Raw genomic sequence first — 115,343 nt, 5'->3', positions numbered from 1 at the left:
ACTGGCAGCAAAACCACGGACAACACTTCGGAATTCACGTTATCGAACGGCCTGCGGCTGATCGTGCGCGAAGACCATCGGGCGCCGACGGTCGCCCATGTGGTCTGGTACCGCGCCGGCTCGCTCGACGAGTTCAATGGCACCACGGGCGTGGCCCATGCGCTGGAACACATGATGTTCAAGGGCACCAAGACCGTCGGGCCGGGCCAGTTCTCGCGTCAGGTTGCCGCGCTTGGCGGCCGCGAGAATGCATTCACCAGCAAGGACTACACGGGCTACTTCGAGCAGACCGAGAAGTCGCGCCTGCCGGAGATGATGCGTCTCGAGGCCGATCGCATGGCCAACCTCACGCTCACGGCCGACGAGTTCGCCAAAGAGATCCAGGTGGTCATGGAGGAGCGCCGTCTTCGCACGGACGATCAACCACGCGCACTGCTCTATGAGCAACTGATGGCCTCGGCGCTCATCGCCAATCCCTATCGCCGCCCGATCGTCGGCTGGATGAACGACCTGCAGCACATGACGGTTCAGGACACGCGCGACTGGTACGAGCGTTGGTACGCACCGAACAACGCCGTGGTGGTCGTGAGCGGCGATGTGGACCCGGCACAGGTCAAGCAACTCGCCGAGACGTATTACGGTCCGATCAAGCAACGCGCGTTGCCGGAGCGTCGTCCGCAGGACGAGCCCGCGCAACTTGGCGTGCGCCGGATTTTCGTGAAGGCCCCGGCCGAGAATCCGCATGTGATGCTCGCGTGGCGTGCGCCGCGTCTGACCGACGTCGAGAAGGATGACGACGTCTATGCGCTGCAAGTGCTCGCCGCCGTGCTCGACGGCTATGGCAACGCGCGTCTGACGAGCCGTCTCGTGCGTGAGCAACGCGTCGCCAACGACGTCGGCGCCGGTTATGACGGTGTGGGCCGCGGTCCGCAGTTCTTCATCCTGGATGGCACGCCCGCACAGGGCAAGACACCCGAGCAGATCGAAAAGGCGCTGCGCGCGCAGGTGGCCGACATCGCAGCGCATGGTGTGACGCAGGCAGAGCTGGGCCGCGTGAAGGCGCAGGTGGTCGCGTCGCAGATCTACAAGCGTGACTCCGTGTTCGGTCAGGCGATGGAAATCGGTCTGAACGAAATGTCGGGAATTTCGTGGCGGCAGATCGACCGCATGCTCGAGAAGGTGAAGGCGGTGACGCCGGCGCAGGTGCAGGCGGTGGCTGGCAAGTACTTCGGCGACGAGTCCTTGAGCGTCGCGACGCTGGTGCCGCAGCCGATCGACGAAGCGACACGCAAGCGCCGCGCCCAAGGGGCGCAAGACCTGAAGAACATGCGCTGAGAGAGGCCACAAGATGATGAATATTTCCGCACTGTTGCGTGCGTGCTTCGTGCCTGCGCGTACGGGCCTTCTGGCTTGCGTCGCTGCAGGTGCCGTGGTGGCGGTCATGCCCCTCACCGCGCAGGCGGCGCTGCCGATTCAAAGCTGGGTCTCGCCCTCAGGCGCCAAGGTCCTGCTCGTGGAGAGCCGTTCGATTCCGATGATCGATCTGAACATCGATTTCGACGCGGGCAGCCGTTACGATCCGCCGGGCAAGTCCGGACTGGCGTTGTTCACGGCGGGTCTGCTTGACTCCGGGGCGTTAGCTGCGGGTGGGCGTCCGGCGTTGACCGAAGCGCAGATCGCGGACCGCTTCGCCGATGTGGGCGCGATGGCGTCGACGAGCGCCGGGCGCGACGCGGCGACCGTCACGATGCGCACGCTGTCCTCGCCGGCCGAACGCGACGCCGCGGTGAGTACGATGGCGCAGTTTCTGCAACATCCGACGTTCCCCGACGCGGTGCTCAAGCGCGAGGCGGCGCGTCTGGCGTCGGCGATTGCCGAAGCCGATACGAAGCCCGAAGCGATTGCCGACAAGGCATTTCGCAGCGCCATCTACGGTAGTCATCCTTATGGCGTGAGTCCGACGGTGGCCAGCGTCAAGGCCGTGAAGCGCGACGATCTGGTGCGCTTCTACCGTGACATGTACAGCCCGAAGCGAGCGGTCGTCACGATCGTCGGCGACATCGATCGTCCGCAGGCAGAAAAGCTCGTCGCCACGCTGATCGATGCCATGCCCGCAGGCGTGACGCCACCCGCAATGCCTCCCGTGGCGGCACTGCGCAGCGCGGTGCAGATCGATCTTCCGCATCCGGCCGAGCAGGCGCATATCGTGACGGGGCAGGCGTCGGTGGCCCGTAGCGATCCCGACTACTTCCCATTGCTGGTGGGGAACTACGTGCTGGGCGGCGGCGGTTTCGTGTCGCGCCTGACGGCGGAAGTGCGTGAGAAGCGCGGTCTGACGTACGGCGTGTCGAGCAGCTTCATGCCGCAGTTGCAGGAAGGCCCGTTCGAGATCGGTTTGCAGACGCGCCGTGAGCAGGCGCCCGAAGCGCTCAAGGTCGTGCGGGAAACGCTCGCGAAGTTCGTGCAGGAAGGGCCGACCGATGCGGAGATTCAGGCCGCGAAGGACAACCTGACCAATGGTTTCCCGCTGCGCCTCGACAGCAACCGCAAGCTGCTGGCGAACGTTGCGGCCATCGGCTTCTACAACCTGCCGCTGGACTACCTCGACACGTGGACCCGCAAGGTGGAAGCCGTTACCGCGGCGCAGGTGCGAGATGCCTTCGTGCGTCACGTTCAGCCCGAGCGGCTCGTCACGGTCGTTGTCGGCCCGAGCAACGTCTTCGGTGCGGCCAGCGCTGGTGCTGCTGCGCAGGGCAGCAAGCCTGCCGGGGCCATGCAGGCCAAGTAATCGTCATCGCGCGGCAGACGTCGCGTGGCAGGCACGCCGAACGAAAAACGGCACCGGAGATTCCCGGTGCCGTTTTTCTTTGATGACGGCGATCTGCCAGAGAGCGTTGCACCTGTTACCGGAGAATTCGCCGGCGTAACAGCACCAGTGCGACAGCGAACCCGACGACGGCGTAGGCCGCAAGCGCACCGGCGTGCAGCCACGGCAAGTCGATGGCGCGCCCGAGCATGGCAGGACGGATCAGGGCCACCGCGTGAGCGAGCGGCAGCCACTCCGTCACATGACGTGCCGCTGCCGGGAGTTGCGATAACGGGAAGAACACGCCCGAGAGCAGCAGCATCGGCGTCATCACAAGGGTTTGGTAGAACATGAAGAAGTCGTAGCTCGGTGCGAGCGCCGTCATCACCATGGCCAGACTCGCGAACGCCAGTCCCGCGAGCAGGACCACAGGCAGCACCACAGGCAGGCTTTCGATGCGAGCATAGCCGAGCGCACTGGCCACCACCAGGATGGCGAGACCCGAGAGCACCGCCTTGCTGGCGGCCCACACGACTTCGCCAAGCACGACGTCACCCAACGTGAGCGGCGTGTGCATCAGCGCTTCCCACGTGCGTTGCACGTGCATGCGAGAGAAGCCCGAGTACATCGACTCGAAGCTCGCGGAGAACATCACACTGGAGCCCACGGTGCCCGCCGCGAGAAATGCGATGTACGAGGTGCCGTCGACTTCGCCGACCATCATGCCGAGGCCGAATCCCAGCCCGAAGAGGTAAATCATGGGGTCGGCCAGATTGCCGAACATCGACGCAATGGCGAGCTTGCGCCACACGAGGAAGTTGCGCCGCCAGACCCCCATCCACGGCGTGAATCCCGGGAGATAGCGGGGCGCATCGGGAGGATGCCCCTGTGGCGCAGCGGCACGAGGCGTGCTCGCCGTTGCGGCAGCGGCGCCATCCGCATGGGTTGAACCGCCGGGATCGTGTCGATCGTGCTCAGTCATCGCGCATCTCCCGCCCCGTGAGTTTGAGGAAGACGTCCTCCAGATTGGCGCGCCGATGCAGATAGCGCACGCCGGGCTGATCTTGCAGCGCGCTCACGAGCGGGGCGGCGTCGCGCACGTAGCAGAAGTGCGTCTCACCGCTCGTCTCGAGACGCTCGGCGAGCGGGGCCAGTCGCGCGAGCAACGCCGGCGGCACGTCGCCGAACACCTCCACAACGTCGCACCCGATCTCCCGTGCGACGAGTTTGGGCGGGGTGCCCTCGGCAATCTTGCGGCCGTTGTCGATCACGCACAGGCGGTGGCACAAGCGCTCGGCTTCTTCCATGAAGTGTGTCGTGAGCAGAATCGTCTTGCCCTCGTTCATCAGCGATTTGAGCCGTTCCCAGATCAAGTGCCGGGCTTGCGGGTCGAGGCCAGTGGTCGGCTCGTCGAGTACCAGCAGATCGGGATTGTTGATGAGGGCGCGGGCAAGGGTGAGGCGTCGTTTCATCCCGCCCGAAAGCTGACTGACCCGGGCGTCTGCCTTCGATTCGAGACGCGCGAATGCGAGCAGGGCGGGCACTCGCTCGCGGAGGACAGCAGAGGAGAGTCCGAAATATCGGCCGAAGACGGCCAGGTTCTCGCGGACAGTGAAGTCGGGGTCCAGATTGTCGAATTGAGGCACAACGCCGACACGGCGCCGGGCCTCCGGGGCCATTTGCGGAACGGGCAGGCCACCGAGACGGATTTCTCCGGCGTCGGGGGTGACCAAACCCAGCAACATACGCAGGGTGGTGGTCTTGCCTGCCCCGTTCGGACCCAGCAGGCCGAAGCACTCGCCCGGGGCCACGCGCAGTGACAGATGATCGACCACAGGGCGGCCGTCATAGGCCTTGCATAGCTCAGTTACCTCGATGGCAGCTTCGATCATGGCGAGTCGGGGGGTCTCCTGTTGAGCGGCTGGGCGCGTCCTCAGTGTGGCGTCTGCGCATTGCCCGACACCGGCCGGCCGGTGTTGGCGCGTTGTCTTACCGATTGCGCGCCCTTATGCGGCGGGTATGGCGGGCGATGTGGTATGTTTCGCCTCAACAATGTAGCGTGAATTGTCATGATTTTGGATTCCTGGCGTGCGCAGCCGCGTGCGCGAACTCATTTTTGCCCCGGTGACGGCGCATTCGGCATGGTTGTGTCGCGGAGGACGGTATGAAGTCCGGCGCAGGTAACGTGGCACGCGGCGCGCCGCAGCAGGTCCGCATCATCGGCGGTCAGTGGAAACGTACGCCGCTGCCGGTGCCGTCGGGCGACGGTCTGCGGCCCACGCCCGACCGTGTGCGCGAAACGCTGTTCAACTGGCTCGGCCAGGATCTGAGCGGCATGCAGTGTCTCGACGCGTTCGCGGGCAGTGGGGCGCTGGGGTTCGAGGCGGCTTCGCGCGGCGCCGCACGGGTGCTCATGATCGAGCAGGCCGCGCCCGCCGTCCGGCAGCTTCGCGCCAATCAGGCGAAGCTCGATGCCCGCCAGATCGAGATCGTGCAGGCCGATGCGAGACGCCTGATAACCACACTCGCGCCCGGGGCTTTCGACGTGGTGTTTCTCGATCCTCCGTTTGCGAGCGGCTGGCTGAGTGATCTGCTGGCGCCTGCGGCCCGTCTGCTGGCCCCGAACGGTGTGATCTACGCCGAATCCGACACCCCGCTGGCGGACGACGCGCTCGCTGCGTTCGGTCTCGCATGCCTGCGCCGGGCGAAAGCCGGAGCGGTGCATTATCATCTGCTTGAATCGATTCCGAAAACCTAGAGACCACAATGAATAAGTTCGTAGCACAGGTCCCCAGCCGCGAGGAGACGTTGGCATGGTAGTGGCGATCTATCCGGGGACGTTCGACCCGCTGACCCGAGGGCATGAAGATCTGGTTCGCCGTGCGGCGGGCATCTTCGACAAGCTTGTCGTTGGCGTGGCGGATAGCCGAAACAAGAAGCCGTTCTTTGCACTCGACGAACGCATCGACATTGCGCGAGAAGTCCTCGGTCACTATCCGAATGTCAGCGTGGAAGGGTTTTCCGGGCTGCTCAAGGACTTCGTGCGCAAGCATCAGGCCCGCGTCATCGTGCGCGGTCTGCGTGCCGTGTCCGATTTCGAGTACGAGTTCCAGATGGCAGGGATGAACCGCTATCTGCTGCCCGATGTGGAAACGATGTTCATGACGCCGTCCGACCAATATCAGTTCATCTCGGGCACGATCGTGCGCGAGATTGCGCAATTGGGCGGCGACGTCAGCAAGTTCGTGTTTCCTTCCGTCGAAAAATGGCTGGTGACGAAAGTCGGCGATCTGTCGGCGAAGGAATGAGTATCGTGCGCGCCGGTCGTGGCCTGATGGCTGATCGGCGTCGCGATACGGCTGGAGGTGCCGTATGGCCTTGATGATTACCGATGAATGCATCAATTGCGACGTGTGTGAGCCAGAGTGCCCGAACGACGCAATTTCGATGGGGGTCGAGATCTACGAGATCGATCCGAACAAGTGCACCGAGTGCGTCGGTCACTTCGATGAACCGCAGTGTGTGCAGGTGTGTCCGGTGGAGTGCATTCCCATCAACCCCGAACACATCGAGACCCCCGAGCAACTGCTCGAGAAGTACACCCACCTGCAAGCAGGCAAGACTGCCTGAGCGGCGCGCCGCCGCTCGTTCGTCTGCCGCTTCGCTTACTTCCCTGGCGTAGCGTGCAGACGCATCATTGCCTTTTCCATGTCGCCTTTGACGACCAGGTCGACGATGTCGAGTGAGCGCGACATTGCGTCGTCGATCTGCGCCTGTTCTTCCTTGCGCGGCGGTTTGAGCACGAAGTCCACCACCTGCTGCTGGCTGCCCGCCGGTTGCAGCGTGCGTGGATGTCCAATGCCCAGGCGCAGGCGCCAGAACTCGGGGGTCGTCAGGTGTGCGGCAATGTCTTTCAAGCCGTTGTGACCGCCGCTGCCGCCGCCTCGCTTGAGCTTCACGGTGCCGGGCAGCAGATCGAGTTCGTCGTGAACGACGAGAATTTCATCCGGCAGGATCTTGTAGAAGCGCGCGAGCGCCACGACTGACTGTCCCGAGCGGTTCATGAAGGTCTGCGGCTCGAGCAGCCACACTTCCTGACCGGCGATGCGCGCACGCGCAGCGAAGCCGTGGAAGTTCTTCTGGTTCGTGAGCGATGCACCGCATTGCTGCGCCAGCGCGTCAACGAACCAGAAGCCGGCATTGTGACGCGTCGCTGTATATTCGGCGCCCGGATTGCCGAGCCCTACGATCAGCTTGATCATTTCGGTATCAGGATCTTGGCGCGGGCCTGTCAGGCATACGCGCCGCCATAAAAAAACCCGCCGGACATGATGTCGCGGCGGGTCTTGCGTCCAGCGTCGCCGCTGAAAGCTAACGCACGAGGCTTAGGCCGCCGGCGTTTCGCCTTCGGCAGCCGGGGCAGCCGCTTCGTCAGCAGCAGCACCCGCCGGTTGGACGGCTTGTGCCACCACCGGGTTTTCTTGCTCGACGTGCAGCGTGAGCGTCACGCCGGCGGGCAGCTTGACGTCCTTGGCGTGCACCGATTGACCGGCTTCCAGCTTCGACAGGTCAACTTCCAGGAATTCCGGCAGCTTGCCCGGCAGGCAGTTGATGTCCAGGTCGTTCACGGTGTGGCTGATCACGTTCGAAGCCAGCTTCACGGCCGGGGCGTTCTCAGCACCCAGGAAGTGCAGGGGCACCTTCACGTGGATCGACTTGTTCGGGTCGACACGTTGGAAATCCACGTGCAGAACCAGTTGCTTGAACGGGTGGTACTGCACATCGCGCAGCAGCACTTGTTCGGTCTTGCCAGCGACTTCCAGCTCGAGAATCGACGAGTGGAAGGCTTCCTTGCGGAGGGCGTGCCACAGGGCGTTGTGATCGAGTTCGATCAACTTCGGATCGACGTTACCACCGTACACGATGCCCGCGGTCTTACCGGCATTGCGCAGGCGGCGGCTCGCACCCGTACCTTGCAGATTACGCTCAAAAGCGACGACTTTCATAACAACTCCTTGTACTGCCCGCGACCAGGCAGCGATTTCTTCCCGAATACCGTGCCAAAAAATGCAGGCTTCAGGAACGACAAAGGCGGGGAGATGCTCCCCGCCGACATAACAACGGCGCCAAACAGGCGCCGCCGCAAAATGCTATGAACGCGCTTATTCCGCGAACAGCGACATCACCGAGTCGCCGCGACGAATACGCGAGAACGTCTCGGCGAGCAGATTGGCGCAGCTCAACTGGCGAATCTTGCCGCCCTTCGAGTCGTCGCGCAGCGGAATCGTATCCGTCACGACAACTTCGTCCAGCTCCGAGGCGTTGATACGCGCTGCGGCACCGCCGGAAAGCACCGGGTGCGTGCAGTACGCATAAACCTTCTGCGCGCCACGCGCCTTGAGCACTTGCGCGGCCTTGCACAGCGTGCCGGCGGTGTCGACCATGTCATCCATGATGACGCAGGTGCGGCCTTCGACTTCACCGATGATGTTCATCACTTCGGCGACGTTGGCCTTCGGACGACGCTTGTCGATGATGGCCAGATAGCAGTGCAGTTGCTTTGCGAGTGCGCGGGCACGCACCACACCGCCGACGTCCGGCGAAACCACCAGCAGGTTTTCGTGGTTCTGTTCGCGCACATCTGCCAGCAGCAGCGGCGAAGCGTAAATATTGTCGACCGGGATATCGAAGAAACCTTGAATCTGGTCGGCGTGCAGGTCCATCGTGATGATGCGCTCGACGCCCGCAATTTGCAGCATGTTGGCTACGACCTTCGCCGAGATCGCCACACGCGCCGAACGGGGGCGGCGATCTTGACGGGCATAGCCGAAATACGGAATGGCAGCAGTGATCCGGCCGGCAGAAGCGCGCTTGAGCGCGTCGACCATGATCATCAGTTCCATCAGATTGTCGTTGGTCGGAGCGCACGTCGACTGGAGGACGAAGACGTCCTTGCCGCGCACGTTTTCCTGAATTTCGACCTGGATTTCGCCGTCGGAGAACCGGCTCGCCATTGCCTTGCCGAGCGGGATACCGAGAGTGTCGACGACCGCTTGGGCCAGGGCGGGATTGGCGTTCCCGGTGAATACCATTAGGTTATCACTACTCATCTGGCTACCTGCGGAACGTTTGGATGCTGACACTGCACGACAGAGAAATTGGCAGGGGAGGAAGGACTCGAACCCTCGTATGCCGGAATCAAAATCCGGTGCCTTAACCAACTTGGCGACTCCCCTACACTAACCGATGCCCTTGCTGCGTCGTAGGAAACGCAACAAAGTAAAACTTTTTCACGCGAATCCGAACATTGGGTGTTCGGCCAGACTGGAGGTCACTTGACCGAGCCAGCGCTCTGGCAATCGCTTACATGCAGCTTCTGCGTCAGCCTTCGTGTCGAATACCGCAAACACGCTAGCGCCGGATCCTGTCATGCGGGCCGTGGTGAAGGTTCTGAACCAGTCAATCACGGCAGCGACTTCCGCGTATTCTCGAGTGACTGCCGCCTGCATGTCGTTACGGAAGATTTCATCCGTTGCGAGCATGTTTTTGCTGGCGTGCTCAAGAAAGAACGCCATTGTGACGATCTTCGTATCCCTTGTCAACAGGGGATCGCGAAATATTTTGTCTGTCGCGACGTGTACGCGCGGGTTCACGACGAGGAAGTGCCGCTGCGGCAAATCGACTGCATGCAACTCTTCGCCCAGGCCCTCGGCAAAGGCATTGCGGCCGAAGACAAAAAACGGCACGTCAGCGCCGAGCTTCAAGGCGAGCGTCTGGAGTTCAGCGCGCGGCAGATCGAGCTGCCACATGCGGTTGAGCGCGAGCAGCGTCGTCGCGGCATCGGAGCTGCCGCCGCCGATGCCGCCGCCTGCCGGCAGCCGCTTCTCAATGGCGATGTCCACACCGAACCGCACACCGCAATGCTCCTGCAGGAGACGGGCGGCCCGCACGGTGAGATCGGTCTGAGGCGGCACGCCCGGCAGCGGGTTCGTGTGCACGATCTGCGCGTCGTCGCGGCGCTCGAAGTGCAGCGTGTCGGCCCAGTCGATCAGTTGGAAGACGGTTTGCAACTCGTGATAGCCGTTCGGCCGGCGCCCCACGATATGCAGGAACAGGTTCAGCTTGGCCGGAGCCGGACAGTCACGCAGGATTTCGTACATGGCGATGCGAAACGATGGCTATCGGACACGGTCGTGGCGACCTCGCGATGACAGTGTCCGGAAATGGGGAAGGTGTCCCGATACAGCCCCATCGACAGGGGGCCGCACTCGCACGGTGCGCTCACGATGTCGATACACACCTGATCGGGCGGCGCCAAGCATAGCACCGTCGCGGCGGCGACGCCTGTGGGCATCGACGTGACTGTCTCGAAAGCGGAGCAAAGGGCAAGACGAGACGCGCGAGGCTTACTCGTCGATCACCAGCCGAACGGCGAGCGGCGAGCCGTCGAGGTCGCGCGAGAGGTCGATACGCTTGACCCGCAGCGGTGCGCTGTCGAAATACGCCTGATAGTCGATCGTCCAGCCGTCCTGCTTCAAATGGGTCGGTCGTTGGGTCTGCGGATCGCGCTCGATGCTGGCCTGCGAACCCGGCGCGCTCTGCATGCGCAGCCAATAGCGCAGGCCGCCTACCGGCAGCGCAAAGCCCAGTGCGTTGTGCATGACATCTTCGAGACGCGGGCCGGTCAGCGGCGCTTTGCCGGGCAATTCAAGCGACGCGCTGCGCGGATTCTCGCGCACGATCGCCTGCGTCTGCCCAAGCGGGTCGAGCAGTTGGACGGTCGCGTTCTCGCCGTTCTGCTGCCAATCGAAATTGCCGTAAGTATTGCGTGCTTCGCCGTTCTGCTCGTAGCGCACGGCGAAGCGCCCGCGATAGTGTTCGACGCTGGTGCCGTCCGAAGGCGTGACCGGCACGGACGGCGCAAGACTCGCGCAACCCGCCGTCAACAGGGTGCTCGCGCAGACCAGCGCCAAGGTCATGGCACGGACCGAACGAGAGGCAATAAGTGAGAACGACACGGCACCCAACGAAAGCGTCGACAACTTTGGCATTACGGTGTCACGTTGTAGCGCTTCATGGTGGAGCGCAGGGTGTCGTCATCGCCGTCGAGCTTGGCCGCTTCGCGCCAGGTCTTGCGCGCTTCGTCCTGCTGGCCCAGCTCCCACAGCACCTCACCCAGATGCGCGCCGATTTCCGCCTGAGCCTGAATGCCATAGGCGCGACGCAGCAGATCAAGCGCCTGTTGCTTGTCGCCGAGGCGGTACTTCACCCAACCCAGACTGTCCATGATGTAGGGGTCTTCCGGCGCAAGCGACGAGGCCTTCTGCAGCAGCTTGAGCGCCTCGGGCAGGCGCGTGTTGCGCTCCGTCAGCGAATAGCCCAGCGCGTTGTAAGCCTGCGCGTTATCGGGTTGCGACGTCATCACACGACGCATCGCTTTTTCCATCACGTCGTAGTGCTTGTTCAGCTCGGCCACCATGCCGTACTGATAAAGCAGATCCGGATCGTCGGGATTGCTCTTGACCTCGGCGGCGAGCAGCTTCTCCGCGTCGTCGTAGCGCTTTGCCTTGACGAGCAGATCCGATTCGGCACGCTTGAGCGCGAGTTGCTCGCGCGGGTCGCTCGACTTGATGCCGTGCAACAGCGCACGGCCTTCCTCGACCTTGCCCTGATCGGCGAGCAATTGCGCGCGCCCGATCTGTGCCGGCAGATAGGCGTTGCTGTCCTCGCGAATCTTCGAGAGCCACTTGTCGGCGGCCGGATAATCCTTGCGATCCTGCGCGATCTGCGCGAGATAGACGTAGGCCTGCGCCCCGTCGGTGTTCTGTTGCTCCGCCTCCGCCGCGTACTTTTGCAGATATTGTTCGGCCTGCTCGGGATGCTTGGCGTGCAGGTTGAGCAACGCGAGCGCCATCAGGGTCGAGAGTTCGTGCGGATAGCGCTTCTCCAGCGTTTCAAACTGCTTTTGCGCGGCATCGAGCTGGTTGTCCGCGAGCAGCAACTTGGCGTAGGCGAAGCGGGCTTCCTTGGCGTTCGGATTACGATCGAGGAACGACTTCAACCCGGCGATCGCGCTAGTGCGCTCTTCCGGGCCCATTTGACCGTAAAGCAGTGCCGCAGCCTCGTAGTCAGGTTTGAGCTTGAGCGCCGTTTCGAGCGACGTGCGTGCACCGGCGGTGTCGCCTGCATCGAGTTGCGAGCGGGCAATGGCCAGTTGCGCCTCGGGGCGCTGCATATCGTTGGCCAGCATGCGTTTGAGCGAATCGATGCCGGTGGCGCGTTCCGGACTGCGCGCAATCATCTGCTGCAGCTCGAGAATGGCCTGTCCGCGACGCGCTTCCGGCACTTTGTTCAGTTCTTCGACGAGCAGCGGCTCGGCTTCGGCCAGATGACCGGTGCCGACTTCGAGACTCGCCAGCAACTGCGAGGCCGGACGCCAGCTCGGATCGAGCTCATGCCACAGGCGCGCGGCGACGAGCGCATCGCCGAGCTGACGCGCACCCAGCGCAATCTCCACGGCGCGGCGTGCCATGCGCGGGTCCTTCGTCCGATTCGCCAGTGCGATGTAAGTGTTGAACGCCGGCGCGAGATTGCCTTGTTGCAGGCTCAACTCGGCGGCCATCACTTCGAAAACGATCTCGCTGGAGAGCGCGACGTTCGGCAGCTTTTCGCGGGGGACGTTCGCGTTGGACTTGGTGCCCTCGCCCTCGCCGTCGGTGTCCGCGTCGGCAGCACCGGGCGCGCTCGCCTTGGACGGTGCCGCCGCCGGGGCGCTGGCCGGGGCTGCTGGCGATTTCGGTGCCGTTTGCGCGGCGGGTCCGGTCTGCGCGAACGCGCTCGAAGATGGCAGAAATGCCATGATGGCGCTGGCGCAGGTGACGCCGAGCGCCGTTGCGCCGGCCCACGCCCCGCGTGCCAGGGCGCCGCGCAGGCGCAAAACCACGGGTGCCACAGTGACCGCAAGGTTGTCAGCGGCGGGGATGGACTGGAATCGGGTGTTCGGCATAGGGATCCACGGCAGGTTTCGAGCGATTGTAGCGCGCCCGATACAATAGAGTCTAAATCCTCAGCAAACGTTCGCAGGCATGCCTGAACTCCCAGAAGTCGAAGTCACCCGCCGCGGTATTGCGCCGCACGTGGCGGGCACGCGTATCGCGCGTATCGACGTGCGCAACGCCTCGTTGCGTTGGCCGGTGCCCGACGGGCTCGACACGCTCCTGCGCGGCGAGACGCTCGTCGGTGTGACCCGCCGCGGCAAGTACCTGCTGCTCGAGTACGCACCCGGCTGGCTGCTTGTACATCTGGGCATGACCGGTACGTTGCGCGTCATGCCCGAACCGCACGCGCTGCCCGCTGCTGGCGTTCACGACCACATTGATCTGGTGTTCGAACGCTGCGCGCTGCGCTATCGCGATCCTCGCCGCTTCGGTGCGGTTCTGTTCCATCCGCGCTCGGCTGGCGACGTGCTCATGCATCCGCTGCTCGCCGGCCTCGGTGTGGAACCGCTGACGGACGACTTCGATGGCCAATGGCTGTATGCCGGCACGCGAGGCCGGACGGTCGCCATCAAGCAGGCCCTGCTCGCGGGCAGCATCGTCGTGGGTGTGGGCAATATCTACGCGTCGGAGAGTCTTTTCCGTGCCGGCATCCACCCGCGCATGCCGGCCGGCAAACTCTCGCGGCCTCGCGCTGAAAAGCTCGCAAAAGCGGTCAAGGACGTGCTCGCCGCGGCAATCGAGAAGGGCGGCAGCACGTTGCGCGACTTTGTCGGCAGCGATGGCAAGAGCGGCTATTTCCAGCAGGAGTATTTCGTCTACGATCGTGCCGGACAGCCGTGTCGCGTGTGTGGCACGCCGATCCGGCAGATCGTGCAGGGCCAGCGCTCCACATTCTTCTGCCCGCATTGTCAGAAATAACGCCGCGGCGACGGCAGATCCGGCGGCCGGGAAGTCGGGTCCCCTCTGCCACCGCCTGCGGCAAACGACACCCCCCGAAACCGATATGAACGATTCGTCCAACGATTCCCCCGCCGGCTCGCTCGCGGGCACCTTTGCCGAGCGTCTGATCGCCTGGCAGGCCGAGCACGGCCGCCACGATTTGCCGTGGCAGAACACGCGCGACGCCTACCGCATCTGGCTGTCCGAGATCATGTTGCAGCAGACGCAGGTCGCCACGGTGATCCCGTATTACACGCGATTTCTCGAGCGCTTCCCCGATGTCGCCGCGCTGGCCAGTGCACCGCAGGATGATGTGATGGCGCTCTGGAGCGGTCTGGGCTACTACTCGCGGGCGCGCAACCTGCATCGCTGCGCGCAGGTCGTGGTCGCCGAGCATGGAGGACGTTTCCCGTCAGACCCCGAGACACTCGCTACGCTGCCCGGCATTGGCCGCTCGACGGCCGCTGCGATTGCCGCGTTTGCCTATGATGCGCACGCCGCCATTCTCGACGGCAACGTCAAGCGGGTGCTCGCGCGCGTGTTCGGCATCGAGGGCTTTCCGGGCACGCCGAAGATCGAACGGGAAATGTGGGCGCTGGCCGAGTCGTTGTTACCCCGAAGCGATTTGCCTGCCTACACACAGGGGATGATGGATCTCGGCGCCACCTTATGCGGGCGCGGCAAGCCGCGTTGTGGCGAGTGCCCGTTCGACAGCGATTGCGTTGCGCATGCGACGGGGCGTGAACGGGTATTGCCGACGTCCAAGCCCAGGAAGGCGCAGCCCGAGCGCTATGTCGATGTGCTGGTGATTCGCTCGGGGGGGCGCGTGTTGTTTGAGCGCCGTCCGGACAGTGGCATCTGGGGCGGGCTGTGGAGCCTGCCGGAACTGACCCCGCCGACCGGTGAGCGGGAGGCGGACGATGCGTCGCTGCGTGAGCGTCTGACGGCGCATGCCGCTGCGCTCGGTGCGACACAGGGCGCGGTGCAATCGCTCGTGCCGCTGCATGGTCTCACGCACGTCTTTACGCATTTCCGTCTGCACTTGCGGCCTTGGCTGGTGACGCTGTCCGGGCCTTCGACCACAACTCAGTCGACCGGCTCACAGCGTGCATGGCTCGACGCCGCCGGCGTTGCCGCCGCAGGTTTGCCGTCGCCGATCCGCAAGATTGCCGACGCCCTGTCCATCGTTTCGCCGGGCGACGGGCAACTGTGCTTGCCGGCGTGAATCAGGTGGCCGGGTCGAGCGGGGCGAGTTCGCGATGCCGCACAAGCACGCTCGCTTCCGCGCGGAAGCGCTCGCCCAGCGTCTCGGCGATGAACACGGAGCGGTGTTGGCCGCCCGTGCAGCCGATTGCCACCGTCAGGTAGCTGCGGTTGTCGCGCATGAAGCTCGGCAGCCATTTCTGCAGATAAGCACCGATATCGTTGATCATCTCGTCGACTTCGGGAATGGCCGACAGAAAGTCGATGACCGGTTGATCGCGGCCGGTTAGCGGACGAAGCTGCGTGTCGTAATACGGATTGGGCAGAGAGCGGACGTCGAACACGAGGTCGGCGTCGAGTGGCACACCGTGCTTGAATCCGAAAGACTCGAACATGAGCGTGAGCCCGGTGTGATCGTGCTGCACAAATTCCCGGATCCAGCGGCGCAATGCACTCGCGCGCAGATTGCTGGTGTCGATCTGGTGACCGAGTTCAGTCACGCTGTTAAGCATTTCACGCTCTTTCTCGATCGCCTCGACGAGAGAGCCGGTGGCCGAGACGGTATCGTCGCTCGCGACAGAGAGCGGGTGACGGCGGCGCGTTTCGGAGAAGCGCTGAACAAGCGTTTGCGTCGTGGCGTTGAGGAACAGCACCCGCACGTCGTGGCCGAAACGGCGCAGCCCGCCGATGATCGGTGGCAGATCGGCGAGCGAGCCACCGCTGCGCGCGTCGATGGCGACCGCGAGGCGTGTGTAGTTCTGCGTTTCGAGATATTCGGCGAGTTCAGGCAGAAAGCGCGACGGCAGATTGTCGACGCAGTAGTAACCCGCATCCTCGAGGACGTTCAGGGCGAGCGATTTGCCGGAACCCGAAACGCCGGTAATCAGTACGATCTTCATCACATTTTCCGGATACGAACATCATGGTAAGCGATTGTGTCTTACGGGTGTCGAGCCGACAAAAACAAGAACGTTCCCCAAGTTTCCTCTCATTTCGCGAGAGATTGCGGCGCCCATACGACAGCGGCGCCCCTAGGGGCGCCGCTGGGTAAGCGTTGGCGGGGGAAAAGCTTCAGGCCGCCGGCTTGTTCGAGAGACACGACTTCATGAAGGCTTTGCGCTCATCGCCCTTCTTGTCGCCAGCCTGAGCGTTACACGTCTTCATTTTTTCCTGCTGGGTCGGCTTGGCGGCGGCGGCAGGTTTGCTCGACAGGCAATCTTTCATGAACGCCTTGCGATCGTCACCCTTCTTGTCGCCGGCTTGCGTGTTGCAGGTGCTCATCTTGTTCTGTTGGGCGTTGGCAGCCTTGGGAGCAGGCGCCGGGGCGGCCGACTGGGCAAACACGGGCGATGCGAGCAGCGGGGATACCAGAAGCAATGCGACGAGTGCTTTTTTCATGATTGTCTCTCCATAAGGTCGACACGCACGGGAAGGGACCGCGTGGCGATTACAACATGAAAGAAAACGCGCCGCAATCGCGCGGCGTTGACAGGAAAAAGCAGAAATTGCGGTAAACCCCGGCGATTGAGGCGACGGCTGGCGCCGCCCGTGGAGGACTCAGAGCAATTTGTTCTGCATGCCGTCCGGGTCTTGCATGGCTTGCCGCTGGCGTTCCATGAAGTCCTTGAGGGTATCGATGCCGCGTAGTTGCAGGATCGTGTTGCGCACGGCCGCTTCGACCAGCACGGCGAGGTTTCGCCCGGCGGCCACTTGCAGGATCACCTTGTTGATGGGCAGGCCCAGCACATCCACGGTCTGCGCTTCGAGCGGCAGGCGTTGGAATTCGCCATCGGGGCGGCGAACCAACTGGACAATCAGCTTGAGCTTCATCTTCCGGCGCACAGCCGTCTCACCGAAGATCGTCTTGATGTCGAGCAGGCCCAGGCCGCGCACTTCCAACAGGTTTTGCAGCAGCGGCGGGCAACGGCCTTCGACGAAATCCGGCCCGAGACGCACGAAATCGACGGCATCGTCCGCGACCAGACCGTGACCCCGGCTGATCAGTTCCAGGCCGAGTTCACTCTTGCCGAGGCCCGAGTCGCCGGTGAGCAGCACGCCCATGCCCAAAATGTCGAGAAACACGCCGTGCATCGTGCATCGCGGGGCGAACACACGCGAAATGTACAGTCGCAGGCTGTCGATGACCGCCGCCGTCGACATCGGCGTAGTAAACAGCGGCGTGGAGGAGCGGGTGCAGCGCAGCACCAGATCGGGCGGCGCTTCCAGACCGTCGGCCACGACAAGGAACGGTGGCTCGAGCGCGATCACCTCGCCCATATGGCGCTTGCGGTTTTCGTCCGTCAAACGCTGGTAATAGCGCAGTTCAGCCTCACCAAGCACCTGAATCCGGTTCGGGTGGATGAGGTTCAAGTGACCCACGAGGTCGGCGCTGGAGGTGGCGGTGGCTACGCTCTCGGGCGTAAAGCCGCGTTCCCACCCCTCATGGCCGGTCAGCCACGACAAACGCAGCGTGGCGGCGTTGTCGTCGAAAATGCTCTGCGCGTTGATGCCGGTCAGTTCCACCGCGTCGCCTCGTTCGGTTGGGTGTGGGAGCTACGAATTCTCTAATTTTCGCGGCGGATACCGGCGCAACGCCGGTTCACGGCTGCCAGTTAGCGAGTGCGGCGTGGATTTCGTCGGCGCTCGGTGCGTTGGTCAATGTCTCGCGCATTGCGCGATCAGAGAGCAACTGGGCAATTTCGGAAAGAATCTCGAGATGCTGCTGGGTTGCCTGCTCCGGTACCAGCAGGAAAAAGAGCAGGGAAACGGGCTGACTGTCGGGGGCTTCGAAGGGAATCGGGTCGTCGAGGCGTACAAACGCCGCCATCGGATGCTTGAGCCCCTTGATGCGGCCATGCGGAATGGCCACGCCTTCGCCCAGTCCGGTCGAGCCCAGACGCTCGCGTGCGAACAGGTTGTCGGTCACAAGCGCGCGCGACAGGCCGGCATTGTTCTCGAAAAGAAGCCCGGCTTGCTCGAAGACGCGCTTCTTGCTGGTGACGGACAGTCCAAGCAGGATGTTGGACGCAGGTAAGAGTTTGACTAGACGGTTCATCTTGTAATGCGGGCGAACGCTTAGTCGCCCTCCAACCCCCGATTGACCTCGCATTATAGACCACCCGCCGCCGCGCTCGGCGCGATGCGCGCAGCCATACAAAAGGGGCCGTTCAACGGCCCCGCGGTGGGTGATGCCAGACTTATGACAGACGTATGTGCGCTCGGGTGGTTCCGTGCGAATTCACATGGCTGTCAGTCAATGCGACTACCACGCCCGGACAGACTCATTGCAGCGGTTCCGCCTCGGGAGGTTGCTGGTGCTTGAGGGCCTCGCGACCGTGATCCTGAACCTTGTCCTTGTATTGCATTACCTTGCGGTCGAGCATGTCGATCAGCTTGTCGATGGCGGCATACATATTCTCGTCACACTTCTCGACGAAAATTTCCTTGCCCTTGAGATACACGGTGACGCTAGCGATCTGGCGTCCGGCCTTCTCCTTGGTCTTGTCGACAGATAGGATCACCTCGGCACCAATGAGCTGGTCGAAATGCCTCAACACGCGTTCGAGCTTGTTGACGACAAATTCGCGCAGTGACGGCGTGAGTTCGAGGTGATGTCCACTGATCTTCAGATTCATAGCTGCTCTCCTTGCTGAAATGCCGAAGTGCACGCCGCGTCTGAACGACGCTGGCAAGCGGGAGTGCGAGCCATTGACGTGACGCAATGTCGCACTGCGGCGTTATGCCCCAGCGAGCCAACATGGCGCACCAGGACCGTCCTACAAAGATTTGCGCAAGTTCACTGCGGGGATTCGCAAGGCCTCGCGGTATTTCGCGACGGTGCGCCGCGCTACCACGAACCCTTGCTCTGCCAGCAGTTCCGCGATACGGCTGTCGGAAAGGGGGCTCTGCGGGTCTTCTGCTCCTATGAGTTGCTTGATGAGTGCGCGGATGGCGGTCGATGACGCAGCGCCTCCGGCTTCCGTTGCCACGTGCGAACCAAAAAAGTACTTCAGCTCAAAGGTTCCAAATGGAGTGAGCATGTACTTACTGGTAGTCACCCGTGAAATCGTGGATTCGTGTAAACCCAGCGTATCAGCAATCTCGCGTAAAACCAAGGGCCGCATGCCGATTTCGCCATGCGTGAAGAAGTTCTTTTGGCGCTCGACGATTGCCTGCGCCACGCGCAATATCGTATCGAAACGCTGCTGGATGTTCTTGATCAGCCAACGGGCTTCCTGAAGCTGTTGCTGCAAGTTGCCTGTGCCCGGGTCGTTGCGGTTATTCCTCAGAATACGCGCATACATCTCGTTGATCCGCAGGCGCGGCATGACGTCGGGGTTCAGTTCTGCGGTCCAGCCGCTGCCTTGCCTGCGCACGAGCACATCGGGCACGACGTAATCGGCCTGCGGCGAGCCGTAGGCGGCGCCGGGGAACGGGTCGAGCGAACGAATCAATTGATGAGCGGCGCGCAAGCTGTCTTCGCTCACGCCCAGCAGGCGGCGCAGACGGGTGTAATCGCGTGCGGCGAGCAGTTCCAGGTGATCGGAGACGATACGCAGCGAGAGCGTGCGAACGCTGCTCGCGGGCAGACGTTGCAGTTGCAGGCGCAGGCATTCGGCCGGACTACGGGCACCCACACCCGCCGGGTCGAAGCTCTGCAGCAGCGCAAGCGCGGCATTGATCTCTTCGGTCTCGAGCGCCAGCTCTTCAGGCATGTCCGCTTGAATTTCGTCAAGCATGGTGCCGAGATAGCCGTCTTCGTCGAGCGATTCGATCAGGAACTCCACCAGCGCACGGTCGCGCGGGCTGGCTTTGGTCAGGCGCAACTGGGCCAGCAGGTGTTCGCGAAGATTGGGGTGGTCGACGTGCAACTGCGGTCGGGCGTTGTCGTCGTCGTCCGACGCGCTGCCTGAGCGTGCGAAGTCGTTCAGACTCCAGTCGCTGCCGCTGTCCTGGGCGTTGTCGTCGAAGCGGGTCTCGCCGTCGAGTTCGCGCGCTTCGTCGCGGCCATTGGCGGGTTCGGAGTTGTCGTTCGTGCTGCTGGCCGACGTGCTCCGTTCGTTGCGCAGCGACCCGTCCGTGCCCACGCGCACCGAGCCAGCGAGCCAATCGTCCTCGCGTTCGAGCATCGGGTTCTGGGTGAGGGCGTGCTCGACTTCTTGCTGAAGTTCGAGCGTCGACAGTTGCAACAACCGGATCGATTGCTGCAACTGCGGCGTGAGGGTCAGGTGCTGCGAGGTGCGGAGTTGAAGAGTCGGTTTCATAGCGTGTCTCGCCTTCATTGTAGAGGCTTTGTTACGCCAGCGGAACCGGCCCTGTCCCCTATCGGAGGCAGGGTTTACATGCGAAAAATTTGCTTTACATCCGGAAATTTTCGCCCAGATAAACGCGGCGCACACTTTCGTCGGCCACGATCTGGTCAGGCGTACCGGCGGCGAGTACCGAGCCTTCGCTGATGATGTAAGCGTGATCGCAGATACCGAGCGTCTCGCGCACGTTGTGGTCGGTAATCAGGACACCGATGCCACGGTCTTTCAGGAAGCGCACGATGCGCTGGATTTCCAGCACGGCGATCGGATCGACGCCCGCAAACGGTTCGTCGAGCAGAATAAAGCGCGGTTGCGTGGCCAGCGCACGGGCGATTTCCACGCGGCGGCGCTCACCGCCCGAGAGCGACATCGCGGGGTTCTCGCGCAGATGGCTCACCTGCAACTCGTCGAGCAGCGCTTCAATGCGGCGCTCGATTTCGTCGCGCTTGAGTGGCTTTCCCTGCGCATCGAGCTGCAATTCGAGCACGGCGCGGATGTTGTCCTCGACCGTGAGCTTGCGGAAAACCGACGCTTCCTGCGGCAAATACGAGACCCCCATGCGGGCGCGCTCGTGAATCGGCAGTTCGCTGATCAGATTGCCGTCGAGCTGAATCTCGCCGTCGTCGGCAGGCACAAGACCCACGATCATGTAGAACGACGTTGTCTTGCCCGCGCCGTTCGGACCCAGCAGACCCACCACTTCGCCGCTCTTCACGTCCAGCGAGACATCTTTGACGACGGTACGCGCACCGTACTGCTTCTTGAGTGAGCGCACGACGAGCGCGCTCGGCTTGCCCGCCGGGCCGGCGCCGGGATTGATGGTCGAAGCGTTGCTGTTGGCAGAATTACTCACGCGGATTCCCAATGCTTTTGGAGGGAGACAGCGGCGGCAGATCGCCCTTGGCGGCGGCTGCGGCCGGCTTGCTCGCGCCGCCGGGCTGCGCCTGGTTCGCGCCCGTCGCATTGCGCGGGGCGAGCGTGGCGCGCACGCGGCCGTTCGGATTGTTGGCGTTGACCTGATCCGCACCGCTGTTCGCGGTATAGACCTCGTTATACGTGTCGTACGTAATCACGCTGCCGTGGATCTCGTCGAGCACCTTCGTGCCGCCTGCCAGACGCTTGAGCGTGGCTTGCGTGGTGAGGGTGGCGACTTCGGTCTTGCCGTTGTAGTAAATCGTCTGGCCCCAACCGTCGATGTACTCGTCGATGCCGTCACGCTTCTGGCGCATATAGGCGAGCGGGCCGCCCGGCTTGTAGTACGCCGTAGCGTACTGATAGCCCTCCGGATCCTGAGTCACTTCGACGCGATCGGCCTTGAGGAGAATCGTCCCCTTGGTCATCGTCACGTTGCCGGTGAAGATGTTGACCTGCTTGAGGTCGTCATAGCTCATGTGATCCGACTCGATATTGAGCGGCTTGTCGCGGTCGGCGCGTTCGGCGTGGGCGAGCGGCGACACGAGTGCACCGAGCACGGCGAAGGCGGCGGCCAGCGCGCGCAGGGCGCGCAGCGATAGGAAAACGGGTCGCGGGTTGCGGCGATCGGTCATGGGGTCTTGGAGCCCTGTTTGGTCTGGGTTGGCGCGCTCGGTGTGGCGGGCGGTGCCGGACGTTTGCTGCCCAGTTCCGCCGGCTGGATCGTGCCGTGAACATTGCCGAGCAATTGTACGGCGCGCGAGATGTTATTGAAAATCATGCCGTCGCCGTACATCACGGACGACCCTCGGAAGAGCTGGACAGGCAGTTCCGTGCGCACGATGTCTTCGTTCACGAGTACCTGGAAGTGTTCGGATAGTGCGCGCATTTCCGGATCGCGCGGCCCGGCCTGACGGACCACCACGGCATCGTCGTACATGTCGACGATGGACATGTCCGCGTTGAGCGTGCCGCGCTTGCTCGTGGCCGTCACTTCCGGCTGATCCGGCGTGAACGCGCGCACGGCGGGCATCTTCAGCGCCGTCGTCTGGTCGTCTTCGTAATGCGTCATGTGGACCGCATTGATGCGGTACTGCGTGAGTCCGCTCGCCGACAGCGTGGAGATGGCCATGTCGTCGGCGTAGTAATCGGGAATGTGCTGCTTCACGTACGGCGTGCGATCGGTGTCGGACGGCAGCGTGCGTTGCACGAGCCAGTAGGTGCCGGCAGCCAGGCTGGCCAGCACGACGACGGCGATCAGGGAGGCAGGCGAGACACGTTGATTGGCCATGAGTGATCGGCTTCCTCGACGCGTCAGGCCAGCGCTTCGGCGAGCAGGGCGTCGTAACGTCCCTGCGCGCGCAGAATGAAGTCGCACAGCTCGCGCACGGCGCCTTCGCCGCCCCGCGAGTTGGCAATCCAGTGGCAGCGCGTCTTCACTTCGGCATGGGCGTTGGCCGGACAGGCGGCGAAGCCGACGCGCGTGAGCACGGGCAGATCGGGCCAGTCGTCGCCGATGTGTCCGCACACGTCGGCTGTCGCGCACGCCTGGGCGCACAGATCCGCGAATGCGGCACGCTTGTCGTGTACGCCCTGATAGACATGGGCGATGCCAAGATCCGCCGCACGCCTGGCGACGATATCTGATTTGCGGCCAGAGATGATGGCGGTGACGATGCCCGCCTCGGCGAGCAGCTTCACGCCGTGACCATCGAGCGAATCGAACGTTTTGATGACCTCGCCGGCCGGACCGTAGCGCAGGCCGCCGTCGGTAAACACCCCGTCGACGTCGAACACCATGACACGCAGGCGAGCGGCGCGCGCGTTCGCGTCGGCCGCGTCGAACCGGGGGGATTGGGCGATGCTGGGTTGACTCATGGGCAAGAGACTCACACGACCTTGGCGGCGAACAGGTCGTGGACGTTGAGCGCGCCGACGAGGCGGCCGTTCTCGGTCACGAGCAGTTGCGTGATGCCGAAGCGCTCCATCAGCTCGGCGGCTTCGGCGGCAAGTTGATCGGGGCCGATGGTGCGCGGGCCCGCTTTCATGACGTCGGCCAGCGTAAGCGTGGTGAAATCCAGCGTACGTTTGAACAATCTGCGCAGATCGCCGTCGGTAAAGATACCCACGACGCGATCGTCGGCATCGACGATGGCGGTCATGCCGAGACCCTTGGCCGTCATTTCGAGCAGGGCATCGGACAGGCTGGCATCGGTGCGCACGCGCGGAATGCGCTCACCTGTACGCATGACATCGCGCACGAAGGTCAGCAGACGCCGGCCGAGTGCGCCGCCCGGATGCGAGCGGGCGAAGTCTTCTGCACCGAACCCGCGGGCGTCGAGCAGTGTGACGGCGAGCGCATCGCCCAGGGCGAGGGCGGCCGTGGTGCTGGCCGTGGGGGCGAGCCCCAGCGGACAGGCTTCCCGGTCGACGTGCGCGTCGAGGTGCACATTGGACAGGCGGCCGAGGCTGGAGCTGGCGTTGCCGGTCATGGCGATGAGCTTCGCGCCGATGCGCTTTATCATCGGCAGAATGCTGACGAGTTCGCCCGTCTCGCCTGAGTTGGACAGGGCGACGACGACGTCGTCGGCCGTGATCATGCCCAGGTCGCCGTGACTCGCTTCGGCGGGGTGAACGAAGAATGCGGGGGTGCCGGTGCTGGCAAAGGTGGCGGCCAGTTTGCGGCCGATGTGACCGGATTTCCCCATCCCGGTGACGACCACGCGACCGCGGCAGTCGAGCAGCAGCGAGACGGCTTCGGCGAAGCTGTCGTCGAGGTGCGCGGAGACGCGTTCGATGGCGTCCGCTTCCGTGCGCAACACCTCCCGGGCGACCTCGAGTGCCCGGCCTGGATTGATTTTCGCTATCATGCGCGGAGTATATCAAAACGGACGCGGCGCCGAGGACAGCCGCGCCAGGCTTGGCCCCGCAGCGTTCGGATCGTCGTCCGGCGCGGCCCGGGCCCCCTCGGATGCCGCCGCACGGACGCAATCTGGCACGGCACTTGCATCATGCGTGCCGCGCTCATTCAGATTCACTCAGGAAACCCACCTTAGCTGATGGCATCACCGCTCGAACTCACTCTCGTCCTGCTGTTTGCCGCCTGCGTCGGGGTGGTGCTGTTCCGCATGCTCCATCTGCCGCCGATGCTTGGCTATCTGAGCGTGGGCATCGTGATCGGGCAGCATGCGCTGGGGCTGGCCGCCGACTCGCAGCGCGTGCAATACCTCGCGGAGTTCGGCGTCGTCTTTTTGATGTTCTCTATCGGCATCGAGTTTTCGCTACCCAAGCTCAAGAGCATGCGTCGCGTGGTGCTGGGGCTCGGTGTCTCTCAGGTATTGGGGACATTGCTGGTCGCGGTCGGGCTGGGGGCGGCCGTCAACCTGTTCTGGTCGTTTTCGTGGCAGGCGTCGGTCGCGCTGGGCGGCGCGCTTGCCATGTCTTCCACGGCCATCGTCACCAAGATGCTGGCAGAGCGACTGGAACTCGAGACGGAGCACGGCCGCAACATCATGGGCGTGCTGCTGTTCCAGGATCTGGCGGTCGTGCCGCTGCTGATCGTCATTTCCGCCCTGGGCGGCAATTCGAAGGCGCTAGTGCTGGCGCTGTCGCTGGCCGCGCTCAAGATCACCGGTGCGCTGGCGCTGTTGCTGTGGATCGGCCAGAAGCTGGTCGGCCGCTGGTTCCACATCGTGGCGGCGCGGCGCTCGCAAGAGCTGTTCATGCTCAACCTGCTGCTGCTCACGCTGGGCCTTGCGTACATCACCGAACACCTTGGGTTGTCGATGGCGCTGGGTGCGTTCATCGCGGGCATGCTGATCGCGGAAACGCCGTTCCGTCATCAGGTGGAAGACGACATCAAGCCGTTCCGCGACGTGCTGCTCGGTCTCTTTTTCATCACGACCGGCATGATGCTCGACCCGGCCATCGTGATGAAGCAGCCGCTGCTCGTGCTGCTGTTCTTCGTTGGCCCGCTGGTCGTCAAATTCACGCTGATCGCCGGTCTCGCGCGTGTGTTTGGGAGTCCGCCCGGCACCGCCATCCGCACCGGTCTGGGTCTGGCGCAAGCTGGCGAATTCGGCTTCGTCTTGCTCAATCTGGTGATCGATCGGCAACTGCTCGACCCATCGCTGTCGCAAGCCGTGCTGGCGGGCATGTTGCTCTCGATGCTGTGTGCGCCGTTCCTCATCATCAACGCCGACCGCATCGCGCTGCGTTTCGTTGCCAACGAATGGATGATGCAGTCGTTGCAGATGACCAAGATCGCCACGCAGAGCATCAAGACCTCGGGGCACGTCATCATCTGCGGGTACGGCCGATGCGGCCAGAACCTTGCGCGCATGCTGGAGCAGGAAGGTATCGGGTACGTAGCGCTCGACCTCGATCCGGACCGCGTGATGGAAGCGGCCAGCTCCGGCGAGACGGTCGTCTTCGGCGACGCAGCCCGGCGCGAGGCGCTCGTCGCCGCGGGGATTCACCGCGCCGCCGGTATCGTGGTGACATACGACAGCACGCCGGCCGCGCTGAAGGTGCTGGCGCAGGTGCAGGCGCTGGAGCCGACCTTGCCGGTGGTCGTGCGCACGGTCGACGATACCCACATCGATGACCTGATCGCCGCAGGCGCGACCGAAGTGGTGCCCGAGATCGTGGAGGGCAGTCTGATGCTGGCGTCGCATGCGCTGGTGCTCATGGGCGTGCCGATGCGCCGCGTGCTGCGCCGGGTGGCACAGGCGCGTAACGAGCGCTACAGCCTGTTGAGGGGGTACTTCCACGGCCTTGACGATGAGGACGAAGGCGGCGAGCGTGAGCAGGTCCGTCTGCAATCGGTGCCGCTTCCCCTAGATGCCGATGCGGTCGGGCGCACGCTCGGCGAACTCCGGCTCGACAGACTCGGCGTGACGGTCACGGCCATCCGCCGGCATGGCATTCGCGGCGTTGAACCGGTATCGGAGACGCGTCTGATGGCTGAAGATATCGTGGTGCTGCGCGGCTTGCCCGAGAAGCTGGCGGCGGCAGAGGCACGACTGTTGGGGCGCACATAGGCGACGGCCGAACACGCAGACGGGGCGCGGGGCGTCTGCGCGAGGGTGTCATTCCCCGAATGGCGACGGGGCGCCGGGCCTTTTTGGCATAATGTGGCGTGTTACCTATCAGTACCCAAAGAAGGAACCCCGTGCAGATCGATGAGTCTCCTGCCGCCTATATCAAAAGCCAGATCCGCACCGTGCCGGATTGGCCATCGCCCGGCGTGCAGTTCCGCGATATCACCCCGTTGCTCAAGAACCCGCGCACGTTGCGGGTGTTGATCGATGTGTTCGTGCATCGCTACATGGAGCACCGGCCCGATTACATCGCCGGACTCGATGCGCGCGGTTTCATCCTCGGTTCGATTCTGGCGTATGAGCTGAACCTCGGCTTCATTCCCATTCGCAAGAAGGGCAAGCTGCCTTATCAGACGGTCGCAGAAGAGTACGAACTGGAATACGGCAGTGCGACGGTCGAGATTCACGCCGACGCCTGCGGTCCGGGTGATCGCGTGCTGCTCATCGACGATCTGGTGGCCACCGGCGGCACCATGCTCGCGGGCAAGAAGCTGCTGGAGCGTCTGGGCGCCACCGTCATCGAAGGCGCGGCCATCGTCGATCTGCCGGAATTGGGCGGCTCGCGTCTGATTCGCGATGCCGGGTTGCCGCTCTTCCTGCTCTGTTCGTTCGAAGGTCACTGACCCTAAGCCTGATTTGCCTCGATCCTGCCGCCATCCTCATCACCTGACCCGGACGCCCCGATGCCCAACCTCTGGCTGTTCCTGCTGACCTCGGTGGCGATTACGCTCGCGCCGGGCCCGGACAACATGCAGGTCATCGCGCGAGGCATTGCGCAAGGGCGGCGTGCCGGGCTGGCGGCGGCGGCCGGCTTCACCTTCGGTTGCCTTTTTCACACGACCATCGCGGCCGTCGGCCTGGCCGCCGTGCTGCGTTCGTCGCCGTGGGCATTCGAGGCGATCAAGCTGGCGGGGGCTGCCTATCTCATCTGGATCGGCATCAAAGCGCTGCGTGCGCGCGGTGCCATGGCGCTGGCCAACGACACCTCACCGCAACCGCTCTCAGCGGTCTTTCGCCAGAGCGTGTTCGCGAACATGCTCAATCCGAAAGTCACGCTCTTCTTCCTTGTGTTCCTGCCGCAGTTCGTGAGCGCTGATGCTGTCCATCCTGGCTGGCAGATGCTGTTGCTCGGTCTGGTGTTCATGGGCCAGACCATCGTCGTGTTCAGCGCGTACGGCTGGTTCGCAGGGGTGTTGGGCACGTGGCTCAAGCGCCGTCCCGGCGCCGGACGCTGGCTCGATCGCGTGGCCGGGGCGATTTTCATCGGCCTGGGGTTGCGCGTCGCGTTGCAGGGGTAGGCAGGGAGTAACGACACAAGCGAGCGGCACACGCGCTTGCGTATGACCGGCATCGGCCCAGTCGATGCCGCCGAAGATTTCGTAGTCCAACCGATATTGTCCGATCATGCTTGCCGAACAACGCCAACAATACGTGCTCGAACAACTTGCCAAGACCGGGGCACTCGCGATCAGCGATCTGGTGCGTGAGTTGGGTGTCTCGCGAGAGACGGTGCGTCGCGACCTGAATACGCTTGCCGCCCGGGGCCTGCTGCTCATGACGCACGGCGGCGCGCTGGCCGCCGACCGCAGCGAGCCCGACTGGACACTGCGCGAGAACGTCAACGCCGTGGGCAAGCGCGCCATCGGCGTGCGTGCGGCGGAGCTCGTGCCCGACGGTGCGTCGGTCATCATCGATTACGGCACGACCACGCGCGCGGTGGCGCAGGCGCTGCTCTCCAAGCATCGTCTTCGCATCTACACGAATGACTGGCAGATCGCGCGTCTGTTGGGCCGTCACCACGACAATCGGGTGACGCTGCTCGGCGGTGAGTTGCAGGACAACGAAGACGCTGTGCAGGGCTGGGACGCCATCAATCAGATCTCGCAATACCACGCCGACTTCGCGTTCATCGGCGTGGGCGGCGTGACGGAGGACGGGGGCATTACCGACTTCAACCGTGCGGCAGCCGAATTGCGTGCTCGCATGTTGCTGTGTGCAAACGTCTCTGCCGTGGTGGCAGACCACACCAAGTTCGGTCGTGTGACGCCCGTGCGCATCCGCCATTTCGAAGCCGCCCGTTATCTCATCAGCGACGCGGCACCGCACAAGAGCATGCTGGCGCAACTGCGCGCCCGTGGCCCGGAACTCCTTATTGCGTGATGGCACGACCGGGCTTGATCTGGCCTGATCGGGCCTGACCGGGCTTGACCGGTCAGCCTGATCGCCTGTCTCCCGGATACCGGGCGGCATCTCCGCCCGGCGGCGCCGTCATCGCCTCCCTTCCGATTTGCACAAACGCGCACAAACGCGCACAAACGCGACTATCGTGCGCCATAGGTCGCCACAGCACGCCACACGTCGCCACGACGCAAAGGTGTGCTGAACGACATCTCGTCGCCAATCCCTTTGCGGTTCAGCTTGTGGCGCGGCCCTGCGCCGCGTATCGCCTCGATGGCGCCGCTCGCCAACGTCCCGAAAATATGTAGACAAAATCGTTGCCTGAATCGGAGGCGACGTCATCCCAACTCGCCGGACGTGACTGTGACGTCCGTACGGCAGCGCTCGCCACGGCCCCGGAAACGTTGCCAAATCATTGACCGGATAAGGGTTTCCGCCGGCCGCCAAAAAGCTGATCGATTGTCACCGTGTTGTCATCGAGGCTTTCTAGACTGCGATCACTTTTGGCACAAATTGCCACAAAACAGCTAGTCGAGCGATGCAGGCGATGCGATCCCCAGCCGGGTCGCCGCTGACAGGATGGCATCGGGTCCGACCGGCGATTCGACTGACAGGTGAACCGTGGACGAAGCGATTCGAATCGAGCGACTGACCAAGACTTTCGGGAGCGGCCGCCGCGCCCTCGACGAAGTGGGGCTCAAAGTCATGCCGGGCGAAATGGTCGCCCTCATCGGGGCGTCGGGCTCGGGCAAATCGACGCTGATGCGTCACATTGCGGGCTTCGTGGCTGCCGATCAGCAACCCGGCAGCATCGAGATTCTGGGCCGCCCGATCCAGCGCGACGGGCGCATTGTGCGCGAAGTGCGCCAGATTCGCCGCGACATCGGGTTCGTCTTCCAGCAGTTCAATCTGGTGGGCCGCCTGCCGGTCATCACCAATGTGCTGACGGGCCTGCTGGCTCGTGTGCCGCTGTGGCGCAGCCTGATGTTCCGCTTCACTTCCGAAGAGCGTCAGGCGGCGCTGGCGGCGCTTGCCGAAGTGGGCATTGCCGATCTGGCATTCCAGCGTGCCAGCACGCTCTCGGGCGGCCAGCAGCAGCGTGCGGCACTGGCGCGCACGCTGGTGCAGGGCGCCAGGATCATTCTCGCGGACGAACCGATTGCGTCGCTCGACCCCGAGTCGGCGCGCAAGGTGATGGACATGCTCGCCCGCATGAACCGTGATCACAAGTTGACGGTGGTCGTCTCGCTGCACCAGGTGGATGTAGCGATGCGTTACTGCGTGCGCACCGTCGCGCTGCATCAGGGCCGCGTGGTGTACGACGGCCCGTCTGCGGCACTCACGCCTGACTTGCTGCGCCGCCTTTATGGCGTGCAGGCGAGCGAGTTGCTCGACGAAGCGTCCGATGCCTCGGAAAGCGTGGCCGGTGAGAAGCCTGCCGACGCTGAAGCACCCTTCCTTACCTCGATGTCCCTAAGCCTGACCTGACCAGGAGCTTGCTCTCATGAAACTTTGGAAAACCCTGCTGGCCGGCGCGGCCATGATCGCCTCGGTGGCGGCAGCGCACGCGCAGGAAATCAACTTCGGCATTATCTCGACCGACTCGAGCGCTGCGCTGCGCCAACGTTGGCAGCCGCTGATCGACGACATGGAGAAGCAAACGGGCCTGAAGGTGACCCCGTTCTTCGCGACCGACTACGCTGGCGTGATCGAAGGCATGCGCTTCAACAAAGTGCAGCTCGCGTGGATGGGTAACAAGGGCGCGATGGAAGCCGTGGATCGCTCGCAAGGCGAAGTCTTTGCGAAGATCATGTATGCCGACGGCACGGAAGGTTATTACTCGCTGCTGATCTCGAACAAGTCGAGCCCGTACAAGACGCTTGACGACGTGATCAAGAATGGCAAGAAGATCAACTTCGGCCTGGGCGATCCGACCTCGACGTCGGGCACGCTGGTGCCGGGTTACTACGTGTTCGCGAAGAACAACATCGATCCGCGCACGTACTTCAAGACTGCGCGCAGCTCGAACCACGGTGCCAACCTGATGGCCGTGCTCAACAACCAGATCGACGTGGCCACCAACAACACCGAGGAGTTGAACAAGCTTGAGGCGACGCAGCCGGAGAAGGCCAAGCAGGTTCAGGTGATCTGGAAGTCGCCGCTGATTCCGTCGGACCCGCTGCTGTGGCGCAAGGACTTGCCGGACGCCACGAAGAAGAAGATTCGCGACTTCTTCCTGGCCTACGGCAAGGATGCGCATGAGAAGGAAGTGCTGAAGAACATCTACAACTACGGTGGTTTCCGCGCATCGACCGATGCCCAGCTGCTGCCGATCCGTCAGCTAGAGCTGTTCAAGCAGAAGGTGCAGCTCGAGTCGGATACGAACATCGACGCTGCCAAGAAGAAGTCGCAACTGGCCGACCTCGATAACAAGCTCGCCGCGCTCGATCAGGAAATGAGCAAGACGAAGTAAGTGTTTCACCGCTTGGAAGGCAGAAGTTGATTCAAGCGACGTCACAGGGCGGCACAACCGTGCTGTGCTGAGACGAATACCGGCGAGCTGGAAGGTTTGGCTCGCCGGGTCCTTTGCGGTCCGATTTTTCACCGGCCGAAGCTGTGCCGGTATGACTTGTGGTACTCGACATGAACACCAGCGTATCCCTCAATGCCAATGGTCGCCTGCCGGGCGAGCCGCCCAAGCGTTCGTGGCTGTCCCTGATCGGCTGGGGGGCATTCGTTCTGATTCTGGTGTGGTCGTGGGGCGGTGCTGACATGCGGCCGCTCGATCTGATTCGCGATTCTGGCAACATGAGCCAGTTCGCGCACGATTTCTTCCCGCCGGACTTTCATGACTGGCGCGTGTATGTTCACGAGATGCTCGTGACCATTCACATTGCGGTCTGGGGCACGGTACTCGCGGTTGTCTGTTCGATCCCGATGGGGTTGCTATCGGCGTCGAACATGGTGCCGGCGTGGGTATACCAGCCGGTGCGTCGCGTGATGGACGCATGCCGCGCGATCAACGAAATGGTCTTCGCGATGCTTTTCATCGTTGCGGTGGGTCTGGGTCCGTTCGCTGGTGTGCTTGCGTTGTGGGTGCATACGACGGGCACGCTCTCGAAGTTGTTCGCTGAGGCGGTTGAAGCGATCGATCCGCGTCCGGTGGAGGGCGTACGTGCCACGGGCGCACGCGCCATCGACGAAATTCTGTATGGGGTGCTACCGCAGGTCATGCCGCTGTGGATCTCGTACACGCTGTACCGATTCGAGTCGAACGTACGTTCGGCGTCGGTGGTTGGCATGGTGGGTGCGGGTGGAATTGGCGTGGTGCTTTACGAAGTGATTCGCAGCTTCCAGTACGCGCAGACGTGTGCGGTGATGTTGATCATGATCGTGGTGGTGACGTGCATTGACGTCTTCTCGGCGCGAGTGCGCAAGTTGGTGATCTGACGCCGACCAAAAGCCAGTTGCGACGAAAAGCGAAAACGCCGGCCCTAAAAGAGGCCGGCGTTTCGCATTAACCCGGGAAAAAAGAGAAAAGAGAAGCAGGAAAGGTGTCCGAAGAGGCACAGAAGAGGTAGAGGGGGACGGACCGGGGCCCCTTTCTGCAGCGAGTTGGGTTTATGTCTGAGAGGCGGAAAGGGGCCCCGGTCCGTCGGGAGGGAGGTGTTGGGGGGGGGGAGTCAGGCGACGCGCTGCCCTTCCAGATAAGTTGCGCGAGGCACCGGCGGCATGTCGGGGCGTACGGTCACACGGATCATATCTGCCCGCAGGCCAGGCACGATACCGCCACGGTCGGTGAGTCCGACGGACTGTGCTGGCGTCCACGATACGGTGCGCATTGCCTTCGAGAGTGGCCAGCCGATGTCGCTATGCAGTTGGAAGGCGGCTTGCAGCAGGCTTGACGGCACGTAGTCCGACGACAGGATATCGAGCATATCGTCGCGTGCGAGATCGGCGGCGGCGACGTTGCCCGAATGCGATCCGCCGCGCACGATGTTCGGTGCGCCCATGATTACGCCAATCGACCTCTCGCGTGCTGCGCGTGCGGCGGTGAGCGTCGTCGGGAATTCCGAGAGTGCCACGCCGTCGCGCGCCGCTTCGTCTACGTGTTCGATCGACGTGTCGTCGTGGCTTGCGAGCGGCAGGCCGCGCTCGCGGCTCATTGCCACGATGGAGCGGCGGTGTGCGAAGGCAAACGTCTCTTGCTGCGCCTTAAGATCGGTCAGCATTGCTTGCCAGGTCTCGTCCGACACCTTGCCGTTGCGCTCGTGATACTGGCGGTACTGCACTGGGTCGTGCCATTGGCGTTGACCGGGCGTGTGGTCCATGACCGAGACGAGTCGCAGCAGCGGATGGTCGCTCATTTGCGCGAACGCGTCGGCGGCGTCGTGCGTGGCGACTTCGCAGCGCAGATGGAGGAAGTGGTCTGCGCGAAACAGACCGGCGGCGACAGAGTCGAGCATGGCCTGTCCGCATTCGTTTTGCACTTTGCGGCTGCGCAGGCCGAACGCGTCGCGCTCGCCGATGACCAGTGAGTCGAAGACCGTGGTGATGCCTGCGGCTGCGACTTGTGCATCGTGAATCGCGAACGCGGCGTGCGTATTCCAGAGCACACCGGGACGTGGCGCGAGGTGCTTTTCCAGATTGTCGGTATGCAGTTCGACGAGACCTGGCAGCAGATGATCACCTTGCCAGTCGACAGCCTCCGGCACCTGCGTCGTGCCTTCCTCCACGGAATGAATACGGCCCTCGCGCACTTCGACGACCCCGGTAAAGGTGGTCTCGGGTGTGACGATGCGGGCGTTCTTGATGAGCATGGACAAACTCCGGTGGATCAGTGGGCGGGACGAAGCACGGGGCGCATGGCGAGCGTGCGTGAGGCGACCTCGTCGCGGGTCGCCTCGTCGTGAAAGATGCCGACGATTGCGCTGCCGGCGGCGCGTGCCTCGGCAATCAGTTGCGCGACCACGGTGCGGTTCTGGGCATCGAGCGAGGCGGTCGGTTCGTCGAGCAGCAGCACTGGCGCGGCGGCAATCAGTCCGCGCGCGATATTGATGCGTTGCTGTTCGCCGCCCGAGAACGTCGCCGGAGCGAGCGACCACAGCCGTTCGGGAATATTCAGACGGGCGAGCAGATCGCGCGCGCGCCCTGCGGCGTCGCCGTCGCTGTGGCCAAGGCGACGTAACGGCTCCGCCACGATGTCGAGCGTGCTCACGCGCGGAATCACGCGCAGAAACTGGCTGACGTAGCCGAGCGTGGTGCGGCGTACCGAGAGCACTTCGCGCTCGCTGGCGGTCGTCAGGTCGACCCAGCGCTGCGCTTGTCCGTCGTCATGACGGATCTCGATGCGGCCTTCGCCCACGAGATAGTTGCCGTAGAGGCAGCGCAGCAACGTGCTCTTGCCTGACCCGGACGGGCCGACGAGCGCCACGCATTCGCCGCGCCGCACCGTCAGGTCCACGCCGTCGAGTGCCGGAATGGCCGCGCCGCCCTGAGCGTGCAGCCGGAAGGTCTTGTGCAGGCCCTGCGCGCGCAGCATGACGTCGTGCTCGCGCGTGGCGAGGGTGACGGATTCCTGATGGAGTGCGGCGGCGTTGGGCGACGCGGCGCAGGCCGCAGACATGGAAAGCGTCGTACCGGAGTTCATACGGGCAGCACCGAGGAAACCAGCAATTGCGTATAGGGATGTTGGGGATCGTCGAGCACCTGATCGGTCAGCCCGGCCTCGACCACGCGGCCGGCCTGCATCACGATCAGGCGATGCGCGATGAGTCGCGCCACCCCGATATCGTGCGTGACGATGATGGCGGCGAGATGAAGGCGCTCGACAAGCGATCGCAACAGGTCAAGCAGACGCGCCTGCACCGACACATCGAGACCGGCGGTCGGCTCATCCATGAACACGAGGCGCGGTTCGGTCACCAGATTCCTGGCAATTTGCAGACGTTGCTGCATGCCGCCGGAAAACGCGCCGGGCATCTCGTCGACGCGCGCCGGATCGAGTTCGACCTGTGCCATCCAGTGACGGGCCTTGGTACGGATGTCGCCGAAGTGGCGCGCACCGACAGCCATCAGGCGATCGCCGATGTTGCCGCCGGCGGAGACGTTCATGCGTAACCCGTCGCGCGGATTCTGTTCCACGAAACCCCATTCGGTACGCAGCAGACGACGTTTGTGCGCCTCGTCCAGCGTGTTCAGATCGTGCAACGTGCCGTCCGTGCCGCGATAGTGCAGCGTGCCGGCGTCGATCTCATGGCGCAGCGCCAGAGCATTGAGCAGCGTCGACTTGCCCGATCCCGATTCACCGACAATGCAAACCACTTCGCCGGGCCAGAGATCGAATGTCACGTCGGCGCAGCCGATGCGATCGCCGTAACGCTTGCCGAGACCGGCCACCCGCAGCAACGGCGCGTCCAACGGCTGGGCCGCACGCGGTGCTGCGTTAGCGCGCGCGTTCATGCCACCTCCTTCGCCGCCGTGCGGCTGGCGCAGTAGTCGCTGTCCGAGCACACATGCATGCGGGTGCCCGCATCGTCCGTGATGACTTCATCGAGAAAGCTGTCGGTTGCGCCGCACAGCGCGCAATGCGCGTCCCACTTCTGGATCTCGAACGGGTGGTCGTCGAAGTCGAGACTCTCGACCGGCGTGTACGGCGGAATCGCGTACAGACGCCGCTCGCGTCCCGCGCCGAAGAGTTGCAGCGCCGGGTTCATATTCAGCTTGGGGTTGTCGAATTTCGGAATCGGAGAGGGTGACGTGAGGTAGCGTCCGTTCACGATGACCGGATAGTCGTAGGTCGTCGCGATGGCGCCATGCCGCACGATGTCCTCATAAAGACGCACGCGCATGAGGCCGTACTCGCCGAGGGCATGCAGCTTGCGCGACTCGACGATGCGCGGCTCGAGACGGAAGAGCGGCTCGGGCATCGGCACCTGATAGACCATGATCTGGCCCTCGCGCAGTGCGGCTTCGGGAATGCGGTGACGCGTCTGGATGATGGTGGCATGCGACGTTTGCGTCGTGGTGGCGACGCCGGCCGTGCGCGCGAAGAAGCGGCGGATGTTCACGGCGTTGGTCGTGTCGTCCGCACCCTGATCGATCACCTTGAGCGTGTCGTTCGCACCGATCACGGCGGCGCTCACCTGAATGCCGCCCGTGCCCCAGCCATAGGGCAGCGGCATCTCACGGCTGCCGAACGGCACCTGATAGCCCGGAATTGCCACCGCCTTGAGCAGGCTGCGGCGAATCATGCGTTTGGTCTGTTCGTCGAGGAACGCGAAGTTGTAGCCCTCCACCGTCGCGGCGCCGGCCGCAGGCGAGGGCGTTTGCGCCGTGTCGCGCGAGGTGTTGAGCCATTGGGCGGCGTCGCTCATGCGGCCTCCTGAGTGTCTTGAACTGGGGCGGCGGCGTTACCGCCGCAGGCCTGCGTTCCGTATTTCGCGGCGTGCTCGGCGCGCAGACGGCGTACCAGTTCCAGCTCGGCCTGAAAGTCGACGTAATGCGGCAGCTTCAGATGCTGGACGAAGCCGGACGCTTCGACGTTGTCGCTGTGATAGAGCACGAATTCCTGCTGCTGGGCCGGTGAAGTGACAGCGTCGCCCAGTTCCTGCGTGCGCAGCGCGCGATCGACGAGCGACATCGCGAGCGCCTTGCGTTCGTTGTGTCCGAACGCCAGACCGTAACCCTGCGTGAACTGCGGCGGTACGTCCTGATTGCCGCCGAACTGCGTGACCATCTGGCACTCGGTCACGGCGATCTCGCCGATGTCGATAGCGAAGCCGAGTTCTTCCGGCAGGATCTCCACGGCGACGTGCCCGATGCGGATTTCCCCGGCGAACGGGTGGTCGTTGCCGTAGCCGCGTTGCGTGGAATACCCAAGAGCAAGCAGGAAGCCCTCGTCGCCGCGTGCGAGGTTTTGCAACCGTGCCGTGCGCGATGCGGGTGTAAAGAGCGGGGAGTGAACGAGGTCGTGCGGCTCGGGGTCGGTGCTGTCGGCACGCAAGGCTTCGAGCAGGCCGTCGCGTCCCAGAATATCGGTCACGCGGGGCGTGGTGCCGATGGGCGGCACGCACGGAATGGGCGGAAGTGCGGTGTCGCCATGTGCGGCAGCGTCGCCCGATGCAACGTGTCCGGTGTCTTGCGCGGCATCGGCAGTGACTTCCCCGGGGAGCGGCTCACGACCGCCGTGTTCACGCTGCGCGTGTGTCTCGCCATCCGCGAGCAACGCAAAGTCGAGCAGCCGTTGGGTGTAGTCGTAAGTGGCGCCGAGCACCTGACCGCCCGGCACGTCCTTGAAGGTGGCCGAAATACGGCGCGACAGACGCATCGCGGCGGTATCGATGGGCCTCGTCGTGCCCAGACGCGGCAACGTCGTGCGATAGGCGCGCAGCAGGAAGATCGCTTCGACGAGATCGCCCGCCGCCTGCTTGATCGCCAGGGCAGCGAGCGTTTCGTCATACAACGCGCCTTCGCTCATCACGCGCGAGACGGCCAGACGCATTTGCTCGCGGATTTGCGTGACACTCAGTTCCGGGACATCCGGATTGCCGCGTCTCGCCTTGGCGAGCAGATCCCACGATTGTTCGATGGCGCGCTCGCCACCTTTGACGGCAACGTACATCAGCAAACCTCCACATGCGTGGTGCGCGGCAGGCCGAGCACCGTGTCGCCCGAGGCGATCAGCAGGTCGAGGCCGGCAGGAAAGCGCGGGGCGAGCGCGGCGCGCGCTTGCCAGAAAGCGGCGTCGAGCCCGCCCGCCGTGACGTCGGCATGTGTGGCGATGCCCGGGCCGCGCAGACGCAAATGCAGACCGCCGGTGCCGGTGTGACCGGTGGCGAGCGTCGGCACATCGACGATCAGCGTGGCGCTGTGTTCGGGCGATTCCGCCGTGCCGAAGGCAAAGCGCTCGAGTGCGGGACAGCACGCAGGATCCGTGAGCAGCGCGAATTGCGCCGTGGCCAGATCCGATGCGTCACTCAGCAGCGGAGCGCCGGTGTGAAAGCGCAGCGCGCTCGCCACTTCGGGCAACGGGAATTGCAGCCAGACAGAGGTCGTCGCGTCGGCCAGGGCGAGCAGCGTGGCGCGCGCGGCGATGCTGGCTTCCGCGTTCGGTGCGAGCCGGCTGCCGACACTGCGCAGATGACCGGGCCGCGCCAGCGCGTCGAGGACTGCGCGGAACACACCTTGCGCGTCATGAACGGGATCGGCGAAGCCGGGTTGCAATTGCGACCAGTCAGGCATCGATGCCATCAACATTCAGGCCTCCCGGACCATGGTGAAGAATTCGACGCGGCTCGCGGCCGTGTCGGCGTCGCTCTGCGCGGCGACGGCGGCCAGACGTCCGGCGATCGCGGCGAGCGGGCCAGCGGCGAGCACGTTGCGGTGACGCGGCATCTGCATCAAGGCATCGAGACGCGCCACGCGCACGGCACGCTCCGCCTCGCGGCCGAGCACATAACCGGTGCCAACGACACCATCGTGTTGACGCAGCGTGCAGCGCGTGACGGTCGTCTCACCGAGATTGAAGCGCTCGCCGCTGCCGCCGACGCGTCCCTGCACCATCACCAGCCCGGTCTGCGGCGCGCGCAGCCAGACAAATTCGGGGGCGTCCGGGCAGCGGGCGATGGCGTCGTCAAGCTCGTCGCGCGTGGCGCGGGCAAGCAGTGCGAGCCATTGCGCACGCGCAGGCGGGGCAGCGTTGCCCTCGTCACGCACGGGGTTGGAAGAGGTGTTTGGCATGATTGTCTAGTCGTATAGACGTGTGTATGATCGCAATGGCTTCTACTGGGGTAATGCACGCGAACCCATTACAACTTTGCCGGGTGTCAATTTCATGACAGCACAACTCGAACGGGGTGGCGGTGTCGCCGTCTGGCGGCAGATTGCGCAGATTCTTGCCACGGAAATCGGTGAGCGCCGCTATGGCGAAGGCTTGCCTGACGATCGTCTGCCGAGCGAGACCGAACTCGCGCAGCGCTTTGGTGTGAACCGTCACACGGTGCGCCGCGCCATTCTCGGACTCTCGGAGCAGGGACTCGTGAATGTCGAGCACGGCCGCGGCACCTTCGTGCAGGCGGGCGCCATTGGCTACGTGATCGGGCGCCGCACGCGGTTTACCGAAAATCTCTCTCAACACAATCTCAAGACGGCGCAGCAGATTCTCTCGGCGCAGAAAGTGAAAGCCGAGGCAAACGTGGCGCACGCGCTCGAGGTTCGTGTGGGTACGCCGGTGTATCGCGTGGAACTGACGCGTCGCAGTCTTGACGCGCAAGGCATCGAACTGCCGCTTGCGTACAGCGAGAACTGGTTTCCGGCGTCGCGCTTTCCCGACTTCCCGGACGTCTTCGCACAGCACACGTCGATCAGTGCAACGCTGGCGAGCTTCGGTGTCACGGACTACACGCGTCGCGAGAGCCGTATCGGCGCGCGGCTTCCCGATGCCGAGATCGCGCGGTATCTCGGCATCAATCGTCAGCAACCGGTGCTGAGTGTGGAGAGCACCGACATCGACGACGCGGGCAAGCCGGTCAAGTACGGCATCGCCTATTTCCCGGCAGATCGCATGCAACTCGTCGTGCAGGGAGAGATGGCATGAGCGAAGCGCCGCAACTGGCTCTCGATTTGTCCGTGGCACGCTTCGCGATCTACTACGCGCCCCCGGCTGGCTCGTGTTGGTGGAACGAAGGCAGCCGGTGGCTCGGACGTGACGCGATCACCGGCCGCAGTCTCAATGCGCCGCAGGTGCCGGGGCTATCGCGCACGTTGCATGACGTGACGGCCGATCCGCGCCGCTACGGATTGCACGCCACGCTCAAGGCGCCGATGAGGCTCGCGCCCCAGGCTCGGCTTGGTGACCTGCGTGGCATTGCGGCTGTGGTCGCGGCGCGTCATGCGCCCTTCGATCTCGCGGTGCATGCCGATGTCGTCGATACCGATAACGGCAAGCGCCCGGGTTTCGTTGCACTGCGTCCCACGATCGGGTCTGCGGGGGCGAAAGCTGTCGATGCGCTCGCAGCCGACTGCGTGCAGGCGTTCGACGATCTGCGGGCACCGCTCACAGACGCAGAATTGGCCAAACGTCACGCGCCATCGCTGTCGTCACGGCAACGCGAGTTGCTCGCGCATTGGGGCTATCCGTACGTGCTCGAAGAATTTCGATTTCACGTCACGCTGTCCGATCGTGTCGACGCGAGCGACGCCGCCGCGATCATCAACTGGTGGCAGCCGCGGGTGCAGGCGCTTGGGGCGATGCGCGCCGACAGTCTGGCGCTTTTCGTGCAACCCTCGCCCGGCGAGCCGTTCTTGCTGCACGAACGTTTCTTCCTCGGGGAGGCGGCATGAATCTCGCACGTCTCTTTTACGTCATGGGACCGTCGGGCGCCGGCAAGGACTCGTTGCTGGCGTACGCGCGCGAGCGCATCGACACGGCATCGGCGGGGGGCACGCCGGTGCTTTTCGCGCATCGCTACATCACGCGTGCGCCGTCCGCCGGGGAAAACCACATCGCGCTGTCGCACACGGAATTCGCGGTACGGCACGCGCTGGGTTGCTTCGCGCTCGACTGGACAAGCCACGACTGCCGGTACGGCATCGGCATCGAGATCGACGCCTGGCTGGCAGCCGGGGCGAATGTCGTCATCAACGGTTCGCGCGCGTTTCTGGAACACGCAGTGCATCGCTACCGTGAGCGCCTGCATCTGGTGGAAATCCGAGTCGATCCGGCGGTGCGTGCGCAGCGCCTTGCCAATCGCGGCCGCGAAACCGGCGACGCGCTCGACAAGCGCGTGGCGCATCAGGTGGCATGGACACCGCCCGAAGGTGTCCCGCTTTCAGTCATCGCCAACGACGGCGCGCTTGCTCAGGCGGGCGATCGTCTCCTCCACTTGCTAACGGGGCGGGACGCAGTCTGATCGGTACGGAGGTGCGGGTATCGAAACCCCGCAATGGCCGGGATGCCGGACGTGACGGTGATGTGAATGTGGCAATACGTGTCGTTATTTTGCAAATTATTGCAAAGATGGCGTGCTTTGCGTAATCTCATGACATCGCCTACGGCATCGCCCGGGTCATGACGGGTTCGTCATCGGCCCGGGTCCATTCGGGAGCCCCTCATGACTTCAGCTTTGCCCACTCACGCCCGCGTCGTCATTGTCGGCGGCGGTATCGTCGGTTGTTCCGTCGCTTATCACCTCGCCAAGCTGGGCTGGACGGATGTCGTTCTGCTGGAGCAAGGACAGTTGTCTTGCGGCACGACGTGGCACGCGGCGGGGCTGGTGGGTCAGTTGCGCTCGCAAGAGAGCATGACGAAGCTCATCCGCTACTCGACGAAGCTCTACAGCGAACTCGAAGCGGAAACGGGGCTCGGCACGGGCTGGAAGCCCTGCGGGTCGTTGTCGGTGGCGCGTACGCATGAGCGCATGACGCAACTCAAGCGCACGGCGGCCGTGGCGCGCGCGTACGGCGTGCAATGCGATGTGATCTCGCCACGTGAGGCGGGCGAACTCTGGCCCGTGATGCGTACCGACGATCTTGCGGGGGCCGTGTGGCTGCCGGGCGATGGCAAGGCCAATCCGACCGATCTGACGCAGGCACTGGCCCGAGGCGCGCGAAGCCGCGGCGTGCGCATTGCCGAGAACACGCGTATCTCCGAGATCCACACAGCATCGCCTAATGGCATTCGCACGGCGACGGGGGTGTCCTGGCGTCACAAGAACGGGGAGCACGGGCGCATCGACGCCGAGATCGTTGTCAACTGCGCCGGCCAGTGGGCCAAGGCCGTAGGCCGGATGTGTGGCGTGACGGTGCCGTTGCACTCGGCCGAGCACTACTACATCGTGACGGAGCGGATAGCGGGCGTGCATCCCGATCTGCCGGTCATGCGCGATCCGGACGGGTACATCTACTTCAAGGAAGAGGTCGGTGGCCTCGTGATGGGCGGCTTCGAGCCGAACGCCAAACCTTGGGGCATGAACGGTATCCCCGAGAATTTCGAGTTTCAACTGCTGCCCGACGACTGGGACCAGTTCGAGATCCTGATGGAGAACGCGCTGATTCGCGTACCCGCGCTGGAGACGGCGCAGGTCCGGCAGTTCTACAACGGCCCTGAGTCGTTTACCCCGGACAACAACTTCATTCTCGGCGAGGCGCCCGAGTTGCGGAATTTCTACGTCGGTGCGGGCTTTAACTCGATGGGCATTGCATCGGCGGGCGGGGCGGGAATGGCGCTCGCGGAGTGGATTGTCGCCGGTGAGCCGACGATGGACCTCTGGCCCGTCGACATTCGGCGCTTTGCGGGATTCAACGGCAACGACACGTGGCTGCACGATCGCGTGAAAGAGACGCTCGGCCTGCACTACGCGATGCCGTGGCCGAATCGCGAGCTGGATACGGCGCGTCCGTTCCGTCGTTCTGCGCTGTATGCCACCTTGCTCGCCAAGGGCGCGTGCTTCGGCAGCAAGATGGGTTGGGAGCGGCCGAATTTCTTCGCGCCGTCGCCCGAGCAGGCGCAGATCGAGTACAGCTTCGGTCAGCAGAACTGGCATCGGTGGAGTGCGGCGGAGCATCGCGCTTGCCGAGACGCCGTGGCCCTGTTCGACATGAGTTCGTTCTCGAAGCTGCTCATCAAGGGACGCGACGCCGAGCGTGTATTGCAGGCGCTGTGTACCAACGACGTTGCCGTACCCCCGGGACGCACCGTCTACACCGGCATGCTCAACGAGCGCGGCGGCTACGAATCGGACTTCACGCTCACGCGCCTCGCGCCCGATCAGTACCTGATGGTTACCGGCTCGGCCCAGACCACGCGCGACATGGACTATCTCGAACGGCACATCGCGAGGCTGCCCGGCGACCCACGCTGCACAGTGGTCGACGTCACCGGACAGTACGCGGTGCTGGCGCTCATGGGGCCGAATTCGCGCGCGCTGCTGCAGCAGGTATCCAAAGCCGACTTCTCGAACGAGGCGTTTCCCTTCGGCGCGAGCCGGGACATCGATCTGGGCTATGCCACGGTGCGCGCGACACGGCTGACCTATGTCGGCGAATTGGGCTGGGAGCTGTATGTGCCCGTCGAGTTCGCGGTGGGGGTCTATGAGACGCTGCACGCGGCAGGCGCGGCGTTCGGATTGAAGGACGCGGGCTACTACGCCATCGACTCGCTGCGCATCGAGAAGGGCTATCGCGCCTGGGGGCGAGAACTGACGCCGGACACGAATCCCGCAGAGGCCGGGCTGACGTTCGCGTGCAAGCTGGCGAGCGACATTCCGTTCGCTGGCCGCGCGGCCGTCGAGCTGGCCAAGTCGAAGGGCGTGCGCCGCCGGCTCGTGAGCGTGGCACTCGACGGCGCGAGCGACAAGATGCTCTGGGGGGGCGAGGCCGTGCTGCGCGACGGCCAACCGGTCGGGTTCATTTCATCCGCCGCCTATGGACACACGATCGAGGCCCCTGTCGCCCTCGCGTTCCTGACGAATCCCGACGGCGCGGTGACTGCCGAGTATGTGGAAACCGGCCGCTATCAGGTCGATCTCGCAGGTGAGTGGCTCGACGCCCGCGTGCAACTGCGCGCCTTGTACGACCCGAAGGGCGAGCGCGTGAAGGCTTGACCGGCTCGCCCCGAAGCGGCGGGTGATGCCGATGCCGGGGCGGGCCATGACACCGGACCCGGGCGGACTTGCCGCCGCTTCTGTAAAATGCCGGTTTTGCCCCGATTTTGCGCGCTTCCGATGGAGGCGCGTCCGGTCTTTGACGTATGTCTTTTGCTTGTATTGCGGCGGCGCGCCGCTTCGACGACACGGCGCATCTGCCGCTTGTGATCGGTTCGCAGCGTTATGGGTGGATTCGCCGTTGCGACGTCGAATCGCTGTGTCGTTGGCCCGACGTGTTCGAAATCAGTTCGCTGGCCGTGCGTATTCACCCGCGCCACGACACATGCGAAGCGCGCACGCAAGCGCTTGCACCGGTGATCGAGACGTTGGCGGCGCAAGGGCGCATTACCGGATGGCGCAACGAGCGTTACGCCATCCGTCAACGGCTGTACGACGCACCGCTCGCGTGGATCGAACGCGCGGCCTCCCGTTTTTTTGGCACGCGCACGTTCGCCGTGCATGTGAACGCCTACGTTCCGGCCCGCTTCGTCGGAGAAGCGCCGAAGATGTGGATCGCCCGGCGCAGCGTGCTCAAGGCGACCGATCCCGGTTGTCTCGACAATGCTGCCGCCGGTGGCATCGGCAACGGCATCGGCGTGGGTGACACGCTCGCCAAGGAATGCTGGGAAGAAGCCGGAATTCCGGCATACCTGGCGAACGAAGCGCGGCCCGGGCGCACGCTGCACATCCTCGCGGAGATTCCGGAGGGCGTGCAGTCCGAGCAGATTTTCGTCTACGACCTCGCGCTGCCGCGCGGCTTCGTGCCCGAAAACCAGGACGGCGAGGCGAGCGCACACTGGCTGTGCTCGGCCGGCGATGTGCGCGATGTGATCGCCCGCGGCAAGATGACCGTCGACGCCAGCCTCGCGAGTCTCGATTTCCTGCTGCGCGAAGGCGCCATTCGCGTCAAGGACTGCGCGGGTATCGAGGCGCTGTTCAAGCCGGCAGACGAGTAACCCGGCAATCGGCCGCACGGCCACCGGCAAGAATTTCAACACTGCAACGACATTGCAAGCCTTTGCCCAGGAGCAATCATGGCACCGATCGAAAATAGCTACATCCTGAAGTTGTCCTGCCCGGACCGTCCTGGCATCGTCCACACCGTGGCCGGTTTCCTGGTGGAGCGCGGCGGCAACATTCTCGACTCGGCCCAGTTCAATGATCGTTTCACCGGCGGCTTCTTCATGCGCGTGCATTTTCAGCAACTGCCGGGTCAGACCGATCTGGCCACGTTGCAGCGCGACTTTGCGCCGCTCGCCGAGCAGTACGAGATGCAATGGGAACTGGTCGACGCCGCGCTCAAGCCGCGCGTCATGCTCATGGTCTCGAAGATCGGTCACTGCCTGAACGATCTGCTGTTTCGCTACAAGACTGGCCAACTCAACATCGAAATTCCAGTGATCGTCTCGAACCACAAGGATTTCTATCAGTTGGCGGCAAGCTACAACATTCCGTTCCATCACCTGCCGCTCATGAACTCGACGCCGGAATCGAAGGCCGCGCAAGAAGCCAAGGTATATGAGCTGGTGCAGGACAACAACATCGATCTGGTGGTGCTCGCTCGCTACATGCAGGTGCTCTCGAGCGATCTGTGCAAGAAGCTCGCGGGCCGTGCGATCAACATCCATCACTCGTTCCTGCCGAGCTTCAAGGGGGCGAAGCCTTACTATCAGGCCTTCGACCGTGGCGTGAAGCTGATCGGGGCGACGGCGCACTACGTGACGTCCGATCTCGACGAAGGTCCGATCATCGAACAGGAAGTCGAGCGCGTGGATCACGCGATGGACCCCGAGCAACTGACCGCGATCGGTCGCGACGTGGAGTGTGTGGCGCTTGCGCGTGCGGTGCGTTATCACGCCGAGCACCGCATTCTGCTCAACGGCCACAAGACGGTGATCTTCCGCTAACCACGGCCGAGCGCCGCAGCAAGCAAAAACGCCCGGGACATCGTGTCCCGGGCGTTGTCATTTCTGACGGCATGCTTTTGGCGGGGGGCGTCAGCTACGCTGCGCCAGCTCACTGCCAGCATCGCGCGCGAGACGCGCAACCGAAATCGTCGAACTCACGGCGATCAGCGCCACGGTCAGGAAGGCCCAGGGGAAATCGACATTGGTCACATGATCGCGTCCGTGCAGCCAGGACGACGTTTGCAACACCGCAGCCCCGATGGTGATGCCAAGCGTGAGCGAGACCTGTTGCGCGACGCTGGCCAGACTCGTCGCCTGACTCATGCGCTGCGCCGGCACGTCGGCGTACGAGATCGCATTCAGACTGGTGAACTGCAACGAGCGGAAGCATCCGCCGAACAGCAGCGTGCCGAGGATCACCAGATGCGAGGTCTGTTCGGTGAATAAACCGTAGCTGCCGATCGTCGCCGACGCGATGAGCGCATTGGTCATCAGTACCCGGCGGAAGCCCCATCGTTGCAGAATGCGCAGCGAGAGTGTCTTCATGAACATCGCACCTGCGGCGGAAATGAACGTCAGCGCGCCAGATTCCATCGGTGTCATGCCGAAACCGAGTTGCAGCATCAATGGCAGCAGGAATGGCGTTGCCCCTACGCCAATGCGGAACAGCGTGCCACCCGCGACACCGGCGCGGAACGTGGGGATACGGAACAGATCGAGTCGCAGCAGCGGGTGCGTGAGTCCCTTCGCGTGATGCAGATACGAGACCAGCAATGCGGCGCCGATGGCGACGAGTCCCAGCGCAAGCGGCGTGGGAATCAGATGGCGGCCGATGGTGGACAAGCCCAGCATCAGGATCGACAGTCCCAGGCCCGACAGGATGAAGCCCTTGACGTCGAGCGGGGGGATTTCTTCCTCATACAGATCGGGAATGTACTTCGTCGCCAGGATGAAACCGAGCACGCCAATCGGAATGTTGATGAAGAAGATCCAGCGCCAGTGCCAATACGTGGTGATGAAGCCGCCAAGGGGTGGACCGAGCACCGGGCCGACCAGCGCGGGGATCGTGAGGTAGTTGAGCGCGCGCACCATGTCGCGCTTCTCCACAGACTTGAGCAATGCGAGGCGTCCCACCGGCACCATCATCGCGCCACCCATGCCTTGCACGAAGCGAGCAATGACCAGTTCCGTCAGATTGGTCGAGACGCCGCAGCCGATCGAGGCGAGCACGAACACCCCAATGGCCGTGCGAAAGACGTTGCGCGTGCCGAAGCGGTCGGCGATCCAACCGCTGATCGGGATGAACACCGCCAGGCTGATGAGGTAGGTGGTGAGCGCCAGCTTGAGCGTGATCGGGCTCTCGCCGAGATCTTTGGCGATCAACGGCAAGGAGGTGGACAACACGGTGGAATCCATGTTCTCCATGAACAGTGCGCAGGCAACTATCAGCGGAACGAGCATGAGGCATAGCGTTGCCGTCGCGGCAACGAGGTAAGCATTGGGAATACGACACGGCGCACGAGATTCTGCGCGCCGCCGGAGAGAACCGATGATACGGAAGCTGCGCGGCACATGGCTGGCGTGATGGCGGCGCTGTGAGCGTTATAGCAAACTTCGCCACCGCCCGTCCCGTTCGCATACAACGCCAGATGTCATGCGGGTCTCCACGGCATCGGCGTCACACGACACCGTTTTGAGGGGCGGAATGCCGTGTCTTGACGCGATACGCTGGCGTGCGTGGCGAACCGCAAAACCATCGCTGTCAGGCTAACGACGTCAGGGGGCCGACGTACGTCGATCCATCGGCCCGCCGTGACGCACTAACGTGATTCGAGGAAATCGCGCAACACATGAAGGTGCGTGTGCGCTTCGTCGTCTTCGAGTCGATGGGCCGCCGTGAGCAACGTGACCGGGCCTTCGGTCAATCGTTTGCGCAGTTCGGTGAGGGTGGCGTTGTGGTCGGCATCCAGCGCAGAGAGTTCATCGAGAAAGCGTTGACGGAATTCGTCGAACTGCTCGGGATGCTGGTGAAACCATTGCCGGAGCGGTGTGCTCGGCGTGACGTCCTTGGCCCAGAAGTCGATATGCGCCTTGATCTTGGCGAGACCGCGCGGCCAGAGACGGTCGGCGAGGATGCGTTGCCCGTCCGCGGGATCGGGGGCGTCGTAGGCTCGCTTGAAGTGAATCTCCAGGGGCTTGGTGCTGCGCTTGCGCGCCGTGCTGGCCTTGGCCGGTGGCGCGGCGTCAGTAGCTTTGGATGACGGCATGGGGGATAACCTTCCGGAGTGAGCGCGTGAGCGCGCGACACCGAGAGCTTACCGGAGGCGATGGTTGCAGGCGAGTCCCGCCCTTGGCCGGCGACGCCACCTCGCGCCGCCGGCCCATGGCACCTCCTCCGTACTTCGCTCGCTGCGGTAAGTGCCACAGAGCTAGCGCACGCGTCAGAAGCGCCAGTTGAGATTCCCATAGATGGTGTTGTCGCTGACTTGCCCGCCGAACTGGCCCGAGTAACTCACGCCAAGGGTCATCGCGGTGCCGACGAAGGCATCGACACCGGCGCTGACGACGGCGGCATCACGTGCGATCGGAACACCGCCAACGGTGAATGCCGCTGAGGTGCTGGAGAAAGCCAGCCGCATGTCGGGCGTGTTCGCGCCGTAGGCGTGACGCCAGCCTGCCGACAACCGCAGGCGCCCCGATGCGATCGAACCGGTGCCGAAGGCCATCTCGCCGCGCAAGCCGGCGGTCGAGAACGTGATGCCTTGCGATTGCTCGTCGGCGTGAAGCGCGGCGACGCTGCCCGTTTCGTCGAATGCACCGGTGCGCACGCGTGCGTATGCCACGTTGGCGAACGGTTCGATGCTGGCGGGGCCGGCGTCCAAGCGCCACGCGGCTTCACCGAAGACCTGCCACACAGAGGCGTCGTAGCTGGCCCTCGCCGTCTGTGCGATGGGGCCGATGGCTACGCTGCGCTGCGACGTGATTTGCTGCCATCCGTAGGCACCGCCAATCGTGGCGCCGAGGCGTCCGAAGCGACGGTTCACATACGCGCCGATCTGCGCATCGTTGCTGTTCCCGGAAGCCCCCGGCCCGGTATTGAACGTGCTGTGGCCGAGGCCGCCGAACCCGCCTGCACGCCATGCATCCGCCAGAGGCGCATCGACACCGGCAAGTACCCCCATGCCGCGCCGATGCAATGTGGAAGCCCCCGAGCCACCGTCAGCGACAGGTTTGCCGCGCAGTTGCCCATCGTTGCCATAGACCGACGCCCACGCCTGAGTTGCACGCGGCTGTGCGCGGCAGTCACCGCTACGGTTGACCTGTGCCGCGGGGGCAGGCAAACGCTCGTTCTCTGCCGACGAAACTTCGCAGTCCTGCGCAAGAGAAAGGTTCTCGCGCAGTCGTTGCGAGACGGCATCGCGCGCGATTTGGCTTTGACTCAGCAACATCGACGTAATCGACGCATGCAGGCTGCCGTCGAGACTCTCGAAGGCCGCCGGTGCTGTCGCGGCGGTCAGGCCGAGCGCGGCCTGATAGAGCGTGCTGCCACCGTCCATTGCCGCGACCGCGTCCGCAGCCGCCCGCTGATTCGGCGTGATGGCACCTGCCGGAAGCGGCGTACCGTTCGGCGCGAACGTCAGCAGCACGGATGTCGGCGTGTAGCTGACCTGAGGCGTGAGGTAGAGCAGGTCGGTCGACGCCGACGCAAATTGCCCGGAGACGCCGCCCGGTGCCGAGACGATGACGGCACCTGAGGCATCTGCGGGTCGCGTACCCAGTGCCGCGTGGATGACGAGATTGCTGCCGCCGACCGATGCACGGCCGCTGGCCTTCACCTGACTGGGAGCCGTGCCGGGAGCGGCACTGACTTGTAACGTCGAGCCCGGGGCAAGCGTGAGATCGCCGTTGACGCCTAACGTGGTGCCGGGAGATGCGACGACGATGTGGCTACCGGGTCCGCCGGTCAGCGTCCCGGTTTGCGCGCTCGCGCCGCTGCCGCCCGACAATGCCGGGGCAAGGGTCGTCAACGTGCCATCCGCTTGTACCGTGACTGGCGAGTTCGGAAGACTGCCGATGCCGAGTGTGCCGCCCGCCACGGTCGTCGGTCCGGTGAGCGGGTTCTGGCCGCTGAGCGTGAGCGTGGTGGCGGTGCCGGTTTTGGTCAGGCCACCGCTGCCGGCGACACTGCCGGAGAAGTCGCCTGCCGAGACCGTGACCGAACCGCCATTGATGGCGACGCCGCCTTGCGCCGTGCCATTGAGCGACGGCAATGTGACGTCCACCCCCTGCATTGCCACCGTGCCTTGCGAGACGACGAGCCCGCCGGTGCCAAGGCCCGTCGGCGAGGTGACGTTGACACTCCCGCCGGTGACCGTCGTGCCACCCGTGTAGCGGTTGTTGCCAGCCAGCGTGATGCCTTGCGGGGTATTCAGGGACAGGCCGCCGTTGCCCGTCACGTTGCCGCTGAGGGTGAGCGGTGATGCACCGGCGACGCCGAGGGTTGCGCCGTTGTTCAGCGTCACACCATTCGCCACGGTCAAGGGAGCGCTGGCCGGGGCGTTCGCGCCGAGCCCCCCATTACCGTTCACCGTAATGTCACCTGCGCCGAGCGCCGTGCTGTTGCCCAGGGAGAGCGTCCCAGCGTTCAACGTCGTGCCACCGGCGTACGTATTCGATGCGCCGAGCGAAAGCGTTCCGCTACCGTTCTTGACCAGTCTTCCCGCACCGGATAACGTGCCGCCGAACGTGTGATTCCCGCTGTCACCGGTTATCAACCCACCGCTGCCGAGCACTAGCTGTGTGCCGGTGTCAGCGTCGAGGGAGGCGAATGCCAGCGGTGCAGCAGACGCGGAGGCGTCGAACGTCGAACCGGTATTGCGCAATGCCAGACCCGCACTGCCGCCAAGTTGTCCGGAGGCGCCGAGCGCCAACGTGCCGCCTGTCACCGACGTCGTACCGGAGAAGGTGGTGACGCCGCCAAGCGTCACAGTGGCGGTGCCTTGTTTGGTGATGCCCCCCGCGCCGGCGATAACGCCGTCGAATGTGCTGTTCGCCGAGCCGCCGAACGTGAGCGATTGCGCGCCGAGCGACACCGTGGAGCCAGCCGCACCATCAATGCCTGCGATGAGGGTCTGAGTCGTCGTGTGCGTGACGTCCAGCGTCGTACCGGCGGCAAGTGAAACGTTGTTGGCGCCGGACAGCGTGCCACCCGAGTCGAGGGAGACGGTGCCGTTTGCCACATTGATGGCACCGGTGAAGGTGTTCTGTCCCGTCAGCGATAGCGTGCCCGCGCCGGTCTTGACGATGCCGCCTGCACCGGCGATGGACGCGGCCAGCGATTGGTGGGTGTTGTCGCCAAACGTGAGCGTGTTACCCCCGAGGTTCACACTGCCGCCGGTGCCTGATAGCCTCCCGAGCGTCTGATTTCCCGCGGCTGAGATATCGAATGTGGCGCCGGGGCCCGCCACGACGACATTCGCACCGCTCGCAAGTTGCCCCGTGGCACCGAGTGCGAGCGTGCCGTCGGCAATGGTGGTCGTGCCCGTGAACTGTTGTTGGCCCACGAGCGTTTGCGTTCCACTGCCTTGCTTGATGATGCCGCCCCCACCGGTGATCGTGCCGCTCACGGTGTGACTCGACGCATCGCCGAACGTCAGCGTATTGTTGCCCAGCGTGACGTTGGTGCCTGTCTGGGCAGTGAGTGCGCCGATAGTGCGGTTGCCGTTGGCGCCGGAAATGTCGAGCGTCGTTCCCGGATTCTGCAGCGTGACCGCCCCCGCCGCCGATAAAGAACCCGCACCGCCCAGCGCGAGCGTGCCGGCTTGCACGACCGTCCCGCCAGTGAACGTGTTCGTGCCCGTCATCGTCTCGGTCCCCGTGCCGACCTTCACGAGGCTGCCGGAGCCCATCACTCCGCCGCTGTAGGTCTCGTCGAGGCCGTTCGCACCGACCTCGAGCGTGTTGCTGCCCATGTTGATGGCGCCGCCGCCCATGAGCGCACCGAACGTCTGCGTGCCGTTGCCTGCCGACAGGTCGAACATCGCACCCGTCGCCACGTTGACGATGCCTGCGGCGTCGAGGCTTGCGCCCGCACCGAGAGCCAACGTGCCGCCGATGACATTGGTGGTGCCGGCGTAGGTGTTCTGGCCATTGAGGGTCAGCGTTGCCGCACCGTTCTTCGTGATGCCGCCCACACCGCTGATCGCACCGTTGAGCGCGAGATCGTTCGTGCCAACGACGCTGAGATTGCCATCGAGCATGATCTGATTGCCCAACGTGCTCGTTTGCGTCGCGTCGAGTGATGTGCCGTCGGCAAAGCGCGCAACACCTGTCCCCAATGCGGTGTTGCTGTTCACCGCGATCCCCCCCGCCTGAACGTCGATTCCGCCACCGAAGTCGTTATTGCCCGCGAGCGTTTGTACGCCGTTGCCGAGTTTGACGAGGCTGCCGCCTGCACCATGAACGTCAGATGCCAGTGCATCGCTCGCTGCGTCGGCAAGCGTGAGTGCTGCGTTACCGAGATTGATGGCACTGCCTGTGACGCCAGCGATTGAGCCGACCGTTTGATTTGGCCCTGCCGAGAGATCGAGCCTCCCGGTCGCGCCGTCGAGGGTGATGGCGTTGCCATTCAACCTGGTACCGTTGCTTAGGGCGAGAGTGCCGGCGTCGATGCGCACGTCGCCAGTCAGCGCCGCTCCGCTGTCTAGCATTTGCGTCCCGCTGCCTTGCTTGATGAGGCCGCCGGTGCCGTTGAGCGTGCCGGTAAAGGTTCCGTTCCCCGCGCTGCCAAGTGTAAGTGTCTGCGTGCCCGCGTTGACCGTGCTGCCGGCCGCGCCGTTGAGTGATCCGATGACGGGCGCGGTGGCGGCGCTGACATCGAACGTCGCGCCGGAGGCGAGCGTGACATCGTTCGCGCTCGACAGTGTGGCACCAGCGCCCAGCGCGAGCGTGCCGCTGTCCACGCCGACATTCCCCGTGAACGTGTTGACTCCGCCGAGCGTCAACCGTCCGCTGCCATCCATGATGAGGGCACCGGTGCCCGAGATGGCGCTTGCGAGCGCGGAGGTGTCGTTGTTACCCACCCGCAAAGTACTGCCACCACCGAGAACCACGCTCCCCCCGGTGCCTGACAGATGGCTGAGTGATTGATTGCCCGCCGCGCTGACGTCGAGCACTGCACTGCCGCTTGCCAAAGCCACGACGGCGCCAGTTCCCAGGTTGCCGGTCGAGCCGATGGCGAGCGTTCCATCGGTAATCGTTGTGGTTCCGGTGTACTGCTGGGCGCCGAGCACTGTCGTTGTCCCGCTGCCTTGTTTGACGATGCCGCCGCTGCCACTGATGAGCGCGGCGACGGTGTGGCTCGTCGCATCGCCGAAGGTCAGCGTGTTGCCGCCCAATCGGATCTGCGTCCCTGCACCGGCGGAGAGCGCACCAACCGTTTGCGGTCCATTGGCACCGGAGATGTTGAACGTCGAACCGGCATTGTTCAGCGTGAGCGCACCCTCCGCGGCAAGGGTGCCCGCGCCGCCCAGTGCCAGCGTGCCCGTTTGTACGACCGTGCCGCCCGTATAGGTGTTCTGTCCGGTGAGCGTTTCCGTGCCGGTGCCAATCTTGATAACTGACCCCGTGCCCATGAGGCTGCCGCTGAACGTGCCGTTGGAGGCGGCCCCGATCTCGGTCACGAGAGCGCCGATGTTGACGGTTCCCGCGCCATCGATAGCACCCATGACCTGTGTTCCATTGCCTGCCGAGAGGTCGAGCGTTGCGCCGCTGGCAATGTTGATCGATCCCGACGCATTGAGCGACGCGCCGGCCCCCAGCGCCAGCGTGCCTGCGTCGACGATCGTTGCCCCGGTGTAGGTATTGCTGCCACCGAGCGTCAGCCTCGCCGCACCGATCTTGGTCAGTCCGCCCGAACCGGACAACACGCCGTTGAGCGTCAGGTCGTGACCGCCAAGCACCGTCAACGTGCCCGACAAACCCATGTTGTTGCCCAGCGTAATGGCTTGCGTGCTGTCGAGACTCGCATTGCTGTTGAGCGTGAGCGCACCGATGCCGAAGGCGAGATTGTCACCTGCCACCAGACCGCCTTCGCCCACGATCATGCCGCCGGAGAAGTCGCTGGCACCCAGGAAGGTCTGCGCGCCGGCGCCCGTCTTGATGAGCGCGCCTGCCCCGTGAATCGCGCCACCGAACGAGGCGTCGACGTTGCCGCCAAACGTCAGATTCTGCGAGCCGAGTGACACGCTGCTGCCCGCGACGCCATTCAACGCGCCGATCACCGTGGTGCCGCCCTCGCTAATGTCGAAGGTGCTACCTGCGCCGCTTAGCGTCAGGGCATTCGCACCTTGCATCGATGCGCCGCTGCCCAGCGCCAGCGTACCGTTGGCGACATCGATGCCGCCTGCAAACGTCTGCGTCGTCGTGAGTGTTTGCCGTCCCGCGCCCTGTTTGACGATGCCGCCCGTGCCGCTCAACGTCGCGGCCAATGTCTGATCGCTCGCGTCACCAAAGGTCAGCGTGTTGGCGCCCAGGGTCACCGTGCCGCCAGTGCCGGAGAGTGCACCGATGGTTTGCGCGCCTGACGCGCCGCTCACATCGAACACTGCCGTAGGACTGTTCAGTACGACAGCCCCTTGATTGGCGAGCGAGCCACCGGCACCCAATGCAAGCACGCCGTCGTTGATCGTTGTGCCGCCGGTCCATCCGCCCGCGCCGTTCAGTGTCAACGTAGCCGCGCCGGTCTTTTGCAACGAGCCGCTACCTGAGACGTCTCCCGTCAACGTCAGATCGTTGCTGCCGAGGATGGCTGATGTGCCGTTCAGCGTGATGTTTTTGCCGAGGGTTAGTACCTGCGTGGTGTCGAGCGTCGTCTGATCGGCCATTGTGAGCGCGCCGGTTCCGATGGCATTCGCGTTGCCCAATTGAAGACCGCCTGCCGCGAGATCGACCCCGCCCGTGAAGTCGCTGGCGCCGGCCAGTGTCTCCACGCCGCCGCCTTGTTTCACGAGTGCGCCGGTGCCGTGAATGCTGCCATTGAATGTCTCGCCGTTGCCATCGCCGAACGTCAGCGTGTTCGCACCGAGAAAGACCTGAGCGGCGCCGCCGCTGAGCGAGCCGATGGTCTGGGCACCCGCTGCGCTGATGTCCAGCGACGTCGTGCTGTCGCCCAGCGTTATGGCGTTCTGCGGCGACAACCCACCCCCCGCGCCGATGACGAGGGCGCCGCCGCCGACCACGATGCTTCCGGTAAACGTCTGCTGCGCGGTCAACGTCTGTGTGCCCGTGCCGAACTTGACGATGCCGCCGCCGTTGCCGGTCAGCGTGCCCGCAAAGGTCTGATCGCTGTTGTCGCCGAACGAGAGCGTATTGCTGCCGAGACGAATTGTGCTTCCCGCGGCGCCAGATAACGCATGGACGGTCTGGTTCTCGCCGCTGCTGATATCGAGTGTGGCACCGCCGGCAAGGCTGACAGGGTTGGCCGAGAGCGTGCCAGTGCCGCTCAGGGCCAGCGTGCCTTCCTCGATGTTGATCTGACCTGTGAAGGCGTTCTGGCCTGTCAGCGTTTGTGTGCCCGCGCCGAGTTTGACGATACCGCCCGTCCCCCCGATGCTGCCCGCGAAGGTCGCGCTGGCCGCGTCGCCGAGGGTGAGTGTATTGCTGCCGAGCGTGACCTGGCTATTGGAGGTACCGGTCAGCGACCCGATGCTCACGGGACCTGCGCCACCGATATCGAACGTGGCGTTATCGGCAACGGTCACGACATTGCTGCCGGTCAGCGTGTTATTGCCTTGCAGCGCGAGCCGCCCCGACGCGATGTCGATGCCGCCGGTAAACGTTTGCGCTCCTGAGAGCAGGAGCGAGCCGCTGCCTTGCTTGACGATTCCGCCTGCCCCAGAGATCGTGCCGCCGAATGTCGAATTTCCGGCGGCACCAATGGTCAGCGTCTGATTGCCGATCAACACCGTCGATCCGTTCACCCCGGAGAGCGTTCCGAACGTCATGCCGGCGGCTGCGGACAAATCGAGCGTCGCACCGTTGCCCGACAGGGCAAGCGGCGTGGCGTTGGCGAAAGCACTGCCCTGAAGCACGAGCGTGCCCGCTCGGACATTGATACCGCCTCCGGACGTATTGGTGCCGGTCAGCGTCATCGTACCGGTGCCTTGCTTGACGATGCTGCCGCCGCTGCCGGAAAAGACGCCGGAGAACGTCTGGTCGGTCGCATCGCCGAACGTCAGCGCATTGTTGCCCAGCGCGATGGACGTGTTGGCAATGCCGGTCAACGCGCCAATGGTTTGCGCGGACGCCTGACTGATGTCGAACGTGGTGCCGCCACCGAGCAGCGACACGGCACCGGTGCTGGCGAGCGAGCCGCCGCTACCGAGCGCGATGCCGCCGGCGTTGATCGTCGTGCCGCCCGTAAACGTATTTGCACCGGAGAACGTTTGCGTATCGCCGTTCGTCTTGATGATGCCGCCCGTGCCGCTGATCGTGCCCGCGAACGTGCCACCGGCGCTGTTGCCAAGGGTGAGGTTATGACTGCCGAGATGGACCTGCGTGTTCGCCACACCCGACAGCCCGGTGATCGCGCGGTCGCCGTCCGCGTTCGACATATCGAAGACCGCTCCGGCACCCGAGAGCGTGAGCGGTGTGCCTCCGATCTGCAACGAACCGGGTCCCGAGAGGGCCAGTGCTCCCGCTGCGACATTGATGCCGCCGCTGAACGTATTGGCACCTGTGAGCGTGACTGTCTGCGCCCCCTGTTTGGTGACGCTGCCACTGCCGGTAATTTGACCGGCGAGGGTGAGCGGTGCGCTACCGCCGAACGTCAACGTGCTGCCGCCGCCAATCGCGACCGGATTCGCGAGGGTGACCGACGCGCTGGCATCCAGCACGCCAGACGTGCCGGAGACCTGCACGGTGCCGCTACCGAGCGCCGTGCTGCTGCCGGCGATCAGCGTGCCGCTGGTCAGTGAGGTGCCGCCGGAGTAGGTGTTGTTTCCCGAGAGCGTCAGGTTGCCGGTGCCTGTCAGTGACACTCCGCCACTGCCCGTGACCGTGTTGCTGAACGCGAGGGGATTCGCACCGGAGACTGTCAGGCCATTGGCGCCGAGCGTGACCGGGAGCGCGATGCCCAGCCCAGAACTGGCGGCCTGCAACGCGCCGCCATTGACCGTGAGCGAGCCGGTGCCGAGGCTGCCAGGATTGTCGAAGATGGTGAGGCCGCCGTTAAGCGTTGTGGCGGTGACCGCCAGTGGCCCGATAAGCGTCCAGGTTCCGCCACTGACGGTGGCTTGCGAGAAATTCAGGTAGCTGGCCCCGTTGAGTGTGCCGCTGCCTGTCGTCGTGGCATTGTTTGCCGAGTTGCGAAGGATCAGCGAATTGACGCCGCCCGCGCCGCCATCGATCACCCCCGTCGCCGCGAAGCCAAGGTCGAATCCGGTCACGGTCAGTGCGCCGAGGCCGGTGCTGCCGCCGTCGTCGACCGTCGAGCCCGTGACGGCCGTGAATGTGTTGGTGCTGTTCGTGCCGAGCGAGACGCTACCGCTTAGCGCCCCTTCGTTGGTCAACGTGTTGCCGGCTCCCGGTGTTGCGTTCGCTTGAAACGCGATGCGCCCCAGCACCGTGCCCGTGTTACTGAAGTTGACGGCCCCGCCTCCGTAAGCGGCCACGACAGGGGCGCTGCCGGTGCCGGTGAGCGAGACGCCAAGCAGTGGCGTAGCGCCGAGCGTGCCGCTGTTGTTGATGATGGTGGTGCCGCCGGCGGCGTTCTGCACCGTCAACGCCAGGCCGGTGAGGCCTGGCAGGTTCACACCGAGAGGGCCCACCGTGCCGCGCATGATGGCGTTGTTCGTCACCGTTTGCGTACTGCCGCCTGCATTCGCATTGCCGATGACCGTGCCGCTGGCGAGGACGCCGATGCCGCCGAGCAGTGAGGGATCGATCGTGCCCCCGTTCACGAGCGTTACGTTATTGCCGGTCAGTGACATTGCGGTGCCGCCAATGCCGAGCAACACACCGACACCCGCGCTGCTGTTCACGTTCACCTGAAGATTGTTCGCCGCGTTCGCATAAGACGGCGCCAGCGGGTTGGCGGCACCGCTGCACGTGACGACGTTGCCCGCTGTGGCGCAGGCCGCCCACACCGGCGCGGGCGCTGCCGCCCCGAGCAAAGCGAGGCATGCAAGGCAAACGCGGGTGACCGGATAGGAAAGGATCGACGAGCGTGTGCCGCAGCGGGCACGTTGCACGCGCGATGCCGGTGCGCCCGGGCTTTGACGCGCCGTTTCCGGCGCAGGGACGACATCGACGCGGCAATGCCGCCAGACCAACCGATAGAGGTGCTTGTTCATCGTGCTCCGGTTCCCAATTGAAGTGGCGTGCATGAAGACGGCGCGCGCGAGACGAGCGCGTGCCTTTGGCAACCGACATTCGGGGGGAGGCGACGACAGCGGCGGACGAACGGGCAACGCGCCGAGCGAGCCGTTGCGTTTCTTGCCGGATGAAGCGCTAATGCGGGGGTTATGTGCGGGACATTCTAGGAAGCACTGTGGGAAAGTGCCCGTTGTGCTCAGGTGACGGGCGCGCACGGAGAACCGGCGGCGGTGCCGGATTTGGTCGGGGAATCAAGGCCGTGCGATGACGCGGCGATGACGTTGCCGCGTCGGGAGAATCCGAGAGTTTCAGACGATTCCCTGCATCGGCGGAAATCGTCGAAGACGGGTGGCCGATGGGGCCACCCGTTGTGCTGCGCCTGACTGGCTACGCAGCGCGCGTGAGCGGTGCCACTTGCCGAATGCCGAGCGACGTTAGCGACTGCGCAATCGCGGTGACGACATTGCGCATTTCGTTGTCGTCGATGGCGCCGATGCAGCCGACGCGGAACGTTTCGATTTGCGTGAGTTTGCCCGGATAAAGGATGTAGCCACGATCGCGAACGGCTGCGTAAAACGCCTTGAAGTCGTACTTGCTGTCAGCGGGGGCGTGGAACGTCACGATCACCGGGGCCTGGACTTCCGGTGCAAGGAACGGACGAAAGCCCAACGAGGCCATCCCGTCGACTAACGTACGGCAGTTCGTCCGGTAACGCTCGCCGCGTACCGTCTGTCCGCCTTCGGCGAGGAACTGATCGACGGCTGCGCGCAAAGCCGCGACCACATGCGTCGGCGGCGTGAAGCGCCATTGCGTGGTCTTCTGCATATAGGTGTACTGGTCGTGCAGATCCATCGCCAGCGAATGGCTGTTACCGGCACTGGCTTCCAGCCGCGACTTCTTCGCGATCACGAAGCCCATGCCCGGCACGCCTTCGAGGCACTTGCCGCTCGCAGCGATGAGGGCGTCGAACGGCATCGATCGCACGTCGATCTCTACGGCGCCAAACGAACTCATGGCGTCGACGATGAGCCCCTTGCCGTGCTTCTGGCAAACGCGCGCGATGTCGGCGAGCGGATTGAGTACCCCCGCCCCGGTTTCCAGATGAACCTGCGCCACATGCGTGATCGACGGATCGCGCGTGAGCGCTTCGTCGATGGCAGCGGCGCCGGCGGCCTGATCTTCGGGGATGGGCAGGGCGACGGCGTCGCGCCCGAGATAGCGGCAGATTTTCAGAATGCGCTGGCAATACGCGCCGTTATCCGGCACGAGAATACGCGCGCCGCGTGGCGTGAGCGTGCCGATGGCCGCTTCGACGGAGAACGTGCCCGAGCCTTGCAACGGCACGCAGACATAGTCTTCGCCGCCATGCACAACATCTACCAGATCGCGACACAGCGACGCGGTAATGCGATTGAACTGGGCGTCCCACGACCCCCAATCGCGCAGCATGGCCTGTCGGGTCGCCGGCGACGTGGTGAGCGGGCCGGGGGTGAGCAGAATCGGTTCCTGACCGAGAATCATGACCGCCTCCTATCAAGCGGGAAAACAAGCGAGAGAAGTAACAACACTGTCGAGGTTCGTGTTGCGACAGGCGCCGGCACTGCGGACACACCGCCGGGCCCGGATTCGTTGGTGGGCTGGTTCGTGATCTCTATGCCTTCGGTGGTTTCACTGTGCCTTGCGAGCCAATCCGGACGGTCGCCGCCACGCCTGCGTGTAGCGCTCCACCACGCGTTGAATGCCGTGATAAAGCAGGCACACCACCATCGACGTGAGCACGACCAATGTGGCCATGGCTGCTGCGGGACCGATCGAGCCGGTTTCGTCCATGTTGACGATGGCGACCGACGCGAGCGACGTATCGGCCGAATAGAGGAACACGACCGCCGAGACCGTCGTCATGGCGTTGACGAAGAGGTATCGGCTGATGTCGATGATCGACGGCAGGCAGATCGGTGCGGACACGCGCCAGAACGTGCGATAGAACGGCACCTTCAGCGACGCCGACACGTACTCGAACTCCGGGTCGATCTGCTTGAGCGCAGTCACGGCCGTGAGATGGCTCGACGAGTAGTAATGCACGACATTGACGATCACCAGAATGGCGAGCGTGCCGTACAGGCTGTGCAATGGGTTGGCCTCGGGAACGAAGAAGAAGATGTAGCCAAGCCCCAGCACGAGGCCGGGCACCCCCATCGGCAGCACGGCCATCATGCGGATGAAGCCACGCAGCCACGTCATGCCGCGCGTCTTCTCGAGCAGGTAGGCGATCACAAAGATCGCTGCCGTGCCCCACACCGCGCACCAGAACGCCATTTGCAGGCTGTTGACATACGAGTCGAACGCGCCGCTTTCGATGAGGCCGAAACGATAGTGTCCCAGCGACAGGCTGAAGTTGTAAGGCCAGAACTTCACAAACGACGCATATACCGCCATGCCGAGAATCGCGAGCATGATCGCGGCCATGCCCCAGCACAGCGTGGCCATCAGCCAGTCGAAACCGCCCGACGGCTTCGGCACGTAAGGCACTGCGCGCGCCGAGAGCAACGCCTGCTGCTTGCGTTGCACGACCGAATCCACCAGATATGTGATGCCCACCGGTACGAGCAGCACGAGACCCACGACCGCGCCCTTCGAGAAATCCTGCTGACCGATCACGAGCTTGTAGATGTCGGTCGCGAGCACATTGAAGTCACCGCCGATGACCTTCGGAATTCCGAAATCGGAGATCGCATAGGTGAAGACGATCATCGCGGCGCTGATCACCCCGTACTTTGCGCCTGGCAGGGTGATGGTGAAGAAGCGTCGCAGCATGGGCGTGCCCAGTGCGTCGGCGGCTTCATACAGCCGGGCATCGGTCAGCGAGAGCGCGGTGATCAGAATCATCAGCGCATGCGGGAACGTGGCGTTCACCAGCGACATCACGATGCCCAGCGGGCCGTAGATGTCCACCTCGCCCATGAAAGGCCGCAACAGCCCTTGATTGCCGAACCAGAAGATGAACGAGATCGCAGGCAGCAGCGTGGGGCCGAGAATCGGAATGAGCGCGATGTTGCGCAACAGCGTTTTGCCGCGTATGCAACTGCGCGTGAGTGCATACGCGAAGATGAAGGCGAGCGGCACGGTGATGCACATTGTCACCATCGAAATCCAGACGCTGTTCCAGATCGATCCGAACAGCGCGGGCGAATGAAAATACTCGCGGAAGTGTTGCAGGCCGACGAAGTGTCCGTCATTGTCCTGCACACTCTTGATGAGAATGGCGGCCATCGGCGCGAGCAGAAAGAGCACGCCCGCCGCTGCGGCGACCAGCAGCAGCGCCTGCGCGAGACGATCTGTCCAGTGAGACGCGAGGCGCACCGGGCGAACGGCCGATGGCGGCGGGCAGTCTGTCGTCATGGATGCTGCCGGTGCCGTGGGCGCCGCGTGAGCCTGTGGCGAGTGGGGCAGTGCGGAGGGTAGGGAACTCATCGTGGCATCACCCCTGACGGAAGACGCGTACGGCTGCGCTCGGCACGGCAAAGCGCAGCGCGCCGCCGGTGGCGGGTTGCAGGGCCTGCATGTCGGCAGGAGAGAGGTCAGCGTAAAGCGGGTGGTCGCAGGCGAGCATGCGCAGCGTCACGCGCGAGAACGCCCCGAGAAACTCGATCTTCTCGACGGCACCATCGAACACGTTCACTTCGCCGTCGAGGCCGTCGATATCCCGCACGAGAACGTCCTCCGGCCGGAAGAAGACGCGAATGTCTTCGCCGGTACGGCAGCCATTGAGCGTGCCGCATGTCAGCTCGTATTGCCCGACGCGCACGCGACCGGCATCACCGAGGCGTGCGGGCAGGATGTTGGTCTTGCCGACGAAATCTGCGACGAAGGGCGTCGCCGGATGCTGATAGATTTCACCGGGCGTGCCGACCTGTTCGATCACGCCGTGGTTCATCACCACGATGCGATCGGCCATCGACAGCGCTTCTTCCTGATCGTGCGTGACGAGAATCGTGGTGATGCCGAGCCGCTGTTGCAGGGCGCGAATCTCGCTGCGCAGGCGCACGCGCACGCGGGCATCGAGCGCAGAGAGCGGCTCGTCCAGCAACAGCAGTCCGGGCGACGTCGCCAGCGCACGGGCAATGGCAATACGCTGCTGCTGACCGCCGGAGAGCTGGCCGGGAAACTTGCCGCCCGCGTCGGGCAGGCCGACCATCTCGAGCAACTCTGCCACGCGTGCGTCGCGCTCGGCGCGCGGCACGCGCCGGTTCGTCAGTCCGTAGGCAACGTTCTGCGCGACGCTCAGGTTGGGGAACAGCGCGTACGACTGAAAGACGATGCCGTAGTCGCGCTGCATGGGGGGGAGCGTCGAAATGTCGCGGCCGTTCTGCGACAGCGTTCCCTGCGTTTGCGCCTCCAGTCCGGCGATGATGCGCAGCAGCGTTGTCTTGCCACAGCCCGAAGGACCGAGAAAACACAGCATTTCGCCACGTCGCACGGTGAGGTGAATGTCGTGCAGCACCACGGTGCTGTCGAAGCGTTTGTGGATGCCGGCGAGGCTCAGATACGTGTCGTCGCTCATTCGGGGACCTCCTGCAAGGATCGCGTTGTCCGGTGGGCCGGGAGACGTTACTTCTTCTCCGACTTGGCACCGTAGCGCTTCTGCCATTCGGCGAGCACCGATTCGCGGCGCTTCGCGATGTCAGTGAAGTCGTTCTTCACGAGCATGTCGGGATAGTTGGCGGGAATCGTGTCGAACTGCTTCGCCACACCCGGATACGCCACGATCGCCCAGTCTTTCGCGTACATCTCGTTGGCTTCCTTGCTGGCGAGCCAGTCCATGTAGCGCTTGGCGGCGTCGAGCTTCCTGGTGGTCTTCACGATGCCCGCGGCTTCGATGTCGTAGCCCAGTCCTTCCTTCGGAAACACGAGTTCGATGGGCGCGCCGGCGGCCTTCGTGCGATGCGCATTGAACTCGAACGAGATACCGATGGGGTACTCACCCGCGCCCGCGTCGCGGCACGGCTTCGAGCCCGAATGCGTGTACTTGACGATGTTCTTGTCGAGCGCGTCCATGTACTTCCAGCCGCCTTCCTTGCCGAACATCTGCAGCCATGCGGTCACGTCGAGAAAGCCCGTGCCGGAGGTGGCCGGATTGGGCATCACGATCATGCCCTTGTAGACGGGCTTGGCGAGGTCTTCCCACGACGTGGGTTTAGGCAGATTGCGCTTGGCGGCTTCCACCGTGTTGAAGCAGACCGTGGCGCCCCATACGTCCAGCCCGACCCACGACGGCGGGTTCGCTTTGTCGCTGTACGCCCGCGTGAGCTGATCGAAGCCCTTGGGGGCGTAGGGCATCAGCAGCCCCTCCTGCTTGATCAGTTCCAGGCTCGACGCCGCGAGCCCTGCAATCACGTCTGCCTGCGGGTTGGCTTTTTCTGCGAGCACCTTCGCGGTCACTACGCCTGTGGAGTCGCGCACGTACTTGATTTCAATGTCGGGATTCGCTTTCTGGAACGCCTCGGCGTACGGGCGCATGACTTCGACTTCCCACGCCGTGTACACGGTCAGCGTGGTCTTGGCGAGCGCGTTGCCCGCTTGGGCGGCGCAGACGAGTCCGGCGGCGAGCGCGGCAGCAGCACGCATGGCACGGCGCAATGATGGGTTCATGGACGGCTCCTGTGGGTCGCGAATCCTGTCGCGTGAGTGAGTACGGCAAACGCCTGCTATGAGGCGATGTGTTGCATATTATTGGCAATTTATGTCTTTTTCTTGAAACCCGTGGTCTTTGTCATCTGTTCGTCAAATACCTCCAATAGTATGGAAATCATTGATTCAGATGGGGTTTTGTCGTTGCCTGCACCGACTCACCCCGACGGTGTTGCCTCATTTGCCTGCTGCGTCGGATGTGTTTTGTTGACAATCTACAAACTGCTGTGCTTGAATGTCAAGCAACAAAAATAATCACGTAACGCCACAAATCGCCAAACGAACCTGCCTGAGCGGTTGGGTTCTTTGGGGCGGTGTTACGCGATAGCGTCAGCGTTCAGAGATAAGGAAGACCGGAATGACCTCCAAGCCCACGTCGCCCACCGCAATCGAGTTGTTGCAGAGCCAGTCGCTCACCACACTCGTGCAGCACGAGATCGAGCGCCAGATCATGGCGGGCACGCTGACGCCCGGCACCAAGCTCAATGAAATCGAAGTGGCCGGCCGTTTGGGCGTGTCGCGCGGTCCGGTGCGTGAGGCGTTTCGCGCGCTTGAAGAAGCGGGGCTGTTGCGCACCGAGAAGAATCGCGGCGTTTTCGTGCGAGTGATTACGCTGGAAGAGGCCGAAGAGATCTACACGCTGCGTGGCGTGCTCGACGAATACGTGGGCCGCACGCTGGCCGAGACCATCACCTCGGAGCAGCTCACCCGGTTGCGTGAGTCCGTCGAAGCAATGCATCGCGCGGTGGAGTCGGGGGACAGCGAAGCGTATTACCAATTGAATGTGTCGTTTCACGACGCGCTCGTCGAGATGGTCGGCAACCGCAAGTTGCTCGAGACCTACCGGCGGTTGGTCAAGGAGTTGAGCCTGTTCCGTCACGAAGCGTTGACGGGCGATACGACCGCGCCGCCGAAGTCGGAGCGCGAGCACCGCGACATCGTGAGCGCCATTGCCTCGCGAGATCCCGAGCGAGCGGCGCAGGTCACGCGCGAGCACTTGGCGCGCGGTCGAGCCCGCATTCGAGACGCGCTCTCTCGCGCGCCGGGTGCGCCGGCGCAGGCGAAGGCTGGCTGAGTGCCGGCTCACGGTCAGTGAAATCGTTGTCTTGTTGAATACCCGGCCGCCGCGCGAGTGTCGCATCGAAGCCGACGCCAGCGGGGGTCAACCCAGTTGCTCTTGAGGAGACCCGACGTGAACCAGCCCGTGCAGATCCAAGTGAACGGCCGCCAGTACCGGCTGCCGCAACAGCCAACTGTCATCGTGTGTGTCGACGGCTGTCAGTTCGAGTATGTCGAAGCCGCCGCTGCGGCAGGTGTCGCGCCGTATCTGAAGCATTTGCTCGCCGAAGGGGCGGTCTTCCAGGGCGACTGCGTCGTACCGTCGTTTACCAACCCGAACAATCTGTCGATCGTGACCGGCGCGCCCCCCCGCCGTGCATGGCATCTGCGGCAACTACTTCTTCGACCCGGCCGCCGACGGTGGCCGCGGCGCGGAAGTCATGATGAACGATCCGGCCTATCTGCGCGCAGGCACCGTGCTGGCGGCTGCCGCCGATGCGGGCGCGAGCGTCGCCGTGGTGACGGCCAAGGACAAGCTGCGCAAGCTGCTTGGCCATCGCATGAAGGGCATCTGCTTCTCGTCGGAGAAGTCCGATCAGGTCACGCTGGCGGAGAACGGTATCGAAGATGTGCTTGACCTCGTCGGCATGCCGGTGCCGGACGTCTACAGTGCGGCACTCTCCGAGTTCGTGTTCGCCGCGGGCGTTCGTCTGCTGGAGACACGCCGCATCGACCTGATGTATCTCTCGACGACCGACTACGTCCAGCACAAGTGGGCACCGGGCACGCAGGGCGCCAACGCCTTCTACGCCATGATGGACAAGTACCTGCGCCGCATGGACGAGCTGGGTGCTGTGATCGGGCTGACGGCCGACCACGGCATGAACGCCAAGCACGATCCGAAGACCGGCCAGCCCAACGTCATCTACTTGCAGGATCTGCTCGACGACTGGCTCGGCAAGGGGGTGGACGCCGGCGGTGCGCGCGTGATCCTGCCGATTACCGATCCGTATGTGGTGCATCACGGCGCACTGGGGTCGTTCGCCACGATCTACCTGCCGCGCGATGTGGAACGCGACGTCATCCGTCAGCGCATGGCTGCATTGCCCGGCATCGAGGTCGTGCTCACCAACGCCGAGGCATGCGCACGCTTCGAGCTGCCGCCCGACCGCGTGGGCGATCTCGTGGTCGTGAGCGATCAGTCGGTTGTGCTGGGCACGAGCGCGAGCCGTCACGATCTGACCGGACTCACCGTGCCGCTGCGCTCGCACGGCGGGATCTCGGAACAGACGGTGCCGCTGCTGTTCAATCGGAAAACCGAAGGCATTCCGGGCAAGGCACGGTTGCGCAACTTCGACATTCTCGACGTCGCGCTCAATCACGTCTAATGCCGTACCGCCAGGATTTGTCACGAGAAACAACGGCGCGCAAGCCGCAGAGCGTTGCGTCGCCGGGCCCCTGTCCCGTTGGATATGCTGTGGAGAACCCCATGAACGCGCCGCACAAGCTGCACCCCGAGTTCCGCGCCGAAGCGCTTCGCATCGGTGGCGAGAAAGTGACCCGCGAACGGATCATCGAAGTCTTCAATCCGTACACGGGCGATCTGGTCGGCACCGTGCCGAAGGCCTCGCTCGATGACGTGCGCCGCGCGTTTTCGATTGCCAAACAGTACCGCTCGACGCTCACCCGTTTCGAACGCGCCAATATCCTCGATAAAGCCGCCGCGCTGCTGCGCGAGCGTACCGCCGAGGCGGCCGCGATCATCACCATGGAATCGGGGCTGTGCAAGAAAGACGCCGTCTACGAAATCGGCCGTGTGGCCGACGTGCTCGGCTTCGCCGCCGGTGAGGCACTCAAGGACGATGGGCAGGCGTTCTCCTGTGACCTCACGCCGCATGGCAAGAAGCGTCGAGTGGTCACGCAGCGAGAGCCGTTGCTGGGGGCGATCTCGGCCATCACGCCGTTCAATCACCCTATGAATCAGGTGGCGCACAAGGTGGCGCCGTCGATTGCGACCAACAATCGCATGGTGCTCAAGCCGTCGGAAAAGGTGCCGCTCTCGGCGTTTTACCTGGCCGATACACTTTACGAAGCCGGTCTGCCGCCGGAGATGCTCCAGGTCATCACGGGCGATCCAATGGAGATTGCCGACGAGATGATCACGAACGAGAACATCGACATGATCACGTTCACGGGCGGCGTGTCGATCGGTAAGTACATTGCGTCGAAGGCGGGCTATCGGCGCATCGTGCTGGAGCTGGGCGGCAACGATCCGCTGATCGTGATGGAAGACGCCGATCTCGATCGCGCCACCGATCTGGCGGTGCAGGGTTCGTACAAGAACTCGGGCCAGCGCTGCACGGCCGTCAAGCGGATGCTCGTACATCGCGACGTCGCGGCACAGTTCACCGATCTCGTCGTGGAGAAGACCCGCGCATGGAAGTACGGCGATCCGGCCGATGGCTCGAACGACATGGGCACGGTCATCGACGAGGCGGCCGCCCGCCTGTTCGAGGCGCGCGTGAACGAGGCGGTCGCACAGGGCGCGCGGTTGCTCGTGGGCAACAAACGTGACGGTGCGCTGTACTCGCCGACCGTCATCGACCACGTCGACCCGAAGATGACCGTGGTGCGCGAGGAGACCTTCGGGCCGGTGTCGCCGATTCTGACGTTCGGCAGCATCGACGAGGCTATTGCGATGTCCAACGGCACGGCGTTCGGTCTGTCGTCCGGCGTTTGCACGAACCGCCTCGATTACGTGACGCGTTTCACCAACGAGCTTCAGGTGGGGACGGTCAATGTCTGGGAGGTGCCGGGCTATCGCATCGAGCTGACGCCCTTTGGCGGCATCAAGGACTCCGGTCTGGGCTACAAGGAAGGTGTGCAGGAGGCGATGAAGAGCTTCACCAACACCAAAACCTTTACGCTCCCGTGGGGAATCTGAAGCGGATTCCGGAGGCGTGAAAGGGGGCGTCGGCGGGCGGTGAAACCGGCGAAAAGGCAGCACTGCAAGGCCGGTCCAATCGCCCTGTCACCCTTACGCAACAAGGCTTAGCAGAATCAGGGCAAAAATTGTGACAAATTCATGACACGATTGTTGCGCTGGTCGTTTTGGTGTACGGTGTATCGCTTGGGGATACGCATGACGCGTGAACTTCATACGCATCCCGACGCCAGTGTTGGACTGACGCGGGATGCCGGTTTGGCAAACCAGTGGACGCGTCATGTTGGCGGCGCGAAGCGCTGCCTGTCCCGTCGACAAAAAGATCACGGAACACTGGCATGCTGACACTGCTCAACCTTCTCTCCGGCGTGGCGATGCTGATCTGGGGTACGCACATTGTGCGTACCGGGGTCCTGCGCGTCTACGGTGCCGATCTGCGGCGCATTCTCTCGCACAGCATTTCGAACCGTTTCCTCGCGTTCGCGGCGGGGGTGCTCGTCACGGGCCTCGTGCAGAGTAGCAATGCGACGGCGCTCATTGTTTCGTCGTTCGGCGCGCAGGGTCTGATTGCGCTGGCCCCAGCGCTGTCGATCATGCTTGGCGCAGACGTCGGCACGGCGCTCATGGCGCGAATCCTGACGTTCGACCTGCACTGGCTCTCGCCGCTGCTGATCTTCTTTGGCGTCATCTTCTTCCTGTCACGCAAACAGACGCGCGCCGGCCAGCTTGGCCGCGTGTCGATCGGGCTGGGCCTGATCATTCTGGCGTTGCAACTGATCGTGGGCGCCACCACGCCAATGACCGAGGCGGCGGGCGTCAAGGTGCTGTTCGGCTCGCTGACCGGCGACGTGATGCTCGACACGCTGATCGGTGCGCTCTTTGCCATGGTGTCGTATTCCAGTCTGGCGGCGGTGCTGCTGACGGCGACGCTGGCCTCGTCGGGCGTGATTTCTCTCAAGGTGGCGCTGTGTCTCGTGATCGGCGCGAATCTGGGCAGCGGCATGCTCGCGATGCTGACTTCGGCCGGGCAGAATGCGGCGGGCCGTCGCGTGGTCTTCGGCAGCCTCATCTTCAAGTTGATCGGCTGCCTGCTTGTGCTGCCATTCGTCGACTATGCGCCGAGGCTTGTGAACTGGCTCTCGGACGCGCCTGCGCAAGCTGTCGTCAACTTCCATGTGCTCTACAACCTGGTGCGTTGCGTGGTGTTCCTCGCCTTCACCGAGCCGATGGCGCGCCTGTGCGTTCGTCTGCTCGCCGAGAAGCCGGAGGCGGACGGTGTGACACGCCCCCGCCATCTGGACGAGAGCGCGCTGGAGATGCCGTCGGTGGCGCTGGCCAACGCAACGCGTGAAACGTTGCGCATGGGCGACATCGTCGAGCAGATGCTCAACGGCTTGCTCGAGGTGATTCGCAGCAACGACCTGGCGCGAGCGCGAGAGACGCGCCGGATGGACGATGACGTCGACCATCTCTACACGGCGGTGAAGATGTATCTGACGCGCGTGTCGCGCGAGAATTTGAGCGAGCAGGACAGCCGGCGCTGGACGGACATCATCTCGCTCACGATCAATCTGGAGCATGCGGGCGACATCATCGAGCGCATGGTCACGGAGGTCGAGGAAAAGAAGATTTCGCACAAGCTGTCGTTCTCCGAGGCGGGGTTGCAGGAAATCTGCGACATGCACGCGCGGCTCGTGACGAATCTGCAACTGGGGTTGTCGGTGTTCCTGAATACGGACCTCAAGAGTGCGCAGCGGCTCATGGCCGAGAAGGAGAGCTTCCGCGATCTGGAGCGCGCCTATTCGTACACGCACCTGAACCGTCTGGCGGGCCAGTCGGTGCAGAGTATCGAGACGAGTTCGTTGCATCTGGACATCATCAGCGACATGAAGCGCCTCAATTCGCTGTTCTGCTCCACGGCATACCCGGTACTCGACGACGCCGGCGCATTGCGCAAGAGCCGCATGCGAGACAAGCCGAAGGATGGCAAGGAGACGAAGGACATTAAGGCACCGAAGGAAACGAAGGTGTCGAAGCTGGCGGCGCTTGCCGATGTCGCGACGGCCGCTGCCCCAAGTTCTCGCGACGACAACGAGAGTTCACACGATGGCCCTGAGCCTGCCGGACATCCGCACCCTGTTCGATAAATTCGGTTCGCTTGCCTACAGCGGCGAGCCTGTCACCCAACTGGAGCACGCGCTGCAATGCGGCGCGCTAGCCGAGAGCGAGGGCGCCGACGAGGCGCTCGTCGCTGCCAGTTTCCTCCACGATCTCGGTCATCTGCTCAATCTTCAGGGCGAAACGCCCACGGAGCGGGGCATCGACGATCTGCATCAATACTTCGCGCTGCCTTTTCTGCGGCCATTGTTCGGCGACGCGGTGCTCGATCCGATTCGTCTGCATGTGGACGCCAAACGTTGCCTGTGCGCCATCGATCCCGACTACTTCGGCAAGCTCTCGGTCGACTCTGTGCGCAGTCTGGCATTGCAGGGCGGGGTGTTCAGCGATGAAGAGGCGAAGACGTTCCTCGCACGTGAGCACGCTGAGGCGGCATTGCAATTGCGGCGGTGGGACGACCGGGCGAAGGTCGCCGGCATGGCGACGCCGTCGCTCGATCACTACATGAAGGTGCTGGAGCGGGTGACGCTGCAGTAAGGGGGCGAACGGAACGTCCCGGGCCGTCTTATCGGGTCATTGTTGGATCGCTATCGGATCTTAATCGGATCTTTATCGGATCTTTATCGGATCTTTATCGGATCGGGCGTCGGCATGATGCTTGCCCGATCCGATGTCCCGACGCCATGTCTAGTGGCGCCGGTGTCGCGACGTTACCGCGGCAGACGCGCGCGCCATTGCGCAGGAAGCAGCTTCAATACCGCGGCACGCGACGGATGCCAGAACGCCGACAGTATCAACAGTGCGCCACCCACGACGATGGCGACCACCGCCAGCGACTGTGTGGCCGTCGAGGTGACCATCACGTTCAGAATCGCGCTGATCACATACAACAGCGACGACATCATGAGCGCGCGGCGGTCGATCACGAGCGAAATCAGGGTCAGCAGAACAAAGACTGCGATAGCGGCAATGGGGTAGTCGGGCATGATCGCCCAGAAAATCGGGTGCGTCACCATGCACGCGGCGAGCAGATGCAGCCAGAAGGCGATATCCGATCGGATGGTCGTGCGTTGCGGGTCTCGGGCGTCCCATCGCAGCGCCCAGGCGAAGATAGCCAGACCCGCGACGATATCCGCGACGCGCATGGCATCGATCAGGTTCTCGCCGAGAACCAGAACGAACAGCCAGGTCAGGCATACCGCGCCGCCAATGCCCATCGCGATCGTGACAGGCACGTGAAAGCGGCGCCAATACAACAACGTACCGATGCCGACGCCGGCATAGCTGAGGAGCAATGCGAACAAGAGTTGAGCGTTGAGCCAAAGTCCTTCGGTCTCGGGCGACGTGGGTGCGTACTCGCCAAGCCCACGCACCGCTTCGATGCCGGTGAAGCCGATACTGGCAAACGCGGCGATGAAACCAAAGCTATAGCAAAGCGCGGGCAATGCCATACGGCGGCGGCGCACGAAAATCTCGGACAGCGCCCAGAAAAGTGCCGCACTGATCAGCGCCCCGAGCCACGGTGGCAGTGAGGTTGTCAGCCACACAGTGCCGAACATGAGCAGGGCCGACGCCACAACGACGAAAACATCGTTGAAGCTCGTGATGAGCCGCATTGGCTCGTCATCAATCCGTTGCTGCGGCAAGTCTGGTGCGGCGGTTTGCTGGGAAGGCTGGATGTCGGGTGTTGTCATGATTTCGCTGTCGTCGGCCTGCGTAGCCCAAAGTGTATCCGTCGGACGATCTCGTCCGCGTAGAAATCCCGGGATATTTCACAAGTTACCGAGCCACTTTGGCGGCGTGCGAAGTGCCGCCAACGAGTTCTGCGTTGCCGGCAGCCACTGCCAGACAATGCGGCGTTGACTCAGCGCGCGGACTCGGATCGATGCCGACAGACAGGGGCGCGCAAGGGCGCCCCTGCCAGTGCCGCCACGTCCTTCGCGCGACGAGATTACCCTGCCAACGCCATCGCCTCGATTTCTACGGCCACACCGTGACTGAGCGCTGGCACGGGCACGACGGCGCGAGCGGGCTTTGCATCGCCTGCCCAGGCGGCGTAGACCTCGTTGAACGGGCCCCAATCGTCGACGTTCGCGATATACACGCGCACCTGCACCAACCGGTCGATGCGCGTGCCGCAAGCCGCAAGAATTGCCGCGACGTTATCCAGTGCCTGTTTCGCCTGCACCGCGAAGGGCGCGCCGACGAGGCGCTCGCCCTCTGGCGTGATGGGCAACTGGCCTGAGACGAACACGAAGCCGCCTGCGCACACGCCATGCGAGTAGTGGCCGCGCGGCGGTTGCAGCGTCGGCACGTTGACCGACTCGATACCCCGTTCCTGCGCGCTCATACGGCCTCCCCGAGCGTGAGTCTGGCGAAGCGCTCCATATCGACATTGCCGCCCGACAGGATGACGCCCACGCGCTTGCCACGAACATCCACCTTGCCCTGCAGAACGGCCGCCGCTGCCAGACAGCCCGTCGGCTCGACCACGATCTTCATGCGGCTCGCGAAGAACTTCATCGTCTGCACCAGTTCGTCGTCGGTCACGGTCAGAATGTCGTCTGTCAGCGAACGAATCACCGGGAACGTGTAGTCACCCAGATGCTGGGTTTGCGCACCGTCGGCAATCGTGCGAGGTGTCTCGATGTGTACGATCTTGCCCGAACGGAAGCTCTGCTGGCCGTCGTTGCCGGCTTCCGGCTCCACACCGAAGATCTCGATGTCCGGATTCAGCGCCCGTGCCGCGACTGCACTGCCCGAGAGCAGTCCACCGCCGCCGAGACACACCACGAGGGTGTCCAGCTCGCCGGCGTCTTCGATCAGTTCTTTGGTCGCCGTGCCTTGACCCGCCATCACATGCGGATGGTCGTACGGCGGAATCAACGTCATGCCGCGCGCTTGCGCAAGGTGCTTCGAAAGCGCTTCGCGGTCTTCCTTGTAGCGATCGTAAAGAATGACTTCCGCGCCATAACCGCGCGTGGCGTCGATCTTCATCTGCGGGGCGTCTTGCGGCATCAGAATCACCGCAGGCACGCCCAATTCGCGAGCCGACAGCGCAATCGCCTGCGCATGATTGCCCGACGAGAACGCCAGCACGCCGCCGCGCTTCTGTTCGGCCGTGAACTGCGAGATGGCGTTGTAGGCGCCGCGAAACTTGAAGGCCCCCATGCGCTGGAGATTCTCTGCCTTGAAGAACAGGCGGGCGCCGGTCATGGCGTCGGCGGTGCGCGACGTGAGCACCGGCGTGCGATACGCGGCCTCGCGAATCCGGTCATGGGCGGCGACGACGTCGCCATAGGTAATCGCCAGCGAGTGAGCGGTCATGATGAACTTTTCGGGTCTGAGAGGTAGGTGTAGACGGTCGAGCGGGCGATCCCCAACGCACGCGCGACTTCGGCGTGCGCGTGACGCAGGTCCAGCAAGCCGCGCGCTTCGATGAGACGGATGGCCTCGCGACGTTGTGCGAGCGTGAGGCCTTGCGGGGTCGTGTTGCGCTGCGCAGCAAATTCCGTGATGAGCGGGGAGATGTCATCGAGCCGGCGATTGGAGAGCGTCTCGCGTATCGGCGCCGGTGCATGGTTCGGCACGCTTACCAGTTGCTGCACGCTGGCCGCCGCAGCGGCGAGCATCGAAATGTCCATGTTCAGGCAGATGGCCGCAACGTACTCGCCGCTGCTGTTCTTCAACCCGATGGACGTGCTCTTGGCCGGGCGTCCATCCGGAAACCGGTTCGCATAGTTCGCAATGACTTCGGGAAACGCCGGATCGGCGATGCGCGCGAGGCCCATCTCCGTGACCGCGTCGCCCGGCTCACGCCCTGACAGGTTGTTGGAGATTGCCACGATGGCATGATCGGGATCGGTCAGGTCGTGCAGCACCACTTCGACGAGCGGCGCGAACGTCTGGCCGAGGGCTTCGACGATCTTGCGTCCTTCGCGCAGCAACAACGTGTTCTCGTCGAGCTTGCCCGTGGCGGGAGATTGGGTGGACTTCATGATGTGACATTATGTCATCTGATGACATAATGTCAAATTGCGCCCAAAAACATCGCCCGGTGTCCGTTTGCCTCGCGACGGAGGCTGCGCACAGCGGGCGACCGGGCCGCTCAGACGAGTTCTTTTTCCGCCAGTTCGCTTTTGAGGTAGCCGTAGTAGATCGGTGCGGCGACAAGCCCGGGTAGCCCGAATGCGGCTTCCATCACGATCATGGCGAGCAGCAATTCCCAGGCACGAGACTGGATCTGCGTGCCGACGATGCGGGCGTTCAGGAAGTACTCGAGCTTGTGAATGACGATCAGGAAGATCAGTGCCGTGATGGCGACGTACAGCGACACCGACAGACCCAGCACCACGATGAACGTGTTCGAGATCAGATTCCCCACGACCGGCAGCAGCCCGACGACGAACGTCACCACGATCATCGTCTTGCGCAGCGGTACGTGAATATCGAACAGCGGCAGCACGCCAATCAGAAAGATCGCGGTAAAGAGGGTGTTGATCGCCGAAATTTTCACCTGCGCGAATACGATGCGGCGAAAGGCGTCGCCAAACAGCGTGACGCGGCGGGCGAGCGCGGCCGCGAGCGGGCGCATGCTGTGCACGGGCCGGATTGTGGAGAGCGCGACGAGCGCACCGAGCACCAGCCCCACCACGATATGGATCATCGCGTTGAGCGCTTCCTTGCCGACCAGCGACATTTCTTGCGTGTGGTCTTTCAGATAGCCGGTGATGGCCTGGTGAATGTCGTCACTGTCGGCCGGCAGACGTGCGGTGATCCACGCGGGCAACTGCGCACGGGCCTGCTCGACGGCTTCCATCAGCTTGCCGTTGATGTGCTGCAAATGGCCCGCATCGCTGCGGAAGAACGTGATGACGCCGAAAATGAGCGCGGTCATCAGCGCGACGATCACCGCCGACAAGAGGGCAACGGCGACCAGCCGGGCGCGCTCGCTGGAGATGCGCAGTTGCAGGCGCGGCCCGAGCACATGCACGAGTTGGTAGACGACCATCCCCGAGAGCACCACGGAAAGCAGATGGATGCTCAGAATCAGCCAGAGGGCTACGGCGGCGAAGACATAGCTTGCCAGTTCGATCCAGAAGTTCCGATCCGGATTCCAGCCAGAGCGCGGTTCCATGCAATGACGTCCTTCAAAAAAAGCCCGGGCCGTGACGGTCCGGGCGATGCGGCTTACTTCTCGCGCTTGAGCAGCGGGGCGAGGTACTTGCCCGTGAAACTGGCCTTGTTCGCCGCCACTTGTTCGGGCGTGCCCTGTGCAATGATCTGTCCGCCGCCGGCGCCGCCCTCCGGCCCGAGATCGATCACCCAATCCGCCGTTTTGATCACGTCCAGATTGTGTTCGATGATGACGACAGTATTGCCCTGATCGCGCAGGCGGTGAATCACCGTGAGCAGCAGCTCGATGTCGTGGAAGTGCAGCCCGGTCGTCGGTTCATCAAGGATATACAGCGTTCGGCCCGTATCGCGCTTGGAAAGTTCGAGCGAGAGCTTCACGCGTTGCGCCTCGCCGCCCGAGAGCGTGGTGGCCGACTGACCGAGACGGATATAGCCCAGACCCACGTCGAGCAGTGTTCTGAGCTTGCGCGCCACGACCGGCACGGGCTTGAAGAACTCGTGCGCCTGCTCGACCGTCATGTCGAGCACCTCCGAGATGTTGCGGCCCTTGTACTGCACTTCGAGCGTTTCGCGGTTGTAACGCTTGCCGTGGCAGACATCGCAAGGCACGTACACGTCCGGCAGGAAGTGCATTTCGACCTTGATGACCCCGTCGCCCTGACAGGCTTCGCAGCGTCCGCCCTTCACGTTGAACGAGAAACGACCAGGGTCGTAGCCGCGTTCCTTAGCGGCAGGCACCCCGGCAAAGAGTTCGCGGATTGGCGTGAACACGCCTGTGTACGTGGCCGGATTCGAGCGCGGCGTGCGTCCGATGGGGGACTGGTCGACATTGATGACCTTGTCGAAATGTTCCAGCCCTTCGATCTGTTCATACGGCGCCGGCTCGGCCGACGACCCATAGAGATGGCGCGCGATGGCGTGGTAGAGCGTGTCGTTGATCAGCGTCGACTTGCCCGAGCCGGACACGCCCGTCACGCAGGTCAGCAAGCCGACCGGCAGATCCAGATTGACGTTCTTGAGGTTGTTGCCCGTCGCGTCGAAAATGCGCAGACGCTCCTCTCGCGGTGCATGACGCTCGGTCGGCACTTCGATGCGTCGCGCCCCCGACAGGTACTGCCCGGTCAGTGACTCCGGCGCTTGCTCGATCTGCTCGGGGCTGCCCTGTGCAATCACCGTCCCGCCATGAATGCCGGCGCCGAGACCCATGTCGACGACGTAGTCGCTCGCGAGAATCATGTCCTCGTCATGCTCGACCACGATCACCGAATTGCCGAGATCGCGCAGATGCTTGAGGGTGCCGATCAGACGGTCGTTGTCGCGCTGATGCAGCCCGATGGACGGCTCGTCGAGCACGTACATCACGCCAGTGAGGCCCGAGCCGATTTGCGACGCCAGGCGGATGCGCTGCGCTTCGCCGCCCGAGAGCGTATCGGCGCTGCGTTCCAGCGAGAGATAGTCGAGACCGACGTTGTTCAGGAACGTGAGGCGCGCGACGATTTCCTTCACGATCTTGTCGGCGATCTCGCGCTTGGCGCCGTGCAGCACCAGTTCATGGAAGTAGCCGAGCGTTTCGCGGAGCGGCAAGTTGCCGATCTCGTAGATCGCACGCGCCTGCGAACCCTCTCCGACCTTCACGAAACGCGCTTCGCGGCGCAGACGGCTGCCCTCGCAATCGGGGCAGGCGCGGTTATTCTGATACTTGGCGAGTTCTTCGCGGACCGCGACGGAATCGGTTTCGCGATAACGCCGCTCCAGATTCGGAATGATGCCTTCGAACGCATGCTCGCGCACCGACGTGCGACCCTTCTCGTTCACGTAGGTGAAGGGAATGGTCTGCTCGCCGGAGCCGTACAGCACGATCTTCTGCGTGGCTTCCGGCAGTTCCTCGAAGGCCGTGTCGACGTCGAAGTCGTAGAACGCCGCGAGGCTTTGCAGCATCTGGAAGTAAAACTGGTTGCGACGATCCCAGCCCTTGATCGCGCCCGAGGCGAGCGAGAGCGCCGGGAAGGCGACCACACGCTTCGGATCGAAGAACGTCATCTGGCCCAGGCCGTCGCACGTCGGGCATGCGCCCATCGGATTGTTGAACGAGAACAGGCGCGGCTCGAGTTCCTGCAACGAATACGAGCATACCGGGCAAGCGAACTTCGAGCTGAAGACGTGTTCCTTCTCGGTATCCATCTCCAGCGCAATGGCGCGGCCATCGGCCAGACGCAGCGCTGTCTCGAACGATTCCGCCAGACGTTGCTTGAGATCGGCGCGCACCTTCACGCGGTCGATCACCACGTCGACCGAGTGTTTTTCCGTCTTTTTGAGCTTGGGCAGGGCGTCGATGTCATAGACACGCGCCTTGCCCTCGTTGGCGGCGCCGCCGCCGGAGCGGATGCGAAAACGCACGAAGCCCTGAGCCTGCATTGTCTCGAAGAGATCGGCGTGTTCCCCTTTGCGATCGACGACGATCGGCGCGAGGATCATGAGCTTGGTGTCTTCCGGCAGTGCGAGTACGGCGTCGACCATCTGCGAGACGCTCTGCGATTCGAGCGGCAACCCGTGGTCGGGGCAGTAGGGGGTACCGACGCGCGCATAGAGCAGACGCAGGTAATCGTGGATTTCCGTGACCGTGCCGACCGTCGAACGCGGGTTATGCGACGTTGCCTTCTGTTCGATGGAAATCGCAGGCGAGAGACCTTCGATCAGATCGACGTCGGGCTTCTCCATCAGTTGCAGGAACTGACGGGCGTACGCCGACAGGCTCTCGACGTAGCGCCGCTGACCTTCCGCGTAGAGCGTATCGAAGGCGAGCGACGATTTGCCGGAGCCGGACAGGCCGGTGATCACCACAAGCTGGTGACGCGGCAAGTCGAGATTGACGTTCTTGAGGTTGTGGGTGCGAGCCCCACGAATACGAATGGTTTCCATTGACGGTTCCGGGTCGTCGCCGAGGAATCCGCGCGGCGAATTGTCGCGGGGCGGGTTCCGGCCCCCAAGAGTCCGAGTTTCCCGGGACGTCGGACCGTACCGGCGCGGCGTTGGCCGGCGTCGGCGCGACTGGCGGCGGGAGCGGTCGGGCGGGCCGCTGGGGGGGAAATCCGGGCGGCTAAACCTGCTAATATACCTAAGTTTGATTGCCGGGGCTGAACCCGCTGACAGGGCTGCTCCGGGGCGGCACACCGGCACGAGGCAAAAATGGGGACGAACCGCCCGATTTCCAGAGGCTGGCGCCCGAGCGCCGTCCGACTGCCATTGACACGCCTGCCGAGTGGCGGGCGTGCAGCGGGCCGGGCGGCAATCATCAGAAGATTCCGAGGCCGCACGCGCTTTTTCCATCTCTCAGGACGTAATGTCGACTGATTCCGTGACTTCCGCTTCCCCTGCCACGACACGCGGCCGAGGCGGCCGCATGACCCCGTTAGAAGTGCGCGCGAGTGCGTCGCTCGCGGGGATTTTTGCGCTGCGCATGCTTGGCCTGTTCCTGATCATGCCGGTGTTCTCTGTGTTCGCTCAGACGATTCCGGGCGGCAACAACACCTTTCTCGTTGGACTGGCGATCGGCATCTACGGTCTTACCCAGTCGCTGCTTTACATCCCGTATGGCTGGGCATCGGACCGGCTGGGTCGCAAGCCGGTCATCATCTTCGGTCTGGTCGTATTCGCGATCGGTTCGTTGGTGGCGGCGCTGGCGCATGATCTGACGTGGATCATCGTTGGCCGGGCGATACAGGGCGCCGGGGCGATTTCGTCGGCGGTCATGGCCTGTGTGGCCGACCTGACGAGCGACGAAAACCGCACGAAAGCGATGGCGATGATCGGCGGCAGCATTGGCGTGTCGTTCGCGGTGGCGATCGTGTGTGCGCCGTTCCTGTACCACTGGCTTGGCATGAGCGGTCTGTTTTCGGCGATCGGTATTCTGGCGGTGCTGGCGATTTTCGTGGTGTTGTGGGTCGTGCCGACACCGCCTGCGCATCCCAAGGCCGGTCCGGCGCCGTTTTCGGAGGTGTTGCACAACCCGGAACTGCTGCGTCTGAATTTCGGGGTATTCGTGTTGCACGCTACGCAGACGGCGCTTTTCGTGGCAATGCCGCGCATGTTGGTGGCGGCGGGCCTGCCGGTGGCGCAGCACTGGGAGGTCTATCTGCCGGTGATGGGCCTGTCGTTTGTGGCGATGGTGCCGGCGATCATTGCGGCCGAGAAGCGCGGGAAGATGAAGATCGTGCTGCTCTCGGCGATTGCGCTGGTGGCGATAGCGCAGGCGGCGCTGGGCGGCTTGCCGCCGACGGTGGCCGTGATCGCGGTGGTGCTGTTCGTGTACTTCCTGGGCTTCAACGTGCTCGAAGCGTCGCAGCCGTCGCTGGTCTCGAAGCTGGCGCCCGGGCAGCGCAAGGGCGCGGCCGTCGGTGTCTATAACACCACGCAGGCACTCGGATTGTTCTGCGGCGGGGCACTAGGGGGTTTTCTGATGACCCACTACGGTCAAAACGCAATATTCCTTACATGCGCAGCCGGAGCTTTCGTGTGGCTTATAATCGCCGCACCGATGAGGACGCCAGCGCCTCGTCAATCCTGATCGGATTTCAGCAATACCGGAGAAAGTTTTATGGCATCAGTCAACAAAGTGATCCTGGTCGGTAACCTTGGCGCCGACCCCGAAGTCCGCTATTTGCCGAGCGGCGATGCGGTCGCGAACATTCGTCTGGCGACGACCGACCGTTACAAAGACAAGCAATCTGGCGAGTTCAAGGAGATGACGGAATGGCACCGCGTGTCGTTCTTCGGCCGTCTCGCCGAGATTGTGAACGAGTACCTGAAGAAGGGCTCGTCGGTGTATATCGAAGGCCGTATCCGCACGCGCAAGTACCAGGCGCAGGACGGCACGGACCGTTACAGCACGGAAATCGTGGCTGACCAGATGCAAATGCTGGGTGGCCGTGGCGGCGAAGGCGGCGGTGGTGGCGGCGGCGGTGGCTATTCGCGCGGCGGCGGTGACGAAGGCGGTGGCGGCGGTGGCGGCTATTCGCGCGGCGGTGGTGGCGGTGGCGGCGGTGGCCGTCAGCAAGCCCCGGCCAAGCAGTCGGGTGGCGGCTTCGACGACATGGACGACGATATTCCGTTCTGAAGCCCCAGCCAAACGCTGCGAGCATTCCTCGCAGCCGATGTCATCCAAACCCCGTGTACGTTGCTGCGTAGACGGGGTTTGCCGTTTACGGCAGCGAAGCCGTCTTCCTGTGAGTCGGAATAGTCACATCACGCTTGCAAAGCCGCGCTGAAGCCGCCTAGGAGCGAGAAACGCTCGCCTGCCGCCAATAATGGCGGCACAAAGACCCAACGGACGGCAAGCGACCCCGCGTAGAATCGCGTCGACCGCCTCCGTCGCTGGCCTGCGTCGCTGTGGGGTGAATGGATCGCGAAAGACCCAACAGACGCACTGGAAATCGGATTGTCATGACTTCATCAACTACGTTGCTGGCGCAAGCCTTCTTCCCCTGCGGCGAGGTCATCGTCGCCGTGCTCGACACGCTGGGTGCGTCGGCAATGGCGCCTGAGCCCCAGGGCAACGACACTCGTGAAGACGGTTCGCACGACGTGTCGCATCTGATTCGTGTCTGGAAACTGGTGACGGAGATTGCCGCTGATGAGTCTTCCGTCGATCTGGAGATGCTGGCCGTGGCGACATTGATGCACGATTGTGTCCCGGTCGAAAAATCGGACCCGCGCCGCGCTCAGGCATCACGTCTCTCGGCCGAGAAAGCGAGTGGTATTTTGCGCACGCTTGGATGGGCTGCCGCGCGGATCGATGCCACGGCACATGTCATCGAAGCGCATAGCTTTTCGGCAGGTATCGCACCTCTGACGCGTGAGGCCTGCGTGCTGCGCGATGCTGACCGCCTCGACGCCATCGGCGCCATCGGCATTGCGCGGACGTTCTATGTCGCCGGCCGTACCGGCTCGCGTCTCTACGATCCGCTCGATCCGTTCGCAAAAAACCGCAGCCTCGACGACCGCCGCTTCGCGCTCGACCATTTCGAAACCAAGCTGCTTCGTCTGACCGACGGTCTGTTGACTGCCCGAGCCCAGCGTATCGGCGAGCAACGTATCGCAACCATGCGCGCGTACCTCGACCTGTTGCGCGACGAAATATCTCCCGGCGCCCGAGGATGACCCGCCAGGTCATGGGTTCCCAGATCCGGCATTGCGCCGGCGCATCAACCTTAAACTCCGCCCGCGCCGTCGCTGGTGTCAGTCCGGGGCGGCGTCCAGCGGCACTTCCAGCCCGACCTTCACGTTGCTCATCGAGACAAGTGTCTTGAAGCGCTTGACGTTGTTGCTCTCGAAGAAGAGGGCACGCGTGAGTTCGGTGTACTGGGCCATGTTCTGCACGACCATGATGACGACGAAGTCGCATTCCCCCGCGACGTAGTAGCACTGCTGCACCTGCGGACACGCCAGAAAACTGCGCCTCATGGCGTCAAGCAGGTCGAGCCGTTCGTTCTCGACTTCGACCTCGGTGATGATCGTGAGCGGGTAGCCGACGCTCGCCGGGTCGATCAGCGAGACGGTCTTGCGCGTTACCCCCTCGTCGGCGAGCTTCTTCAGTCGCCGGTTCACCGCGGCGGACGACAAATTGACCTGTGCGCCGAGCGCATGCTGGGGCGTCGTCGCGTCTTGCTGAATCGCCGCGAGCAGGGCGAGGTCGTAACTATCGAGGCTCATGATGCGCAATAAAAATTCGGTTCGAACGCTCAAAACGCGTTAAACCTACGCGTTCGCCGGAATAATATTCAGGCTGTCCGATGATACTCCGCTAGCGGCATCCCGCGAAGTCGGCCGCCGCCGGCGTTTGCCCAGACATCCCCGCCAAAACGACTGACTCATGTCCGAAACGAAAGCCTCCCCAGTCCTGCACCTGAACGGCCCGGTGCTGCTGCAGCAACTACGCGAACTAGGTGAGATCGGTGCCGATCCCGTTGCGGGGGGGCGCACCCGCGTCGCCCTCACCGATGCCGAGAAGGCCGGCCGCGATCAGGTGGTCGCCTGGATGCGCGAACTCGATCTCGACGTGCAGATCGATCGCATCGGCAACATTTTCGGCACGCTCCCGCCAGCGCAGAAAGACGCCTCTGGCGAGACGCCGCGCCCGCTCATGATGGGCTCGCACATCGACACCGTCGTCAATGCCGGTGCGCTCGACGGCTGCTACGGTGTGCTGGGCGGTCTGGCCGTCGTCCGGGCGTTTCGTGACGCGGGCATCGTGCCGTCGCGCCCGATAACCGTGGCGGCGTTCACCAATGAAGAGGGCGCACGCTTTCACCCGGACATGATGGGATCGCTCGTGCACGCCGGTGGCTTGCCGCTCGATGACGCGCTCGATGCCATTGGCACCGACGGCGCGCGCCTGGGCGATGAACTCGTGCGCATCGGCTACGCGGGGGAGATGACGCCGGGCACGCTTGTGCCGCATGAGTACCTCGAACTGCACATCGAGCAGGGGCCGATTCTCGAGGCGGAAGGGCTCGAGATCGGTGTCGTGGAGAATTTGCAGGGAATCTCATGGCAGCAGATCACCGTGCAGGGCAATGCCAATCATGCGGGCACCACGCCAACGCGCCTGCGTCACGATGCCGGCTATGTCGCTGCGGCTACGGTCGCCGAGTTGCGCCGCATCGCGATCGAATCGGGCACCACACTGGCGACGGTCGGCACGTTTCAGGTCGAGCCGGGCGTGATCAATGTGATTCCGCGCAAGGCCGTGTTCACGGTCGACATGCGCGACCCGGACGAGCAGCGTCTGGCATCGAGTGAAGCGCGGCTCTGCGCGTTCCTCGCGAAGATCGCGGAGGAAGAGGGCGTGCGCATTTCAACCGAACGCTTCGCGCGCTTCTCGCCCGTGGTTTTCAACGCCGAGCTGACCGACGTCATCGAGGCGAGCGTCAAGCGGCGCGGTCTTGCTTACAAGCGAATGACGTCGGGCGCGGGCCACGATGCCCAGATGATCGCGCGCATCGCCCCGGCGGCGATGATCTTTGTACCGAGCCGTGGCGGTGTCAGCCACAACCCGCGAGAGCATACCGACGACGACCAACTGGTGCGGGGTGCCGAGGTGCTGCTCGACGTCGTTGCACAGCGACTTGGCGTGAATCAGTAAGCCAGCCCCCTGAGAACGCAATACCGGAGCCCCCCAATGTTGTATGCCAATCCTCATGCCGTGCGCGCGCCGTACCCGGCAGATCTTCAGACCATCATGAGCATCGCGCGTGCGCAGGAGAGCCGCGATTGGCTCGCGCACTGGAACGGACTGACGCCCGGCAGTACACCGTTACGCACGTTGCCCGATCTGGCCGCGTCGCTGGGCGTCCGCAGCGTGCTCGTGAAAGATGAAGCGCTGCGTTCCTCGCTCGGAAGTTTCAAGGCGCTCGGCGCACCGATCGCACTCGTGCGTCTGCTGCTGCGCAAGTTCGAAGGCCACGGCTTCACGGCACAGACATTGCTGAACGGAGAACATCGCGACGCGCTCGACGGCTTCACGGTGATCAGCGCGACGGACGGCAATCACGGCCGCGCGCTGGCCGCTGCGGCGCAGAGCATCGGCTGCCGTTGCGTGATCGTGTTGCATGCGCATGTGAGCGAAGAGCGCGAGCAGGCGATTGCGGCCTGCGACGCCGAGATCGTGCGCATCGCGGGTCACTACGACGCCTCGGTGGAAGAGGCGGCGGCGCTCGCTGCGCGTCGTGGCTGGCACGTGGTTTCGGATACGTCGTATCACGGCTACGAAATCATTCCGCGTGACGTGATGCAAGGCTATGCGACGATCGCAGCCGAAGTCGACGAGACGTTGAGCGGCGAAGATGCCCGCAACGGCGATACCTGTCCCGTGACACACGTCTTTTTGCAAGGGGGCGTGGGTGGACTGGTAGCGGGGGTCGCGAGCTATCTCTGGGAGCGCTGGGGCGAGCGCAGGCCGGCGTTCGTTGTCGTGGAGCCGGCGCAGGCCGATTGTCTGTACCAAAGCGCGCTCGCGGGCCGGGCAGCGTCGGCATCGGGATCGGTCGATTCGGTGATGGCCGGGCTGGCGTGCGGCGAGACATCGCCTCTTGCCTGGCGATTCCTGCAGCCGTCGGTTGACGCGTTCATGACTGTTACCGATGCTCAGGCCGTCGAGGCGATGCAGCGGCTGGCCCGCGGGAGCGAAAACGATGTGCCATTCGTGGCTGGCGAGTCGGGGGCGGCCGGTCTGGCGGGGCTGCTGCAAGCCGCAGCAACGCCTGCGATGGCATCGGCGATTGGCTTGACGGGAGAGTCGCGCGTGCTGCTCGTCAGCACCGAGGGGGCGACAGCCCCTCGCGTGTACACCGAACTCGTCGGCGAACCGGCGGTGTCGGTGGCGCAGCGCCAACAGGTGTGGCTGGCGCGCTGATCTCATTTTCGGACACAGCATGCAAAGGAGCTTCGCATGACGCAGGACATCTATTTCGCCAAGGCGCTCACGGGATGGCGGCACGCGTTTCACCGGCAACCGGAGACCGGTTTCGAGGAGGTCGGCACGTCGCAGACGGTCGCGACGATTCTCGAGAGTCTCGGGCTGGACGTGCATCGCGGCATCGGCGGCACAGGGATTGTCGCGAACCTGCGCGTGGGGAATGGCGGCGGCGCTATCGGCATTCGGGCCGACATGGACGCGCTGATGATTGCCGAGCAGGCGCCGGGACGCGACCACGCGTCGCAAGTGCCGGGCAAGATGCACGCCTGCGGGCATGACGGTCATATGTCGATGGCGCTCGGTGCCGCGAAGCTGCTGGCCGAGTCGCGCGACTTCAACGGCACGGCGCGCTTCATCTTCCAGCCAGCCGAGGAACACGGCCGCGGCGCGAAGGCGATGATTGCCGACGGATTGCTCGAGCGCTTCCCCATCGACGCGATTTATGGCGTCCACAACATGCCGGGCATTCCGGCGGGACGCATTGCAACGCGCTCCGGCGGCATCATGGCGAGCGAAGATAACTTCGTCATTCGTATTCGCGGCAAGGGCACGCATGCGGCGCGTCCCCACATGGGGATCGATCCGTTGGTGATCGGCGCGCAAATCGTCGTGGCGCTCCAGACGGTGGTGTCGCGCAATGTCGACCCTGGTCTGTCGGCGGTGGTGTCGTGTACGGAATTCGTCACGGACGGGATTCGCAACGCCATTCCGACGAACGTCGTGATCAAGGGCGACACGCGCAGCTACACGGAGGACGTCCAGCAATTGCTCGAGACACGTATGCGCGACATCTGCATGGGCCTATGCGCGATGCACGGCGCGCATTGCGAATTCGAGTACACCTATGAATTTGCGCCGACGGTGAATCGCGCGGAGAACACAGCGCTCGCGGTTCGCGCTGCACAGGCGGTGGCCGGCGAAGCGATGGTCGATGCGGAGGTGGCGCCAGTGATGGCGTCTGAAGACTTCGGCGTTTTCCTGCAGCACGTGCCGGGCAACTTCGCGTTCATTGGCAATGGCAGCGGCGACGAACCCGGCGCCATCCCGTTACACAACGCCTGCTACGACTTCAACGACGCGATTCTGCCGCTCGGCGCGCGCTACTTCGCGCAGATCGTGCGCGACAGTCTGCCCCGTTGAGGAGGGGGGCGGGGCGCCCGCCGCTCAGCGCACCGCCGCGAGTGGCACAGTCCCGGCGTTGACCACCGCGTCGGGCAGCTCGCGCACGGCTTCCAGTGTCTTGCGGATATGCGTCGCGAGCAGGGCCGACGCCTTGCCGGCATCGCGGGCAAGACAGGCGTCGAAGATGGCCTGGTGTTCTTCGTGGACGTCGCGCGGCACCGGCTGATGCGTGATCGACAAGCGCCGGTAGCGCTCTGACTGACGGTACAGAATCGCCAGAAAGTGGTGCAGCCAACGCGACGGGCATGCCCGGATCAGGACTTCATGAAACGCCCGGTTGCGCGCCTCCCACTGGGCGAACTGGCTGCCATCGCCGCGCTGCCCGTCCCCCAGCCGTTCTTCGGCGAGCGAGAGCAGGTGAAACGCGCTCGTGAGATCGGCTTCCCAGGTGTCATCCCCCAGCGCAACAGACTGACGCAGCGCCTCGGTCTCCAACTGCACGCGCGTCTCGGTAATGTCGATGAAGTCAGCCAGCGAGATGGGCGTCACCCGAAATCCCCGATGACCGTGCTGAACGACGAGCGCGTCGGCCACCAACAGCGCCAGCGCCTCACGCAGCGTTCCCGCTCCGACCTCGTAACGATCCTTCAGATGCTCGACGCGCAGCTTTTCGCCCGGCGCGAGCCGTCCCTCGACGATATCGCTGCGCAGGCGCATGTACGCGCTTTGCGCCAGCGTGGTGTCGGCAGTCTGAGCAGAAGACGGGGTCGGGCTATGCATGCGCGCTAGGGATCGGTGGACGTGCCGAGATTATAAGCAGCTTCGCCACGATTTTCGCAAAATTGACTAAAAATCGAGATAAACATAAATTCTCGAGAAAATGTTGACGAGAACGTAGGAGCGGATTTATCGTGTGCTCCATGCCGCTGCCCCCCGGAACATGGGGGATGCCGAGTGACGCTGCACGCGCCCCGGCATGGCAGCCTCATCCCGAAGCAACCGACAGAACGAGACAGACATGAAGGATTTCCAGAACTTCATCAACGGTGAGTGGGTGTCCAGCCCCCGCACCTTCGAGAACCGCAACCCGGTCGACAACAGCCTGATCGGCCACGTGCACGAAGCCGGCCGCGCCGAGGTGGACGCTGCCGTACGTGCCGCCCGCGCCGCGCTGCAAGGCCCGTGGGGCAAGATGACGGTCGCACAGCGCGTGGCGTTGCTGCACGCCGTGGCCGATGGCATCAACCGTCGCTTCGACGACTTCCTGGCCGCAGAGATTGCCGACACGGGCAAGCCGCACGGTCTGGCGAGCCACCTGGACATTCCGCGCGGCGCCGCGAACTTCAAGGTGTTCGCGGACATGATCAAGAACGTGCCGACGGAGTCGTTCGCAATGACGACGCCCGATGGCGGCAACGCGCTCAACTATGGTGTGCGCACGCCGCGCGGCGTGATTGCGGTGGTGTGCCCGTGGAATCTGCCGCTGTTGCTGATGACGTGGAAGGTCGGCCCGGCGCTCGCGTTCGGCAACACGGTGGTGGTGAAGCCTTCGGAAGAGACGCCCGCCACGGCCACGCTGCTGGGCGAGGTGATGAACGAAGTCGGCGTGCCGCCGGGTGTCTATAACGTGGTGCATGGCTTCGGGCCTGAGTCTGCGGGCGCGTTTCTGACCGAGCATCCGGGGGTGAACGGCATCACTTTCACTGGCGAGACGCGCACTGGCGAAGCGATCATGAAGGCGGCCGCGAATGGCGTGCGTCCCGTGTCGTTCGAGCTGGGCGGCAAGAATCCCGGCATCGTGTTCGCCGATGCGGATTTCGACAAGGCTGTCGCGGGCATTACGCGTTCGAGCTTCGACAATAGCGGTCAGGTGTGTCTGGGCACAGAGCGCGTATATGTGCAGCGTCCGATCTTCGAGCGCTTCGTGGCTGCACTCAAGGAGCGTGCCGAGTCGCTGAAGCTGGGCGATCCGTACGCACAAGGCACCAACTTCGGCCCGCTCGTCTCGCAGGTGCATCGCGAGAAGGTGCTGTCGTATTACGCCAAGGCGCGAGAGGAAGGGGCGACGGTCGTCACCGGCGGCGGCGTGCCGGATATGCCGGCGCCGATGAAGGACGGCGCCTGGGTGCAGCCGACCATCTGGACCGGCTTGCCGGAGACAGCCTCGGTCATCCGCGAAGAAATCTTCGGGCCGTGCTGCCATATCGCACCGTTCGATACGGAAGAAGAAGTCATCGCGATGGCCAACGCCACGCCTTACGGTCTTGCCGCGACCGTCTGGACGTCGGATGTCGGTCGCGCCCATCGCATGGGTGCCGCGCTCGAAGTCGGCGTCTGCTGGATCAATGCGTGGTTCCTGCGCGATCTGCGCACGGCGTTCGGTGGCGCCAAGCAATCGGGTATCGGTCGCGAAGGTGGCGTTCACTCGCTCGAGTTCTACACTGAATTGCGCAACGTTTGCGTGAAGCTCTGAGCGCAGACACCAAGGGCCTCGCTGACCCTCCTTGCGGGGGCGGCCAGCGAGGCCCGCTTCATGGCATCCATTGCATCGGCACTGCGTGTGCCCGGTGATTACCGGACCCTCGAGTGCTTATCCTGCTGGGGTCTGCCTGGTTCGACTTATCCCACCTTCCTGCCGGTCGCGTCCATCGCGCGAGCCAGTCGCGCCACGCCTTCTTCGATGACCGTCACCGCCGGTGCTGCGAACGACAACCGCAGTGACGCCTCATCGGCATGCTCGGCAAAGAACGCCGTTCCCGGCACGAACAGCACCTTCTCGGCAATCGCGTGCGGCAGTAACTCGCTCGTTTTCACTGCCGCGAGACGCGCCCACACGAACATGCCGCCCTGCGGGGCGTGGAACTGAATGGTGTCGCCCAGCTTCTCGCGTAAGGCGCCGCACATCGCGTCGCACTTGAGACGATAGGCCTCGGTGATCTTCGGCAGATGCCGAGTCAACGCGCCATCCGCGAGATACTCGGCTGCCACGGCTTGCGTCCAAGGCACGCTGCATAGATCGACGGTCTGCTTGGCGACCACGCATCGACGCGCGATTTCCGGCGGCGCGACCGTCCAGCCCACACGCAACCCGGGCGCGACGATCTTCGACAGACTCGAGAAGTGCACCACCCAGTCGCGCGATCCCGGCACCTCGGCCGACAGGCCGAGCAGTGTCGGCACTGCCTCGCCTGCGAATCGCAAGTCGCCGTACGGATCGTCTTCCACGATCACGAACCGATACGCCGCCGCCAGCTTCAGCAGGGCAATACGACGCTCGCGCGAAAGCGTGGCACCGGTCGGATTGGCAAACGTCGGCACGGTGTACAACAGCTTCGGCACGGCGATCTTGCCCTCACGCAGCAGTGCGCTCAGATGTTCGACATCCAGACCATCGGCATCGACGGGCACGGTCACAATCTTCGCCTGTTGCAGTCGCAGTGCCTGCAACGTTGCCGGATACGCTGGCTGTTCGGTCACGACGACATCGCCCGGGGCGACCATCACGCGCAACAGCAGGTCGAGTCCTTGCTGCGAACCGGTCGTCACCACCAGGTCTTCGGCGGCGCATGGTGCGCCGCGCGATGCCATCAATGCGATGAGCTGAGCCTTGAGTTCGGCCAGACCGTCGGTGGGTCCGTATTGCAGGCAGCGCGCCGGTTGTGCGAAGGCGCGGGTCTGCGCTGCGGCGAGACCCTCGACATCGAACAGATCGCTGGCCGGATATCCGCCGGCGAACGAGATCATGCCCGGTTCGGAGAGGTATTTGAACAGTTCGCGAATCGGCGAACCTGCCGGGTTGGCGAACGGCGAAGTGAATGCGTACATGGGAGCCTCGCTGCAAAAAGCGTGACGGAATTCGGCGACTTGGGGAGAAGGCGCCGGATGGCAGAATGCGTCCGGCGCTGACAGACGTTGCGGCAGTCCCCGGGGTGTGGCGCATCGGAATGTGCGCGACGCCGGAGGGACCGCCAGCGGGACTTCACTCGATCGAGAAGTCGATGCCTTGCGCGAGCGGCAGGGCGGAAGAGTAGTTGACGGTGTTGGTGGCGCGGCGCATGTAGCCCTTCCACGCGTCGGAGCCCGACTCGCGGCCGCCGCCAGTTTCCTTCTCACCGCCGAATGCGCCGCCGATTTCCGCACCGCTCGGGCCGATGTTGACGTTGGCGATACCGCAGTCGCTACCGGCCGACGACGTGAAGCGCTCGGCTTCGCGCAGGTCGGTCGTGAACACGCACGACGACAGGCCATGCGACGCGGCGTTGTTGCCGTCGATCGCTTCGGAGAAGTCGCTGTACTTGAGCACGTACAGAATCGGGGCGAACGTCTCGGTCAGCACGATTTCCGTCTGCGACGGCATTTCTACGATAGCCGGCTTCACGTAGAAACCGTTCTCTGCGCCGGCCACCGTGTAACGCTCGCCGCCCGTCACCTTGCCGCCTTGTGCGCGTGCCTGATCGAGGGCGTTCTGCATACGTTTGAACGCACCTTCGTCGATCAGCGGGCCCATGAGGGTGCCGCGCTCGAGCGGGTTGCCGATGGAGACCTTGCCGTACAACGTTTTCAGACGGTCGACGGTCTTGTCGTACACGCTTTCATGCACGAACAGGCGGCGCAGCGTGGTGCAACGCTGACCGGCCGTGCCCACGGCCGAGAACAGAATGCCGCGCGGGGCCAGTTCCATGTCGGCGCTGGCGGTCACGATGCCGGCGTTGTTGCCGCCCAGTTCCAGGATCGAACGGCCAAAACGGCGCGCGACTTCCACGCCGACCTTGCGGCCCATTTCCGTGCTGCCCGTGGCGCTCACGATGGCCGAGCGCGGATCGGCAACGAGTGCTTCGCCCACGTCGCGACCCCCGATGATGAGGGCGGTCAGGCCTTCCGGGGCATCACCGAATTCGGCAATGACTTCTTCCATCAGCTTGTTGACGGCCAGCGCGGTCAGCGGGGTCTTCTCCGACGGCTTCCACACGACGGCGTTGCCGCACACGAGCGCGAGCGCTGCGTTCCACGACCACACGGCCACCGGGAAGTTGAAAGCGGAGATGACGGTGCACACGCCCAGCGGGTGCCACGTCTCGGCCATGCGGTGCCCCGGACGCTCCGACGCGATGGTCAGGCCGTACAGTTGACGCGACAGCCCGACGGCGAAGTCGCAGATGTCGATCATTTCCTGCACTTCGCCCAGACCTTCCTGCAGGATCTTGCCGGCTTCGAGCGTGACGAGCGCGCCCAGCGCCTGTTTGCGCTCGCGCAGCTTTTCGCCCAGCAGGCGCACCAGTTCGCCGCGACGCGGTGCGGGGACATTGCGCCACGCGGTGAATGCGGTGTGCGCGCGCGCCAGCGCGGCTTGCGCGTCGGCGACCGACGCGCTGGCCACACGGCCGATCAATGCGCCATCGATAGGCGAATGCACGGCGATGTCGCCGGCTTCGGCCAGTTTGGCAATGCCCAGTTCGTTCAGGATGGAAGTCGCGTTCACGTTGGATACCCCTATGGAATTCAGTGTTGGCCGCCGTTGCCGTGCGCCGGCGTCGGCGGGTGAGGAGGCGTCACAGGCACACGAGACGTATTGTGCGCCGAAGGCCGCCCGGCCTCGTTTGGCCCGGTTACTTGGCGTTGGCCGTCATCTTGAAAATACCTTGTGCGTTGCCGGCGTCGAACCGCAGATCGATCTTCCAGCAGCGCTTGGCGGTGTCGTACTCGCGATGACGCGTGATGAATTCGTAGAACGAACCCGGCACGTCGCGCGTGACGATCTCGCCGTCCTTGCCACGAAACTCGCGACGCACGGTGTCGGCGCGATAGGCCGTCTGGAACACGCGGCCGGAGCGCGAGCGCTCGACTTCGGGCTTCATCGGGCGGCCCTTGGCCTTCTCCGCGTCGGACAGGGCGAACACGTCTTCGACGCGGTCGGTCGCATGGTTGAACGCATTGCCTTCGGTCGCGATCCACGCCATTTCGGCAGATTCGGCCAGCAACAGTTCGTAATCGGCTTCGCTCGGCACGTCATGCTGACGGGCAAACGCACCGACGATCACCGGCAGCAGGGCCTGTGCGCTCTCGAGCGGCAGGGTGCCGTCGCGCTCCAGTTCCCAGAGCTGACCGACGGCCGCAGGCGTGAGCGGATCTTTCGATGTGCCGACGACACGCGACACGGCTTGCTGGAACGTCTCGGAGAAACGTTCCGGATGCAGCTCGCTCACGAAGAACTGAGAAATCTCTTCGGGAGCATCTTCATGCGCATAGGCACGGCCGGTCATGCCCAGTCGGTCGAGCGGATAGCGGCCGTTCAGACGGAAACCCAGCGGACGCAGAATGCGCGTGAAGGCGGCTTCGCCCGGCGGTAGCGCGCCGTTCTGCGCCCAGCGCACGGTGCGCAGCGCGCCGTGGTCAAAGTAGACACTGCCACCCGCGGCAATCGTCTCCTCGGTATAGGTGCGGCCGTTCGACGAGCGCTCGAGCAGTCCTTCGAACAGGGCCATGTTCATCGCCTGCGCCAGTTCGGCACGGGTCACGCGGCCCGGCTCGCAATCGGCCAGAAACGACGGCGAATTGAGCGTGGCAAAGAGTGCGTTGGTTCGGGCTTCCCCGACCAGGGAAACCAGCAACGACTGCACATTGGCATTGCGCATCGGATTGTCTCGCAGGGTGGACGCCGTCTCGGGGCGGCGCCGCAGGGTGTCAGGTCAAGGCATCGAGCACATCACTCCATACCTTCTTGCAGTGACAGCATTATTGGAACGGAAGCCACGCCCGTAAAGCGAGATAAAATTGCCACTTGATGCGTTTTAGGAATCAACATGCGCAAATTCAAGACCCCCGGCACGGCGGCGCTGCTGGCCTTCGAGGCGGCCGCCCGGCACGAGAGCTTTACGCACGCGGCGCGCGAGCTGTTTCTGACGGAAAGTGCCGTCTCGCGCCAGATCGCCACGCTGGAGACGCAGCTTGGCGTGCGTCTGTTCGTTCGCGCCAAACAGCGGGTGGTGCTCACGCGCGCCGGACGCCTGTACGGCACACAGGTGCGTCGTACGCTGGAGCAACTCGATCGCGACACGCTGGCGATCATGGCCCACGGCAGCGGTGGCGGCTATCTGGAGCTGGCGGTGTTGCCAACGTTCGCTTCCGAGTGGTTGATTCCGAGAATGAAAGACTTCGACGAGCGGCACCCGGACGTTCGCGTGAACATGGGCGTGCACACCGACCTCTTTACGTTCGACGAGACGCACTTCGAAGCGGCCATTCACTTCGGGCAGCCAACATGGCCGGGCACGTCATCGGACTATCTGTTCGGCGAGGAAGTGGTGCCGGTGTGCCGGCCGTCGCTATTGAAGGGGCCGGTGCGTAGCGCGGCGGATTTGCTCGCGTATCCGCTGCTGCACTCGACGACGCGTCCGAGCGCCTGGACCCAATGGTTTGCGGAGCAACGCATCGAGGACAACCGGACGCTGCAAGGCGTGCGCTACGAACTCCACACCATGCTGATCGCCGGCGCTGCGGCGGGGCTGGGCATCGCGCTGGTGCCGAAGTTCTTCGTCGAAGGGCAGTTGGCGAGCCTTGGCGTGACGATCCCGTTCGACGTGAAGAGCGTGGCCGGGTCGGCCTACTACCTCGTCTACCCGACGGAACTCACGCACGGGCAGCCACTGAGCGTATTCCGCGAGTGGCTGCTGAATCAGGCGAGTGCGTACCGTCCAAAAGGACGGGAATGACGGCAGTGACGGGAGGGCGAGGAAGGTGACGCCGGCGCAGCTTAACGCCCGGTGTAACGTCCCGGCCGGTGCCACGCAACGACCATGGCGCTCATGGCCACGGCAGACAGTGCGGACCAGGCGACGCGTCCTGCCGGAATCGTGGTGAGCGAGACGAGCAGAATCGTTGCATCGATACCCACCTGCGAGATTCCGGCGTTGATGCCGCGCTCGCGTTGCAGCCACAGGGTGAGGATGCCCGTGCCACCCACGCCGGCGCCATGCCGGGCGAGCGCGAGAATGCCCATGCCGCACAGCGTGCCGCCAACGAACGCGGCAAACAGCGGATTGACGAAGGCGACGTTGAACGTCTGCGGCATGGCCGCGAGGGCGAACGTGATGCCGAAGCTCGCGACGGTGGACTTGAGCGCGAAGCGCGGGCCCATCGTGAAGTACGCGAACAGGAAGAACGGAATGTTCACCAACGTGAAGATGGTGCCCACCGGCAGGGGAAAGACATAGGAGGCGAGCAGCGCAATGCCGGCCACGCCGCCGGTGACCAACCCGGCAGCCTTGAGCAGCACCAGACCGACCACCACAAATGCCATGCCGATGACCATCGCATAGATGTCTTCGAGCACGGAGTGCGGGACGCCGATTGTGTCGGTTGCCGCAATGGCGCTGGATACAGCGCCCGTATCGTGTTTCATGATCTGTAAGTCAAATACGACAAGACGGCGCGCCCGACTCTCCTGATGTCGTGACGCGCCGCCAATGATTTCCCGCGTCGCTGTCTCGGGCGACGCGCAGCTTCACAGCTTGTTATGTCGAAATACTCGGGATATCAACGCGCGATTACGCGACGTGGTGCACCCAGCCGAACGGGTCCGCGACCTTGCCACGTTGAATGCCCGTGAGTTGATCGCGGATGCGTTTCGTGACCGGGCCTTCGCCGCCGTCGCCGATATTGAATTCGCCCTTGGCGTGACGCACCTGACCGATGGCCGTGACGACCGCTGCCGTGCCGCACGCGAACGTTTCCTTCACACGGCCGCTGGCTGCGTCGGCTTGCCACTGGGCAAACTCGTAAGGCGTTTCGTTGACGCTCAGGCCTTCGCGCTTCGCCAGTTCGATGATCGATGCGCGCGTGATGCCCGGCAGGATCGTGCCGGAAAGCGGCGGCGTCTGGAGCGAGCCGTCGTCCATCACGAAGAAGACGTTCATGCCGCCCAGTTCTTCGATCCAGCGATGTTGCGCGGCGTCGAGGAACACGACCTGATCGCAGCCCTTGCCGCTGGCTTCGGTCTGGGCGATCAGGCTCGCGGCGTAGTTGCCGCCGCACTTGGCGGCGCCCGTGCCGCCCGGCGCAGCACGCGTGTATTGGTCCGACACCCACACGGTCACAGCCGATTTGCCCGGCTTGAAGTACGGGCCGACCGGGCAGGCGATCACGCAGAAGATGTACTCATGCGCCGCACGCACGCCCAGGAAGCTCTCCGAGGCGAACATGAACGGACGGATGTAGAGACTGCTGCCCTCCGTGCCCGGGATCCATGCGCGGTCGATGTCGACCAGCTTTTCCACGGCTTCGAGGAACACGGCTTCCGGCAATTCGGCCATCGACATGCGCTGGGCGGACTCGCGGAAGCGCTTGGCGTTAGCTTGCGGGCGGAACAGCGAAATCTTGCCGTCTTCGCCGCGGTAGGCCTTCATGCCTTCGAAGATTTCCTGTGCGTAGTGCAGGACGGCGCACGCCGGATCGATTTCGAACGGACGGCGGGCCTCTACCTTCGCGTCATGCCAGCCGGTACCCTCGGTCCAGCGGATCGTGACCATGTGGTCCGTGAATACGCGGCCGAACACCGGGTTCGCCAGCTTGGCGGCGATCTGGTCGGCGGGGGTGGGGTTGGCGTGCGGCTCCACGACAAAACGCAATTGATTATCGGCGCTCATGTTTCTTCAATGTCTCGGCAGAGGGGGCTTTAGTCGTCAGTGCCGTTAACGTAAACGGCAAGGTGGCGATATTTTCCTCCTTTCGGCCCCTGCCTGTCGACTGAATTCACCGCGCAAGCCGTCTTACCGGGCTTTGCGCCGAAATTGCGCCAAAAAACATCGGAATTTGGCCTGTTTTTGCAAGAAAAGTGCGCGATTTCGCGAGAAAGTCAACGCGGCGCAGCCTTGCCACAAGCCCGGCTGCGCGAGGGTAAGCGTATGTAAAAAAGCGTTTCCGCATGCCAAGCCGAAGGTGCTCGACAATTATGATCAGAAGCGGATGATGTCGGGCGCGACGCAGCGTTGCCGATGGCCCGCTTTGGGCGGGTGATCTAAGGCTGGCGGCGTTTCGGCCCGGGGAAAGCCAAGGGAGAGGAGACAAATGAAATCGTCAACGATTCGGATGTTGCGGGCTTATTTGCTGGTGGCCTCGTTGGGCGCCGCTGGCATCGATGCCTGTGTCGTGATCGCCATGCTGATCTTCGACGTGCCCGAGCGAATCTTCACCTCGGCCGATTTCCGGATCGCGATGGCCGCTTCGCTGCTGCTGTTGATGCTCGCCGCACGCTCTCTCGCGGCGGCGGCGTATCAGGCGGCGCTGAGCTCCCGTCATGCCACCCTGCATGGCGCGGGCGGCCGTGGCAGCGTTGCATTGCGCAACGACTGCCCGAACCGTCTGCTGGTCCTGCTGCACATCCGCATTCATCGCCAACGGCTGGCGATGGTGGCGGCCTGATCGGAATTGCCGCTCAGGCGGCCTTGCCGTCAACCCGATCGCCCGGACGCGGCGGACGCGTCATCGCCACCCATTCCTGCACTGCCGGGCGCGTGAATTGACGGCGCGCATACTCGGCCAGTGCTGGCGGCACCACGTCGTCGTTGTACACGAGGCGGTTGAGCATCAGCGCGAGATCGACGTCCGCGATACACCACTTGTCGAACAGCGACATGCGCCCATCGGGCAGCAGGCTCTGGGCAATGGCGATCAGCTTGCTTGCGGCGGCGTAGCCCGCGTCGGTGAGCGGCTTGTCCGTCGGGCCATAGTAGATGAATTCCGTTGAGCGCTCCTCTCGCAGGGCCCCCAGATCGCTGCGCAACCAGGCCTGCACCTGACGCGCCCGTGCGCGCTCGCGCACGTCCACCGGATAGACCGGCACATCGGGCGAAATCGTTTCGAGATATTCGGTGATGGCCGATGATTCGGACAGCGTGAAGTCGCCATGCACAAGCGTCGGGACGCGACGCGTGAGCGACATATCCGCGAAGCTGGTTTCGTAGTGCGCGCCCAGCCCGAGGTCGACGGTGCGCAGATCGAACGGCAGACCTTTCTCGCGCAGCGTGACGAAGACCGACAGTGCGTAGGGGCTCGTGAACTGAGCGTCCACATAGAGTGTGAACGAGGCGGGGGCGGCGACTGACACGATGAACTCCTGTGAAGGGAAACGCGGGCGACGGCGACGCATGCCGTAACGGCGTGCGATGTTGGCGCAGCGGCCCGCAAGCGATAATCTTGCCGCACGCGTGCGGTGATAAGCTACTGCACAATTCGCCAGTGAGCTGTGATCTGGATTCACACCTTGCGGCCTCTCCCCGCGTGTAGACTTTCGCCCCCCGTCCTATGAATACTTCTCACCGCGCCCGCCCGCCGCTGGCCAATCTGGAGACTGTCTGCCTCGTCGCGCGTCACGGCTCGTTCACGGCGGCGGCCGAGGCGAGCGGTCTCACGCATGGCGCAATCAGCCGCCGGGTCGGCGCCGTCGAAAACTGGCTCGGATGCGCGCTGTTCGATCGGCACGGCCGGGGTGTCAGCCTGACGTGCGACGGCCAGCGATTTCTCGGGCGTATCGAGCATGCGTTCGACGTGATCGACGCCGCGGCCGACCAGTGGCATCAGGCGCGCAAGGCGCCGGCCGTGCGTCTGAGCGTGGTGCCGTCCTTTGCCAAACTCTGGCTGCTCGAACGGCTGCGCTCGCTCGAAGACGGGCCGCCGTTCCTCAACATTCACGTCGCCACCGAGCATCGCACCGCCGACGTGGGCGCGGGGGAGGTCGACATCGCGCTGCGCTATGGACGTGGGGGGTGGGCAAATGTCGATTCCGAACCGCTGATGGGTGAGACGCTGTACCCGATCGCGTCGCTGGAGATGGCGCAACGTCTTGAAGGCGCGAGCACGGCCGACATGCTGGCGATGCCGCTGCTGCACGACTCCGACCTCACAGGTTGGCGCGCGTGGTGTGGCGCGCAAGGCGTTTCGCTGCGCCCGCGCGCGCGTGACCGGCGCTTCGAGGATTACACCGTCGTGCTCGCGGCGGCCGAGGCCGGGCTGGGCATCGCGATGGCGCGTGCGCCACTGGCCGATGCCTGGATCGCTCGCAGCCGTCTCAAGCGTCTGTCGGACATCGAAGTCGAGTGTCCGTTGAAGTACCACATCGTGACGGCCAAGCGCGAGAAGCGTCCCGAGGTGCTGGAGGTCATTGCCCGTCTGCATGAAGCGGCGCGTGCAAGCGCGCGCACGTAATACCACGAACGCCGCCACCCGAGCGGGCGGGGTTTTCCGCACTGCGCACGTTCAAGGACGTTACCTAAAATACGGGACCGCACCGCCTTGGGTGACCCGACCCTGCGGCTCGTAACGCTTCTTGCAGGACTGCACGGCTGGGCATGAACTTACGCTCGCTCGATCTGAATCTGTTGCTCGTGTTCGAGTCGCTGCTGCGCACGCGCAGCACGACCGTCACCGCAGAGGAACTGAGCCTCACGCAATCGGCCGTGAGCAACGCGCTCAAACGCCTGCGCCTCGCGTTTGGCGATCCGTTGTTCGTCAAGACGCCGCAAGGCATGTTGCCAACCGATCTTGCCCTCACGCTCGCGCCACCTGTGACCGAGGGTCTCGGCCTGATTCGCGGCGCCGTGGAAGCACCGCAGGACTTCGTGCCGGCAAACGCGCAACGCACGTTCCGCCTTTACCTGAGCGATATCGGTCAGTTGATCTTCATGCCGAAGCTGATGGCCACGCTTGCCGCAGAGGCGCCGGGCGTGCGCATCGTCACGGTCGACACCACGCCGCGTGAGGCGCAGAACGCCATGGCGATGGGTGACATCGATCTCACGCTGGGTCTGTTCACCCGCTTCTCGTCGGGCTTTCACCAGCAGCGTCTGTTTCGTGAACATTACGTCGCACTCGTGCGCGACGGGCATCCCGTGATTCGCGAGCAACTGACCAGCGACGCCTTCCTCGACGCCGCGCACGCGGTCTATCGTCCGACGGCCGGCCATCACGATGTTTTCGAAACGGCCGTCGAACATTGGTTTGCGCAGGCGGGACGCCAGCGTCACGTTGCGCTGCGCATGGCGCACTCGATGGGGCTCTCGGCGCTGATCGCAGCAAGCGACCTCGTGGTGTGTGTGCCGACGCGGCTCGGACGCGCGCTCAAGTCCGCCGCGGATCTGTGCACTTACGCGTTGCCGTTCGAAGGCCCTGAGTTCGACATCTCGCAACTGTGGCACGAACGCTTTCACACCGACGCCGGCCATCGCTGGTTGCGCAGCACCATCTTCCGCCTGTTCCACGGCGAAGACTGATCCGCCATCTTCGCCGCGAGCCAGGCGCGCCGCCCAGCGCGGCGGCGATGCCATGCGCATGCTGCACCCCCAATTCATGCTGTAAATACTGCGCATTTACGCAATTTGTTGGCGTCATTCGGCATCGATCCTTATCGTATCTCTCACGACATTGAAGTCACCGGGCGCACGCCCGTGACACGAACAATATCCGCAGGAGACAAGCGGTGATCAATCTGCACGACATTCGTTACGTGCGGCTGGGCACACGCGACCTCGAAGGTGCCACACGCTATGCGCGCAGCATTCTCGGGTTGCAGGAAGTGCGCCGGGAGGCCGGTTACGTATTCTTTCGCAGCGACAGCCGCGACCATTCGGTGTGCTACTTCGAGGGCGATCCCGCCGACCACACGGTTGCGTTCGACGTGGCAAGCGACGCGCACTTCGATGCCGCCGCCGCGCAGCTCGAGGCCATGCACATCGCGTTTCGACGCGGAACGCGTGACGAAGCCGACATGCGTCGCGTGGCCGGCTTCCTGACGTTTCGCGACCCGACCGGCAATCAGATCGAACTGGTGTTGCGCGCTGCGCAGACCGGACGCGGTTATCACGGCGAGCGCGATGCCGGCATCGATTCGTTCAGTCATGTGGGGTTGTGTACGACTGACGCGCGCCGGGACGAGGCGTTCTGGACGAGCGTTTGCAACGCCCGCGTGTCGGATCGCATCGGCGACGCACCACTGCTGCGCATCGACGACGTGCATCACAAGATCGCGCTGTTCCCGGCCAAGCGCGCCGGCATCCAGCATGTGAACTTCCAGGTCAATACCATCGACGACCTCATGCGCTCTTGGTACTTCCTGCGCGAGCAGGGCGTGCCGATTCGCTTCGGTCCGGGGCGTCACCCGACGTCTCACGCGATGTTCCTATACTTCGCCGGCCCGGACGGCATGGTCTACGAGTACTCCACGGGCGTTCGCAAGATTGCCCCCGAGGACGAGGCAACCTACGTGCCGCGTCAGTTCCCCTTCGATCCGACGGGGTTCTGCATGTGGGGCGCGAAACCCGAGATCCCCGAGTTCTCGGCCTGATTTTTCCACCGGACCTTTTGACCAGATGCGGTGCGTCGATTGGCCGGCGGCCGTCACACCGCATGCGCAGGATTCCCCATGACACAACACACGTTTGATGCCGCGTGCATCGCCGAGCGGGATCGCGCGGTGCGCGTGGCGGCGCGCACGCTGGCTCGCGCGGGCCTGGCGCACGCTTACGGTCATTGCAGCGCGCGTCTCGACGCCGATCACTTTCTCGTATGCGCGGCGCGTCCGATGGGGCTCATCGGCGTGGGCGAAACGGGCACGGTGGTGCCCGTCGATGGTCCGCTGCCTGAAGGCGTGCTCGGCGAAGTCCGTCTGCATCAGAAGCTCTATCGCTCACGGCCCGAGATTGGCGCGGTGGCGCGCTCGATGCCGCCCAAGACCATGTCGCTCTCGACGCTGGGCAGAACCCCGCGCGCGTTGCATGGCCCGGGCACTTACTTCGCGCCCGGTGTGCCGTTGTGGGACGACCCGCAACTGATTCGCTCCGACGCGCAGGCCGAGGCGGTCATCGCGAAGATGGGCACGAATGCTGCCGTGGTGATGCGTGGCAACGGTGCGGTCGTCGCCGCAGACACCCTTGAGGCGATGGTGGCCCTCACGTGGTACCTCGAAGACGCCGCACGCGTCGACCTCGACGTGCTCGCACTCGAAGCCGCTTACCCCGCGACGGTACTCGATCCCGACGCCTGCCGGGCGCGCGCCACCCGCTCGGGCCGGATCATCGAGCGCATGTGGGAATACCTCTCGGCCGGCGATCCGGAACTGCACGGCACAAGCGTGCCGGGCGGCGCGTGATCGTGACGCATTGATCCGGAACGTCATGCCCGCCATTTTTACGTAATCGCCCCCAACCGGCTGCGTGGCCTTCACAGAGCGTCGTCGACAGACGCCACGGCCCGCCGCTCAGTTCGCGGTCACCACCGCACAGGAGACAGACATGGAAATATCCGCTTTGATGAATCGCAGGGGCATCACGCCATTTCAATGGCGCGTGATTGCCCTGTGCTTTCTGATCGTGACACTGGACGGTTTCGATACCGCGGCCATCGGCTATCTTGCCCCGGCCATCCGTAGCGAATGGACGATGGCGACGACCAGCCTCGGTACGGTCTTCGGCGCCGGACTTGGCGGCTTGATGCTCGGCTGCTTCATCTTCGGTCCGCTGGCCGATCGCATCGGCCGCAAACGCGTGCTGATCCTCTCGGTCATCCTGTTCTCGCTGGGCAGCATTGCGTCGGCCTACGTTCACAGCCCGACCGAGCTTGCCGTCATGCGCTTCATTACCGGCATTGGTCTGGGCGGCGCCATGCCCAACGCCATCACCCTCAGTTCGGAATATTGCGCGGAACGCATGCGTTCGCTGCTCGTGACGGCCACGTTCTGCGGCTTCACGCTGGGCTTCGCCATCGGCGGGGAGATCGTCGCGCAGACGCTTCCGCACATCGGCTGGCGCGGCGTGCTGATCGCTGGCGGGGTGGTGCCGCTCGCGGTCGTGCCGGTACTCATGCGCTGGTTGCCGGAGTCGATGCGCTACCTTGCTGCGCGTGCAGACAGCGCCGATCAATTGCTCGCCATTGCACGCCACATCGATCCGCATGTGACGCGCATCGACCCGGAAGTCACCCCCGCCGGTGCGGCGACTTCCGCCGTCGGCGGGCTGTTCACACGCCAGTATGTCGTGGGCACGCTGCTGCTTTGGGCGACGTACTTCTGCACGCTGTGCGCGTTCTATCTGCTCACAAGCTGGCTGCCGCTGGTGGTCAAGGATTCGGGCTATACGCTGGCGGAAGCGGCCCGCATCGGTGCGATGTTGCCGCTGGGCGGGACTGTCGGTGCGGTGCTGATCGGTTTCGCAATGGATCGCACGAGTCCGTATCGGGTGCTCGCCGCGTCGTATGTCATGGCCGGGATCGCGCTGTGTGTGCTGGGATCGGTGACGCATCAATCGGGCTGGCTGATGATCGTGGTCTTCCTCGCGGGCTTCGGTGTCGCGGGTTCGCAGACCGGGGCCAATGCGCTCACGGCGGCGTACTACCCGACGGCATCGCGTGCAACCGGCGTGGCCTGGGCGCTGGGGGTGGGACGTCTCGGATCGATTCTCGGCTCCAGCCTCGGCGGCGTGCTGATTGCCACGGCATCGAGCACGGCGCAAGCCTTTCAGATCGTCGCGATTCCCGCGTTTCTTGCGGCGGCGCTGATGCTCGTCATGCGCCGTCGCGTGGGCCGCACCGGGTCTCTCGCAGCGGCGGCCACCAAGCCCGCCACGGGCACAGTCTGAGCGGTGTTCGGGGGCGAGCGTCTGACCGCGCTCGCCCTTGCGGTACCCGCGGCGTGACCGTCCCCTGACGGCCAGGCTGCGGCGCCTGCCCCCGCAGGCATTTGTCAGCTACCGGTCGACACAGGCCGGACCACCACACGATTCAATGGAGACATCACCGTGACCTTCAAGGGACTGCCCGCGCTCGCGCTGGCCGCCGGCCTCGCATTGGCCCACACTTCCGCCTCGGCCCAGAGCGTGACGCTCTACGGCATTCTCGACACCGGTGTCGAATACATTTCGCACGCCGGAGCCAACAACAGCTCGCTCGTGCGCATGCCGGGCAACACCGGCTCGTTGCCATCGCGCTGGGGCCTGCGTGGCGATGAAGATCTCGGTGGTGGCCTGCATGCGGTGTTCGCGCTGGAGAGCGGTTTCAACGTTCGCGCGGGCGACCTCAATCAGGGCGGGCGGCTGTTTGGCCGTCAGGCGTGGGTGGGGCTGTCGAATTCATACGGCACGCTGTCGTTTGGCCGTCAGTACTCGATGACGTTCTGGGTCATGGGCGACGCCGACATTCTCGGCCCGGATCTCTACGGCAGCGGCTCGCTCGACAACTACATTCCGAATGCGCGCAGCGATAACACTGTCGCGTACAAGGGTGTGTTTCAAGGACTGACGGTGGGCACAACCTACTCGTTCGGACGCGACAGCGGCGGCACCGGCAACTCGCCGGGGCAAGGCACGTGCGCCGGGCAGACGCCCGGACAGATGACGTCCTGCCGCCAGGTTTCGGCCATGCTCAAGTACGACACGGCATGGTTCGGCGTGGCGGGGGCCTGGGACGAACAGCGCGGCGGCGCGGGGGCGGCGGCGAGCTTCTTCAACGGCGCTGCGACCGTGCCGCTCACGAGTTCGTCGGACAAGGACACCCGTTGGCAGTTGAACGGCTATGTGAAGGGCGGCAACTGGAAGGCGGGGGCAGGATGGCTGGGCCGTCGCGTGCAGACGGCGTCCGCTGCGGTGGCGGACGTGAATTCCGATATGTTCTACATCGGCGCGCTGTACCAGTTCACGCCGGCATTCGCGGTGGACGGCGAAGTATTCCGCATGCTCAATGCGCGTCAGAACACGCGCGCGACGATGGCGACGCTGCGAGGCACGTACTTCCTATCGAAGCGCACCGCTGTGTATACGCAGGTGGCATGGCTGGCGAACAGCGAGCACGCGGCGTACTCCGTGAGCTCGGGCGGGGCGGGCGGTTCGCCGACGGCGGGCACGAGTCAGTTGGGCGTGAACGTCGGTTTGCGTCACACGTTCTGACGAACTGACATTGCGCGCTGCACGCGAGCAGCGCACCGGCAAAACAAACACGGCGCACCCCTTTTGCGGTGCGCCGTGTTTCGTTGCAGCGCTTTGGCGCTGACTGCCGTCTATCAGAGCAGGCCAGCTTCGGCGAGTTGCGCGCGGCGCGGGTCGCCCTGACGCGAGAGCATCCAGCCCGGATACTCACTCGGCAGTGCGCTCGCGGCGTCGATGGCCGACAGTTCACGGGCGTTCAGCGTGACGCGCGTGGCCGCGATGTTGTCGTCGAGCTGATCGGCGCGCTTGGCGCCGATGATGACCGTTGTGACAACCGGCTGGGCGAGCAGCCAGGCGAGGGCGATCTGCGCCACCGACACGCCCTTCTCGGCGGCGATGCCGCGCATGACATCGATCGCGTCGTACGCCCGCTCCACGTTGACCGGCGGGAAGTCGAAGCTCTGACGGCGGCTCCCCGCTTCGGTCTTACCGTCACGCGTGTACTTGCCCGAGAGCAGGCCGCCGGCGAGCGGGCTCCACACCATCAGTCCGACGTTTTCGCTACGCAGCATCGGCACGATCTCGCGCTCGAGATCGCGGCCGGCGACGGTGTAGTACGCCTGTAGCGACGCGAAGCTCGCGAGATTCAGGCGTGCCGAAATGCCCAGTGCCTTGGCGATCTGCCATGCCGCCCAGTTGGAGACGCCGATGTAGCGCACGTGACCTTGACGCACCAGCGTGTCGAGCGCGCCGAGTGTTTCTTCGATGGGCGTGGCCGGATCGAAGCCGTGTACCTGATACAGGTCGATGTGATCGAGTTGCAGGCGTTTGAGGCTGGCCTTGATGCCGTCCATGATGTGATAGCGCGACAGGCCACGCGAGTTCGCACCTTGCGCGCCCGTCGCGCCGAAAACCTTGGTGGCGACCACGACGTTATCGCGCGGCACCTTGAGGTTGCGCAGGGCCTGACCGGTGAGCACTTCCGACTGACCTTCCGAATAGACGTCGGCGGTATCGATGAAGTTGATGCCTGCGTCGAGCGCACGTCCCACGAGCGTGTCGACATCGTTCTGCTGCAATTGGCCGATCTTGCTCCACATTTCGCCCTGTCCGCCGAAGGTCATCGTGCCCAGGCACAGTTCCGAGACGAAGAGGCCGGTGTTGCCGAGTTTCCTTTGTCGCATTGCATTGCTCCGTTGAAATTGCTGCCCGTCGCCAGTGGCCGCCATGGGGGACAGACGGCGTGCACGGGATGGAATGCATTATGCGTCGCGGGGCATCAGGCAAGCAGTACCTGTTCCTGCACATTTCCTGCCTGATTCTGCAAGTGAGCGAAACGACGCGCGGGTGTTGGGGCGCTGAGTGGCCGGAAAGCACTGTCGGATATGGCGGGAAGATGGCGGATGCAAGCGGCGCGGTGAGGCGGTTGGCCGATGCCGACGCTTGGATTTTGCCCGATTCTCCGGGATTTCTGCCTGATCGCGCCTACGCGAATCTGGAGGATCAGGCAAATTCTCGTGGCAAGCGTATGCTGTGCGACATTGCGGCTGTCGTGAGGGTGATGGCCGTTCTGAACTGAGGGCACTTCCATGCATCTGGTCAAACATCCGCCACGCGAGGCGGCGCAAAGTGAGTTCGCGGGCGATCCGTCGCTTACCGCGCGTAACGAATTGGTGGGGCTGCTCGAGCGGGTCACGCATGGACTGGAGGGCACGACGCCGACAGCGGTGGAGGGCCTCTTCGTCCATCGCATTCTGCATCCTGGCGGACCGAAGCCGGCGATTCAGCAGCCGGCGTTTGCCGTCATCGCGCAGGGCGAGAAGCGCTTGCTGATCGGGGACGCGCATTACGCTTACGATCCGATGCATTACATGGTGTCGTCGGTGCATTTGCCGGTAGTGGCGCAGGTGTCGGGGGCGAGCGAGCAGTCGCCGTATCTCGGGTTGCGCCTCAATCTGGCAGCCGAGGATGTGACATCGCTCATTGGCGACGAACATCTGCCGCCGCCTGCCCCTTCGGCGAGCGGCCGGGGCATGTACGTGAACCGGCTGGACGCCGCGCTGCTCGACGCCGTGTTGCGGTTGCTGCGCCTGCTGGAAACGCCGCGGGACATTCCGATACTGGCGCCGATGATCAAGCGCGAGATTGTCTATCGGCTGCTGATGAACGGGCAGGGCGTGTTGTTGCGGCAGATGGCGTTGCAGGACAGCCAGATGAACCGCATCGCGCGGGCGGTGCGTTGGTTGCGCGACCACTATGCCCAGCCGTTGCGGGTGGAGGCGTTGGCGCAGGAAGTACACATGAGCGTGTCGTCGCTGCATCACCATTTCAAGCTGGTGACGGCGATGAGTCCGGTGCAGTACCAGAAGCACTTGCGCCTGCAGGAAGCGCGCCGGTTGATCTTCGCGGCGGACATTGCCGTGGCGGCGGCCGCGCAGGCAGTGGGATACGAGAGTGCGTCGCAGTTCAGCCGGGAATACGCGCGCGTGTTTGGCGAGGCGCCACTGCGGGATAAGCGTCGCTGGCTGCAGGACGGGGATGCGGGGGTGACGCGGCGTTAACGATGAATTTCCGATGACCTTCCGATGACCTTCCGATGACTTTCGAGCGTCAGTCGGTTGAATGGCACTCGCTCCGCCTGCACGCTCGCCACAGTCGGCGCTTCGCGTGTGTGCTCGTGCCGTCTTGCCACTGGCTCAATCCCGCAACCGATCCCACGTCGCCTTCGTCACCCGCTGTTGCGAGGCTTTGTCGTAGTCGGCCCAAGGGTCTTGTGTCAATGCGCTCAACCGCTGGACGGCGTTGCGCACGTTCCACGCGTCGGCGCCGGGTAAATCTGACAATTCCTCCCAACGCACCGGCATCGATACGGCCATTCCCTCGCGGGCGCGGGCAGAGTATGCGCAAACGGTCGTCGCTCCCCGGTAATTGCGCAGATAGTCGATGAAACACTTCCCGATGCGATGCTTCGGTCCCATCGTTGCCGTGAAACGATCCGGAAAGGCGCGCGCCATATGTGTGGCGACAGCCTCCGCAAATCCCTTGGCGATGTCCCATTCGTGACGCCGTGCCAATGGCGTGACGATGTGCAGTCCCTTGCCGCCGCTAGTCTTCACGAACGCCGTCAGTCCCAGTGCCTCGAGCAATCTGCGGATCAGTTGCGCGTCTTCCACGATGCGCTCGAACGTCACGCCCTTGCCGGGGTCAAGATCGAAGATCACTCTGTCAGGGCGCTCGATCAGATCGCTGCGTGCATTCCATGTGTGAAACTCCACCGTCCCCATCTGCACCGCGCCGACGAGACCAAGCGTGTTGTCGATCTGCATGAGCGGCTCATGATCCGGATCGAGCGAAGGGTCGAGCGCACGCACGCCCTGCATCGTCTTCGCCGCGTGCTTCTGGAAGAACATCTCCCCGCCGATGCCTTCGGGCGCACGCAGCACCGCCACCGGCCGCTCGCTCAGATGCGGGAGCATCCACGGGCTGACTGCGTGGTAATACGCGGCAAGCTCGGCCTTCGTGACACCGGAATGTGTGTCCATGACGCGATCGCCGTGCGTGATCTTCATGGGCAATGCGCGCGTTCCTTCAGGCGACTGAGCGGTGAGCGTCATCGATGGCGTCTCCGTGTGGCTGTCGAGATTGGCGGACCCGGTGCGACTGACTTCGCGCCGAATGTCTTTTGCTGGCTTGTCGCTGCGCATCGCGAGAAACGAGGCTTGCCGAACGTTACCGTCGCGCGTCCACTGCGCGAACCGAACTTCGGCGACGAGTGTGGGGCGAAGCCAGTGCACGCGTGCCGAGCCTCCCGGACGAGGCGTTGGCGACAACGGCGGACGTGCCGTCTCGTGCGCATCGAACTGCTGGCGAAGACGCAGCAATGCCTCAGTATCGAAACCGGTGCCGACTTTTCCCGCGTAGCGCAGGGTTTGGCCGTCGTCATCGTAATAGCCGAGCAGCAGCGCCCCGAAACCTTGCCGAGAGCCAGACGGCTCGGTGAAGCCCAGCACGACGAATTCCTGACGCTGCGAGCACTTGAGCTTGCGCCACGCGTCGCTGCGCCCGGCAACATAAGGCGAGTCGTCGCGCTTGATCATGATGCCTTCGAGCCCTGCCTCGCACGCGCCGCGCCAGAGCGATTCGAGATCGCCGCTGACCGGCTGAAGGACGCGCACGGCGTCGGTCTCTCGCCCCTTGAAAATCGCAGTGAGTGCCGCCTGACGCTCACGCAGCGGAGCGTCGCGCAGATCGCGGCCATCGCACCATGGCACGTCGAACAGGTAGATCAGGATGGCGTCCTGCACGTTCTCGTCGAACGCACGTTGCAGCGCCTGAAAGTCGGGCAGGCCGTGTTCGTTCGTCACGACAGCCTCGCCGTCGAGCCATGCGTTGGGCAAGCCGCGCTTACGTAGCTGATGTAGCGCGTCCACGGCACGCCGAAAACGATGCGTCCAGTCCTGACCGGAGCGGGTAAAGACGCGAATGTCGTCGCCCGCAATACGAATGAGGACGCGGTAGCCGTCGAGTTTTACCTCGGCATGCCAGCCGTCAGAAGCGGGCGCCGCGTCGACAAGCGTAGCCAGCATCGGGCGCATTTCGGCGGGAGGCTTTGCCGACGATTTTCGCTGCGCGACCGGTGTTGCTGCCGACTTCCCTGCGGTGTTCGCAGCGATAGTCCCGTCATGCCGATGAATCAGCAACCACTGAGGCTGGCGAGCGGGTTTGTCGGTACGAACCAACGTCCAGCGTCCGTTCAGTCGCGCGCCATGCAAAGTGAACGACAGCTTGCCGTTGGCGTAGTCGCGCTGTGCGTTGCCGTCCGGCTCCCACGAGCCGCTGTCCCAGATGTTGACATGACCCGCGCCGTAATTCCCGGCGGGAATGTCGCCTTCGAAATCAGCATAGGCCAGTGGATGGTCTTCCACCTGAACCGCAAGACGAGGACGGCTGACATCGGGGCTCGGTTGCTTCGGCAATGCCCACGACTTCAATGTGCCGTCGAGTTCGAGCCGGAAGTCGTAGTGAAGATGACTCGCCTGGTGGCGTTGAATGACGTACCGCAACGTTTTGCCGGACAGCGCGCGTTTGCCGCGCGGCTCAGGGGTAGCGCCGAAATTGCGTTTGGCGTCGTAGGGGGTGAGCGAGTCGCCGGGGGGGCGGCGCTGCGTTGTCGCGCTGGAAGTCGCTTTGCGCTTCGGCATGCTCGTCGTCACCGGGCTTTGGCACGTTTGGCCGATGCCTTGCCGGGGGACGATTTTTTCGCCGCAGCCGTCTTGCCGGCTTTTCCCGTCGTGGACTTCGCAACGGCCTTCGCGGATTTCCCGCTGCCAGACACCTTCGTTTCGACATCCTGCGCTTCGATGGCGACGGCCTCCCGTCTGCCCTTTATGCCGAGGCTTTGCTTGAGCAATGCCATCAGGTCAGTGCCGTTGCCGTTGCTCGACAACTTCGGCGCACTGGTTTCGATCTGCGCGATTTCGCGTGTCTGTCCCGAGGCGATCTTGCGGTCGATGAGTGCCTTGAGGTCGTCCTGAAACGTATCGTGGTAGTCATCGGGACGCCAGGGGCCGGACATCTCGTCGATCAGCCGCATCGCCATCGCCAGCTCGCGCTCGCCCGGCGCGGCGAGCTTGCCGAGTTTCTCCCTCGTCAACCCGACCTCGGCCGGATCGCGCATCTCGTCCTGCCACCGTAACGTGTCGAGCACGAGCGCATCGCCGGCCGGGGCGAGTACGGCCAGATGCGCACGGGTGTGCATCACCACACGCGCGATGCCCAGCTTGCCAGCCCTGGCAAGGGCTGCGTGCAGCAGCGCGTATGCCTTCGCTCCCCCGCGCTCGGGGACGAGATAGTAGGGCGTGTCCAGATACATGAACGAGACCTCCGTCGCATCGACGAACGCCAGAATGTCGACCGTCTGCGTGGCCGCCGCATTCGCCGAACGGATCTCGTCGTCACTGAGCACGACGTAATTCCCTTTCTCGTACTCATAGCCATGCACGATCTGGTCGCGCGGCACCTCTTTGCCGTTTTCCTTGTTGACGCGCTTGTAGCCGACCGGCGACATCGTGCGCTTGTCGAGCCAGTCGAGATCGAGCGTGTGCGTGGTCGATGCGGGAAACAGGGAGACCGGCACGTTGACCAGTCCGAAACTGATGGCACCCTTCCAGATCGCGCGAGCCATGTGTGCTCCCAGTGCAGGATTCGCAGGGTTGATTCGCCGGTGATGCGGGCGATGTGAGCCGAATTGTCAGTATAGGCGGCATGGAGGGAACGTCGTCGCCTCGTCTGTCACCCATGTCGATGCGATCGGCCGAGTCGTTCACCGGTTCCCGCGCATTGATTTTCCCAATGCATTACGCGAGGCCGTAAGGTTTCCTTCATGAAACAAGGCGGGCGGGCTTCCATCCTACCGAGAGCAACACGCGAATTCCGTCACGAAGGACGCTGACGATGCCGAAGATCGTGGCAGGACGCTTGACGATGTTCGGTCAGGCAGCTCTCGCAGCGAGTCGTCTGTAAGACCAGCCATCCTCGCCAACGGCGTCGGGTCGCCAGTCTCGGGGCGATCCGATGCGCACCCGCCCGAGACCAACCGACTGGCTGTAGAATCGGCTACGTTGCCTACAGGAGGCCGCCATGCTGTCGATCCACACCGGTTTCGTCGTTTGTCCTACCTGTAAAGCGCGTTTTGCCGTCGCGGCGACGCCGCCGACGGTCCAGATGCTTTACGACTATCTCCATTCGGATGCCGAAGTGAAATGCCCAACGTGCGAGACGAGCTTCACCACGGGCAGCGCGAAGAGCAGCATCGAGTTCGAGCCCGTCAACGACGGCGTCACGCTGACATCGTCGCCTGAGCGCAGCATTGACGGGCTGGACAATCACTGACGCCTTTCGGCGCTTACAGCGGCGTCAGCAACGGCTCGCTTGCCTGATAACGGCGCGTGTTCTCGAGGAACATGGCGAGCGTGGCGGCTTCGGCTTCGGGCGAGCGGCCGGCGACGTGCGGGCTTAGCACCACGTTCTGCAAGTCGATGAGTGCGGCGGGAGGGGACGGTTCGCCTTCGTAGACGTCAAGCCCCGCACCCGCGATGGTGCCATTGCGCAATGCGTCGGCCAGGGCGGCCGTGTCGACGACACTGCCGCGTCCCAAATTCACGAGAAAGCCTTGCTTGCCGAGTGCGCGCAGCACCTCGGCGTTCACGAGGTGATGCGACTCTGCACCCCCAGGGGCTGTCACGACGAGATAGTCGGCCCATTCGGCCAGCGCCAGCACGGTATCGAAGTATTGATAATGCGCGGGTAAATCGTCGCGACGGTTCCGGTTCCGGTAGCCGATCTGCATATCGAAACCTTCACCGCGTTTGGCGAATTGACGCCCGACGGCCCCCAGTCCCACGATCCCCAGCTTCTTGCCCGACACGCCGGGCTGCATCGGCAGCGCATCGCGCCACACGCCCTTGCGGCAGGCGGCGTCGTACTCCGGAATGCGGCGCACGGCAGCGAGCAGCAGCGCGAAGCCCTGATCGGCGACCGTAGGCGCATTGGCGCCCGCGCCGTTCACGGCGACGATATTGCGCGAGCGCATCGCGGCGATGTCCAGATTCTCGTAGCCAGCGCCCAGCGCGCTGACCAGCGCTACATTCGGCAAATGCGACAACTCTTCGGCGTTCAGACCGCGCGCGCCGTTCGTGAGCACGAAACGCACCCGCTCGCCTTCGGCACCCCAGCCTTCCGGTGTGGGCTGATGGCTTGGGCGGTAGACCACGTCGAAGTGGGCTTGCAGTTCGGACAACTGCTCAGAATGCATCGGGATAACGACCAGCAGTGGAGGCAGCGACACCTTCAATCTCCGGAGGGGAATTGGGATTTGCGGCGTGGCGTCGGAATGACGCGAGTGCCTTGCGGGCACTTCGACTTCGCCGTCAGCCGATACTCTATTCCTATCTGCGACGATTTGCGCGGTGCAACACGCGCCCGGACGTCTGACGCATCGGCCCCCTTGCCCCAAAAGGCGAACGGGCGCCATCGCGCAAAGCGAATGGCGCCCGTTCGACCTGCTGCGGTCGTTACGAGTGGTGAAACACTCGAGACATTCAGGCCGTGGCCCTGACCGCGAGCGCGGCTTGCCGGTGGCGCAGACGGCCGAGCGTGAGCATTGTCAGACCGGCCAGCACGGCAGGCACGCCGATGGTGGCGAACAGCGCGGGCATGGACCAGCCCATGGCAAGCATCGAGGCGCCGCCGACCGAACCGACGACCGAACCGAGACGTCCGACGCCGTTGGCCCAGCTCACGCCTGTCGCACGGCAGTCTGTCGGATAGAACTCGGCGGAGAGCGCATTCGCACCGACCTGACCGCCCGACACGCAGAAGCCGGCCCAGAACACGGCCACCGAGGCGAGCACCGGTGAGCTGGCGAGCGGACCGACGGCCGCCACGCACAGGCCCGCGAGCCCATAGGCGGCAGCGAGCACGTAGTGCGGATTGAAGCGGTCCATCAGCCAGCCGAGCACGATCGCGCCCAGTGTGCCGCCGACCTGGAACATGGCGGTGACGATGGCGGCGTTACGCAGCGTCAGGCCATTGGTGCGAAGCAGCGTCGGCAGCCAGCTCGAGAGCAGATAGATTACGAGCAGACTCATGAAAAACGTGATCCAGAAAAGCAGCGTGCCGCGTAGCAATTCCGGCTTGAAAAGATGCCCGACGGGAGATGTGGCTGACGGCTTCGTGGCGATATTGAATGTGGCGCCGCGCAGGTCTTCGTGCGGCGCAATGCGTTGCAACGAGGCCGCTACGCGTTCCGGCGATTTGCCTGCCTTCACGAGGTAGCGCACCGATTCGGGCAGCGCGCGAATCAGAATGACGCCGAGCACGAGCGGCATGACACCGCCCACGATCAGTACCGAGCGCCAGCCGAAGGCTTCGATCAACCCGGCCGACGCGAGACCCCCCAATGCAGAGCCCAGCGTGAAACCGCAGAACATGGTCGTCACGAGGAACGAGCGGCGCGAGTCAGGACAGTATTCCGACGTCAACGTGATGGCATTGGGCATCGCACCACCGAGACCGAGGCCTGTCAGAAAGCGCAGGGCGATGAGTTGCCACAACTCCATCGACCATGCCGACGCCAGACTGGCGACGCCGAAGAACAGCACGGAGAAAATGAGGATGGTTTTGCGGCCGAATTTGTCGGCGAGCGGGCCGAACAGGAAAGCGCCGGCCATCAGGCCCGCGAGCCCCGCACCGAACAGTGGCGCGAGATGTGCCGGGGTGAGCGACCATTCGGCCCGAATCGCCGGCGCGATGAAGCCGATGGCCGCCGTGTCGAAGCCGTCGATGGCGACGATCAGGAAGCACAGGACGACGATCATCACCTGAAACGGCGAAATGCGGTGCCGGTCGATGAACGCCGTCACGTTGATGGGGGTGGCTGGCATAGGTTGTCTCCTCGAAGTTGCCAGAAGCGGCGGCGCAGGTGGGCCCGCGTCGCCAGAGTGCATTGCAGTGTTTGTTGTTATGGGGGCTGCAAATCCAACGCTTGCCATGCGCGAAGCGATGGTGTGCCGCGCGACGGTGGGTCGCCGTTGCGCGGCGGAATTACCCGACGACAGACAGCCGGTCTTGTGACGCCGCGCGGTTTCGTTCGGGTTTAGGCGTTGTCGGCAAGCCAAGGGGTCTGCGACAGGCAGTGCTCTGCGCGCCAGCCATGCAGCCATTGCAGGGCGTCGTAGAACTGCGGCTGCGTGCGGCCTTTCCACAGCGAGTTGCGCACCCAGCGATCGACCCCCTTGGCGTGGTACACGCGCCCCATGTCGCGAGCGCCATACAGCACGCGCGCGGTGCGGGGAATGCGCGCGTATTCGTAGCGGCGGAAGGCATCGACGAAATCGCCATTCGCTGCGGCGTAGGCGGCCCCGAGGGTGACAGCATCTTCCAGCGCCTGACAGGCACCCTGCGCGATGTATTGCGTCATTGGGTGCGCGGCGTCGCCGAGGATCGTGGCGCGGCCAAAACTCCATTGCGCGACCGGGTCGCGATCGGCGGTGGCCCAGCGTCGCCAGGACGTGGGACGGTCGAGCATCTGATGCGGCAGCGCGTCGATGCCTTCGAAATACGACAGCACTTCCTCCTTGCTGCCGTCACGCACGCCCCAGACTTCCTGCTCGCGACTGTGGAACGTCACCACGAGGTTGTACTGCTTGCCGCCGCGCAACGGGTAATGCACGAGGTGGCAGTTCGGTCCTGCCCAGACGACCGGTGCGTTGACCTGCAAGTCCTTCGGCATGTTCTCGACGTCGACCACTGCGCGATACACCACGTGACCGGTCACGCGCGGCTCGTCGCCGATCAGCGCGGCGCGCACGGCGGACTTCACGCCGTCACAGCCAATCACCGCGTCGGCCGTGTGACGCTCGCCATGCTGGTCGATGACGGTCACGCCCTTGTCGTCCTGCTCCAGCGATACGACGCGGGTCGCGGTCCGGAACTGGATCAGGGGATTGCGTTGCACGGCTTCGAGAATCGACAGATGAATGTCGGCGCGGTGGATCACGGCGTAGGGATTGCCGAAGCGCTCGCGATAGGGGGCGCCGACGTCGACTTCCGCGATGATGCTGCGGTCGATGGCGTCGCGCAGCGTGATGTGGTCCGTGAAAACCGAACGGCCGCGTGCCGCTTCACCGACGCCGAGGGCATCGAGTGCCGCGAACGCGTTGGCGGCGAGCTGAATGCCTGCGCCGATCTCGCCGATGGTTTCGGCCTGCTCCAGCAGTTCGATACGCACGCCCTGATTGGCGAGCGCCAGGGCGGCGGCCAGACCGCCGATGCCGCCGCCAACGACGAGCGCTTTGGGTTGAGAGGTTTGACTCATGCTTGTCTCCTGCGGCCTTTCCAGCCGTTCCGGATGTCAATCACGCCGTGTAATCCGGCTGTTGGTTGGGCGCTGCCGCGAGGAATGCCGGGTGCGTCTGCGCATGTGCATACACCGCCATCGCGCGCGGATAGGCCGACATGTCGCAACCCATGCGCTGCGCATTGGCGATCTGGGGAATCAGGCAGACGTCGGCGAGCGTCGGTGCATCGCCGAAGCACCAGGCGCCGTGTCCATGCCTGACGAGCAGCCGCTCCACCCCCGCCATACCCTCGGCGATCCAGTGTTGGTACCACGCATCCTTCTGCTCGGCGCTGAGGCCCAGCGGGCCTTGCAGATACTTCAGGATGCGCAGGTTGTTCACCGGATGGATATCGCAACTGATGAGCATCGACAGTTCGAGCACGCGGGCGCGGGCTTCGATGTCTTGCGGCACCAGACGCGGCTCGGGATACTTCGCGTCGAGGTAATCGAGGATGGCGATGGACTGACCGAGCGAGACGTCGCCATCCACGAGTGCCGGCACGACGGCCGACGGATTGACCTCGTCGACATACGCGTCGGCGCGATGCTCGCCGACCCGAATGTTCACCGCAACGGTGTCGAACGCCAGCGCCTTGAGCGCGAGCGCGATGCGCACGCGATACGACGTCGAGCTGTTGAAGAAGCTATAGAGCTGCATGGCGATGCCTCAGACCACGCGCACCGTGATCTCACCGAGGCCCTCGACGGCCGTCACCATCGTCTCGCCCGCCTTGACCGGACCCACGCCTTCGGGCGTGCCGGTGTAGATCAGATCGCCCGGCTCGAGGCGGAAGAACTGCGACAGATACGAGACCGTCTCCGCGACAGACCAGATCAGGTGCGTGATGTCGCTCTTTTGCTTCTGCACGCCGTCGAGCGTCAGCGAGATGCCGGCCTTCTCGATGTGGCCGACGCTCGACACCGGATGAATCGGGCCGATGGGGGCCGAGGCGTCGAACGCCTTGCCGATTTCCCACGGACGCCCCATTTCGCGCATCTTCATCTGCAGATCGCGGCGCGTCATGTCGAGGCCCACCGCGTAGCCCCACACGTGTTCGAGCGCCTGCTCGAGCGGAATGTCAGAACCCGCCTTGCCGATCACGGCGACCAGTTCGGCTTCGTAGTGATAGTTGGACGTTTGCGCCGGATACTTCAGCTCCAGCGTTTCGCCGTAGGCCACCGGCACGACGGCATCGGCCGGCTTGCAGAAGAAGAACGGCGGCTCGCGGTCGGGATCGAAGCCCATTTCGCGTGCGTGGGCGGCGTAGTTGCGACCCACGCAGTACACACGGCGCACGGCGAACTGATCGTGGCTGCCGACAACGGGAATGGCGACGGTGGCGGGCGGGGCGAAGACAAAGGACATGGTGTTTGACTCGACGAATACAGGAAAAGAGGGTGGCAACGCGCGCCGCTCAGGCAGACGCCGCGCGCGGGGCCAATGGGTATGTGTTGTGCCGGTGTGTCTGGCTCACGTGCGCGATTCGCGCAGCAGGTTCAGCGCGGCGAGCACAGGGCGATCCGAGTAGCTGAACAGCACGGCATCTTCCAGCGCGGCGAGCTGCACCGGTGCCCACGACGGCACGACGAAGTGATCGCGCGGCTCGAACTGGAACACCTCGTCGCCAAT

98 protein-coding genes, 1 tRNA gene and 1 pseudogene (2 of these 100 cut by a window edge) are annotated in these 115,343 nt (G+C 64.0%); 43 read left to right on the top strand and 57 right to left on the bottom strand.

The features are described 5' to 3' along the window. Together PBR20603_RS01505 and PBR20603_RS01500 are read left to right on the top strand one after the other, a co-directional pair. A protein-coding gene (locus PBR20603_RS01505) for a M16 family metallopeptidase (RefSeq protein WP_246174378.1) crosses the window boundary here: on the top strand, positions 1-1,335 show its 3' portion. Its footprint begins 27 nt before the window's first position; the window shows 1,335 of its 1,362 coding nt (coding positions 28-1,362); its start codon lies beyond the left edge, outside the window; its stop codon occupies positions 1,333-1,335. A 13-nt stretch (positions 1,336-1,348) separates the two neighbouring features. After that, complete coding sequence (locus tag PBR20603_RS01500; protein ID WP_150557781.1) at positions 1,349-2,788, top strand: M16 family metallopeptidase; 1,440 nt, start codon at positions 1,349-1,351, stop codon at positions 2,786-2,788. A 115-nt stretch (positions 2,789-2,903) separates the two neighbouring features. On the opposite strand, the gene PBR20603_RS01495 is transcribed toward PBR20603_RS01500, so the two are convergent. Both PBR20603_RS01495 and nodI read right to left on the bottom strand, forming a co-directional pair. Beyond that, positions 2,904-3,788, bottom strand: coding sequence for an ABC transporter permease (locus tag PBR20603_RS01495; RefSeq protein ID WP_281355965.1), 885 nt, complete (start codon positions 3,786-3,788; stop codon positions 2,904-2,906). Next, the gene (nodI, locus tag PBR20603_RS01490) at positions 3,781-4,698 is read right to left on the bottom strand and encodes a nodulation factor ABC transporter ATP-binding protein NodI (protein WP_150557780.1); all 918 of its coding nucleotides are present in this window, start codon (positions 4,696-4,698) and stop codon (positions 3,781-3,783) included. Before nodI ends, PBR20603_RS01495 begins: the two co-directional genes overlap by 8 nt. 272 nt (positions 4,699-4,970) lie before the next feature. Here nodI and rsmD point away from each other — a divergent pair, with 272 nt between their 5' ends. The 3 genes from rsmD (at position 4,971) to PBR20603_RS01475 (ending at position 6,436) form a co-directional block, all read left to right on the top strand. Beyond that, positions 4,971-5,564, top strand: a complete 594-nt coding sequence (rsmD, locus tag PBR20603_RS01485) for a 16S rRNA (guanine(966)-N(2))-methyltransferase RsmD (protein ID WP_150557779.1) — start codon at positions 4,971-4,973, stop codon at positions 5,562-5,564. Between the two features lie 55 nt (positions 5,565-5,619). After that, the gene (coaD, locus tag PBR20603_RS01480) at positions 5,620-6,114 is read left to right on the top strand and encodes a pantetheine-phosphate adenylyltransferase (RefSeq protein WP_150557778.1); all 495 of its coding nucleotides are present in this window, start codon (positions 5,620-5,622) and stop codon (positions 6,112-6,114) included. 64 nt (positions 6,115-6,178) lie between these two features. After that, on the top strand, positions 6,179-6,436 hold the full coding sequence (locus PBR20603_RS01475; protein ID WP_150557777.1) for a YfhL family 4Fe-4S dicluster ferredoxin: 258 nt from the start codon (positions 6,179-6,181) through the stop codon (positions 6,434-6,436). 35 nt (positions 6,437-6,471) lie between these two features. Here PBR20603_RS01475 and pth read toward each other — a convergent pair whose 3' ends face one another. From pth to PBR20603_RS01440, 7 genes are all read right to left on the bottom strand, one after another. Next, positions 6,472-7,068, bottom strand: coding sequence for an aminoacyl-tRNA hydrolase (pth, locus tag PBR20603_RS01470; RefSeq protein WP_150557776.1), 597 nt, complete (start codon positions 7,066-7,068; stop codon positions 6,472-6,474). A gap of 123 nt (positions 7,069-7,191) precedes the next feature. Continuing rightward, positions 7,192-7,812 carry a 50S ribosomal protein L25/general stress protein Ctc gene (locus PBR20603_RS01465; protein ID WP_150557775.1) on the bottom strand — a complete coding sequence of 207 codons (621 nt, stop codon included), beginning with the start codon at positions 7,810-7,812 and terminating at the stop codon, positions 7,192-7,194. Between the two features lie 156 nt (positions 7,813-7,968). Next, on the bottom strand, positions 7,969-8,916 hold the full coding sequence (locus tag PBR20603_RS01460) for a ribose-phosphate pyrophosphokinase (RefSeq protein WP_150557774.1): 948 nt from the start codon (positions 8,914-8,916) through the stop codon (positions 7,969-7,971). A 49-nt stretch (positions 8,917-8,965) separates the two neighbouring features. Beyond that, positions 8,966-9,042, bottom strand: a tRNA-Gln gene (locus PBR20603_RS01455). A gap of 54 nt (positions 9,043-9,096) precedes the next feature. Then, the gene (ispE, locus tag PBR20603_RS01450) at positions 9,097-9,966 is read right to left on the bottom strand and encodes a 4-(cytidine 5'-diphospho)-2-C-methyl-D-erythritol kinase (protein ID WP_150557773.1); all 870 of its coding nucleotides are present in this window, start codon (positions 9,964-9,966) and stop codon (positions 9,097-9,099) included. Between the two features lie 246 nt (positions 9,967-10,212). Continuing rightward, positions 10,213-10,857 carry an outer membrane lipoprotein LolB gene (locus PBR20603_RS01445; RefSeq protein WP_150557772.1) on the bottom strand — a complete coding sequence of 215 codons (645 nt, stop codon included), beginning with the start codon at positions 10,855-10,857 and terminating at the stop codon, positions 10,213-10,215. Continuing rightward, positions 10,857-12,812 (bottom strand): tetratricopeptide repeat protein, encoded by a 1,956-nt coding sequence (locus PBR20603_RS01440; protein WP_150557771.1) that lies wholly within the window; start codon positions 12,810-12,812, stop codon positions 10,857-10,859. Before PBR20603_RS01440 ends, PBR20603_RS01445 begins: the two co-directional genes overlap by 1 nt. 79 nt (positions 12,813-12,891) lie before the next feature. Between PBR20603_RS01440 and mutM the strand changes: the two genes are divergently transcribed. Both mutM and mutY read left to right on the top strand, forming a co-directional pair. Next, positions 12,892-13,722 carry a bifunctional DNA-formamidopyrimidine glycosylase/DNA-(apurinic or apyrimidinic site) lyase gene (gene mutM, locus PBR20603_RS01435; protein ID WP_150557770.1) on the top strand — a complete coding sequence of 277 codons (831 nt, stop codon included), beginning with the start codon at positions 12,892-12,894 and terminating at the stop codon, positions 13,720-13,722. An 85-nt stretch (positions 13,723-13,807) separates the two neighbouring features. Continuing rightward, positions 13,808-14,968, top strand: a complete 1,161-nt coding sequence (gene mutY, locus PBR20603_RS01430) for an A/G-specific adenine glycosylase (RefSeq protein WP_150557769.1) — start codon at positions 13,808-13,810, stop codon at positions 14,966-14,968. Position 14,969: 1 nt separating this feature from the next. On the opposite strand, the gene rapZ is transcribed toward mutY, so the two are convergent. The 11 genes from rapZ to PBR20603_RS01375 form a co-directional block, all read right to left on the bottom strand. Beyond that, the gene (rapZ, locus tag PBR20603_RS01425) at positions 14,970-15,845 is read right to left on the bottom strand and encodes an RNase adapter RapZ (protein ID WP_150557768.1); all 876 of its coding nucleotides are present in this window, start codon (positions 15,843-15,845) and stop codon (positions 14,970-14,972) included. 172 nt (positions 15,846-16,017) lie between these two features. After that, positions 16,018-16,344 (bottom strand): PsiF family protein, encoded by a 327-nt coding sequence (locus PBR20603_RS01420; RefSeq protein WP_150557767.1) that lies wholly within the window; start codon positions 16,342-16,344, stop codon positions 16,018-16,020. A 159-nt stretch (positions 16,345-16,503) separates the two neighbouring features. Next, positions 16,504-17,469, bottom strand: a complete 966-nt coding sequence (gene hprK / locus PBR20603_RS01415) for an HPr(Ser) kinase/phosphatase (protein ID WP_150557766.1) — start codon at positions 17,467-17,469, stop codon at positions 16,504-16,506. Positions 17,470-17,545: 76 nt separating this feature from the next. Beyond that, positions 17,546-18,001 (bottom strand): PTS IIA-like nitrogen regulatory protein PtsN, encoded by a 456-nt coding sequence (gene ptsN / locus PBR20603_RS01410; RefSeq protein WP_150557765.1) that lies wholly within the window; start codon positions 17,999-18,001, stop codon positions 17,546-17,548. 226 nt (positions 18,002-18,227) lie between these two features. Beyond that, on the bottom strand, positions 18,228-18,581 hold the full coding sequence (gene hpf / locus PBR20603_RS01405; protein WP_039373742.1) for a ribosome hibernation-promoting factor, HPF/YfiA family: 354 nt from the start codon (positions 18,579-18,581) through the stop codon (positions 18,228-18,230). 141 nt (positions 18,582-18,722) lie between these two features. Beyond that, entirely contained in the window at positions 18,723-20,210 is a 1,488-nt protein-coding gene (locus PBR20603_RS01400; protein ID WP_150558278.1) for an RNA polymerase factor sigma-54, read from the bottom strand. Positions 20,211-20,304: 94 nt separating this feature from the next. After that, entirely contained in the window at positions 20,305-21,075 is a 771-nt protein-coding gene (lptB, locus tag PBR20603_RS01395) for an LPS export ABC transporter ATP-binding protein (RefSeq protein WP_150558277.1), read from the bottom strand. Positions 21,076-21,100: 25 nt separating this feature from the next. Beyond that, the gene (lptA, locus tag PBR20603_RS01390) at positions 21,101-21,802 is read right to left on the bottom strand and encodes a lipopolysaccharide transport periplasmic protein LptA (protein ID WP_150557764.1); all 702 of its coding nucleotides are present in this window, start codon (positions 21,800-21,802) and stop codon (positions 21,101-21,103) included. Continuing rightward, positions 21,799-22,458: an LPS export ABC transporter periplasmic protein LptC gene (lptC, locus tag PBR20603_RS01385; protein WP_150557763.1), complete on the bottom strand. Its 660-nt coding sequence runs from the start codon at positions 22,456-22,458 to the stop codon at positions 21,799-21,801. Before lptC ends, lptA begins: the two co-directional genes overlap by 4 nt. 23 nt (positions 22,459-22,481) lie before the next feature. Beyond that, the gene (locus tag PBR20603_RS01380; RefSeq protein ID WP_150557762.1) at positions 22,482-23,045 is read right to left on the bottom strand and encodes a KdsC family phosphatase; all 564 of its coding nucleotides are present in this window, start codon (positions 23,043-23,045) and stop codon (positions 22,482-22,484) included. 11 nt (positions 23,046-23,056) lie between these two features. Next, positions 23,057-24,037 carry a KpsF/GutQ family sugar-phosphate isomerase gene (locus PBR20603_RS01375; protein WP_150557761.1) on the bottom strand — a complete coding sequence of 327 codons (981 nt, stop codon included), beginning with the start codon at positions 24,035-24,037 and terminating at the stop codon, positions 23,057-23,059. A 189-nt stretch (positions 24,038-24,226) separates the two neighbouring features. Here PBR20603_RS01375 and PBR20603_RS01370 point away from each other — a divergent pair, with 189 nt between their 5' ends. The 7 genes from PBR20603_RS01370 (at position 24,227) to phnE (ending at position 31,897) form a co-directional block, all read left to right on the top strand. Continuing rightward, a complete protein-coding gene (locus PBR20603_RS01370; protein WP_150557760.1) occupies positions 24,227-26,209 on the top strand; it encodes a monovalent cation:proton antiporter family protein in 1,983 nt (660 codons plus the stop codon). Positions 26,210-26,340: 131 nt separating this feature from the next. Continuing rightward, entirely contained in the window at positions 26,341-26,892 is a 552-nt protein-coding gene (locus PBR20603_RS01365; protein ID WP_150557759.1) for an adenine phosphoribosyltransferase, read from the top strand. 60 nt (positions 26,893-26,952) lie between these two features. After that, positions 26,953-27,567 (top strand): LysE family translocator, encoded by a 615-nt coding sequence (locus tag PBR20603_RS01360; protein WP_150557758.1) that lies wholly within the window; start codon positions 26,953-26,955, stop codon positions 27,565-27,567. A 106-nt stretch (positions 27,568-27,673) separates the two neighbouring features. Further along, positions 27,674-28,429, top strand: a complete 756-nt coding sequence (locus PBR20603_RS01355; protein WP_039395533.1) for a DeoR/GlpR family DNA-binding transcription regulator — start codon at positions 27,674-27,676, stop codon at positions 28,427-28,429. A gap of 639 nt (positions 28,430-29,068) precedes the next feature. Then, positions 29,069-29,935 carry a phosphonate ABC transporter ATP-binding protein gene (gene phnC / locus PBR20603_RS01350; RefSeq protein ID WP_150557757.1) on the top strand — a complete coding sequence of 289 codons (867 nt, stop codon included), beginning with the start codon at positions 29,069-29,071 and terminating at the stop codon, positions 29,933-29,935. Positions 29,936-29,951: 16 nt separating this feature from the next. Continuing rightward, the gene (gene phnD, locus PBR20603_RS01345) at positions 29,952-30,920 is read left to right on the top strand and encodes a phosphonate ABC transporter substrate-binding protein (protein ID WP_150557756.1); all 969 of its coding nucleotides are present in this window, start codon (positions 29,952-29,954) and stop codon (positions 30,918-30,920) included. Positions 30,921-31,090: 170 nt separating this feature from the next. After that, positions 31,091-31,897, top strand: a complete 807-nt coding sequence (phnE, locus tag PBR20603_RS01340; RefSeq protein WP_150557755.1) for a phosphonate ABC transporter, permease protein PhnE — start codon at positions 31,091-31,093, stop codon at positions 31,895-31,897. Between the two features lie 233 nt (positions 31,898-32,130). On the opposite strand, the gene PBR20603_RS01335 is transcribed toward phnE, so the two are convergent. The 7 genes from PBR20603_RS01335 to phnG form a co-directional block, all read right to left on the bottom strand. Beyond that, positions 32,131-33,267, bottom strand: coding sequence for an alpha-D-ribose 1-methylphosphonate 5-triphosphate diphosphatase (locus PBR20603_RS01335; RefSeq protein ID WP_150557754.1), 1,137 nt, complete (start codon positions 33,265-33,267; stop codon positions 32,131-32,133). A 17-nt stretch (positions 33,268-33,284) separates the two neighbouring features. Beyond that, positions 33,285-33,989 (bottom strand): phosphonate C-P lyase system protein PhnL, encoded by a 705-nt coding sequence (phnL, locus tag PBR20603_RS01330; RefSeq protein WP_246174377.1) that lies wholly within the window; start codon positions 33,987-33,989, stop codon positions 33,285-33,287. 104 nt (positions 33,990-34,093) lie between these two features. Then, complete coding sequence (gene phnK, locus PBR20603_RS01325) at positions 34,094-34,909, bottom strand: phosphonate C-P lyase system protein PhnK (protein WP_150557753.1); 816 nt, start codon at positions 34,907-34,909, stop codon at positions 34,094-34,096. Continuing rightward, entirely contained in the window at positions 34,906-35,823 is a 918-nt protein-coding gene (locus PBR20603_RS01320) for an alpha-D-ribose 1-methylphosphonate 5-phosphate C-P-lyase PhnJ (RefSeq protein ID WP_150557752.1), read from the bottom strand. The genes phnK and PBR20603_RS01320 overlap by 4 nt, the downstream gene beginning before the upstream one ends. Continuing rightward, entirely contained in the window at positions 35,820-37,070 is a 1,251-nt protein-coding gene (locus tag PBR20603_RS01315; RefSeq protein ID WP_150557751.1) for a carbon-phosphorus lyase complex subunit, read from the bottom strand. Before PBR20603_RS01315 ends, PBR20603_RS01320 begins: the two co-directional genes overlap by 4 nt. Next, on the bottom strand, positions 37,070-37,705 hold the full coding sequence (phnH, locus tag PBR20603_RS01310; protein ID WP_246174319.1) for a phosphonate C-P lyase system protein PhnH: 636 nt from the start codon (positions 37,703-37,705) through the stop codon (positions 37,070-37,072). Before phnH ends, PBR20603_RS01315 begins: the two co-directional genes overlap by 1 nt. After that, a complete protein-coding gene (gene phnG, locus PBR20603_RS01305) occupies positions 37,706-38,188 on the bottom strand; it encodes a phosphonate C-P lyase system protein PhnG (protein WP_150557750.1) in 483 nt (160 codons plus the stop codon). A 94-nt stretch (positions 38,189-38,282) separates the two neighbouring features. On the opposite strand from phnG, the gene phnF reads away from it, so the two are divergent. The 6 genes from phnF to purU all read left to right on the top strand — a co-directional run bounded on the left by phnF (position 38,283) and on the right by purU (position 44,999). Beyond that, positions 38,283-39,044, top strand: a complete 762-nt coding sequence (gene phnF, locus PBR20603_RS01300) for a phosphonate metabolism transcriptional regulator PhnF (RefSeq protein WP_150557749.1) — start codon at positions 38,283-38,285, stop codon at positions 39,042-39,044. Next, complete coding sequence (locus tag PBR20603_RS01295; RefSeq protein WP_150557748.1) at positions 39,041-39,790, top strand: DUF1045 domain-containing protein; 750 nt, start codon at positions 39,041-39,043, stop codon at positions 39,788-39,790. The genes phnF and PBR20603_RS01295 overlap by 4 nt, the downstream gene beginning before the upstream one ends. Next, positions 39,787-40,359, top strand: a complete 573-nt coding sequence (gene phnN / locus PBR20603_RS01290; RefSeq protein WP_150557747.1) for a phosphonate metabolism protein/1,5-bisphosphokinase (PRPP-forming) PhnN — start codon at positions 39,787-39,789, stop codon at positions 40,357-40,359. The genes PBR20603_RS01295 and phnN overlap by 4 nt, the downstream gene beginning before the upstream one ends. Positions 40,360-40,560: 201 nt before the next feature. Beyond that, entirely contained in the window at positions 40,561-43,050 is a 2,490-nt protein-coding gene (locus PBR20603_RS01285; RefSeq protein ID WP_150557746.1) for a GcvT family protein, read from the top strand. A gap of 146 nt (positions 43,051-43,196) precedes the next feature. Next, a complete protein-coding gene (locus tag PBR20603_RS01280) occupies positions 43,197-44,048 on the top strand; it encodes an NUDIX hydrolase (RefSeq protein ID WP_150557745.1) in 852 nt (283 codons plus the stop codon). 78 nt (positions 44,049-44,126) lie between these two features. Further along, positions 44,127-44,999, top strand: coding sequence for a formyltetrahydrofolate deformylase (purU, locus tag PBR20603_RS01275; RefSeq protein WP_150557744.1), 873 nt, complete (start codon positions 44,127-44,129; stop codon positions 44,997-44,999). 90 nt (positions 45,000-45,089) lie between these two features. On the opposite strand, the gene PBR20603_RS01270 is transcribed toward purU, so the two are convergent. The 7 genes from PBR20603_RS01270 to PBR20603_RS01240 all read right to left on the bottom strand — a co-directional run bounded on the left by PBR20603_RS01270 (position 45,090) and on the right by PBR20603_RS01240 (position 63,023). Beyond that, positions 45,090-46,505 (bottom strand): MFS transporter, encoded by a 1,416-nt coding sequence (locus PBR20603_RS01270; RefSeq protein ID WP_150558274.1) that lies wholly within the window; start codon positions 46,503-46,505, stop codon positions 45,090-45,092. Positions 46,506-46,819: 314 nt separating this feature from the next. Beyond that, positions 46,820-47,266 carry a DUF488 domain-containing protein gene (locus PBR20603_RS01265; protein ID WP_150557743.1) on the bottom strand — a complete coding sequence of 149 codons (447 nt, stop codon included), beginning with the start codon at positions 47,264-47,266 and terminating at the stop codon, positions 46,820-46,822. 174 nt (positions 47,267-47,440) lie between these two features. Next, the gene (locus PBR20603_RS01260; protein ID WP_174977739.1) at positions 47,441-57,352 is read right to left on the bottom strand and encodes an autotransporter-associated beta strand repeat-containing protein; all 9,912 of its coding nucleotides are present in this window, start codon (positions 57,350-57,352) and stop codon (positions 47,441-47,443) included. A gap of 409 nt (positions 57,353-57,761) precedes the next feature. Beyond that, complete coding sequence (locus tag PBR20603_RS01255) at positions 57,762-58,895, bottom strand: 2-aminoethylphosphonate--pyruvate transaminase (RefSeq protein ID WP_150557741.1); 1,134 nt, start codon at positions 58,893-58,895, stop codon at positions 57,762-57,764. Between the two features lie 147 nt (positions 58,896-59,042). Beyond that, positions 59,043-60,773, bottom strand: coding sequence for a putative 2-aminoethylphosphonate ABC transporter permease subunit (locus PBR20603_RS01250; RefSeq protein ID WP_150557740.1), 1,731 nt, complete (start codon positions 60,771-60,773; stop codon positions 59,043-59,045). A gap of 79 nt (positions 60,774-60,852) precedes the next feature. Further along, positions 60,853-61,935: a putative 2-aminoethylphosphonate ABC transporter ATP-binding protein gene (locus PBR20603_RS01245; protein ID WP_150557739.1), complete on the bottom strand. Its 1,083-nt coding sequence runs from the start codon at positions 61,933-61,935 to the stop codon at positions 60,853-60,855. 47 nt (positions 61,936-61,982) lie between these two features. Beyond that, a complete protein-coding gene (locus tag PBR20603_RS01240; RefSeq protein WP_150557738.1) occupies positions 61,983-63,023 on the bottom strand; it encodes a putative 2-aminoethylphosphonate ABC transporter substrate-binding protein in 1,041 nt (346 codons plus the stop codon). Positions 63,024-63,420: 397 nt separating this feature from the next. Between PBR20603_RS01240 and PBR20603_RS01235 the strand changes: the two genes are divergently transcribed. The 5 genes and pseudogenes from PBR20603_RS01235 to PBR20603_RS01215 all read left to right on the top strand — a co-directional run bounded on the left by PBR20603_RS01235 (position 63,421) and on the right by PBR20603_RS01215 (position 69,720). Further along, entirely contained in the window at positions 63,421-64,137 is a 717-nt protein-coding gene (locus PBR20603_RS01235; protein WP_150557737.1) for a phosphonate utilization associated transcriptional regulator, read from the top strand. Between the two features lie 117 nt (positions 64,138-64,254). Further along, positions 64,255-65,509 (top strand): annotated as a pseudogene (gene phnA, locus PBR20603_RS01230) (phosphonoacetate hydrolase). 101 nt (positions 65,510-65,610) lie between these two features. Beyond that, positions 65,611-67,065 (top strand): phosphonoacetaldehyde dehydrogenase, encoded by a 1,455-nt coding sequence (gene phnY, locus PBR20603_RS01225; protein WP_150557736.1) that lies wholly within the window; start codon positions 65,611-65,613, stop codon positions 67,063-67,065. Between the two features lie 338 nt (positions 67,066-67,403). Further along, the gene (locus PBR20603_RS01220) at positions 67,404-69,212 is read left to right on the top strand and encodes a Na/Pi cotransporter family protein (RefSeq protein ID WP_150557735.1); all 1,809 of its coding nucleotides are present in this window, start codon (positions 67,404-67,406) and stop codon (positions 69,210-69,212) included. Beyond that, positions 69,172-69,720, top strand: coding sequence for a phosphonate degradation HD-domain oxygenase (locus PBR20603_RS01215; RefSeq protein WP_150557734.1), 549 nt, complete (start codon positions 69,172-69,174; stop codon positions 69,718-69,720). Before PBR20603_RS01220 ends, PBR20603_RS01215 begins: the two co-directional genes overlap by 41 nt. A gap of 173 nt (positions 69,721-69,893) precedes the next feature. On the opposite strand, the gene PBR20603_RS01210 is transcribed toward PBR20603_RS01215, so the two are convergent. From PBR20603_RS01210 to uvrA, 6 genes are all read right to left on the bottom strand, one after another. Next, complete coding sequence (locus PBR20603_RS01210; RefSeq protein WP_150557733.1) at positions 69,894-70,877, bottom strand: hypothetical protein; 984 nt, start codon at positions 70,875-70,877, stop codon at positions 69,894-69,896. Between the two features lie 257 nt (positions 70,878-71,134). Next, the gene (locus tag PBR20603_RS01205) at positions 71,135-71,533 is read right to left on the bottom strand and encodes a RidA family protein (protein WP_150557732.1); all 399 of its coding nucleotides are present in this window, start codon (positions 71,531-71,533) and stop codon (positions 71,135-71,137) included. Beyond that, positions 71,530-72,510 carry a threo-3-hydroxy-L-aspartate ammonia-lyase gene (locus tag PBR20603_RS01200; protein ID WP_150557731.1) on the bottom strand — a complete coding sequence of 327 codons (981 nt, stop codon included), beginning with the start codon at positions 72,508-72,510 and terminating at the stop codon, positions 71,530-71,532. Before PBR20603_RS01200 ends, PBR20603_RS01205 begins: the two co-directional genes overlap by 4 nt. Then, positions 72,507-73,181, bottom strand: a complete 675-nt coding sequence (locus PBR20603_RS01195; protein WP_150557730.1) for a helix-turn-helix transcriptional regulator — start codon at positions 73,179-73,181, stop codon at positions 72,507-72,509. Before PBR20603_RS01195 ends, PBR20603_RS01200 begins: the two co-directional genes overlap by 4 nt. 110 nt (positions 73,182-73,291) lie before the next feature. Next, positions 73,292-74,320, bottom strand: coding sequence for an AI-2E family transporter (locus PBR20603_RS01190; protein ID WP_150557729.1), 1,029 nt, complete (start codon positions 74,318-74,320; stop codon positions 73,292-73,294). Between the two features lie 53 nt (positions 74,321-74,373). Further along, entirely contained in the window at positions 74,374-77,238 is a 2,865-nt protein-coding gene (gene uvrA, locus PBR20603_RS01185; protein ID WP_150557728.1) for an excinuclease ABC subunit UvrA, read from the bottom strand. 421 nt (positions 77,239-77,659) lie between these two features. Here uvrA and PBR20603_RS01180 point away from each other — a divergent pair, with 421 nt between their 5' ends. The 3 genes from PBR20603_RS01180 (at position 77,660) to PBR20603_RS01170 (ending at position 80,475) form a co-directional block, all read left to right on the top strand. After that, a complete protein-coding gene (locus PBR20603_RS01180; RefSeq protein ID WP_425495777.1) occupies positions 77,660-78,883 on the top strand; it encodes an MFS transporter in 1,224 nt (407 codons plus the stop codon). A gap of 30 nt (positions 78,884-78,913) precedes the next feature. Beyond that, complete coding sequence (locus tag PBR20603_RS01175; protein WP_150557726.1) at positions 78,914-79,432, top strand: single-stranded DNA-binding protein; 519 nt, start codon at positions 78,914-78,916, stop codon at positions 79,430-79,432. 326 nt (positions 79,433-79,758) lie between these two features. Then, complete coding sequence (locus tag PBR20603_RS01170) at positions 79,759-80,475, top strand: HD domain-containing protein (RefSeq protein ID WP_217425935.1); 717 nt, start codon at positions 79,759-79,761, stop codon at positions 80,473-80,475. A gap of 78 nt (positions 80,476-80,553) precedes the next feature. On the opposite strand, the gene PBR20603_RS01165 is transcribed toward PBR20603_RS01170, so the two are convergent. Further along, positions 80,554-81,027 (bottom strand): Lrp/AsnC family transcriptional regulator, encoded by a 474-nt coding sequence (locus PBR20603_RS01165; RefSeq protein ID WP_150557725.1) that lies wholly within the window; start codon positions 81,025-81,027, stop codon positions 80,554-80,556. Between the two features lie 160 nt (positions 81,028-81,187). Here PBR20603_RS01165 and PBR20603_RS01160 point away from each other — a divergent pair, with 160 nt between their 5' ends. The 3 genes from PBR20603_RS01160 to PBR20603_RS01150 are packed head-to-tail and all read left to right on the top strand — an operon-like array spanning position 81,188 to position 84,931. Next, positions 81,188-82,459: a Zn-dependent hydrolase gene (locus PBR20603_RS01160; RefSeq protein ID WP_150557724.1), complete on the top strand. Its 1,272-nt coding sequence runs from the start codon at positions 81,188-81,190 to the stop codon at positions 82,457-82,459. 36 nt (positions 82,460-82,495) lie between these two features. Beyond that, positions 82,496-83,728, top strand: a complete 1,233-nt coding sequence (locus PBR20603_RS01155; RefSeq protein WP_150557723.1) for a diaminopropionate ammonia-lyase — start codon at positions 82,496-82,498, stop codon at positions 83,726-83,728. A gap of 36 nt (positions 83,729-83,764) precedes the next feature. Continuing rightward, on the top strand, positions 83,765-84,931 hold the full coding sequence (locus tag PBR20603_RS01150) for a M20 aminoacylase family protein (protein ID WP_150557722.1): 1,167 nt from the start codon (positions 83,765-83,767) through the stop codon (positions 84,929-84,931). 24 nt (positions 84,932-84,955) lie between these two features. On the opposite strand, the gene PBR20603_RS01145 is transcribed toward PBR20603_RS01150, so the two are convergent. Continuing rightward, the gene (locus PBR20603_RS01145; protein ID WP_150557721.1) at positions 84,956-85,693 is read right to left on the bottom strand and encodes a GntR family transcriptional regulator; all 738 of its coding nucleotides are present in this window, start codon (positions 85,691-85,693) and stop codon (positions 84,956-84,958) included. Positions 85,694-85,931: 238 nt separating this feature from the next. On the opposite strand from PBR20603_RS01145, the gene PBR20603_RS01140 reads away from it, so the two are divergent. Then, the gene (locus PBR20603_RS01140; RefSeq protein WP_150557720.1) at positions 85,932-87,386 is read left to right on the top strand and encodes a 2-hydroxymuconic semialdehyde dehydrogenase; all 1,455 of its coding nucleotides are present in this window, start codon (positions 85,932-85,934) and stop codon (positions 87,384-87,386) included. A 146-nt stretch (positions 87,387-87,532) separates the two neighbouring features. Here PBR20603_RS01140 and PBR20603_RS01135 read toward each other — a convergent pair whose 3' ends face one another. The 3 genes from PBR20603_RS01135 to PBR20603_RS01125 form a co-directional block, all read right to left on the bottom strand. After that, entirely contained in the window at positions 87,533-88,738 is a 1,206-nt protein-coding gene (locus PBR20603_RS01135) for an aminotransferase-like domain-containing protein (protein WP_150557719.1), read from the bottom strand. Positions 88,739-88,892: 154 nt separating this feature from the next. Then, positions 88,893-90,392 (bottom strand): L-piperidine-6-carboxylate dehydrogenase, encoded by a 1,500-nt coding sequence (amaB, locus tag PBR20603_RS01130; RefSeq protein ID WP_150557718.1) that lies wholly within the window; start codon positions 90,390-90,392, stop codon positions 88,893-88,895. Between the two features lie 127 nt (positions 90,393-90,519). Next, a complete protein-coding gene (locus PBR20603_RS01125) occupies positions 90,520-91,545 on the bottom strand; it encodes a DUF1338 domain-containing protein (RefSeq protein WP_150557717.1) in 1,026 nt (341 codons plus the stop codon). Between the two features lie 168 nt (positions 91,546-91,713). Between PBR20603_RS01125 and PBR20603_RS01120 the strand changes: the two genes are divergently transcribed. Next, positions 91,714-92,622 (top strand): LysR substrate-binding domain-containing protein, encoded by a 909-nt coding sequence (locus tag PBR20603_RS01120; RefSeq protein WP_150557716.1) that lies wholly within the window; start codon positions 91,714-91,716, stop codon positions 92,620-92,622. Positions 92,623-92,663: 41 nt separating this feature from the next. Here PBR20603_RS01120 and PBR20603_RS01115 read toward each other — a convergent pair whose 3' ends face one another. Both PBR20603_RS01115 and PBR20603_RS01110 read right to left on the bottom strand, forming a co-directional pair. Continuing rightward, a complete protein-coding gene (locus tag PBR20603_RS01115) occupies positions 92,664-93,311 on the bottom strand; it encodes a YitT family protein (protein ID WP_150557715.1) in 648 nt (215 codons plus the stop codon). A 145-nt stretch (positions 93,312-93,456) separates the two neighbouring features. Beyond that, positions 93,457-94,554: a branched-chain amino acid aminotransferase gene (locus PBR20603_RS01110; protein WP_150557714.1), complete on the bottom strand. Its 1,098-nt coding sequence runs from the start codon at positions 94,552-94,554 to the stop codon at positions 93,457-93,459. Between the two features lie 421 nt (positions 94,555-94,975). Here PBR20603_RS01110 and PBR20603_RS01105 point away from each other — a divergent pair, with 421 nt between their 5' ends. Continuing rightward, positions 94,976-95,329, top strand: a complete 354-nt coding sequence (locus tag PBR20603_RS01105; RefSeq protein ID WP_150557713.1) for a hypothetical protein — start codon at positions 94,976-94,978, stop codon at positions 95,327-95,329. Between the two features lie 13 nt (positions 95,330-95,342). On the opposite strand, the gene yfcF is transcribed toward PBR20603_RS01105, so the two are convergent. Further along, the gene (gene yfcF / locus PBR20603_RS01100) at positions 95,343-96,014 is read right to left on the bottom strand and encodes a glutathione transferase (protein WP_246174315.1); all 672 of its coding nucleotides are present in this window, start codon (positions 96,012-96,014) and stop codon (positions 95,343-95,345) included. A gap of 197 nt (positions 96,015-96,211) precedes the next feature. Here yfcF and PBR20603_RS01095 point away from each other — a divergent pair, with 197 nt between their 5' ends. From PBR20603_RS01095 to PBR20603_RS01070, 6 genes are all read left to right on the top strand, one after another. Next, positions 96,212-97,111 (top strand): LysR substrate-binding domain-containing protein, encoded by a 900-nt coding sequence (locus PBR20603_RS01095; RefSeq protein WP_150557711.1) that lies wholly within the window; start codon positions 96,212-96,214, stop codon positions 97,109-97,111. Positions 97,112-97,254: 143 nt separating this feature from the next. Beyond that, positions 97,255-98,175 (top strand): LysR family transcriptional regulator, encoded by a 921-nt coding sequence (locus PBR20603_RS01090; protein ID WP_150557710.1) that lies wholly within the window; start codon positions 97,255-97,257, stop codon positions 98,173-98,175. Between the two features lie 206 nt (positions 98,176-98,381). Beyond that, positions 98,382-99,245: a VOC family protein gene (locus PBR20603_RS01085; RefSeq protein WP_150557709.1), complete on the top strand. Its 864-nt coding sequence runs from the start codon at positions 98,382-98,384 to the stop codon at positions 99,243-99,245. A 78-nt stretch (positions 99,246-99,323) separates the two neighbouring features. Next, positions 99,324-100,049 carry a class II aldolase/adducin family protein gene (locus tag PBR20603_RS01080; protein WP_150557708.1) on the top strand — a complete coding sequence of 242 codons (726 nt, stop codon included), beginning with the start codon at positions 99,324-99,326 and terminating at the stop codon, positions 100,047-100,049. 142 nt (positions 100,050-100,191) lie between these two features. Continuing rightward, positions 100,192-101,532: an MFS transporter gene (locus tag PBR20603_RS01075; protein WP_150557707.1), complete on the top strand. Its 1,341-nt coding sequence runs from the start codon at positions 100,192-100,194 to the stop codon at positions 101,530-101,532. Between the two features lie 174 nt (positions 101,533-101,706). Further along, positions 101,707-102,834 (top strand): porin, encoded by a 1,128-nt coding sequence (locus PBR20603_RS01070; protein WP_150558272.1) that lies wholly within the window; start codon positions 101,707-101,709, stop codon positions 102,832-102,834. Between the two features lie 113 nt (positions 102,835-102,947). Here PBR20603_RS01070 and PBR20603_RS01065 read toward each other — a convergent pair whose 3' ends face one another. After that, on the bottom strand, positions 102,948-103,997 hold the full coding sequence (locus tag PBR20603_RS01065) for an aldo/keto reductase (protein ID WP_150557706.1): 1,050 nt from the start codon (positions 103,995-103,997) through the stop codon (positions 102,948-102,950). 68 nt (positions 103,998-104,065) lie between these two features. On the opposite strand from PBR20603_RS01065, the gene PBR20603_RS01060 reads away from it, so the two are divergent. Both PBR20603_RS01060 and PBR20603_RS01055 read left to right on the top strand, forming a co-directional pair. After that, the gene (locus tag PBR20603_RS01060; protein ID WP_150557705.1) at positions 104,066-104,392 is read left to right on the top strand and encodes a hypothetical protein; all 327 of its coding nucleotides are present in this window, start codon (positions 104,066-104,068) and stop codon (positions 104,390-104,392) included. A gap of 10 nt (positions 104,393-104,402) precedes the next feature. After that, positions 104,403-105,374, top strand: a complete 972-nt coding sequence (locus PBR20603_RS01055; RefSeq protein WP_246174313.1) for an AraC family transcriptional regulator — start codon at positions 104,403-104,405, stop codon at positions 105,372-105,374. Positions 105,375-105,509: 135 nt separating this feature from the next. Here the strand turns inward: PBR20603_RS01055 and ligD are convergent, their stop codons facing one another. Continuing rightward, positions 105,510-108,014: a DNA ligase D gene (gene ligD / locus PBR20603_RS01050; protein WP_150557704.1), complete on the bottom strand. Its 2,505-nt coding sequence runs from the start codon at positions 108,012-108,014 to the stop codon at positions 105,510-105,512. A gap of 8 nt (positions 108,015-108,022) precedes the next feature. Then, positions 108,023-108,997: a non-homologous end joining protein Ku gene (gene ku, locus PBR20603_RS01045; RefSeq protein WP_150557703.1), complete on the bottom strand. Its 975-nt coding sequence runs from the start codon at positions 108,995-108,997 to the stop codon at positions 108,023-108,025. 455 nt (positions 108,998-109,452) lie between these two features. On the opposite strand from ku, the gene PBR20603_RS01040 reads away from it, so the two are divergent. Further along, positions 109,453-109,704: a zinc ribbon domain-containing protein gene (locus PBR20603_RS01040; protein ID WP_150557702.1), complete on the top strand. Its 252-nt coding sequence runs from the start codon at positions 109,453-109,455 to the stop codon at positions 109,702-109,704. A 13-nt stretch (positions 109,705-109,717) separates the two neighbouring features. Here the strand turns inward: PBR20603_RS01040 and PBR20603_RS01035 are convergent, their stop codons facing one another. The 6 genes from PBR20603_RS01035 to gtdA form a co-directional block, all read right to left on the bottom strand. Then, positions 109,718-110,626, bottom strand: coding sequence for a 2-hydroxyacid dehydrogenase (locus tag PBR20603_RS01035; protein WP_174977770.1), 909 nt, complete (start codon positions 110,624-110,626; stop codon positions 109,718-109,720). Positions 110,627-110,912: 286 nt separating this feature from the next. Beyond that, complete coding sequence (locus PBR20603_RS01030) at positions 110,913-112,256, bottom strand: MFS transporter (RefSeq protein WP_150557700.1); 1,344 nt, start codon at positions 112,254-112,256, stop codon at positions 110,913-110,915. A 212-nt stretch (positions 112,257-112,468) separates the two neighbouring features. Beyond that, positions 112,469-113,689: a 3-hydroxybenzoate 6-monooxygenase gene (locus PBR20603_RS01025; RefSeq protein ID WP_150557699.1), complete on the bottom strand. Its 1,221-nt coding sequence runs from the start codon at positions 113,687-113,689 to the stop codon at positions 112,469-112,471. A gap of 40 nt (positions 113,690-113,729) precedes the next feature. Further along, a complete protein-coding gene (gene maiA, locus PBR20603_RS01020) occupies positions 113,730-114,371 on the bottom strand; it encodes a maleylacetoacetate isomerase (RefSeq protein WP_150557698.1) in 642 nt (213 codons plus the stop codon). A 9-nt stretch (positions 114,372-114,380) separates the two neighbouring features. After that, on the bottom strand, positions 114,381-115,079 hold the full coding sequence (locus PBR20603_RS01015; protein WP_150557697.1) for a fumarylacetoacetate hydrolase family protein: 699 nt from the start codon (positions 115,077-115,079) through the stop codon (positions 114,381-114,383). A 105-nt stretch (positions 115,080-115,184) separates the two neighbouring features. Beyond that, positions 115,185-115,343 carry the final stretch of a gentisate 1,2-dioxygenase gene (gtdA, locus tag PBR20603_RS01010; protein WP_150557696.1) on the bottom strand. The gene runs 879 nt beyond the window's last position, so only the last 159 of its 1,038 coding nucleotides appear in the window; its start codon lies off the right edge, out of view — the gene reads right to left on this strand; it ends in the stop codon at positions 115,185-115,187.

This window comes from Pandoraea bronchicola, from assembly GCF_902459805.1.
Classification (GTDB): domain Bacteria; phylum Pseudomonadota; class Gammaproteobacteria; order Burkholderiales; family Burkholderiaceae; genus Pandoraea; species Pandoraea bronchicola.
Note: the sequence above shows the minus strand (reverse complement) of the source record. Positions and strands in the feature narration are given on the sequence as shown.

Coding starts and splice junctions, on each gene's coding strand:
- PBR20603_RS01500 (WP_150557781.1), top strand. CDS start 1,349: ATGATGAATATTTCCGCACTGTTGCGTGCGTGCTTCGTGCCTGCGCGT.
- PBR20603_RS01495 (WP_281355965.1), bottom strand. CDS start 3,788: ATGACTGAGCACGATCGACACGATCCCGGCGGTTCAACCCATGCGGAT.
- nodI (WP_150557780.1), bottom strand. CDS start 4,698: ATGATCGAAGCTGCCATCGAGGTAACTGAGCTATGCAAGGCCTATGAC.
- rsmD (WP_150557779.1), top strand. CDS start 4,971: ATGAAGTCCGGCGCAGGTAACGTGGCACGCGGCGCGCCGCAGCAGGTC.
- coaD (WP_150557778.1), top strand. CDS start 5,620: ATGGTAGTGGCGATCTATCCGGGGACGTTCGACCCGCTGACCCGAGGG.
- PBR20603_RS01475 (WP_150557777.1), top strand. CDS start 6,179: ATGGCCTTGATGATTACCGATGAATGCATCAATTGCGACGTGTGTGAG.
- pth (WP_150557776.1), bottom strand. CDS start 7,068: ATGATCAAGCTGATCGTAGGGCTCGGCAATCCGGGCGCCGAATATACA.
- PBR20603_RS01465 (WP_150557775.1), bottom strand. CDS start 7,812: ATGAAAGTCGTCGCTTTTGAGCGTAATCTGCAAGGTACGGGTGCGAGC.
- PBR20603_RS01460 (WP_150557774.1), bottom strand. CDS start 8,916: ATGAGTAGTGATAACCTAATGGTATTCACCGGGAACGCCAATCCCGCC.
- ispE (WP_150557773.1), bottom strand. CDS start 9,966: ATGTACGAAATCCTGCGTGACTGTCCGGCTCCGGCCAAGCTGAACCTG.
- PBR20603_RS01445 (WP_150557772.1), bottom strand. CDS start 10,857: ATGCCAAAGTTGTCGACGCTTTCGTTGGGTGCCGTGTCGTTCTCACTT.
- PBR20603_RS01440 (WP_150557771.1), bottom strand. CDS start 12,812: ATGCCGAACACCCGATTCCAGTCCATCCCCGCCGCTGACAACCTTGCG.
- mutM (WP_150557770.1), top strand. CDS start 12,892: ATGCCTGAACTCCCAGAAGTCGAAGTCACCCGCCGCGGTATTGCGCCG.
- mutY (WP_150557769.1), top strand. CDS start 13,808: ATGAACGATTCGTCCAACGATTCCCCCGCCGGCTCGCTCGCGGGCACC.
- rapZ (WP_150557768.1), bottom strand. CDS start 15,845: ATGAAGATCGTACTGATTACCGGCGTTTCGGGTTCCGGCAAATCGCTC.
- PBR20603_RS01420 (WP_150557767.1), bottom strand. CDS start 16,344: ATGAAAAAAGCACTCGTCGCATTGCTTCTGGTATCCCCGCTGCTCGCA.
- ptsN (WP_150557765.1), bottom strand. CDS start 18,001: ATGAACCGTCTAGTCAAACTCTTACCTGCGTCCAACATCCTGCTTGGA.
- hpf (WP_039373742.1), bottom strand. CDS start 18,581: ATGAATCTGAAGATCAGTGGACATCACCTCGAACTCACGCCGTCACTG.
- PBR20603_RS01400 (WP_150558278.1), bottom strand. CDS start 20,210: ATGAAACCGACTCTTCAACTCCGCACCTCGCAGCACCTGACCCTCACG.
- lptA (WP_150557764.1), bottom strand. CDS start 21,802: ATGACCGATCGCCGCAACCCGCGACCCGTTTTCCTATCGCTGCGCGCC.
- lptC (WP_150557763.1), bottom strand. CDS start 22,458: ATGGCCAATCAACGTGTCTCGCCTGCCTCCCTGATCGCCGTCGTCGTG.
- PBR20603_RS01380 (WP_150557762.1), bottom strand. CDS start 23,045: ATGAGTCAACCCAGCATCGCCCAATCCCCCCGGTTCGACGCGGCCGAC.
- PBR20603_RS01375 (WP_150557761.1), bottom strand. CDS start 24,037: ATGATAGCGAAAATCAATCCAGGCCGGGCACTCGAGGTCGCCCGGGAG.
- PBR20603_RS01370 (WP_150557760.1), top strand. CDS start 24,227: ATGGCATCACCGCTCGAACTCACTCTCGTCCTGCTGTTTGCCGCCTGC.
- PBR20603_RS01360 (WP_150557758.1), top strand. CDS start 26,953: ATGCCCAACCTCTGGCTGTTCCTGCTGACCTCGGTGGCGATTACGCTC.
- PBR20603_RS01355 (WP_039395533.1), top strand. CDS start 27,674: ATGCTTGCCGAACAACGCCAACAATACGTGCTCGAACAACTTGCCAAG.
- phnD (WP_150557756.1), top strand. CDS start 29,952: ATGAAACTTTGGAAAACCCTGCTGGCCGGCGCGGCCATGATCGCCTCG.
- phnE (WP_150557755.1), top strand. CDS start 31,091: ATGAACACCAGCGTATCCCTCAATGCCAATGGTCGCCTGCCGGGCGAG.
- PBR20603_RS01335 (WP_150557754.1), bottom strand. CDS start 33,267: ATGCTCATCAAGAACGCCCGCATCGTCACACCCGAGACCACCTTTACC.
- phnL (WP_246174377.1), bottom strand. CDS start 33,989: ATGCTGCGCGCGCAGGGCCTGCACAAGACCTTCCGGCTGCACGCTCAG.
- phnK (WP_150557753.1), bottom strand. CDS start 34,909: ATGAACGCGCGCGCTAACGCAGCACCGCGTGCGGCCCAGCCGTTGGAC.
- PBR20603_RS01320 (WP_150557752.1), bottom strand. CDS start 35,823: ATGAGCGACGCCGCCCAATGGCTCAACACCTCGCGCGACACGGCGCAA.
- PBR20603_RS01315 (WP_150557751.1), bottom strand. CDS start 37,070: ATGTACGTTGCCGTCAAAGGTGGCGAGCGCGCCATCGAACAATCGTGG.
- phnH (WP_246174319.1), bottom strand. CDS start 37,705: ATGTTGATGGCATCGATGCCTGACTGGTCGCAATTGCAACCCGGCTTC.
- phnG (WP_150557750.1), bottom strand. CDS start 38,188: ATGCCAAACACCTCTTCCAACCCCGTGCGTGACGAGGGCAACGCTGCC.
- phnF (WP_150557749.1), top strand. CDS start 38,283: ATGACAGCACAACTCGAACGGGGTGGCGGTGTCGCCGTCTGGCGGCAG.
- PBR20603_RS01295 (WP_150557748.1), top strand. CDS start 39,041: ATGAGCGAAGCGCCGCAACTGGCTCTCGATTTGTCCGTGGCACGCTTC.
- phnN (WP_150557747.1), top strand. CDS start 39,787: ATGAATCTCGCACGTCTCTTTTACGTCATGGGACCGTCGGGCGCCGGC.
- PBR20603_RS01285 (WP_150557746.1), top strand. CDS start 40,561: ATGACTTCAGCTTTGCCCACTCACGCCCGCGTCGTCATTGTCGGCGGC.
- PBR20603_RS01280 (WP_150557745.1), top strand. CDS start 43,197: ATGTCTTTTGCTTGTATTGCGGCGGCGCGCCGCTTCGACGACACGGCG.
- purU (WP_150557744.1), top strand. CDS start 44,127: ATGGCACCGATCGAAAATAGCTACATCCTGAAGTTGTCCTGCCCGGAC.
- PBR20603_RS01265 (WP_150557743.1), bottom strand. CDS start 47,266: ATGCCGTCATCCAAAGCTACTGACGCCGCGCCACCGGCCAAGGCCAGC.
- PBR20603_RS01260 (WP_174977739.1), bottom strand. CDS start 57,352: ATGAACAAGCACCTCTATCGGTTGGTCTGGCGGCATTGCCGCGTCGAT.
- PBR20603_RS01255 (WP_150557741.1), bottom strand. CDS start 58,895: ATGATTCTCGGTCAGGAACCGATTCTGCTCACCCCCGGCCCGCTCACC.
- PBR20603_RS01250 (WP_150557740.1), bottom strand. CDS start 60,773: ATGACGACAGACTGCCCGCCGCCATCGGCCGTTCGCCCGGTGCGCCTC.
- PBR20603_RS01245 (WP_150557739.1), bottom strand. CDS start 61,935: ATGAGCGACGACACGTATCTGAGCCTCGCCGGCATCCACAAACGCTTC.
- PBR20603_RS01240 (WP_150557738.1), bottom strand. CDS start 63,023: ATGAACCCATCATTGCGCCGTGCCATGCGTGCTGCTGCCGCGCTCGCC.
- PBR20603_RS01235 (WP_150557737.1), top strand. CDS start 63,421: ATGACCTCCAAGCCCACGTCGCCCACCGCAATCGAGTTGTTGCAGAGC.
- phnY (WP_150557736.1), top strand. CDS start 65,611: ATGAACGCGCCGCACAAGCTGCACCCCGAGTTCCGCGCCGAAGCGCTT.
- PBR20603_RS01220 (WP_150557735.1), top strand. CDS start 67,404: ATGCTGACACTGCTCAACCTTCTCTCCGGCGTGGCGATGCTGATCTGG.
- PBR20603_RS01215 (WP_150557734.1), top strand. CDS start 69,172: ATGGCCCTGAGCCTGCCGGACATCCGCACCCTGTTCGATAAATTCGGT.
- PBR20603_RS01210 (WP_150557733.1), bottom strand. CDS start 70,877: ATGACAACACCCGACATCCAGCCTTCCCAGCAAACCGCCGCACCAGAC.
- PBR20603_RS01205 (WP_150557732.1), bottom strand. CDS start 71,533: ATGAGCGCGCAGGAACGGGGTATCGAGTCGGTCAACGTGCCGACGCTG.
- PBR20603_RS01200 (WP_150557731.1), bottom strand. CDS start 72,510: ATGACCGCTCACTCGCTGGCGATTACCTATGGCGACGTCGTCGCCGCC.
- PBR20603_RS01195 (WP_150557730.1), bottom strand. CDS start 73,181: ATGAAGTCCACCCAATCTCCCGCCACGGGCAAGCTCGACGAGAACACG.
- PBR20603_RS01190 (WP_150557729.1), bottom strand. CDS start 74,320: ATGGAACCGCGCTCTGGCTGGAATCCGGATCGGAACTTCTGGATCGAA.
- uvrA (WP_150557728.1), bottom strand. CDS start 77,238: ATGGAAACCATTCGTATTCGTGGGGCTCGCACCCACAACCTCAAGAAC.
- PBR20603_RS01180 (WP_425495777.1), top strand. CDS start 77,660: ATGTCGACTGATTCCGTGACTTCCGCTTCCCCTGCCACGACACGCGGC.
- PBR20603_RS01175 (WP_150557726.1), top strand. CDS start 78,914: ATGGCATCAGTCAACAAAGTGATCCTGGTCGGTAACCTTGGCGCCGAC.
- PBR20603_RS01170 (WP_217425935.1), top strand. CDS start 79,759: ATGACTTCATCAACTACGTTGCTGGCGCAAGCCTTCTTCCCCTGCGGC.
- PBR20603_RS01165 (WP_150557725.1), bottom strand. CDS start 81,027: ATGAGCCTCGATAGTTACGACCTCGCCCTGCTCGCGGCGATTCAGCAA.
- PBR20603_RS01160 (WP_150557724.1), top strand. CDS start 81,188: ATGTCCGAAACGAAAGCCTCCCCAGTCCTGCACCTGAACGGCCCGGTG.
- PBR20603_RS01155 (WP_150557723.1), top strand. CDS start 82,496: ATGTTGTATGCCAATCCTCATGCCGTGCGCGCGCCGTACCCGGCAGAT.
- PBR20603_RS01150 (WP_150557722.1), top strand. CDS start 83,765: ATGACGCAGGACATCTATTTCGCCAAGGCGCTCACGGGATGGCGGCAC.
- PBR20603_RS01145 (WP_150557721.1), bottom strand. CDS start 85,693: ATGCATAGCCCGACCCCGTCTTCTGCTCAGACTGCCGACACCACGCTG.
- PBR20603_RS01140 (WP_150557720.1), top strand. CDS start 85,932: ATGAAGGATTTCCAGAACTTCATCAACGGTGAGTGGGTGTCCAGCCCC.
- PBR20603_RS01135 (WP_150557719.1), bottom strand. CDS start 88,738: ATGTACGCATTCACTTCGCCGTTCGCCAACCCGGCAGGTTCGCCGATT.
- PBR20603_RS01125 (WP_150557717.1), bottom strand. CDS start 91,545: ATGCGCAATGCCAATGTGCAGTCGTTGCTGGTTTCCCTGGTCGGGGAA.
- PBR20603_RS01120 (WP_150557716.1), top strand. CDS start 91,714: ATGCGCAAATTCAAGACCCCCGGCACGGCGGCGCTGCTGGCCTTCGAG.
- PBR20603_RS01115 (WP_150557715.1), bottom strand. CDS start 93,311: ATGAAACACGATACGGGCGCTGTATCCAGCGCCATTGCGGCAACCGAC.
- PBR20603_RS01110 (WP_150557714.1), bottom strand. CDS start 94,554: ATGAGCGCCGATAATCAATTGCGTTTTGTCGTGGAGCCGCACGCCAAC.
- PBR20603_RS01105 (WP_150557713.1), top strand. CDS start 94,976: ATGAAATCGTCAACGATTCGGATGTTGCGGGCTTATTTGCTGGTGGCC.
- PBR20603_RS01095 (WP_150557711.1), top strand. CDS start 96,212: ATGAATACTTCTCACCGCGCCCGCCCGCCGCTGGCCAATCTGGAGACT.
- PBR20603_RS01090 (WP_150557710.1), top strand. CDS start 97,255: ATGAACTTACGCTCGCTCGATCTGAATCTGTTGCTCGTGTTCGAGTCG.
- PBR20603_RS01080 (WP_150557708.1), top strand. CDS start 99,324: ATGACACAACACACGTTTGATGCCGCGTGCATCGCCGAGCGGGATCGC.
- PBR20603_RS01075 (WP_150557707.1), top strand. CDS start 100,192: ATGGAAATATCCGCTTTGATGAATCGCAGGGGCATCACGCCATTTCAA.
- PBR20603_RS01065 (WP_150557706.1), bottom strand. CDS start 103,997: ATGCGACAAAGGAAACTCGGCAACACCGGCCTCTTCGTCTCGGAACTG.
- PBR20603_RS01060 (WP_150557705.1), top strand. CDS start 104,066: ATGGAATGCATTATGCGTCGCGGGGCATCAGGCAAGCAGTACCTGTTC.
- PBR20603_RS01055 (WP_246174313.1), top strand. CDS start 104,403: ATGCATCTGGTCAAACATCCGCCACGCGAGGCGGCGCAAAGTGAGTTC.
- ligD (WP_150557704.1), bottom strand. CDS start 108,014: ATGCCGAAGCGCAAAGCGACTTCCAGCGCGACAACGCAGCGCCGCCCC.
- ku (WP_150557703.1), bottom strand. CDS start 108,997: ATGGCTCGCGCGATCTGGAAGGGTGCCATCAGTTTCGGACTGGTCAAC.
- PBR20603_RS01040 (WP_150557702.1), top strand. CDS start 109,453: ATGCTGTCGATCCACACCGGTTTCGTCGTTTGTCCTACCTGTAAAGCG.
- PBR20603_RS01035 (WP_174977770.1), bottom strand. CDS start 110,626: ATGCATTCTGAGCAGTTGTCCGAACTGCAAGCCCACTTCGACGTGGTC.
- PBR20603_RS01030 (WP_150557700.1), bottom strand. CDS start 112,256: ATGCCAGCCACCCCCATCAACGTGACGGCGTTCATCGACCGGCACCGC.
- PBR20603_RS01025 (WP_150557699.1), bottom strand. CDS start 113,689: ATGAGTCAAACCTCTCAACCCAAAGCGCTCGTCGTTGGCGGCGGCATC.
- maiA (WP_150557698.1), bottom strand. CDS start 114,371: ATGCAGCTCTATAGCTTCTTCAACAGCTCGACGTCGTATCGCGTGCGC.
- PBR20603_RS01015 (WP_150557697.1), bottom strand. CDS start 115,079: ATGTCCTTTGTCTTCGCCCCGCCCGCCACCGTCGCCATTCCCGTTGTC.